At 53.7% G+C, this 115343-nt stretch carries 112 protein-coding genes and 3 tRNA genes (2 of these 115 only partly in view); 48 read left to right on the plus strand and 67 right to left on the minus strand.

What is annotated here, in order from left to right; genetic code table 11:
- A protein-coding gene (locus RHP47_RS02845) for a radical SAM protein (RefSeq protein WP_310840999.1) crosses the window boundary here: on the minus strand, positions 1-1265 show its 5' portion. It extends 334 nt beyond the left edge of the window; only the first 1265 of its 1599 coding nucleotides appear in the window; its start codon is at positions 1263-1265; the stop codon falls past the left edge of the window.
- Complete coding sequence (gene topA / locus RHP47_RS02850) at positions 1266-3929, minus strand: type I DNA topoisomerase (protein WP_310841001.1); 2664 nt, start codon at positions 3927-3929, stop codon at positions 1266-1268.
- 183 nt (positions 3930-4112) lie between these two features.
- On the opposite strand from topA, the gene RHP47_RS02855 reads away from it, so the two are divergent.
- Entirely contained in the window at positions 4113-4880 is a 768-nt protein-coding gene (locus RHP47_RS02855) for an amino acid ABC transporter ATP-binding protein (RefSeq protein ID WP_149817982.1), read from the plus strand.
- Here the strand turns inward: RHP47_RS02855 and RHP47_RS02860 are convergent.
- A complete protein-coding gene (locus tag RHP47_RS02860; protein WP_310841002.1) occupies positions 4877-5395 on the minus strand; it encodes an inorganic diphosphatase in 519 nt (172 codons plus the stop codon). The two genes, RHP47_RS02855 and RHP47_RS02860, sit on opposite strands and share 4 nt — an antisense overlap.
- A 123-nt stretch (positions 5396-5518) precedes the next feature.
- On the opposite strand from RHP47_RS02860, the gene RHP47_RS02865 reads away from it, so the two are divergent.
- Positions 5519-6925 (plus strand): type II CAAX prenyl endopeptidase Rce1 family protein, encoded by a 1407-nt coding sequence (locus tag RHP47_RS02865; RefSeq protein WP_286649842.1) that lies wholly within the window; start codon positions 5519-5521, stop codon positions 6923-6925.
- Here the strand turns inward: RHP47_RS02865 and RHP47_RS02870 are convergent.
- On the minus strand, positions 6893-7669 hold the full coding sequence (locus tag RHP47_RS02870) for an SDR family oxidoreductase (protein ID WP_310841004.1): 777 nt from the start codon (positions 7667-7669) through the stop codon (positions 6893-6895). The genes RHP47_RS02865 and RHP47_RS02870 overlap by 33 nt on opposite strands.
- Before the next feature lie 62 nt (positions 7670-7731).
- On the opposite strand from RHP47_RS02870, the gene RHP47_RS02875 reads away from it, so the two are divergent.
- Positions 7732-8622 (plus strand): alpha/beta fold hydrolase, encoded by an 891-nt coding sequence (locus tag RHP47_RS02875; RefSeq protein ID WP_286626514.1) that lies wholly within the window; start codon positions 7732-7734, stop codon positions 8620-8622.
- Here RHP47_RS02875 and RHP47_RS02880 read toward each other — a convergent pair.
- The 8 genes from RHP47_RS02880 to recN all read right to left on the minus strand — a co-directional run bounded on the left by RHP47_RS02880 (position 8619) and on the right by recN (position 16458).
- Positions 8619-9572, minus strand: coding sequence for a heme o synthase (locus tag RHP47_RS02880; RefSeq protein WP_149817994.1), 954 nt, complete (start codon positions 9570-9572; stop codon positions 8619-8621). The genes RHP47_RS02875 and RHP47_RS02880 overlap by 4 nt on opposite strands.
- 17 nt (positions 9573-9589) lie before the next feature.
- Positions 9590-10513 (minus strand): COX15/CtaA family protein, encoded by a 924-nt coding sequence (locus RHP47_RS02885; protein WP_310841007.1) that lies wholly within the window; start codon positions 10511-10513, stop codon positions 9590-9592.
- A gap of 142 nt (positions 10514-10655) precedes the next feature.
- The gene (locus RHP47_RS02890; protein WP_149817998.1) at positions 10656-11225 is read right to left on the minus strand and encodes a hypothetical protein; all 570 of its coding nucleotides are present in this window, start codon (positions 11223-11225) and stop codon (positions 10656-10658) included.
- A gap of 63 nt (positions 11226-11288) precedes the next feature.
- Positions 11289-12308, minus strand: a complete 1020-nt coding sequence (gene csaB / locus RHP47_RS02895; protein WP_149818000.1) for a polysaccharide pyruvyl transferase CsaB — start codon at positions 12306-12308, stop codon at positions 11289-11291.
- A complete protein-coding gene (locus tag RHP47_RS02900) occupies positions 12305-13000 on the minus strand; it encodes a sirohydrochlorin chelatase (protein WP_149818002.1) in 696 nt (231 codons plus the stop codon). Before RHP47_RS02900 ends, csaB begins: the two co-directional genes overlap by 4 nt.
- Positions 12997-14265, minus strand: a complete 1269-nt coding sequence (gene hisS, locus RHP47_RS02905) for a histidine--tRNA ligase (RefSeq protein ID WP_286626517.1) — start codon at positions 14263-14265, stop codon at positions 12997-12999. Before hisS ends, RHP47_RS02900 begins: the two co-directional genes overlap by 4 nt.
- A gap of 41 nt (positions 14266-14306) precedes the next feature.
- Complete coding sequence (locus RHP47_RS02910) at positions 14307-14672, minus strand: resolvase (RefSeq protein ID WP_149818006.1); 366 nt, start codon at positions 14670-14672, stop codon at positions 14307-14309.
- A 67-nt stretch (positions 14673-14739) separates the two neighbouring features.
- Entirely contained in the window at positions 14740-16458 is a 1719-nt protein-coding gene (recN, locus tag RHP47_RS02915) for a DNA repair protein RecN (protein ID WP_286626518.1), read from the minus strand.
- A 154-nt stretch (positions 16459-16612) separates the two neighbouring features.
- Between recN and crtR the strand changes: the two genes are divergently transcribed.
- Genes crtR through RHP47_RS02930 form a run of 3 tightly spaced genes read left to right on the plus strand, consistent with a single transcriptional unit; the run spans position 16613 to position 19754 of the window.
- Positions 16613-17497, plus strand: a complete 885-nt coding sequence (gene crtR / locus RHP47_RS02920; protein WP_399374355.1) for a beta-carotene hydroxylase — start codon at positions 16613-16615, stop codon at positions 17495-17497.
- A gap of 14 nt (positions 17498-17511) precedes the next feature.
- The gene (locus tag RHP47_RS02925; protein ID WP_149818013.1) at positions 17512-18471 is read left to right on the plus strand and encodes an ABC transporter ATP-binding protein; all 960 of its coding nucleotides are present in this window, start codon (positions 17512-17514) and stop codon (positions 18469-18471) included.
- Between the two features lie 44 nt (positions 18472-18515).
- Complete coding sequence (locus RHP47_RS02930; RefSeq protein WP_226971993.1) at positions 18516-19754, plus strand: endo-1,4-beta-xylanase; 1239 nt, start codon at positions 18516-18518, stop codon at positions 19752-19754.
- 2 nt (positions 19755-19756) lie between these two features.
- Here the strand turns inward: RHP47_RS02930 and RHP47_RS02935 are convergent, their stop codons facing one another.
- A complete protein-coding gene (locus RHP47_RS02935) occupies positions 19757-21409 on the minus strand; it encodes an aldehyde dehydrogenase family protein (protein WP_302679808.1) in 1653 nt (550 codons plus the stop codon).
- Between the two features lie 151 nt (positions 21410-21560).
- On the opposite strand from RHP47_RS02935, the gene sufC reads away from it, so the two are divergent.
- Both sufC and sufD read left to right on the plus strand, forming a co-directional pair.
- Positions 21561-22343, plus strand: a complete 783-nt coding sequence (sufC, locus tag RHP47_RS02940) for a Fe-S cluster assembly ATPase SufC (protein ID WP_149818017.1) — start codon at positions 21561-21563, stop codon at positions 22341-22343.
- Positions 22340-23626, plus strand: a complete 1287-nt coding sequence (sufD, locus tag RHP47_RS02945; protein WP_310841008.1) for a Fe-S cluster assembly protein SufD — start codon at positions 22340-22342, stop codon at positions 23624-23626. The genes sufC and sufD overlap by 4 nt, the downstream gene beginning before the upstream one ends.
- Here the strand turns inward: sufD and RHP47_RS02950 are convergent.
- The 12 genes from RHP47_RS02950 to RHP47_RS03005 form a co-directional block, all read right to left on the minus strand.
- Positions 23623-24246: a Crp/Fnr family transcriptional regulator gene (locus tag RHP47_RS02950; RefSeq protein WP_310841009.1), complete on the minus strand. Its 624-nt coding sequence runs from the start codon at positions 24244-24246 to the stop codon at positions 23623-23625. The genes sufD and RHP47_RS02950 overlap by 4 nt on opposite strands.
- Before the next feature lie 85 nt (positions 24247-24331).
- A complete protein-coding gene (gene fldA, locus RHP47_RS02955; RefSeq protein ID WP_149818024.1) occupies positions 24332-24844 on the minus strand; it encodes a flavodoxin FldA in 513 nt (170 codons plus the stop codon).
- 333 nt (positions 24845-25177) lie between these two features.
- Positions 25178-25726, minus strand: coding sequence for a PepSY domain-containing protein (locus tag RHP47_RS02960; RefSeq protein ID WP_310841011.1), 549 nt, complete (start codon positions 25724-25726; stop codon positions 25178-25180).
- Positions 25727-25777: 51 nt separating this feature from the next.
- Entirely contained in the window at positions 25778-26452 is a 675-nt protein-coding gene (locus RHP47_RS02965) for a Fe2+-dependent dioxygenase (RefSeq protein WP_286626530.1), read from the minus strand.
- A 113-nt stretch (positions 26453-26565) separates the two neighbouring features.
- Positions 26566-26856: a hypothetical protein gene (locus RHP47_RS02970; RefSeq protein ID WP_286626531.1), complete on the minus strand. Its 291-nt coding sequence runs from the start codon at positions 26854-26856 to the stop codon at positions 26566-26568.
- A gap of 78 nt (positions 26857-26934) precedes the next feature.
- Entirely contained in the window at positions 26935-28338 is a 1404-nt protein-coding gene (locus RHP47_RS02975) for a cell wall metabolism sensor histidine kinase WalK (RefSeq protein ID WP_286626532.1), read from the minus strand.
- The gene (locus tag RHP47_RS02980; RefSeq protein WP_149818035.1) at positions 28292-28981 is read right to left on the minus strand and encodes a response regulator transcription factor; all 690 of its coding nucleotides are present in this window, start codon (positions 28979-28981) and stop codon (positions 28292-28294) included. The genes RHP47_RS02975 and RHP47_RS02980 overlap by 47 nt, the downstream gene beginning before the upstream one ends.
- A 50-nt stretch (positions 28982-29031) precedes the next feature.
- Entirely contained in the window at positions 29032-30291 is a 1260-nt protein-coding gene (gene argJ / locus RHP47_RS02985; protein WP_286626534.1) for a bifunctional glutamate N-acetyltransferase/amino-acid acetyltransferase ArgJ, read from the minus strand.
- A gap of 80 nt (positions 30292-30371) precedes the next feature.
- Positions 30372-30959: a Uma2 family endonuclease gene (locus RHP47_RS02990; RefSeq protein ID WP_149818039.1), complete on the minus strand. Its 588-nt coding sequence runs from the start codon at positions 30957-30959 to the stop codon at positions 30372-30374.
- Positions 30960-30965: 6 nt separating this feature from the next.
- On the minus strand, positions 30966-34001 hold the full coding sequence (gene ppc, locus RHP47_RS02995) for a phosphoenolpyruvate carboxylase (RefSeq protein WP_302679815.1): 3036 nt from the start codon (positions 33999-34001) through the stop codon (positions 30966-30968).
- Between the two features lie 102 nt (positions 34002-34103).
- Complete coding sequence (locus tag RHP47_RS03000) at positions 34104-35603, minus strand: DUF3352 domain-containing protein (protein WP_310841014.1); 1500 nt, start codon at positions 35601-35603, stop codon at positions 34104-34106.
- Positions 35604-35629: 26 nt separating this feature from the next.
- Complete coding sequence (locus RHP47_RS03005) at positions 35630-36634, minus strand: phosphoribulokinase (protein ID WP_149818046.1); 1005 nt, start codon at positions 36632-36634, stop codon at positions 35630-35632.
- Between the two features lie 210 nt (positions 36635-36844).
- Here RHP47_RS03005 and RHP47_RS03010 point away from each other — a divergent pair, with 210 nt between their 5' ends.
- The 5 genes from RHP47_RS03010 (at position 36845) to RHP47_RS03030 (ending at position 39497) form a co-directional block, all read left to right on the plus strand.
- A complete protein-coding gene (locus RHP47_RS03010) occupies positions 36845-37027 on the plus strand; it encodes a 50S ribosomal protein L32 (protein WP_024124949.1) in 183 nt (60 codons plus the stop codon).
- A 3-nt stretch (positions 37028-37030) separates the two neighbouring features.
- Positions 37031-37204, plus strand: coding sequence for a hypothetical protein (locus RHP47_RS03015; protein WP_149818048.1), 174 nt, complete (start codon positions 37031-37033; stop codon positions 37202-37204).
- 24 nt (positions 37205-37228) lie between these two features.
- Positions 37229-38011: a 2,2'-beta-hydroxylase CrtG gene (gene crtG / locus RHP47_RS03020; protein ID WP_149818050.1), complete on the plus strand. Its 783-nt coding sequence runs from the start codon at positions 37229-37231 to the stop codon at positions 38009-38011.
- A gap of 71 nt (positions 38012-38082) precedes the next feature.
- Positions 38083-38868, plus strand: a complete 786-nt coding sequence (locus RHP47_RS03025; RefSeq protein WP_286626541.1) for a hypothetical protein — start codon at positions 38083-38085, stop codon at positions 38866-38868.
- A 110-nt stretch (positions 38869-38978) separates the two neighbouring features.
- Positions 38979-39497 carry a hypothetical protein gene (locus tag RHP47_RS03030; protein WP_149818054.1) on the plus strand — a complete coding sequence of 173 codons (519 nt, stop codon included), beginning with the start codon at positions 38979-38981 and terminating at the stop codon, positions 39495-39497.
- Here the strand turns inward: RHP47_RS03030 and RHP47_RS03035 are convergent.
- On the minus strand, positions 39474-41711 hold the full coding sequence (locus RHP47_RS03035; protein ID WP_286626542.1) for a cation-translocating P-type ATPase: 2238 nt from the start codon (positions 41709-41711) through the stop codon (positions 39474-39476). The genes RHP47_RS03030 and RHP47_RS03035 overlap by 24 nt on opposite strands.
- Before the next feature lie 138 nt (positions 41712-41849).
- Here RHP47_RS03035 and RHP47_RS03040 point away from each other — a divergent pair, with 138 nt between their 5' ends.
- The 3 genes from RHP47_RS03040 (at position 41850) to RHP47_RS03050 (ending at position 43464) form a co-directional block, all read left to right on the plus strand.
- Positions 41850-42449, plus strand: a complete 600-nt coding sequence (locus tag RHP47_RS03040; protein WP_149818057.1) for a Uma2 family endonuclease — start codon at positions 41850-41852, stop codon at positions 42447-42449.
- 94 nt (positions 42450-42543) lie between these two features.
- A complete protein-coding gene (locus RHP47_RS03045; protein ID WP_149818059.1) occupies positions 42544-43326 on the plus strand; it encodes an ABC transporter permease in 783 nt (260 codons plus the stop codon).
- 66 nt (positions 43327-43392) lie between these two features.
- Positions 43393-43464 (plus strand) — tRNA-Thr (locus RHP47_RS03050).
- Positions 43465-43509: 45 nt separating this feature from the next.
- On the opposite strand, the gene RHP47_RS03055 is transcribed toward RHP47_RS03050, so the two are convergent.
- Both RHP47_RS03055 and trxB read right to left on the minus strand, forming a co-directional pair.
- Positions 43510-44265, minus strand: coding sequence for a sulfite exporter TauE/SafE family protein (locus RHP47_RS03055; RefSeq protein ID WP_149818061.1), 756 nt, complete (start codon positions 44263-44265; stop codon positions 43510-43512).
- 19 nt (positions 44266-44284) lie between these two features.
- Positions 44285-45646: a thioredoxin-disulfide reductase gene (trxB, locus tag RHP47_RS03060; RefSeq protein WP_149818063.1), complete on the minus strand. Its 1362-nt coding sequence runs from the start codon at positions 45644-45646 to the stop codon at positions 44285-44287.
- Positions 45647-45759: 113 nt separating this feature from the next.
- Between trxB and smc the strand changes: the two genes are divergently transcribed.
- Positions 45760-49266, plus strand: coding sequence for a chromosome segregation protein SMC (gene smc / locus RHP47_RS03065; protein WP_310841388.1), 3507 nt, complete (start codon positions 45760-45762; stop codon positions 49264-49266).
- A 121-nt stretch (positions 49267-49387) separates the two neighbouring features.
- Entirely contained in the window at positions 49388-50002 is a 615-nt protein-coding gene (locus RHP47_RS03070) for a DUF3747 domain-containing protein (protein WP_310841017.1), read from the plus strand.
- A 2-nt stretch (positions 50003-50004) separates the two neighbouring features.
- On the opposite strand, the gene smpB is transcribed toward RHP47_RS03070, so the two are convergent.
- Complete coding sequence (gene smpB / locus RHP47_RS03075) at positions 50005-50463, minus strand: SsrA-binding protein SmpB (RefSeq protein WP_310841389.1); 459 nt, start codon at positions 50461-50463, stop codon at positions 50005-50007.
- Positions 50464-50567: 104 nt separating this feature from the next.
- On the opposite strand from smpB, the gene RHP47_RS03080 reads away from it, so the two are divergent.
- Positions 50568-51194, plus strand: coding sequence for a keto-deoxy-phosphogluconate aldolase (locus tag RHP47_RS03080; RefSeq protein ID WP_149818067.1), 627 nt, complete (start codon positions 50568-50570; stop codon positions 51192-51194).
- Here the strand turns inward: RHP47_RS03080 and RHP47_RS03085 are convergent.
- Positions 51139-51837 carry a DUF1997 domain-containing protein gene (locus RHP47_RS03085; RefSeq protein ID WP_190278183.1) on the minus strand — a complete coding sequence of 233 codons (699 nt, stop codon included), beginning with the start codon at positions 51835-51837 and terminating at the stop codon, positions 51139-51141. The two genes, RHP47_RS03080 and RHP47_RS03085, sit on opposite strands and share 56 nt — an antisense overlap.
- Positions 51838-51982: 145 nt before the next feature.
- Between RHP47_RS03085 and RHP47_RS03090 the strand changes: the two genes are divergently transcribed.
- The 4 genes from RHP47_RS03090 (at position 51983) to RHP47_RS03105 (ending at position 57069) form a co-directional block, all read left to right on the plus strand.
- Positions 51983-54055, plus strand: a complete 2073-nt coding sequence (locus tag RHP47_RS03090) for a glycosyltransferase (RefSeq protein ID WP_286626548.1) — start codon at positions 51983-51985, stop codon at positions 54053-54055.
- A 251-nt stretch (positions 54056-54306) separates the two neighbouring features.
- Positions 54307-55527 carry a CHAT domain-containing protein gene (locus RHP47_RS03095; RefSeq protein ID WP_286626549.1) on the plus strand — a complete coding sequence of 407 codons (1221 nt, stop codon included), beginning with the start codon at positions 54307-54309 and terminating at the stop codon, positions 55525-55527.
- Between the two features lie 101 nt (positions 55528-55628).
- The gene (psb32, locus tag RHP47_RS03100) at positions 55629-56315 is read left to right on the plus strand and encodes a photosystem II repair protein Psb32 (protein WP_149818071.1); all 687 of its coding nucleotides are present in this window, start codon (positions 55629-55631) and stop codon (positions 56313-56315) included.
- A gap of 19 nt (positions 56316-56334) precedes the next feature.
- The gene (locus tag RHP47_RS03105) at positions 56335-57069 is read left to right on the plus strand and encodes a 2-phosphosulfolactate phosphatase family protein (RefSeq protein WP_149818073.1); all 735 of its coding nucleotides are present in this window, start codon (positions 56335-56337) and stop codon (positions 57067-57069) included.
- Here RHP47_RS03105 and RHP47_RS03110 read toward each other — a convergent pair.
- Positions 57059-57937 carry a 4-hydroxybenzoate solanesyltransferase gene (locus RHP47_RS03110; RefSeq protein ID WP_286668923.1) on the minus strand — a complete coding sequence of 293 codons (879 nt, stop codon included), beginning with the start codon at positions 57935-57937 and terminating at the stop codon, positions 57059-57061. The two genes, RHP47_RS03105 and RHP47_RS03110, sit on opposite strands and share 11 nt — an antisense overlap.
- A gap of 156 nt (positions 57938-58093) precedes the next feature.
- Between RHP47_RS03110 and corA the strand changes: the two genes are divergently transcribed.
- The 3 genes from corA (at position 58094) to RHP47_RS03125 (ending at position 61484) form a co-directional block, all read left to right on the plus strand.
- Positions 58094-59284: a magnesium/cobalt transporter CorA gene (gene corA / locus RHP47_RS03115; RefSeq protein WP_149818077.1), complete on the plus strand. Its 1191-nt coding sequence runs from the start codon at positions 58094-58096 to the stop codon at positions 59282-59284.
- A 220-nt stretch (positions 59285-59504) separates the two neighbouring features.
- Positions 59505-60407 (plus strand): Tic22 family protein, encoded by a 903-nt coding sequence (locus RHP47_RS03120; RefSeq protein WP_149818079.1) that lies wholly within the window; start codon positions 59505-59507, stop codon positions 60405-60407.
- A gap of 9 nt (positions 60408-60416) precedes the next feature.
- Positions 60417-61484, plus strand: coding sequence for an esterase-like activity of phytase family protein (locus RHP47_RS03125; protein WP_310841020.1), 1068 nt, complete (start codon positions 60417-60419; stop codon positions 61482-61484).
- Here the strand turns inward: RHP47_RS03125 and RHP47_RS03130 are convergent.
- Positions 61481-62548 carry a phosphotransacetylase family protein gene (locus RHP47_RS03130; RefSeq protein WP_149818082.1) on the minus strand — a complete coding sequence of 356 codons (1068 nt, stop codon included), beginning with the start codon at positions 62546-62548 and terminating at the stop codon, positions 61481-61483. The two genes, RHP47_RS03125 and RHP47_RS03130, sit on opposite strands and share 4 nt — an antisense overlap.
- 45 nt (positions 62549-62593) lie before the next feature.
- A complete protein-coding gene (gene ebsA / locus RHP47_RS03135) occupies positions 62594-62968 on the minus strand; it encodes a type IV pilus biogenesis protein EbsA (RefSeq protein ID WP_149818084.1) in 375 nt (124 codons plus the stop codon).
- A 138-nt stretch (positions 62969-63106) separates the two neighbouring features.
- On the opposite strand from ebsA, the gene RHP47_RS03140 reads away from it, so the two are divergent.
- Together RHP47_RS03140 and RHP47_RS03145 are read left to right on the plus strand one after the other, a co-directional pair.
- Entirely contained in the window at positions 63107-63439 is a 333-nt protein-coding gene (locus tag RHP47_RS03140; RefSeq protein WP_011057859.1) for a DUF760 domain-containing protein, read from the plus strand.
- 33 nt (positions 63440-63472) lie between these two features.
- A complete protein-coding gene (locus tag RHP47_RS03145; protein ID WP_149818086.1) occupies positions 63473-63901 on the plus strand; it encodes a hypothetical protein in 429 nt (142 codons plus the stop codon).
- Here the strand turns inward: RHP47_RS03145 and RHP47_RS03150 are convergent.
- Positions 63898-64194, minus strand: a complete 297-nt coding sequence (locus RHP47_RS03150; protein ID WP_225901511.1) for a TM2 domain-containing protein — start codon at positions 64192-64194, stop codon at positions 63898-63900. The genes RHP47_RS03145 and RHP47_RS03150 overlap by 4 nt on opposite strands.
- Before the next feature lie 75 nt (positions 64195-64269).
- Here RHP47_RS03150 and RHP47_RS03155 point away from each other — a divergent pair, with 75 nt between their 5' ends.
- The gene (locus RHP47_RS03155; protein WP_310841022.1) at positions 64270-65553 is read left to right on the plus strand and encodes a glycosyltransferase; all 1284 of its coding nucleotides are present in this window, start codon (positions 64270-64272) and stop codon (positions 65551-65553) included.
- On the opposite strand, the gene RHP47_RS03160 is transcribed toward RHP47_RS03155, so the two are convergent.
- From RHP47_RS03160 to RHP47_RS03200, 9 genes are all read right to left on the minus strand, one after another.
- Positions 65541-66764, minus strand: coding sequence for a methionine gamma-lyase family protein (locus tag RHP47_RS03160; protein WP_310841024.1), 1224 nt, complete (start codon positions 66762-66764; stop codon positions 65541-65543). The two genes, RHP47_RS03155 and RHP47_RS03160, sit on opposite strands and share 13 nt — an antisense overlap.
- Before the next feature lie 47 nt (positions 66765-66811).
- Positions 66812-68020: a 2'-O-glycosyltransferase CruG gene (cruG, locus tag RHP47_RS03165; protein ID WP_286626558.1), complete on the minus strand. Its 1209-nt coding sequence runs from the start codon at positions 68018-68020 to the stop codon at positions 66812-66814.
- The gene (minE, locus tag RHP47_RS03170; RefSeq protein WP_149818098.1) at positions 68017-68337 is read right to left on the minus strand and encodes a cell division topological specificity factor MinE; all 321 of its coding nucleotides are present in this window, start codon (positions 68335-68337) and stop codon (positions 68017-68019) included. The genes cruG and minE overlap by 4 nt, the downstream gene beginning before the upstream one ends.
- Entirely contained in the window at positions 68334-69137 is an 804-nt protein-coding gene (gene minD / locus RHP47_RS03175) for a septum site-determining protein MinD (protein ID WP_310841026.1), read from the minus strand. The genes minE and minD overlap by 4 nt, the downstream gene beginning before the upstream one ends.
- 38 nt (positions 69138-69175) lie before the next feature.
- Positions 69176-69964: a septum site-determining protein MinC gene (gene minC, locus RHP47_RS03180; RefSeq protein WP_310841028.1), complete on the minus strand. Its 789-nt coding sequence runs from the start codon at positions 69962-69964 to the stop codon at positions 69176-69178.
- Entirely contained in the window at positions 69961-70749 is a 789-nt protein-coding gene (locus RHP47_RS03185) for a nuclear transport factor 2 family protein (RefSeq protein ID WP_226971996.1), read from the minus strand. Before RHP47_RS03185 ends, minC begins: the two co-directional genes overlap by 4 nt.
- Positions 70750-70782: 33 nt before the next feature.
- Complete coding sequence (locus tag RHP47_RS03190; RefSeq protein WP_149818104.1) at positions 70783-71619, minus strand: Ycf66 family protein; 837 nt, start codon at positions 71617-71619, stop codon at positions 70783-70785.
- Between the two features lie 104 nt (positions 71620-71723).
- Positions 71724-71876 carry a photosystem II reaction center X protein gene (locus RHP47_RS03195; protein WP_149818106.1) on the minus strand — a complete coding sequence of 51 codons (153 nt, stop codon included), beginning with the start codon at positions 71874-71876 and terminating at the stop codon, positions 71724-71726.
- A 62-nt stretch (positions 71877-71938) separates the two neighbouring features.
- On the minus strand, positions 71939-72937 hold the full coding sequence (locus RHP47_RS03200) for a phosphodiester glycosidase family protein (protein ID WP_149818108.1): 999 nt from the start codon (positions 72935-72937) through the stop codon (positions 71939-71941).
- 191 nt (positions 72938-73128) lie between these two features.
- On the opposite strand from RHP47_RS03200, the gene RHP47_RS03205 reads away from it, so the two are divergent.
- From RHP47_RS03205 to RHP47_RS03215, 3 genes are read left to right on the plus strand one after another with little or no spacing between them, the layout of a single operon-like run.
- A complete protein-coding gene (locus RHP47_RS03205) occupies positions 73129-74115 on the plus strand; it encodes a cytochrome c oxidase subunit II (RefSeq protein ID WP_190278301.1) in 987 nt (328 codons plus the stop codon).
- 33 nt (positions 74116-74148) lie between these two features.
- A complete protein-coding gene (gene ctaD / locus RHP47_RS03210; RefSeq protein WP_310841030.1) occupies positions 74149-75807 on the plus strand; it encodes a cytochrome c oxidase subunit I in 1659 nt (552 codons plus the stop codon).
- A gap of 19 nt (positions 75808-75826) precedes the next feature.
- Positions 75827-76432, plus strand: a complete 606-nt coding sequence (locus tag RHP47_RS03215) for a heme-copper oxidase subunit III (protein WP_149818114.1) — start codon at positions 75827-75829, stop codon at positions 76430-76432.
- Here the strand turns inward: RHP47_RS03215 and RHP47_RS03220 are convergent.
- The 6 genes from RHP47_RS03220 to RHP47_RS03245 all read right to left on the minus strand — a co-directional run bounded on the left by RHP47_RS03220 (position 76429) and on the right by RHP47_RS03245 (position 81109).
- Positions 76429-77142 (minus strand): DUF4079 domain-containing protein, encoded by a 714-nt coding sequence (locus RHP47_RS03220; protein WP_310841032.1) that lies wholly within the window; start codon positions 77140-77142, stop codon positions 76429-76431. The two genes, RHP47_RS03215 and RHP47_RS03220, sit on opposite strands and share 4 nt — an antisense overlap.
- A gap of 40 nt (positions 77143-77182) precedes the next feature.
- Positions 77183-77758 (minus strand): hypothetical protein, encoded by a 576-nt coding sequence (locus RHP47_RS03225; protein WP_302679830.1) that lies wholly within the window; start codon positions 77756-77758, stop codon positions 77183-77185.
- A gap of 19 nt (positions 77759-77777) precedes the next feature.
- Positions 77778-77850, minus strand: a tRNA-Arg gene (locus tag RHP47_RS03230).
- 18 nt (positions 77851-77868) lie between these two features.
- Positions 77869-78585 (minus strand): ABC transporter ATP-binding protein, encoded by a 717-nt coding sequence (locus tag RHP47_RS03235; protein ID WP_149818118.1) that lies wholly within the window; start codon positions 78583-78585, stop codon positions 77869-77871.
- 3 nt (positions 78586-78588) lie between these two features.
- Positions 78589-78828, minus strand: a complete 240-nt coding sequence (locus tag RHP47_RS03240) for a hypothetical protein (protein WP_286626566.1) — start codon at positions 78826-78828, stop codon at positions 78589-78591.
- Between the two features lie 157 nt (positions 78829-78985).
- A complete protein-coding gene (locus RHP47_RS03245; RefSeq protein WP_310841034.1) occupies positions 78986-81109 on the minus strand; it encodes an EAL domain-containing protein in 2124 nt (707 codons plus the stop codon).
- Between the two features lie 539 nt (positions 81110-81648).
- On the opposite strand from RHP47_RS03245, the gene RHP47_RS03250 reads away from it, so the two are divergent.
- The gene (locus RHP47_RS03250) at positions 81649-82266 is read left to right on the plus strand and encodes a hypothetical protein (RefSeq protein WP_310841035.1); all 618 of its coding nucleotides are present in this window, start codon (positions 81649-81651) and stop codon (positions 82264-82266) included.
- Here RHP47_RS03250 and RHP47_RS03255 read toward each other — a convergent pair.
- The 9 genes from RHP47_RS03255 to RHP47_RS03295 all read right to left on the minus strand — a co-directional run bounded on the left by RHP47_RS03255 (position 82263) and on the right by RHP47_RS03295 (position 90440).
- The gene (locus tag RHP47_RS03255) at positions 82263-83504 is read right to left on the minus strand and encodes a zinc ribbon domain-containing protein (RefSeq protein ID WP_286668927.1); all 1242 of its coding nucleotides are present in this window, start codon (positions 83502-83504) and stop codon (positions 82263-82265) included. The genes RHP47_RS03250 and RHP47_RS03255 overlap by 4 nt on opposite strands.
- Positions 83501-84508, minus strand: coding sequence for a tryptophan--tRNA ligase (gene trpS, locus RHP47_RS03260; RefSeq protein WP_310841036.1), 1008 nt, complete (start codon positions 84506-84508; stop codon positions 83501-83503). The genes RHP47_RS03255 and trpS overlap by 4 nt, the downstream gene beginning before the upstream one ends.
- Before the next feature lie 142 nt (positions 84509-84650).
- A complete protein-coding gene (locus RHP47_RS03265) occupies positions 84651-87242 on the minus strand; it encodes a M1 family metallopeptidase (protein WP_315863452.1) in 2592 nt (863 codons plus the stop codon).
- A 39-nt stretch (positions 87243-87281) separates the two neighbouring features.
- The gene (locus tag RHP47_RS03270) at positions 87282-87506 is read right to left on the minus strand and encodes a DUF167 domain-containing protein (RefSeq protein WP_149818134.1); all 225 of its coding nucleotides are present in this window, start codon (positions 87504-87506) and stop codon (positions 87282-87284) included.
- A gap of 6 nt (positions 87507-87512) precedes the next feature.
- Entirely contained in the window at positions 87513-87926 is a 414-nt protein-coding gene (locus tag RHP47_RS03275) for a hemerythrin family protein (RefSeq protein WP_149818136.1), read from the minus strand.
- 14 nt (positions 87927-87940) lie between these two features.
- Entirely contained in the window at positions 87941-88795 is an 855-nt protein-coding gene (locus RHP47_RS03280) for a DUF4388 domain-containing protein (RefSeq protein ID WP_286668929.1), read from the minus strand.
- Between the two features lie 27 nt (positions 88796-88822).
- Entirely contained in the window at positions 88823-89389 is a 567-nt protein-coding gene (locus tag RHP47_RS03285; protein ID WP_149818140.1) for an ATP/GTP-binding protein, read from the minus strand.
- A gap of 46 nt (positions 89390-89435) precedes the next feature.
- The gene (locus tag RHP47_RS03290) at positions 89436-89831 is read right to left on the minus strand and encodes a roadblock/LC7 domain-containing protein (RefSeq protein WP_149818142.1); all 396 of its coding nucleotides are present in this window, start codon (positions 89829-89831) and stop codon (positions 89436-89438) included.
- Between the two features lie 54 nt (positions 89832-89885).
- The gene (locus tag RHP47_RS03295) at positions 89886-90440 is read right to left on the minus strand and encodes a protoglobin domain-containing protein (RefSeq protein WP_149818144.1); all 555 of its coding nucleotides are present in this window, start codon (positions 90438-90440) and stop codon (positions 89886-89888) included.
- 644 nt (positions 90441-91084) lie between these two features.
- Here RHP47_RS03295 and RHP47_RS03300 point away from each other — a divergent pair.
- Positions 91085-91378 (plus strand): hypothetical protein, encoded by a 294-nt coding sequence (locus tag RHP47_RS03300; protein WP_149818146.1) that lies wholly within the window; start codon positions 91085-91087, stop codon positions 91376-91378.
- An 8-nt stretch (positions 91379-91386) separates the two neighbouring features.
- Here RHP47_RS03300 and RHP47_RS03305 read toward each other — a convergent pair whose 3' ends face one another.
- Complete coding sequence (locus RHP47_RS03305; RefSeq protein ID WP_286626579.1) at positions 91387-91806, minus strand: cupin domain-containing protein; 420 nt, start codon at positions 91804-91806, stop codon at positions 91387-91389.
- Between the two features lie 90 nt (positions 91807-91896).
- Here RHP47_RS03305 and dapB point away from each other — a divergent pair, with 90 nt between their 5' ends.
- Positions 91897-92712 (plus strand): 4-hydroxy-tetrahydrodipicolinate reductase, encoded by an 816-nt coding sequence (gene dapB / locus RHP47_RS03310; protein WP_190278192.1) that lies wholly within the window; start codon positions 91897-91899, stop codon positions 92710-92712.
- Between the two features lies 1 nt (position 92713).
- Here the strand turns inward: dapB and RHP47_RS03315 are convergent, their stop codons facing one another.
- Positions 92714-93577: a Tab2/Atab2 family RNA-binding protein gene (locus tag RHP47_RS03315; protein ID WP_302679836.1), complete on the minus strand. Its 864-nt coding sequence runs from the start codon at positions 93575-93577 to the stop codon at positions 92714-92716.
- 261 nt (positions 93578-93838) lie between these two features.
- Between RHP47_RS03315 and RHP47_RS03320 the strand changes: the two genes are divergently transcribed.
- Positions 93839-95284, plus strand: a complete 1446-nt coding sequence (locus RHP47_RS03320) for an ammonium transporter (protein WP_149818152.1) — start codon at positions 93839-93841, stop codon at positions 95282-95284.
- 153 nt (positions 95285-95437) lie between these two features.
- On the plus strand, positions 95438-96079 hold the full coding sequence (trmB, locus tag RHP47_RS03325) for a tRNA (guanosine(46)-N7)-methyltransferase TrmB (protein ID WP_310841039.1): 642 nt from the start codon (positions 95438-95440) through the stop codon (positions 96077-96079).
- Here trmB and RHP47_RS03330 read toward each other — a convergent pair.
- Together RHP47_RS03330 and RHP47_RS03335 are read right to left on the minus strand one after the other, a co-directional pair.
- Positions 96076-96780, minus strand: a complete 705-nt coding sequence (locus tag RHP47_RS03330; RefSeq protein ID WP_286626583.1) for a triacylglycerol lipase — start codon at positions 96778-96780, stop codon at positions 96076-96078. The genes trmB and RHP47_RS03330 overlap by 4 nt on opposite strands.
- A 4-nt stretch (positions 96781-96784) precedes the next feature.
- Complete coding sequence (locus tag RHP47_RS03335) at positions 96785-97672, minus strand: MBL fold metallo-hydrolase (protein ID WP_286626584.1); 888 nt, start codon at positions 97670-97672, stop codon at positions 96785-96787.
- 289 nt (positions 97673-97961) lie between these two features.
- Between RHP47_RS03335 and RHP47_RS03340 the strand changes: the two genes are divergently transcribed.
- Genes RHP47_RS03340 through RHP47_RS03350 form a run of 3 tightly spaced genes read left to right on the plus strand, consistent with a single transcriptional unit; the run spans position 97962 to position 103007 of the window.
- Positions 97962-99119: a sigma-70 family RNA polymerase sigma factor gene (locus RHP47_RS03340; RefSeq protein WP_310841041.1), complete on the plus strand. Its 1158-nt coding sequence runs from the start codon at positions 97962-97964 to the stop codon at positions 99117-99119.
- Positions 99120-99173: 54 nt separating this feature from the next.
- Positions 99174-100556, plus strand: a complete 1383-nt coding sequence (locus RHP47_RS03345) for a DUF1822 family protein (RefSeq protein ID WP_286668933.1) — start codon at positions 99174-99176, stop codon at positions 100554-100556.
- Positions 100557-100586: 30 nt separating this feature from the next.
- Positions 100587-103007 carry a CHAT domain-containing protein gene (locus tag RHP47_RS03350; protein ID WP_310841042.1) on the plus strand — a complete coding sequence of 807 codons (2421 nt, stop codon included), beginning with the start codon at positions 100587-100589 and terminating at the stop codon, positions 103005-103007.
- 489 nt (positions 103008-103496) lie between these two features.
- Here the strand turns inward: RHP47_RS03350 and sbcD are convergent, their stop codons facing one another.
- Together sbcD and RHP47_RS03360 are read right to left on the minus strand one after the other, a co-directional pair.
- The gene (gene sbcD, locus RHP47_RS03355) at positions 103497-104810 is read right to left on the minus strand and encodes an exonuclease subunit SbcD (RefSeq protein ID WP_190278194.1); all 1314 of its coding nucleotides are present in this window, start codon (positions 104808-104810) and stop codon (positions 103497-103499) included.
- 5 nt (positions 104811-104815) lie between these two features.
- On the minus strand, positions 104816-106450 hold the full coding sequence (locus RHP47_RS03360) for an alpha-D-glucose phosphate-specific phosphoglucomutase (RefSeq protein ID WP_310841043.1): 1635 nt from the start codon (positions 106448-106450) through the stop codon (positions 104816-104818).
- A 169-nt stretch (positions 106451-106619) separates the two neighbouring features.
- Between RHP47_RS03360 and RHP47_RS03365 the strand changes: the two genes are divergently transcribed.
- The 3 genes from RHP47_RS03365 (at position 106620) to RHP47_RS03375 (ending at position 109451) form a co-directional block, all read left to right on the plus strand.
- A tRNA-Phe gene (locus tag RHP47_RS03365) sits at positions 106620-106692 on the plus strand.
- Between the two features lie 11 nt (positions 106693-106703).
- A complete protein-coding gene (locus tag RHP47_RS03370) occupies positions 106704-107642 on the plus strand; it encodes a cobalamin-binding protein (RefSeq protein ID WP_286626590.1) in 939 nt (312 codons plus the stop codon).
- 219 nt (positions 107643-107861) lie between these two features.
- A complete protein-coding gene (locus RHP47_RS03375; RefSeq protein ID WP_149818172.1) occupies positions 107862-109451 on the plus strand; it encodes a glycoside hydrolase family 57 protein in 1590 nt (529 codons plus the stop codon).
- A 12-nt stretch (positions 109452-109463) separates the two neighbouring features.
- Here RHP47_RS03375 and ffh read toward each other — a convergent pair whose 3' ends face one another.
- Positions 109464-110873 carry a signal recognition particle protein gene (gene ffh / locus RHP47_RS03380; protein ID WP_286626592.1) on the minus strand — a complete coding sequence of 470 codons (1410 nt, stop codon included), beginning with the start codon at positions 110871-110873 and terminating at the stop codon, positions 109464-109466.
- Between the two features lie 258 nt (positions 110874-111131).
- Between ffh and RHP47_RS03385 the strand changes: the two genes are divergently transcribed.
- The 5 genes from RHP47_RS03385 to RHP47_RS03405 all read left to right on the plus strand — a co-directional run bounded on the left by RHP47_RS03385 (position 111132) and on the right by RHP47_RS03405 (position 114898).
- Entirely contained in the window at positions 111132-111359 is a 228-nt protein-coding gene (locus RHP47_RS03385) for a hypothetical protein (protein WP_024125006.1), read from the plus strand.
- Between the two features lie 25 nt (positions 111360-111384).
- Entirely contained in the window at positions 111385-112821 is a 1437-nt protein-coding gene (locus tag RHP47_RS03390; protein ID WP_149818177.1) for a circularly permuted type 2 ATP-grasp protein, read from the plus strand.
- A gap of 129 nt (positions 112822-112950) precedes the next feature.
- The gene (locus tag RHP47_RS03395) at positions 112951-113421 is read left to right on the plus strand and encodes a CAAD domain-containing protein (protein WP_286626593.1); all 471 of its coding nucleotides are present in this window, start codon (positions 112951-112953) and stop codon (positions 113419-113421) included.
- A gap of 8 nt (positions 113422-113429) precedes the next feature.
- The gene (locus tag RHP47_RS03400) at positions 113430-114122 is read left to right on the plus strand and encodes a type 1 glutamine amidotransferase (protein ID WP_286626594.1); all 693 of its coding nucleotides are present in this window, start codon (positions 113430-113432) and stop codon (positions 114120-114122) included.
- Entirely contained in the window at positions 114122-114898 is a 777-nt protein-coding gene (locus RHP47_RS03405; protein ID WP_190278304.1) for an RNA methyltransferase, read from the plus strand. The genes RHP47_RS03400 and RHP47_RS03405 overlap by 1 nt, the downstream gene beginning before the upstream one ends.
- On the opposite strand, the gene psbZ is transcribed toward RHP47_RS03405, so the two are convergent.
- A complete protein-coding gene (gene psbZ / locus RHP47_RS03410; protein WP_149818185.1) occupies positions 114895-115083 on the minus strand; it encodes a photosystem II reaction center protein PsbZ in 189 nt (62 codons plus the stop codon). The two genes, RHP47_RS03405 and psbZ, sit on opposite strands and share 4 nt — an antisense overlap.
- A 116-nt stretch (positions 115084-115199) precedes the next feature.
- Positions 115200-115343: the 3' end of a M23 family metallopeptidase gene (locus RHP47_RS03415; RefSeq protein WP_310841045.1), read on the minus strand. 711 nt of this gene lie beyond the right edge of the window; 144 of the gene's 855 nt are visible here — the last part of the coding sequence; the start codon falls outside the window, past its right edge; its stop codon occupies positions 115200-115202.

Consider the following 115343-nt stretch of genomic DNA (forward strand, 5'->3'; position numbering starts at 1 on the left):
TGCACGCCCCACCACTGGAAAGGGGTATGGGCCTTGGGCACAAAGGTACTACAGCCAAGGGTGAGTCGCAGGCGCGGCGCTGTTTTTTTCAATTGGCGAAAGAGATCCACCGTAGCTGCAACATCGGCATCGGTTTCTGTGGGCAGTCCCACCATGCCATAAAACTTTAGCCCCTTGAGGCCGCCGGCTTGGGCATGGCTGGCAGCAGCAAGAATCTCCTCAGTCCCAAGCTTTTTGTTGATCACTTGGCGCAGACGCTCAGACCCCGTTTCGATAGCGATCGTCAGGGATTGACTGCCCCGTTGACTCAAGAGTTGGGCAAGGGATTCAGTGACCGTATTTGTGCGCACAGACGCTAAACTCACCCGCACATGGTCAAATTGTGGTTGGCCTAGATACTCAATCAAGGCGGGAAATTCGGGATGCTGGGTAATCGAGGCACCCAAAAGCCCTAGGCGATCGGTGACCGCTAGCCCCCGCTCAATGGCAGGAATCAGTGTTTCGAGACTGGGCGTGCGAAAGGGCAAGGTCAAATAACTGGCCAAACAAAAGCGACATAGCTCTGGACAACTACGCACCACCTCCACCATGTAAATCTTTTCCCAAGCGGCGAGGGGGGTGACCACCGTTGAGGCAGCAAGGGTATTGCCGCGATGGACTTGTTTGGTCACTGTGGCGGGTACCGTGGGCTTTCGGGGTTCAATTCCTTGAATCGGGCCTGTGGCACTGGCATAACCGACGGCATAAAGACTGGGGACATAGAGGCCGGGCACTTGGGCAAGGGCTTCCAACTGTTGCGATCGCGCAGCAGTGCGCACCTGTGCCATTGTCGTCAGAAAGGGATCTAAAAGCGGTTCGGCGTCCCCTAGCAAAATGACATCAAAAAAGTCGGCAAAGGGTTCGGGATTGGCCGTCAGCACTGGACCACCGCCAAAGATCAAAGGATGGCGATCGTGGCGATCGCGCTGCCAAATGGGAATGCCCAACTGCTCCAAGAGCGCCAATAGATTGCCGTAGTCCAACTCCCACGAGAAGGAAAAGCCCACTAACTCGGGATCTCGAGGCAGGAGTTCGTGCACATCGGTAAAGAGGCGACTCACGGCCACATCAGGACGGCTGGCCAGTTGTGCCCACACTAGTTGATACCCTAAGCTGGTAATGCCAACGCTGTAGGTATTGGGAAAGCCATAGATGACGCGCAGTGCCTCTGGCCGCGGGCGCGATCGCTCAAAGAGGAGAGTTTCAGCAGCAAAAGGGGAATTCACCTAGGTTTCCGTTGACTTACGGCGGCTGGTTTTTGCGGTCTTGGTGGCCGTCTTTGTACTGGTCTTTTTGGTGGTTGATTTTGGTTTCGGGGCAGTGGCTGTTGCGCTGCGGCGGGTTTTCTTCGGTGCTTTCTCCGCCAATAGGGGCAGGGCTTGCTCAAGGGTCATGGTCTCTGGACTCACCCCTTCCGGCAGTGAGGCATTCACCTTGCCGTGGTTGACATAGGGACCATAGGGACCATCCAAGATCTGCACCGGTTCGCCATCCTCTGGGTGAGTCCCCAACACCGCGAGCACCTGTTTTTTGGCACGGCCACGACTCGCTTTCGGGGTCGCCAGCAGCTCCAAGGCACGCTCTAGGGTAATCGTATAAACATCATCCTCCCCCCTGAGGGAACGATAGTCCTTTTCCCCCTCAGGGTCATGGACAATGTAGGGGCCAAAGCGACCTTGATTGGCTTGAATCAGTTTGCCCGTTTCGGGATGAACCCCCAATATGCGGGGCAGCGACAACAGCGTAATCGCCAAGTCTAGAGTGACTTCATCGGGACTGACCCCCTTGGGTAACGAGGCTCGTTTGGGTTTTGGATTGGCCGCTGTGGCTTCCCCCAACTGCACATAGGGACCAAAGCGCCCCGTTAGCAAGAAGATCGGTTCGCCAGTTTCAGGATGCACACCTAGCTTGTCGGGACCCTCTAGTTTTTGGCGAATTAATTGCTCCACTTGTTCGCGGGTGAGGCTACCGGGAGTGGCATCTTGGGGCAACGAGGCTTTAATCGGTTCGCTGCCATTGCCATTTTGATAGACGACAAAAGGACCAAAGCGACCCACCACCACTTCGGCATTCAGTTCTGGCAGGGCGATCGCCCGGGCTTCTGTGGACTCAATTGTGCGCTCCCGCTCTTTGACCTGCTGCTCAAGGCCGTTTTCACCCAAATAGAAGGATTCAAGGTAGGGTTGCCACTGCACTTCCCCCGTGGAAATCTCATCAAGGGTTTGCTCCATCCGCGCCGTGAAGTTAATGTCCACTAAGTCGGGGAAGTATTTCTCCAGCAGTGCCGTAACCGCAAAGGCAGTAAAGGTGGGTTCAAGGGCATTGCCCCGCCGAATGGCATACTCGCGGTCTTGGATCGTGCTGATGATGGTGGCGTAGGTGCTGGGACGCCCAATGCCGGCTTGCTCGAGGGCTTTAACAAGGCTGGCTTCGGTGTAGCGTGGCGGCGGCTGGGTTTCGTGACCGACACTTTCAAGGGCTTGGCAGCGGAGAATATCGCCCACCTGCATCAGGGGCAGCATCACCTCTTGGCTTTCGAGGGCGGCATCGGGATCATCCGACCCTTCCACATAGGCACGGAAAAAGCCCGGAAAATCAATGCGTTTACCGTGGGCACGGAAGAGGGCATCCCCCGCCGTAATCGAGACCGTTAGCAGGGTGACGCGGGCATCAGCCATTTGTGAGGCCACTGTGCGCTTCCAGATCAGTTCGTAGAGTTCCAGTTCCCGATCCTTAAGGCCGGTTTCTTGGGGGGTGCGAAACTGACTACCCGCAGGGCGAATCGCTTCGTGGGCTTCTTGGGCGCCCTTGGTTTTGGTGGTGTACTGCCGCGGCTGGGGCGACAAAAAGGCTTTGCCGTACATGGCTTCCACACAACTGCGAGCGGCAGCGATCGCCTGTTCCGACAGATGCACAGAGTCCGTGCGCATATAGGTGATATAGCCCTCTTCATAGAGCTTTTGGGCAATGCGCATCGTCTCCTGGGCCGAGAGGTGCAGTTTGCGGTTGGCTTCCTGTTGCAGCGTCGAGGTGGTAAAGGGAGGAGCGGGTTTGCGGGTTTGTTGGCGCTCCTCTTGTTCAGTGACCGTCCATGTTTCCGTCAGCAGGCGATCGCACAGGGCATTGGCCGCCGCCTCATCCAAGAGCAAGACAGCATCAGGGTTGCGCACCTGTCCTGTAGCAGGATCAAAATCATTGCCCGTGGCCAAGCGTTGACCGCCGACACTCACCAAACGGGCTGGAAAGAGGGTTCCCCGTTGATCCAGCGTGGCCTTGAGATCCCAAAATTGCCCCTTGCGGAAGGCCAGCCGTTCCCGCTCCCGTTGCACCAATAGACGCACTGCCACCGACTGCACCCGCCCCGCCGACAGATGGGGAGCAATTTTCCGCCACAGCAGGGGCGACAGGGTATAGCCCACCAAGCGATCGAGGATACGCCGCGTTTCTTGGGCACGCACGAGTTGTTGATTGACATCGCGGCAATTGCGCAGGGCTTCTCGGATGGCCTCTTCCGTAATTTCATGGAAGACCATGCGCCGCACGGGCACCTTTGGCTCCAACAGTTGCAGCAAGTGCCAACTAATACTTTCGCCTTCGCGGTCTTCATCGGTCGCAAGCAGGAGTTCATCAGCAGTTTTCAGGGCCGTTTTCAGGTCTTTGACAACTTTTTGCTTGTCTTTGGGGACAATGTAGAGGGGTTCAAAGCCAGCAGCGACATTCACCCCTAGGGTTGCCCACTCCTCCCCCTTGAGTTCGGGGGGCACATCAGCAGCGCTGCGGGGCAGATCACGGACATGACCCATCGAGGCTTCAACGCGATAGTCCGGGGGCAGAAATTTGCGAATGGTATGGGCTTTTGTCGGGGATTCAACGATAACAAGGGTGGACATAGCAGATGCTGCGGGATGGGTTTTTCGGCACTCTCAAGTTTAGCGATCGATCATAGAATTGTGTTCTCCCACCGTATCATGGGGAGCAAGGAGAAGCACTTCCTTATATTGATAACCCTAGCCTAACCAATGGGCGATGCGGAGAATCTGTTTAGTCAGCATAACGGTTTTTAGGTAGCAGCGATGACTCAGCGTGGGGCAGCCCCAGAAATCGTGATCCAAACCCGCCACCTCAATAAATATTTTGGCGATCGCCACGTCCTGAAGGACATCAACTTCACCGTTGCTAAGCAAGAGGTGGTTGCCCTCATTGGCCCCAGTGGTTCTGGCAAAAGCACCTTGCTCCGCTGCTTGAATGGGTTGGAGACGTACCAATCGGGGGAGATTCTCATTCTCGGTCATTACCTGCCCCCAGTGCCAACGCCGCAACAACTGCGGGTGATTCGCCGGGATGTGGGTATGGTCTTTCAGAACTTTAACCTCTTTCCCCACATGACAGTCTTGCAAAACATCATCGAAGCGCCGATCCTTGTGCGCAAGCTCCCCCGCCGCGTGGCTATTGAAATGGCTGAAAGTTTATTGACCAAAGTAGGATTGCTGGACAAACGGGATGCCTATCCTCGGCAACTCTCCGGGGGGCAACAACAACGGGTGGCGATCGCCCGTGCCTTGGCCATGCAGCCGGAAATTCTCCTCTTTGACGAACCCACCTCTGCCCTTGACCCGGAGCTAGTGGGGGATGTCCTCGCCGTGATGCGACAACTGGCCGAAGAAGCAATGACCATGGTGGTGGTCACCCACGAAATGCAATTTGCCCGTGAAGTCTCTTGCCGCGTCGTCTTTCTTGCCGATGGCCAAATTATTGAGGAAGGATCGCCCCAAGAACTGTTTCGTCGTCCGCAACAGGAGCGAACCCGCCTCTTTTTAGAGCGTGTGCTGGTTAGGCACTAGCCTTTATAGGCCTTGATGCATTTTTCAACAAGGGGCTGCACCGCATCCACATCCTGCCAGCCAAGAATTTCAGTCACTTTCTTTTGCAGATTCTTGTAGGTACGGAAGAACTCAGCGATTTCTTCGAGGCGGTGGGGCGCAATGTCCTTGAGGGACGTCACCTCGGCATAGCGAGGATCATCAACGGGCACACAGAGAATTTTCTCGTCGCGATCGCCACTGTCAATCATCTCCAGCATGCCAATAGGACGGGCAGGAATCACACATCCCGGAAACGTCGGCTCATCCATGATCACTAGACCATCGAGGGGATCGCCATCATCCGCCAGTGTGTTGGGAATGAACCCATAATCATAGGGATAGGTCACCGCCGAATAGAGCACGCGATCGAGGGCAAAGACGTTCATTTCCTTGTCAAACTCATATTTATTACGACTGCCCCCCGCAATTTCCACCAGCACATTGACAACACCCGGCTTGGGTTGGGCAGGAATACGGCTCAGATCAACACCCATAGAATCATGTCCACGCAACAAGTCTCCATTTAATCGAGATCGGGACATTGAAGCAAGCACTGGATTGATCCCTTGGGTCGCTTTCCGCTAAGGTTTTGGGGAGTCCCTTGTCAGCTTTGCCCTATGTCTCTAAAGCGGTTGGTGCTTGCAGCCCTCAGTGTCATGGTCGCTGCTCTCATGACGGTGTCGTTGCTGGGCAGTTATTTAGAACCCCAAACCCAAGGGCAAATTAACCTATTTCAGACCAATTTGTCACTACAAGCCCGAGAATGGCAGGGTCTGGGAGATGCCACAACCCGCGATCGCCTTGTGGGGAATGTGGAAAGCGCAATCAAAGCCTATGAAGAGGTACTGGCCACACCCACACCACAAAACCAACCGCTGCGTCTTCAATTGGGACTGCTCTATGCCGATGCCGGCCAGCACGATCGCGCCCTCAACACATGGCAACTCCTCATTAATGAGGCTCAAGGGGCAACCCGCAGTACCGCAGAAGTGCTGATGGGATTGTGGACCGATCCCCCGCAATTGCTGCCAGATGCCGAACCATTGATTAAAAATACACTCCAAGGCTGGTTTCGCGATCGCGCCCTCGAACGCCTCTATGAACTGCAACAGCGATCCGACGCCCTGATGACCTTGACCCGTGCAGAACAAAATCGCGCCCAAGCGGCCTTCTATCGCCTTGCCCTCCTTGGTGTCACTCCTGTTTTGGGGAGTTTAATTGGGATTGTGCTTTGGATTGTCTGGATCTATCAACACCTGCGCCGCCGCCAGCACGGGAACACTCTGCCACCCCTGACCCCCGTGACATGGGGCTGGGAAACCCTGTGGGAAGGCATGGTGATCTGGTTTGCTCTCTTCTTTGCCATTAGTTTGGTATTGATGCCCTTGGTGCGCTCCCTGATCGGCCTAGGACTGCCACTGGGCTCTGCCATGGCTCAAACGCTGTATGCCTTAATGAGCTACGGGATGATGATGGTTGCTGGCTTGGGCTGGCTGTGGTACTTTCTGCGTCCCTTTGGTAAGCGCCCTGCGGATTGGTTATGTTGGCAAGGGGGGTTAGGGGGTGCCTTGCGTTGGGGGGTCGGCGGTTATTTGGCGGCACTGCCGTTAGTCGTGGTCAGTTCCCTGATTAGTCAAGCCCTGCTGAAAAATCAAGGGGGCGGCAATCCCCTACTGGAAATTATTTTACAAAGCCGCGATTATACCACCTTTGCCCTACTCTATGTCATGGTGGCAGTGATGGCACCCTTCTTTGAGGAGATTCTCTTTCGAGGATTTTTCTTTCGTTCGGTGCAATCCTATTTGCCCTTCGGCACTGCCATGGGGGTGACGGGACTCCTCTTTGCCATTGCCCACCTGAATTTAGCCGATCTATTGCCCTTGACAGTTTTGGGAACGGTGTTGAGTTATATCTACTGGCGATCGCAAAATATCGGTGCAGCCATGATTCTCCACAGCATCTGGAACAGTGGCTCCTTTTTGGGGTTGCTCCTACTGAGTGGGGGGACGGAAGCGGGGTTCTAACTGCTGCACCAACCACTGGCGGGGCACCAACCGACCAGCAAGGGCAAGGAAGCGATTGGCGGGCTGACCGGGAATGACCGTGGCCACATCGGTTTGCAAAGCCGCAAGGGTTTCGGCCACCACCTGTTCGGGAGTGTCCTGCCGGGCAAGGAGCGCGGGGTTGCGCAGCATATCTGCCCGCTCAAAGAAATCGGTGGCCGTTGGCCCTGGACACACTCCTAGGACACGAATGCCCAAGGGTTTGACTTCTGCCCACAGGGCTTCGCTGAAGTGGCGAACAAAGGCTTTGCTGGCGGCATAGACGGCGAGGTAGGGCAGGGGCTGACAGGCAGCAATGGAGCTAACGTTGATGATCGTACCTTGGCGGCGGGAGCGCATTTCTTGGAGCACGAGATGGGTGAGTTCTACTAGCGCTGTAATGTTCACTTGGAGCATGGCCGTCAATTGCTGGCGATCGCGATCGCCAAAGGCACCATAATCCCCAAAGCCGGCATTATTGACTAATACATCCACCGTTAGTCCTAGGGACTGAATCTGTTCATAGAGGCGGAGCGCCGCATTGGGTTCGCTGAGGTCTTGGGGAATACCTACAACCGGTACTTGTGTGCTGAGCTGGGTCTTTAGCTCTTCTAGGGTGTCGAGGCGGCGACCAGTGAGAATCAAAGCGTGCTGGCGATCGGCCAAGGCTTGGGCAAAGGCCTGCCCTAATCCCCCCGTTGCCCCCGTAATCAGTGTGGTTGCCATAAAATTGTTACGAAACTTAAAGATCGCTATTCTAAAAGTAATACATTTCGGGAATGGGCAGAATGACCTCTACGCTTTCAGCCACCGCAGCTTTTCCCACCGCAGATTGGACTTGGCGTGGCCATCGCATTCGCTACAGCGTCAATGGTAGCGGTGCCCCAGTGGTGTTGGTTCATGGTTTTGGTGCCTCTATTGGTCACTGGCGCAAAAATATCCCTGCTCTCACCGCCGCAGGTTACCGTGTTTATGCCCTTGATTTACTGGGTTTTGGTGCTTCGGCAAAGCCGGATTTAACCTACAGTTTGGATCTGTGGGCCGAGCTACTGGCGGACTTTTGGCAAGCCCACATTGGGGAACCCGTGGTTTGGGTAGGGAATTCCATTGGTGGTCTGCTGTGTCTGATGATGGCGGCTCGCTATGGCCACACCTGCCGTGCGGTGAGTGTTCTCAACTGTGCCGGGGGACTCAACCACCGTCCCAATGAACTGAACTGGACGCAGAGTCTCTTTACAGCTATTTTTCGCGCCTTAGTAGCCTCTCCTATCATTGGTCACATTATTTTTGATCAAATTCGCCAGCCAGCGCGCATCCGCAAAACCCTGACCCAAGTCTATGCCAATCCCGACGCTATTACCGATGAATTGGTGGAACTGCTGCATCGGCCCGCCATGGATGCCGGTGCCAAAGAAGTGTTTGCCCGTGTGATTTCAGCACCGCCGGGACCGAAAATTGTGGATTTGCTGCCAGAGGTTCAAGTGCCGATTCTGGTGCTCTGGGGTGAGGTGGATCCTTGGACGCCGGTGTCGGGGACTCAGCACTTTGCAGCCCATCAAGATCGCTTGCCGATTCGCATTGAGCGACTGCCCAATACTGGCCATTGTCCCCATGACGATCGCCCGGAGCTGGTGAACCCGATCCTCATTGAGTGGTTGCAACAGTTGGGGCACGCCTAACTCAAGAGGCAAGCAAGGGCATCGAGGCTTTCTGGCAATTGGGGCAGCAGAATGCGATCGCCCACCATGGCGGCACACAGCAGCATCATGTAGAGAATCGAGAACTTAAAGAGGCTGCGTGCCTGTTCTTTGTCCTCGGGGGCTTGGGTCAACTGCCACGCGCGGTAAATAAACCAACTACCAAGGGCGATCGCCACCACACCATAGCCCCAGCCCACGACACCGCAAGGGTAGATTAACAGCAGACTGGTGGGCACCAGTGCCAAGGTGTAGAGAAAAATCTGCCGTGCCGTGACGCGATCGCCATCAACAACGGGCAACATCGGCACCCGCACACGGGCATAGTCCTCTTGAATCAGCATCGCCAACGGCCAAAAATGGGGCGGCGTCCAGATAAAGATAATGGCAAACAGCACCCAAGCCGCCCAACTCAGTTCTCCCGTCACCGCTGCCCAACCCACCAAGGGGGGAATCGCCCCAGCCGCACCGCCAATGACGATATTTTGCGGCGAAGACCGCTTCAGCCAGTGGGTATAGACCCCCACATACACCGCAATTCCGGCCATAGCAAGGCTCGCACTCAGGAGGTTGGCAAACACTGCCAAGAGGCTAAAGGCCGTTGTTGCCAAGAGCACTGCTAGAAACAGCGCTTCCCAAGGAGCCACCCGACCCGCTGGCAAAGGGCGACGGCGCGTCCGCTCCATAATGGCATCAATATCGCGGTCATAGAGACAGTTGAGCGTATTCGCTGCCGCCGCTGCACAGGCACCACTGACAAGGGTTATCAGGAGCAATTGGGGAGCCACCCGACCTTGGCTTGCCACTTCCATTGCTGCCGCAGTTGTAATCAAAAAAAGCAGAATTAACCGCGGTTTGGTGAGTTGGACATAGTCCACTAATTTTGTCGAAAGATCCCCCGTTGAGGAGGAAAGTCTGGCTAAGAATGTCATGCGAGCCTCAAGATCGTTCAAAACTTATGCTTCAGGGAACCGGATGGGCAATCGCGCCACGCCAATGTGGAAATGGCAACCAACACCCCCAAGAGGGTGGCGCCAATCATTTGATGGGCAACGGTGAGAGCCGGCACCTGTAGCTTTAGTTGTAGGGTGCTCCAGCCCAAGGCCACCTGCAGAGCCACCACTGGCAGGAGTGAGAAACTGAGTTGGCGCAAGAGGGAGGCCAAGGCGGGGCTACGCCAAGCGACAATCACTACCCCTAAAACACTCAGGGTAGCTGGGACAGCACCGATCAGATGGCTATTGAGGACTACACACAGGCGATCGCCATAGAGACACTGATGCACTGCCCACTGCGAAGACACCAAGCCCCCTAACAAACTTTGGCCATAGACACATAGCGCGCCAATCACTGCGGCAATCCGCAACCAACGGGCGCTCCCCGTACCCCGAAAGGGAGCGAAACCAACGGTGATGGCTGCCAAAAGGCAAAAGAAGAGCAGTCCTGTGCCCAGGTGAGCGGTAACAATTTCAAAGCGCAGCAACTCAGTCACCGTCAGGCCACCGAGAATCCCCTGCACAATCACAAGGCACAGTGCCGCCGCAGCAGCAGAGGGCACCCAAGGGGGCAGAGCTTGCCGCCAAGCCACACTCAATCCTACAAAGGCGATCGCCATCAGCCCTAAACTGGTGGCCAGCAGGCGGTGAAACCACTCTAGGAAGATCTGCAAATCCATTTGCGGTACCAGCGTGCCAAAGCACAACGGCCAATCGGGACAGGCTAAACCGGCATCCATCACCCGTGTGGCACTGCCCACCGCCATCAAAAAGAGGGTAAAGACCGTCATCAGCAGCACGAGGCGAAAAATCCACTGGCGACGGACACTCGGATCACTGCCTAGGGTCAAGGGTGAGACATGAAAAGGCCCCAGCACGGATTTTTCCTCGACAGCAACAACTTCTTCATGGTAAAGAAGCTAAGGGGGAGATCAGGGCTGGCGTGAAAATCTATAGCTTTTCTTTAAGTTTTCGCTAGAGTATAAATTTTTCTTGCATTTGATTGCCGAGTTTGAAGGTCTAAAACGATGGCTCTCCGGCACTGGGTTGACGCTGCAAAAAGTGGAGAAAATCCAACAGTTCTTCATCGCTCAGTTGCTGGCGCGATCGCTTGCCGTAGCGTTCGAGTAAACAGGCACGGCCTTGGGCTTCTGTCCATCCCAAGCGTTTCATTTCCACAGTGGTTTGGGCAATTTCATCCGCCAGATCCACGGGTTCGCGCTTAGGGGGGGGCTTCTCGCTAACAGGTTTGACCGCTGGCTTACTGCGACGGGGATTGGGAGGGGGGGTGGGTTCTAGGAGCAGATCAGTATTGCTGGCCTCTGACCAAGGAGCTGCCTCGAGGGCTGCGGGGGTGCGGGGAATCAGTTCCGCTTCCGTTTGCACAGGGAGGTGAATACCGAGAAGTTGCAGGGCACGCTGGCGGGCACTATCTTCCGCCTGTTCTAGGGTGGGGGCAGCAGCCATCCCCGTGGCTAAAATCGTGTCGCCCACAAGGAGGGTGGTTTTGACAATAAAGAGGCCGTCATGAATTTGCAATAAATCACTGACAATGCTGCCGGTCGGATAGCGGCGGTGGAATTCGCTCATGGGGTTGCCGCAATAAAACGACGCATCGAGTTGATCTTATCCTATCCTTGCTGAAGGGCTGGCCTAGAGGAGATTCAGTACTGCCTTGTGAACCGCAGCCGATTGCAGGTAGGGTTGATAGTCGGGCACGGGGGCTGCGAAGGTGTGTTGCCATTGGTGGATCAAGGCAGTGGGGTCAGGGGGCAATGCTGCTAGTTCAACCCCCGCCATACCCGTATCGGCCATGAGGTAACTCACCTTGGGATCATAGCTGAGGGCAAAACAGCGACAACCCACACTGGCCGCCATGATCAGGGCATGGAGGCGCATGGCGATCGCCCCCGCCGTTGTTGCCAACAGTCCCTTCATCTCGCGGGGATCCTCACAGGACACAAGTTGCGTCTGCTCAGGCTGCAATGCCCCATAGAGATCCTCAGCCAAGGGCAAATCCTGTTGGGGCTGAAAGGGCAACAGCAAAAGCGGTACCCCCGTCTCTGCCTGCCACTGCCGCAAGGCCATTTTTAGAAGCTGCCAGCGATCGCCCGTGAGGTGTCGATGGGGACGTAAACACACAGCAATGGGCGCCTTGTCCTTGGGAGGTAGAACAGGACGGGCTGACATCAGCCACACGGGATCGGCACCCTGTTGATGGGGAATGCCCCACTGCCGCAAGAGAGCCGCTGACCCGGAATCGCGCACCGTGACTGCAAGACAACGCCGCAGAAGTGCCCGTGTCCACCAACGATAGAGGGGCGATCGCACTGGTCCAATCCCCTGTGCCCAGGCAAGGGTGCGACAGCCAAACTGTTGAGCCAGCGTCATCAGACCAAGGTAATAGAGGGGGCTGCGCCAACTGGTGACATCCTGAATGAGGCTCCCACCACCCCAAATGAAGGCTTGGCTCTGTTGTAGGGTGCGCAGCACCTTTGGCCACTGGCGGCGATCGCAGGTAGCAACGCCATAGCGGGCTGCTGTAGCTGTAGGATTGCCGCTGAGGACGACCGGTGAAACGTGGGGCGGCAACTGTTCGAGGAGCGTTGCCAAGAGGGCTTCGTCCCCGGCATTGCCATAGCCGTAGTAGCCACAGAGAAAGACTTGACTCATGGGACAGGCTCCACTAGCGGCACTGCCTGAAGAATGTCTTGAAGAACGTTGATCAAGGCGGGGGTGGGTTGAATGGCTGGCACCAAGGAAACAGCGTGGTGGGGATACCTGACTTGCAATGTCGCTAGTTGGCTGTGGACCTGATCAACGGTTTTACCGCCAAAGAGAAAGTAGCCATAAATTTTGCTACTGGTATATCCCTGAGCCATCCGCGTCTCAATGGCATGGTCTAAACTTCCCACTTCAGTCAGGAGCGCTGGATGCACACCACAGGTCTGACACAGTTCCTCAAACCAAGGGCGAACTTCAGGCCGACGACTGCCGTGGCCAAGGAGAATATCGGCGGCTGCATCAGCGATCGCCCGTTGTAACCATGCTTGAAAAAGCGGCTGTCCCCCCAAGAAGGGGAGTAATTGCATGGGAAGCACCGACTCGGCTGCCGCGATCGCCTGCGGCAGATCCACCACCACATGGTTGCCCGGCAGTAAAAACAGGGGTAGAATGACTACCCGCTGAGCGCCTTGGCGTTGCGCTTGGCCACTGAATTCCTGAATCTTGTTAGGCAGTGGTTCTTCCTCAAGGGTGCCCCAGCCCACCATTCCTAGGCGGGTGAGTTGCTGACACAAAAAGGCCATGGCCGCCTGTGGCTCAGGGGCAGGACTGCCGTGGCTAATGAGAAAGTAGGCCATCATGATGGGGCAGAAAAGCGCGATCGCCAGTTCTCACTCAAGAGTTCCTGTTGCGGTACCAAGACCTGCTCCCCAGAGGTCAACCACTTCACTTGCACGGTGCGATCTGTAGCCTCACTCTCGCCAATCACCAGACACACCGTAGCACCAACGCGATCGGCGCGTTTGACCTGTTTACCAAAGGCACTGCCGCTGAGATCCACCTCAACGGTGTAACCTTGATGCCGCAATTGCTGTGCCAAAATCAGGCCTTGGCGTTCGGCAGCTTTGCCACGGGTCACCATATAAAGGTAGGGTTGATCGCGCGGCGGCAACGGGCGATCGCGCAGGAGTAAAATCAATCGTTCCAGTCCCATCGCCCAACCAATGGCGGGGGTGGCAGGTCCCCCTAATTCCTCGACAAGGTGATCGTAGCGCCCCCCCCCACAGACGGTTCCCTCATTGCCCAAACTCAAATCCTGAAATTCAAAGGCGGTGTGGGTATAGTAGTCGAGGCCCCGCACAAGGGCAGGATTTATCTGGTAGCGGATGCCCAGATCCTGCAAGAGGGATTGCACCTGCTCAAAATGGTTGCGCGATCGCGGACTGAGATAATCCAACAGCCGCGGCGCTTCCTTAACAATCGCTTGGGTGTGAGGGTCTTTACTATCGAGGATGCGCAGGGGATTGCGGTGGAGGCGTTCTTGGGAATCGGGGTCTAACTCTGCCTTGTAGGGGGTGAGGTAATCCACCAAGGCCTGACGATACTCACTGCGATCCTCGCGATCGCCCACGGAGTTGAGCATCAGGGTTAACTCCTTCAATCCCAGGGCCTGCAAAATATCTAAAGCCACAGCAATGACTTCGGCATCGGCACGGGGATCGGCACTGCCTAAAACTTCCACCCCCAACTGGTGAAACTGGCGATAGCGACCGGACTGTGGCCGCTCGTAGCGAAACATGGGCCCTAGGTACCACAGGCGTTGGACGCCCCCTTGGCTGTGCAAACCATGTTCAATATAGGCGCGCACCACCCCCGCCGTGCCCTCTGGCCGCAGCGTCAGCGACCGTTGACCGCGATCGCTAAAGGTGTACATTTCCTTACTGACAATATCGGTGGCTTCACCAATGCCCCGCTCAAACAAAGGGGTTTGCTCAAAAATGGGAGTGCAAATTTCGCGGTAGGCAGCGCGATCTAAAATCTGGCGAGCAATGGTTTCTAAATACTGCCAATAGACCCGCTCAGCGGGCAAAATATCGCGAGTTCCCCGTGGTGCTTGCAAACCCATGTGTGGTCAATGCGCAAATGAAACAGACGTATTATACCTGCCTAGCTTCCTAGTAACTTCTCCACCCGCTCTAGAACCTCGCGAATGTGCTTTAATTCCCCGAGAATTTCCTTGAGGAGATCATCTGTCGGATTGGGGGGCGTGGTTTTTAATTCCACTTGGAGGGTAGTAATGCCCATCACGTCACGGGCAAAACGAGCCACTTCATTGGGGTGAAACAGCAGCGGTTCACGACGGCTTTTGCGATGCTCTGGATTGAGGCGTTGGGGATCAAAGGGGGGATTAATGGTTTCATTATTGGTGTTGACATAACGATAAATAGACGCACGGGAGCGGCGGAGAGTTTGCTGCACTTGATCAATGGTCATTAACTCATCCCCCCCCGCAGGATAGGAAGAACGCTGCATTGAGAACGGCCAAACGGTAATGTTGCTATCAAACTTATTTTACTGTAAGGATATGGACATCAAATCGTCAGGTTTTCATGCTAATTCCTTGGGCGTTAGGCGGAAAGGGGCGTTGTTGGTGTGCCAACAGGCCACTGGCAAATGAGAATGCCATTGCCGAGCGATCGCCCCCCGCTAAATCCGCAAGGGCTTGAACACGTGCCTCACCGCTTAAGTATTGCACACGAATTACCGTTGTGGCGGCACTGGGATCAATGTCCTTTTGCACCAAATAGTGATGATCAGCCGCTGCCGCAATCAAGGATTGATGGGTAACGCACAACACCTGATGGGTTTCCCCCAATCGTCTTAAACTCTCGGCGATCGCCCCCGCCACGCGTCCGGAAACCCCAACATCAATTTCATCAAAAATTAGCGTTTTCGGTGTTTGCTGTGTCGTCAAGCAGGTCTCCAACGCCAGTGAAAATCGGCTCATTTCACCGCCAGAGGCAATCTCCCCAAGGGGTTGCAGGGGTTGGCCAGGATTGGCACTCCAGAGAAACCTAATCTCGTCACTACCGTGACTACTGGCTTCTGTGGTTGTGACCTGCACGATAAAACGGGCTTGGGGGAGTCCAAGGGGTTGAAGATGGGTCAGCAGGTCTTGTTCGAGGCGTTCTGCTGCCTTTAGTCGTAATTCGTGAAGTGCCGCACTGGCTTGTTCAAGGGTCTGCCGCAGTTGGGCAACTTCTGCTTCTAGGGACTCTTGGCTAGTAGAGGCATCCCTGAGGGCAGCTAATTCTGCTTGGATGCGATCGCGATAGGCAATGACACTGGCTAAATCAGGGCCATACTTGCGACACAGGCGTTGTAATTGGTGAATGCGCTGACCTAGGGCATCGAGTGTGGCTGGATCCGCATCGAGGCGATCGGCATAACTGCGCAGTTGGCGGGCGGCTTCTTCGGTGTGGGCGATCGCCCCTGCCAACAATTCGCTCATCGGCTGAAGCGCTGGATCCCAGTTGGCAATGGCTTGCACTGCCCCTTGGGCTTGGGCCAGCAACGTCACCACACTCGGTTCCCCTTCGTAGAGGAGGTGATAGGCCTGTTGGCTTTGGCTTTGCAGTTCCTGCACATGGCTGAGGCGTTGGTAGTCCTGTTGCAATTGGGTCAGTTCTTCAGGGTCGTCTAGGGCAGCCGGCAACAGTTCTTGGAGTTGAAAGTGCAGTAAGTCGAGTCGCTGGAGCCGTTGCTGTTCCTGAGCGGCAAAATCCTGCAATTCCCGTTGCCGTTGTTGCCATACTCGGTAGGCGTCTGCCACCCGCTGCCGCTGGCTCATTAAGGCCTCGCCCCCATAGCGATCAAGCCAATCCCGCTGTTGAGAGGCACTGGCCAGTTGTCCTGCCTGTCCTTGAGCTGTCAGGCGCACAAGGTGCCGCCGCAATTCCTGAAGTTGCTGGCGATTCACTAACACACCATTGACGCGGCTGCGACTGCGAAAGGTCTCTCCCTTGAGACTAAACTCGCGGCTACAGATCACCTCATCCCCTTCAGCATCAATTTCTAGGGTGGCCAGCCAGTCTCTCACTGGGGGGGTCAGGGTGAAAGTGGCTTCGATACAGCCCTGCTCTGTCCCCGATCGCAATTGCCGCGCCGAGAGCTTCCCCCCAAGGAGAGCATCAATGGCATCGAGGAGAATCGACTTGCCTGCCCCCGTTTCCCCCGTGAGGACATTCAACCCCCGCTGAAAGGTCACCTCTAGCTCCGCAACGAGGGCAAAGTTCTGAATCCGCAGCGTTTGTAGCATTGTGGCTCCACTAGAGCAACGGTTCTAGGGCCATCCTTGAGCAAAGGGCGGTGACCCACTTTTGGAATCGTGCGACTTGATTTTGTACCGCTGATTAGCCTACATAGTATGAAGGTAACATTTTGCAACAATGTGAGGAGCGACCGCGCGGATGATCACGGAGGCAGCGATCCCGGCCACGGTTCCCAAGGAATTTTTAGGTCCCCCGATGGGCTTTAATCCCACCTTAGTGATGTTTTTTGCCGCATTTGCGATCGCCATTTTATCCACTTGGGGCTACTTTCAAGGTCACTGGCCGGGCTGGGTCTCATTTGTGGCCAATATGCTGGCCTTGCACCTCATGGGCACAGTAATCCACGATGCCTCCCACAATGTTGCCCACAGTAACCGCATTATGAATGCAATTATGGGTCATGGCAGTGCCCTGATGTTGGGGTTTGTTTTCCCTGTCTTTACACGGGTGCACATGCAGCACCATGCCCATGTCAATGATCCCGAAAACGATCCCGACCACTATGTCTCCAAAGGGGGACCCCTGTGGCTGATTGCACCCCGCTTTTTCTACCATGAGGTGTTCTTTTTTAAGCGGCGGCTTTGGCGCAACTATGAACTTTGGGAGTGGTTTCTCAGTCGCTTGACGCTGGTGGGCATTGTGATCTTTGCGGCGTTTAATGGCTATTTAGACTACGTGCTTAATTATTGGTTTTTGCCTGCCGGGGTGGTGGGTCTGATGTTGGGGCTGTTTTTTGACTATTTTCCCCACCGTCCCCATACCGAGCGCGATCGCTGGCACAATGCTCGCGTTTATCCCAGCCGCCTCCTAAACATCCTCATTTTTGGTCAAAACTATCACCTCATCCACCATCTCTGGCCGAATATCCCTTGGTACAAAGTGCAGCCGGCCTACTACGCCGTTAAACCCCTCCTCGATGCCCACGGCTGCAAACAGACCCTTGGTATATTGGAACCAGGGAATTTCTTGCCCTTTCTCTATGATGCTTTGGTGGGTTTGCATTTCCATCGCCCTCGTTCTTCCTGAGGTGAATCTCCGGTATGCTGGCTGACGCTGCGGGCGATCGCCCCCCTGTGGTGGCGGTTGAGAACTTACAAAAGTCCTACCGTAGCGGATTTTGGCTGCGGACGGTGCTCACGCCCCTCAAGTCTGTCTCGCTGCGAGTGTACAAGGGGGAAACCTTTGGCCTACTTGGCCCCAATGGCGCCGGTAAAACCACCCTGCTGAAGATTCTCTTGGGGCTAGTGCAACCCAGTGCAGGGCAGGGTACGCTGCTGGGACATCCCTTGGGGGATCGCGCCGTGCGGCAGCGGATTGGCTACCTGCCGGAAAACCCCTACTTTTATGACTATTTGACGGCTTGGGAGTTCCTAGAGTTTACGGCGGGACTCTTTGGCCTCAGTGCCGCCACCTGCAAAGAACGCATTCCTCTGCTGTTGGAAATGGTGGGCCTCAACCTCAAGGATGCCCGCAAAAAGCAAATGCGCCGCTACTCGAAGGGGATGGTGCAGCGGGTGGGATTGGCGCAAGCCCTGATTAACGATCCCGAAGTGGTCTTTTTGGACGAACCCATGTCGGGTCTCGACCCCCTTGGCCGCTACCAAATTCGCGAGATCATTCTTTCCTTAAAACAGCAGGGCAAGACGATCTTCTTTAATAGTCATGTCCTAGCGGATGTGGAGGCCATCTGCGATCGCATTGGTATTTTGGCGCAAGGGCAATTGATTTGCGCAGGCGGTGTGGATGAACTCCTTGGCAGTAGCGAAGCCTATCACGTGGTGGGCAAAGGCGGTCATGTGGATGGCCTTCAGGAATGGCTCTATTCCTTAGATATTCAGGGCGATCGCTGGCAAGGCGTGATCAAAATTCCCCTACAACGCTTCCTCACCCTCGTTGAAGAAATGGGCGGTAAAATCCTCCAACTGCGCCTTGCTCGCCCCACCCTCGAAGAGTTTTTTGTGGAACAACTGCGTCAACAGGGGATTCAAGTGAGCCATTAGGGATGCAATCCATCTGAAGCCCTCGTCGCAAAAGGTCATCATCTATGCTGAACTGGCGCCGTTTTCTCTGGTTGAGTTGCTTGGCCGCTCTCTTAGTGGTTGCCTGCGGTACCTCTGCCTCTTCTGTGGCCACTGATACCCTCAGCCAGCAAATTGAGCAATTGCGACAGGCGCCCCTCACCGTCGTCGTTGAGAATGCCCAAGGCCGTCCGATTCCCCATGCCCACGTCCAACTGCTGCAGCAAAGCCATGCCTTTCCCTTTGGCGTTGCCCTCGATACGGAGATGTTTCGCCCCAGCCCACCTCCGGCTGCTGACTGGTACAAACAAACGGCTCAGGCAAACTTCAATGCCGCCGTCCATGAAAATGCCCTCAAGTGGTATCAATTGGAGCCAGAGCAGGGCAAGCTGGACTTTACTATGGCTGACGCCCTCTTCAGCTGGGTGCAGGCCCAAGGCTGGCCAATGCGGGGGCATACCCTCTTTTGGGAAGTGGAGCAGTTTAATCCCCCATGGCTGAAAACACTGCCACCAGAGCAATTGCGCGCAGCGGTGAAAAACCATGCCATTACTGTCTGTCGCCACTATCGCGGTCGGATCAACGAATTTGATGTCAACAATGAGATGCTCCATGGCAATTTTTTCCGCAGTCGCCTTGGGGAGGGCATTGTCAAGGAGATGTTTGCATGGTGCCGCGAGGGCAATCCCGATGCGATTCTCTATGTCAACGACTACGGCATCATTGAGGGCGATCGCCTGAACGACTATGTTGAGCAAATTCGCAGTCTCTTGGCCCAAGGGGTGCCCCTTGGCGGGATTGGGATTCAAGCCCATCTGGAATATCCCTTGGATGAGGCCAAAATGCAGCGGGCTCTTGATACCCTCGCCCAGTTCAATCTCCCCTTGAAAATTACCGAAGTGAGTGTGAGTTTGGCCGATGAGCAACAGCAGGCCCAGACCCTGCGCCAAATTTATCGCATTGGTTTTGCCCACTCCGCAGTCAAGGAAATTTTGCTTTGGGGCTTTTGGGCGGGGAACCATTGGCGCCCCCAAGCCGGACTCTATCGCCAAGACTTTTCCGCCAAGCCAGCGGCGATCGCCTACCGCAAACTGCTGTTTGAGGAGTGGTGGACAAAGGTGACGGGTCAAACCAATGCCCAAGGCCAATGGCAAGGACGCGGCTATCTTGGTCGCTATCGCTTAACAGTGACAGCCCAAGGCCAAACCCGCACACAGGAGTTGACACTGCCTCAAGGGGGGACAACCGTCACCGTTCGGCTATGAGCCTAGCCCCGCATCGCCCCCATCAAGAGGGACAGCCAACCCAAGGGATTGCCGCCAGCGTAAATGTCCATGACCGCCTGCGCCAGTTGGGGTAGGCTGCGATGGCCATAGAACCAAGGGGGCGTCACCGGTAACTGGAAGGGAACACGCACCACGGCTTTTTCGGGATAGTCAAACAGGAAGCTATTGTGAACCACGCCCACCCCAGAACCAATGGCCGCTGGTGTATGTCCGGGAAAGGCTCCCCAAGGCGTACAGCCCAATCCATAGGCCAAGGAGACCCACGCATTAATGGCAATAGAACCGTAGCGCAGTTGGGCGATCGCCTGTTCCAGCACTTCTGCACAGCTGGCCTCAGTGCGCGGATCAACGATTAGACTACAGCCGAGGGTACCCCAGAGCCGCTCATTGACAAAGGGCACGGCAGTGGTGAGGTAGGCGGCGGCATCGCTAACGGGCAGTTGCACCTCTGCCAACAGACCACAAAAGACCTCTTCTTGGAAAATGCGGGGATTGGCCGTGGGGGTGAGGCCTTCAATCAGGGTCCAAGGAATTGTGCCTTCGACAGCGGGACTCAGCACCGTGGCTTGGGGATAATCCGCCAGAAACGACTCATAGCGGGCGATCGCCCCCGGATAATAGGCAGGGCGAGGGGGAATCGCTTGCAGTTGTGCCTTCAGGGCGTTGAGGAATGCCTCTCGCTGCGGCCATCCCGCAGCCGTGACGAGGATTTGCGCCCCAATGCAGTTAAAGCTGGCGTTATGGACAAGGGCACTGGCCACTTGGCGGGCTTGGTAGGTCAGTTCTGCTGCTGTCCATTCGCCGGGAACGATCAACAGGGGAGTGACATTTCCCAGTTCTGCTGTCACGGGTTTGGTTAGCTTCCGTTGTTGGCGAGCTTTGCGAATGGCCTGCTCGGCCGCCGTTTCTCCCCAAACAAGGCGATTGTAGGTGTGGTGGGAACCGGTAATGTGAATGTGCTGCGTCAATGGATGATGGCAGAGGGCTTCCCCTAGGGCGGCATCTCCTTCAACAATCTCAAGGAAACCCGCCTCAATTAAGGGCGCACAAATCTTGCGAAAACACTCCGTCAAGGGCGCCAAGAGGGGATTCATCTTCAGTAGTGCCACTCGATTGGCCGCCACCAGTTGATAGAGGGCATCCGCCAAGCACAATGATGTGATATTGCCCGCCCCCAGCACCACAACGACCCCCGGCGGCGGTGGGTTACGGTGGGCACTGCCCTGACTTGGGGGTTGATCGGGTTGGAGCCAAACTTCGGCTTTCACCCCAAACCAAAGTAAACGCTCTTGCCAATTGCGCGGCAGAATGTCAGCGATCGCCTGACCGGTGGGGGCGGTTCGCCAGCGGGGCACTGGGGGGGCGGCTTCGTGACGCAGGGCATAGAGATAGTGATCCAGCTTGAGGATGAGTCCCAAAGGACCTGTTGTCCACTCTTCCCCTGCCCAAACCCCTTGGGGATCAATGCCTTTGATTTGACAGGCCAAGGTCACCCATTCTGAAGCATGGCGACGGGCAAGGGTTTTCATTGCTTGGAGATAGCCCATGCGCTCTCGCGGTGCGAGGGATTGCCAGCGGCTGGCCTGCTGATGGAGGCGTTCCAGTTCGGGAATGGTGGTTGTTGAGAGTGTCATAAAAGGTGGTTGATTTTCTCCTGTGGGCATGGTTTGACAGCGGTGCCGGTGTGCTGTTGTCGTCAATACTCCTCTGCCAAGAAACTCAATCGCGATCGCCAGCCCGCTGCGCTACATTAAAAAATTATGAACGATGCAAGGGAGGTAAGGCGTGATTCGTCCCGACAGCGAAGTCATTTTAGAGGTGCGTGATCTCACGGCCAGTGTGGAGGACACCCCCATTCTCAAAGGCCTGAATCTGACGATTCGCGCTGGGGAAATTCACGCCATCATGGGTCCCAATGGCTCCGGCAAAAGCACCTTCTCCAAAATTCTCGCGGGTCATCCCGACTACACCGTAACTGGTGGCAAAGTGCTCTACAAAGGCAAAAATCTCTTGGACTTGCCCCCAGAGGAACGTGCTCGCGAAGGCGTCTTTTTGGCGTTTCAATACCCCCTTGAAATTCCGGGGGTGAGCAATCTCGACTTTTTGCGGGTGGCCTACAACGCCAAGCGCAAGCATCAAGGTCTCGAGGAACTGGATGCCTTTGACTTTGATGATCTCGTGCGACAGAAAATTGAACTGGTGAAGTTGGATGAAGGCTTCCTCAATCGCGGGGTGAATGAGGGTTTCTCCGGCGGCGAGAAAAAGCGCAATGAAATTTTGCAAATGGCTCTGCTGGAGCCGACTCTAGCCATTCTCGATGAAACCGACTCTGGGCTTGATATTGATGCCCTGCGCATTGTTGCCAATGGGGTCAACCAACTGACTCGTCCTGATAACTGCATTCTGCTGATTACTCACTATCAACGGCTGCTGGACTACATCGTGCCCGACTATGTCCATGTGATGGAGGGGGGGCGGATTGTTCTGACCGGGCCGAAGGAACTGGCGCTAGAACTGGAAGCACGGGGCTATGACTGGGTTCGCGAAGAGGAGGGGGCTGTATCATGACCATTACAGTCAACGCCAATTCCGATCAAGCGGATCTGCCCAAGGCCAGTCGCACGAATGAACTCAATGATCTATTGAACTGCGCACCGCCCCCGCGCCATGCTGAGTTAGAATCCCTGCGGCAAGCGGCCCGCGATCGCCTCCATGAGCAAACCTTGCCCACCCCCCGCGATGAGGATTGGCGCTTTACGGATTTATCGGCTTTACGGACGCGATCCTTCCAAGCCCCCATTGCCCCCCTCAATCCAGAAATTGTTGCCGAAGTGCGGCATCTGCTGTGTGAGCGCAGCTTTCCAACCGTTGCCCAAATTGTTCTGATTGATGGCTATTTTTGCGGAGAACTCTCCCGTGTGAATGCCGCTGGGGTTGAGCTATTGCCCCCTTCCCTACCAGCGATCGCGCCCCCAGAGGTCTTTAGTGATCTCAATGCCGCCATGCTTGCGGATCGGGTTTGTCTGCGTCTATCGGGGACTCTCCCTGAACCGGTGGAGGTGTTCTGTGTCAGTAGTCGGCAGCAGCAGAGTGTGGTGTCACCGCGTCTGACAGTTCAAGTTGCTGCCCACGGTCAAGCTACCCTGATTGAACGCTTTTTGTCCCTCACGGGCGATCAACAGTTTACCAACAGTGTCACGGAACTCTCCCTAGGAGCCAGTGCCCGCCTGCGCCATGTGCGGATTCAACACCAATCACCAACGGCGATTCACATTGGCTGTACAGCGGTGTGCCAAGCCCAAGACAGTGACTACGAGGGGCACGCCGTTGATTTGGGGGGATGCTTGAGCCGCCACAATTGGCAGGTGCAGATCCAAGGTAGTGGCAGCCAGACAATCCTGAAGGGACTGGCGATCGCCATGGATAGCCAAATTATGGACACCCACTCGGCAGTGTTCTTTAATGCTCCCCATAGCGGCAGTGAACAGATTCACAAGTGCATTCTTGGCGATCGCGCCCACGGTATTTTTAATGGTCGCGTTGTTGTGCCCCAAGTGGCGCAGCTCACGGATGCTAGCCAACTCAATCGCACGCTGCTGCTCTCCGACAAAGCCCGCGTGGATACCAAGCCCCAACTAGAAATTGTGGCTGATAACGTCAAGTGCTCCCACGGTGCCACTGTCAGTCAACTGGCGGCAGAGGATATCTTCTATCTGCGCAGTCGTGGCCTTGATGAGCGCCAAGCGCGGGATTTACTGGTGAAGGCCTTTGCCCTTGAGCAACTGGTGGAGATTGAGCCAGACCCCCTGCGGCAGGAAATTGAAGAAGCGCTCTTGGCTAAGCTACACTAACCCCTGTTCTTTGGGCAGCATGAATCTTGGCCAAGAAGAATCAGGTGGCGATCGCGCCCCCACCAGAGCCGCTGTTGCTGACGAAGGTGGTGGAGTAAGCGGGTTACGGTCACCCGAGTAATGCCTGTGTAGCGGGACAGTTGGGCATGGGTGAACCGCACAGGGAGGCGAACACCCGCGGGGGTGCTGACGCCAATCATTTGCCCCAAAACCACTAAAACTTCATACAATCGCTGCACAGCAGTGGGATAATGACCGGCCTTCAGTAACAGATCACTGTAGTACTGCCGATACTGTTGCCCCTCGCAAATGAGGCGTGGTAAGTGGGCAGATGCGTGTACCTCAGCGGCCGTAAATGAGAGGAGGCGACTTGGGCTCAGCGCCTGTATTTCATAGCAAAGATCAGGGGAGCCACAAACGGCCATTCCCGCCGTCCCTAACCCAATAAAACAGAGGTTGCCGTCGCTGTCGACGAGGTTGATCTCAATAATCCCTGTTTGAATCAGCCAAACACGCTCCCGCAGCACGAGGGATGCATTGCGGCCTAGCTCAAAAGCTGGGTAGGCTTTCGCCACAGTTGTGGCTGGATCAATAGGTGTGTAGAGGGGGACGGACATCATTCCCATACCCAAAAACGGAATGATTACTATTATCAAAATTCAAAAGAGAGGCAACCCCGCATTCACTGAGTTGCCCCAAAACCATCTAGAGACCAAACTCTTGCTTGAGTTGTGCGACCCACTGCTGAACGCGTTGATCCGTAAGATCGGACTGGTTGTCTTCATCAATGAGTAGACCCACAAACCGATCTCCCCGCAGCGCTTGGGAGGCATTGAATTCATACCCCGCCATCGACCAGTATCCTACCGTCTCACCACCCCGTTCACTGATTTTTGCCTCAAGAATACCAATGGCATCGCCAAAGTTGTCAGCATAGCCCACTTGATCTCCTGCGCCAAAGTAGGCCACTTTTTTGCCAGTGAAATCAATGCTGTCTAGCTCCTCGTAAAAGCCCTCCCAGTCGGCTTGAAGTTCGCCCACATTCCACGTTGGACAGCCGATAATCAGACGATCGTAGGCTTCAAAGTCAGAGGGACTTGCTGATGCAATATCATGCAGTTCTACCACCGCAGCATTGGCAAAGGCGGACTGGATTTTCTCTGCAATCATCTGGGTGTTGCCAGTTTGGGTTCCATAAAATAAGCCAATTGTTGCCATCGATAACATCCTCGTAAATTTTTGCTGGCGTTCTCCTAGGATGTTCTGGGGCGATCGGCAGGATTGGGGAGCCTGTGAACACTGTCGTGCTCCCCTATTTATTATTGCAAATTTATTTCAATTGGAAACCTGTTTTAGAAGACTCGCTGTTGATCGTCCAAAAATTTCGAGCCTCTGTTCAGCACCGATTGTGCCCTCAATGGAGTCGTCGTAGTTGGCAATCAAAGCTCCCTTGTACTGAAGCAGCTATGGTCAAGAGGCCAACCAAGGGCAGAAGGTTCTTAGGAATCTGAGTAAGCGATCCCCACCATCTAGGCGGTGCTGCTGGCGAGATCACCCGAAGCGCTTACCGCGCATTTTCCAGCCCGTTAAAAACATCAGGAGCAAGACGCCACTGAGCGCCAAGATGTAGAGAGGCTTGAAGGCAACACCCAAATAGGCTCCTTCATGGATCTGGAGTAAGACAGCCAGCTGCTGTTTTGGCAAATGCAGCCACTGTTGACTCAAGTGGTAAGCAACTCCTGTGATGGCACTCACCAAAAGCGGCAGCAAGACAACAATAGCTCCATACTGATGGATGAGTCTCAGGCTGCTGCTTGGCTGAGCCAGCCGGTGGTACTGCTTGAGTCGTCTGGGATTGATTAACCTAAAACCACTGACGGTCAGTACGGCCACACCTAACCCCAAGCAGAGCACATAGAGCAAACTGAAGGACTCCCCCAAAAAGGCGCCCGTATGGATTGTCATCATCAATTTGCCAAAGTCTTTGGATAGTCCTAACCAACTGCGACCCAACCGATAGGCCAATCCGCTACACATCGTTAACCCCAAGGGCAGCCACAGCGCGATCGCGACTTGACGATGCAGTTGACGTACTTTCATTCTCGCCCGTCCCCATTCAACTCAGTAGATTCCTGAAAGGAATACCTTGGCTTAAATATCCGCCCATTTGCGCAGTAAATTGGCGTGCACCTTGCAGAGCAGGTCAAACTCAATGGTTTTCCCCTGTTTTTCAAAAATGCTGCGGCGAACAGTATCTAGTTCAAACAGGAGTTCTCGCTCCAAGGGATCGCGAATTAAACTTTGCACCCATGTGACTGCCGCAAGGCGAACACCCTGACTCACTGGTTCCACTCGATGCAAAAAGATGGCTGGATACGCAATCATTGAGCCCGCAGGCAACCTAAAGGACTGTTCGCCCAAACTGGTATCGAGAACCAAGGTTCCCCCTTCATAGGTACAAGGATCACTCAGAAAGAGGGTGAGGGACACATCAGAGCGACTCAACTGCTCACCGCTACCCATTAGGGCATTATCCATGTGGCTGCCATAGACCATGCCGGGTTCGTAGCGGCTAAAAAGGATGGGACGGATGACCTTAGGTTGTACATAGGCTTGGAAGAGATGATTTCTTGTTAAGGCTGCAAGCACGATTTCTGAAGCCAGCGCATACGCCTCACTGTCTTGCGCCAATTGTTGATTGTCTTTAACAGTTTTTGCATAGATGCCAGCAGTCAATTTGCCATCTACAAAGACCCCTGCCTCAAGGATGGCATTTAGGCGATGCAGTTCTTCAGAGGTTAAGACTTGATGGATTTGCAGTAGCATTGGCTCGCTTTCCTAGGGGCTGACCCATAAAGACAGCAACTTGGGGGGAGGAAAAACAAGGTTGACCTCCTCCCCGGCCTGAAGGCTGTAGATTCCTTCTTCCTGCTTTAACTTTACGAATGGGAATAGGGCCACCAGCGTCGGCGTCGATAACGACCCCCTTCACCTTCCTCGCCTTCGCCCCATTCGCCCCGTTCGCCCCGTTCCGCCATCAGGTAAATGCTCGATCCAACAGTCCGGTTTTTGGTAGCAGCGACAGCAGAAGCACTGGCAGCCGGCGCTGGGAACTCATAGGACACCCCTCCCTCTTCACCACCGGCACTGAGATTGCTGCAACTCACCATTGTGCTTGCCAAGCCTAGGGAGACAAATAGGCAGAGGGCTTTTGAACCGTAACTATTCATAGGTTGCTCCTTGTTCAATGGGCTTTTACCCCATGATTGTGCTCAAGAAAAGTAACAATCTAGGGAAGGTTGCTGTACTTAGGAGCGGGCGGGGAGCTTGACTGTAAAGGTGGTTCCCTGATGCCGCTGACTCTGGACATCTACCGTGCCCCCATAGTGCTCAACAAGCGCCTTCACCACTGCTAAACCTAGCCCTGAGCCTTGGGCATGGTACAACTGTGCCTCCTGAGAACGCCAAAAGCGATTAAACACTCGGCAGATGTCTTCGGGAGGAATACCGATGCCAGTATCCTGAACCTCAACAATCGCAAACGCCCCCCTTTTTTTGAGGTTAATGGTTACAGCCCCATGGCTAGGGGTATAGTGAAGCGCATTATCCAAAAGATTGCTAAAAATCTCGTAAATTTGTTCAGGATTGCCATAGACATAGACATTGGTATCACAGTGATAAGTCAGATGAATCTGTTTTTTCTTAGCGCGATCGTACTGTAGCTCAACGAGTGACTCCAATAGCTCATCCAAGTCAACATTGACCCATTGACTCTGATCAAGTTTATGATGATCCATACGCGCTAGGAGCAATAGCTGATTGATCAAGGTATTCATCTGGTAACAGGCGGATAAAATTACTTTGAATTTATTTGATTGGGATGGTTCAAGATTCTTGGAGTATTGCTCTAGCAAGGAAATCGAAGATTGAATTGCCGTTAGGGGATGTCGCAATTGATGGGAGGCATCTGCAGTGAATTGTTTTAATTGATTGAGTGAAATGAGAATCGGTTGAAGACTTTGATTAGTTAACCAAAATGCTGCCAAAAGCGTAATCATACTAATGCCGAGGATATTCAATAGAAAGATAGATTTTAAGTATTCTAGCTCCCGATCTAACTCAGTGGTTGATTCTATGACACAGACATAGCCAATGGCTTGGCGATGAGGCTCCATTTTGTTTGCTCTGGCATATACCGGCAGAAAGAAATAGCGATATTGATCTTCTTTGACAATTGTTCCAGCGTCAGAAAGATGATTGGGTATACTCACTTGATCCATCCTTCTGCCTTCATAAACAATTAATTTCCTATCCTTGTCATACCATTGAACACTCTGAGAAAAATGACTGGGGAAGTTTGTCATGACTTCATAGACAGACTCAAAATAATACTTGCCCATTAATTGAGAAACTGTAATTGGTTGCAAGTCTCCTGAAACATTTTTAGGAACATACCCTTTGTATTTTGGTTCTTTCTTTAACTCTTCATACTCGTGCTGCAGGATTTCTAAGATACTTGCAGACTGGGTGCCTACTTCTTTTAGATGATCGTCGAGTTGATTGTAGCGGTGATAAACAATCAGAGAGTAAATTGAGAATGAAGAGATAGATAAAATTCCAGTAATCACCAAAAAGTATATAAAAAATAGGCGATGCCGCAGATTACTAACTCGGCGATTCAAAGTTGGGATTAAGCCGATAGCCAAAACCATAGACAGTTTCAATAAAATTAGGAGGAGCCCCGCCTGCGTTCAGTTTGTGCCGCAGTCTCTTTAAGTGTACTTTAACGGCTTCTTCCCCTGGCACTTCCTCCAATGACCACGCATGATCGATAATTGCTGAGCGGCTAAGGATGCGACTGCCGTTACGCAACAACACCTCCAAAATGGCATACTCTTTGGGGGTCAGCTGGAGCTCTTGGTTGTTATAGGTGACTTTGGCTTTGTCTAGATATAGGGTGAGGGCGCCCCACCTAAGGACAGAGGAAAATGGTAGCGACTGACGCCTCAGTAGGGCACGCACCCTAGCCAACAGTTCGGCCAGATCAAAGGGCTTGACTAGGTAGTCATCGGCGCCGGCATCAAGACCCATGACTTTGTCAGTACTGGTGTCTCGAGCCGTTAGGATCAAAATAGGCAGCTGGTAGGCTCTCTGGCGAAGGATTTGGCACAGTCTTAGGCCGTCCATGCGCGGTAAGCCTAGATCTAAAATCAGTAGGTCAAAGGCAGTGGCCTCTAAATACTCAAGAGCTGATTCGGCATCATGTACCACTTCAGGGGTGTAGCGCTGATGGGCCAAGGATTCGGCAATTAAGTTGGCGATGGTTTGATCGTCTTCAACAATTAAAATTTTCATTAAGGCCGGCGGCGTGGGGACACCCCTGTGTTCGTTGCCGAGCTGTAGGACTAGGTGGTGTACTCGGCATTAATTTTAACGTAATCATAGCTGAGATCACAGCCCCAAGCGACACCTCGACCACTGCCATGACCAATACTGACTTCAATCACCACCGGATGGTCGAGGGACTGCTGGCCACTGGGATCGCTACTAGCGGCGGCTTGATTGACTAAGTAGGCATTGGCAGCGGCGCGATCGAAGGGTAAGGGTTGACCGTGGCGCATCATGGCAATCCCCCCAAGGGAAATGGCCAGATTACTGGCATCAAAGGGCACCCCAGCGCGGCCAGCAGCGGCGGCAATGCGTCCCCAGTTGGGATCCCGTCCATAGATGGCTGATTTGACGAGCATTGAACCCGCAATGGTTCTGGCCACTTGACGGGCAGCGGCATCATCACTAGCACCACTCACCTGAACTTCAATGAGACAGGTCGCCCCCTCGCCATCACGGGCGATCGCCTTCGCTAAATGGACACAGACCGCCGTTAACATTTCCTCAAGGCGGCTGGCCGCTGCGCCCGGCTCCGTAATCGCAGGGGTACGCGATTGTCCATTGGCCAAAGCAATCACACTGTCATTGGTGCTGGTATCACCATCAACGGTAATTTGATTGAAGGAGCGATCGCAGGCGCGTTGGAGCATCTCCTGCCACAGATGGGGCGACACAGCAGCATCGCAGGTAATAAAGGCCAGCATCGTTGCCATATTCGGGTGAATCATCCCTGACCCCTTGGCCATGCCACCAATGCGAATGGGCTGCCCCTCCCACTCGGCTTCGAGGGCAATTTGCTTGGGCACCAAGTCTGTGGTTAGAATGGCTCGGGCAGCCGCCTCTCCACCGCCATCACTCAAGTTTGCCGTTAGCGTTGGCAGCGCTTGGCGCATCTTTTCAAGGGGAATGGGTTGACCAATGACCCCCGTCGAAGCCACGAGCACCATCTCTGGACTCACCCCCAAGGCCGTTGCCACCATATCCGCTTGGGCTAAAACCGCCTGCCAGCCCTGTTCTCCCGTAGCCGCATTGGCCTGACCCGAATTACACAAAATCGCCTGCGCCGCTCCCTTCGTTTGTAACCGCTGACGACAGTAGGTGACAGGTGCCGCACACATGTGGTTCGTCGTAAATACCCCAGCGGCGATCGCCGGCACATCGGAAACAATCAAGGCCAAATCCAGTGCCCCTGAAGCTTTGAGTCCTGCCGCAATGCCCGCAGCTCGATAGCCTTTGGCGGCAGTCACACCACCCGTAATCCGTTGCCAGTGGCTCATAGCGTCGTCAATAAGAGAATCGTTGCGATTATATCAAGGGTCTTTCCCAAAACAGCGACTGTTAAGGTTTTTGCAGAAGTCTAGGGGAAAATACGACTCAAGGGGAGCTGTTGTTCAGTGATCGGCAGAGCGATCGCTCCCGTCGCGGGCACAATTCGCCGATTCAAATACCCAAAGGTTGTCGGTGTAATTTGCGCTGGTTCACTATAGGCTTCGAGAGTGCGATCCACCAAGTTAAAAAGCCAGTAGTGGGGAATCCCTGCCTCAGCATAGAGCATCAATTTCACAGTGCGATCGTACTCTAGGGAAGAGTCCGCCACCTCAATTAGCAATTGCACTGCCGCTGCTGTCGGATGCGCCGTGGCGTAATCATCCTCCCGATTGTCGACAAGGGTAATGTCTGGCTCAGGTTCACTGTGATCTGCAATTACAATCGGCGATTGACAGCGTAGGGTTGCCCGCTCACCCACCATTGGCATTAAGACCCGCAGGAGTCGGGTGATACAGGTTTCGTGGGCTGTCCCCTTAGCCGCCATCTTAATCAGTTCCCCCCGCACTAATTCGATGGGATCATCCTCGCCCAAAAAGCCGAGTTCAGCTAAACGGTGATAGTCCTCAATGCGGAAGTGCAGCGGGGATGGTGTTAATGTGCGGGTCGTCGGGTTCATGATTGTTTAGCCCGTATTGCGCATACCTGCCGCCACACCATTGATCGTCAAGAGAGCGCCCCGCAGCAACTCACCCCGGCCATAGCGGGAGCGGAGAATCGCCCCAGAGGTGGTTTGGCTGTTGTGCTGGCGTAGCCGTTTCAGGAGAGATACTTGCAGGAACCCCAAGGGAACAATGGTGCGATTGCGCAGTTGCACCGATCGCTGGAGCGCCGGATCCCCATCGAGTAGCCGCTCATGGCCAGTAATCGTGAGCACCAGTTCCGTGGTCAGGCGATGTTCCTGAGCAATCTGATCGTAGAGGCGGAAAAAGGCTTCACGGTTTTGGGGTTGGCTGAGTTCTTGGACATAGTAGCGGGCAATCTCTAGATCCACTTTGGCAAGGGTCATCTCAACTTTGGAGATCACCATGCGGAAGAAGGGCCATTTGTAGTAAAAGTAGCGCAACAGGGAGAGATGCTCAGCGGGTTTTTCCTCAAGGAATTCCTTCAGGGCAGTGCCCACACCATACCAAGCCGGCAGCAGGAAACGGGTTTGCGTCCAACTAAAGACCCAAGGAATTGCCCGCAAACTCTCAAGGGTTTTCTTACCTCCCCGCCGCGTGGGTCGGGAGCTAATTTGCAGTTGGCTAATTTCTTGAATCGGAGTAACTTCGTTAAAGAATTCAATGAATTCTGGCTGCTCATAGATGAGATGGCGATAGCATTGGCGCGATCGCGTGGCCAGCTCCTCCATAATCTCGTGCCAAGGCTCAATTTCATCAATACTACTGCGCAGCAAACTCGCCTGAATCACGGCTGTGGCCACTGTTTCGAGGTTAAAGAGCGCCAATTCCGGCAATGAGTATTTAGAGGCCAACACCTCGCCCTGCTCAGTAATCTTGATTCGTCCTTTGATCGTTTGCTCTGGCTGTGCCAAAATGGCTGCGTAGGCAGGCCCACCCCCCCGTCCCACAGAGCCACCCCGGCCGTGGAAAATCCGCAGTTGAAAGCCAAAGTTTTCCGCAATTTTTTGGAGCCGTTGTTGTGCCTTATAAATTTCCCAGTTGCTACTGAGGAAGCCCGAATCTTTGTTGCTGTCGGAATAGCCCAGCATCACCTCTTGCAGAAAGGGGGTACTGTGGCTGCCCAAATAGCTATGGCAAAAGGGCAAAGAAAAGAGTTCCGTCAGCACTGCGGGGGCGTGTTTGAGGTCTTCAACCGTCTCAAAGAGGGGAATCGCCTGTAGGGTACTGGTGCCTGTGGCGGGATCAAACAGTCCAGCCTCCTTGGCAAAGAGCAGCACCTCCAAGAGATCACTGACCTCGTGGCTCATGCTGATGATGTAGGTATTGCACAAATCCGTGCCAAACTCTTGTTGGAGTTGTCGCACCATACGGAACGTTTCAATGATTTCATTGGTGCGATCGCTAAAGGGGAGTTCCCCCGGAATCAAGGGGCGACGGGTGGAAAGTTCACTGAGGAGCCAGCGAGTGCGCTCCGTTTCCGACAATTCCGTATAGGGACAGGGGAGAATGCCCAAATAGGCGGTAATTTCATTAAGCGCCTCAGCGTGACAGGTGCTTTCTTGGCGAATATCCAAGGCTGCCAAATTAAAGCCAAAAACCTCCACTTGGCAAATCAAATCATCCAGTTCGCGGCAGGCCAGTCCCGTTTCCTTCAGGTTACGCTGAATCAGCAGCAGCTCTGCCAAGAATTCTTGACCGTGGCGGTAAAACTGTCCATTATTTAGCTCTTCCGCATCATTGCGGCGAATGCAGTAGGTTTGCAGCGCTCGGTTGCGATCGCGGGTATTTTGCAGCCGTTTGAGCACATAGGTGAGTTTCAGACGGTAGGGTTCCTGCCGATAGCGCACCGCATACTGGTCATAGACGCTAGGGAGTTGCCGTTGATCCTGCTCAAGGGAATCCAGTAAATCCGGCAGCACATCACACCAGTGCAGGGACAAGCTCAGCAGATTAATCAACCGCTCAACGGATTTAATGTACTCCTCAAGAACTAAGTTGCGCTGATAGCAGGCGGTTTGCCACGTCACTTCCGGTGTCACGTAGGGATTGCCATCGCGATCGCCCCCCACCCAAGAGCCAAAGCGACAGAAATTGTGCCGCGGGGGCTGCAAATAGGGAAATGTTTCATGGAGCGATTGCTCAAGGCGGCGATAGAGCTTGGGAATGACGGCAAAAATGACCTCTTTGAAGTAGTGGAGCGTGTATTCCACCTCATCGAGCACTTCGGGCTTAAATTGGTGCAATTCATCGGTGCGCCACCAGAGGCGAATTTCTTCCATCAGTTGTGCCCGCAGGGTTTGGACATTCCAGTCTGTCAGGTGCGGAGAAGCCCCCTCTAGCACATCCAGTTGCTCGAGTAAGCGGGCAACCCGCCGCTGCTTATCGCGAATCGTTTGCCGCACAATTTCCGTCGGGTGAGCGGTAAAAACCAGCTTAATGTCGAGTTGATCCAGCAGCTTTTGAATATGGCGCGGCGGTACATTCAGTGTATGCAGCCACGGAAAAAGCCAAGCAAAAGAACCATACTGCTGAGTGGCCGGAATGGCTTCGTAGAGACTATGCTCTAGGCGTTCACTCGGCCCACTGCGCACGTCCGTTGCATTGGCAGCATTATGGGGCAAGGGAAAGCCTTCACCACTGACACCGGAAATCGGTTCACTCATGACACTGCGGCGTTGCAATCCCTCTTGGGCAGCTCGTTCACGATTATATTGTTGCTCGTAGTGCTGCTCGACAATGTTGATAATTTGAAAGTACAGGTTAAAGGCACGGGCAGCGCGAATCGCTTGATTCAGTTCTAGGGACTCAATGACCTTCAGGAGTTCTCCCTCTGGGGCATGGAGGGCATGACCTTCCGGCGAAGAGAGGGCACCCAAGCGCCGCAGTAGATCAACTAATTCCTGACCCGATTCTGCCGCCAAGACATCTACCAAGACCTCTTCCACCAGTCGCAAACGTGCCTGTAGGGTGCGAGCTGCTAAACTTTCACTTTCAATCAAGCGATCGCGATTGGTCGCATCGAGGACTGATGTCATATTTACCCCAGTCTGCAAACATAATACTCCCTACTTTACCCAATCCTGAGCTAGGGCAGTACAACAATTGATAACAGGCGTATTAAGGATTTGTTAACAGTTCTAATCTTTTTTGCTGCTGAGAATCAGTTCTAGGTGTTGCAAGCGATCGCGCACGCCATAATTCACCAAAGTCATGCTTTGCAGACGTTCCAGCCAACCAGCACTAATGCCATTGAGATACTGAAGTAGCGGCCAACGCTGGCTCAAGGGAGCAAATAGCTGTGGCCAACGGGCATAGACCAGCCCACGAATCCCTTGCCGCTGTCGCAGGAGGTTCTCCGGCAGCCAAGACACGTTTTTATGCTGGCTAGGGGACAGTACCGATAGGGAGGATGCCAAGATCAGGCGATCGCCCCGTTGCTCATAGGCCGCGGCCACATCAGAGACCAAGCCTTCACTGGTCTGCGGGTCAAGAATTAATTTCACCCAAGCAGTGACGGGTTCTTTATTCAAGACCAAGCGATTCACCGCATAGCCATTGGCCCGGGCAAGATCATCCAATTGTTGCAGCACAGTTGCCGCCTCTGGGGTATTGCGCGTCTGCCACCACCATTGCCACTGTTCATCGCCTTGGCGCCAAAGGGCAAGGCTAAAGCGATCGCTGGCCAAGGGAAAAATTTGCCTCGTCACGTCCAGCGGTATCTCTGCCGTCAAATCCCGCAGCAGTTGGCTGGCAATCTCATCCCCTTGGGGCGTTCTGCCAAAGCGGTAGTCTGCCAAAGCCTTGGTGAGTTGGCTATAGCCCTCTGGCAAGTGGGAACCCGCAACCACCACCGTCGGCATCGGTTCTTGGGCACGGAGGAACTCAAGGTCAAGGGGATCAGCCGCCAATGTCGGATCACTGGTGCGGTGCAGCAGCGTTTCCAGATGCAGCTCGTTGTTTTGCGCCTTCACAGCCAACAGCAGGCGATCGTAGGTGGGTGCCAGTTCACGATCCTCACGACTTAGGGATTGCAGGTTGGCATAGTAGAGGGCCGTAGGTTGAGCGTCTAATTGAGGTCGCGCCGCTTGATAAAAGCTCAAACCCGCCAGATTGCCATCCCCAATCACCGCTGACCCCAAGCTAGCGATCATGGTCTCCACATCGGCAGCGAGGAGCAGGCGATCGCCCAGCCGTGCCGTCACCAAGTCCTTACCCACTTGGAGGGGGATATTTTGATAGACTTGCGCCTCAAAAGGATGGCTCTGCCAGTAGGTCTCTAAGAAAGCCGTTGCTGCGTCTGGGCGCTTCAGGGGCAGAATCCACAACTGCCGCGGGGATGGACACACTTCAGAACAGGGGAACTGGGCAACCGTCACCCCCTCTCCTACCCAAGTACTGACCTCAGACCACGACCAGCCCCAATCAGCCAGTTGGGATGTCCAAAAACGCTCCCAAAAAAAGCGCAGCGGATCGCTACTGGGACGTTGATTGAGCTTGAGGACACTCTGGGCTTGGCGGGGGACAAAGATCAGGTCATCGCTATCGGCAGCGAAGGCTGGCTGGCCACAGGTTAGAACCCACCAGCAGAGGATAAAGACCAAAAACGATGACCATAGCGATCGATGGTGCGGTTGCATCAGTGCCCTCAATGTGGCAGGCCAAATTAGCGGTTGGTGACAGTGGCCACATCCCGCGAGGTCAAGCGCTCATAGGTCGCCCGCATTTTCAGCCCCGTCAGCACTTGGAACAGACCCGAACCATTATCGGAACCCGGATAGTCACGGTGCTTCAGCAGCAGTTCCGTCATTTCACCATAGTGCTTGGTGGAGGTATTGCTCAGGTGACTTTCGATGTAGATCAGTTCATCGAGTTTTTCAAAGCGACCGTCCACTTCTAACACCGAAACGGGGTGACCATAGTATTCATCGGGGCCATAGCTGAGGCGGATGCCCGGATAAGAGCAGGTGAGCTTACGACCGCAGGGAATCCAAGTAATCGTGGAGCCTTCATCAAAAAGATAGACTGGCTCAAAGCCAGGGATGCCTTCCCGTTGCAGCATCCGTACCCGCAGGATATTGCCGACTTTTTCCTCTTTGACCAACTGGGTCGGCAGAATTTGCAAGACCACGTCAGCGTACTGCTTTTGGGGATCGATATAGGCCATGAAGTCGGGGCGACGGGCATTGATCGAGGCAATCACGTCTTCGTAGCTGTGACCCCGCTCGGCCATGTCGCGCTTGATCTTCCAAGCAATTTTTACATCGTCGCTGATGTCGAGATAGACACTAAAGTCAATCAGCGATCGCACCCGTTCATCGTAAAGGGGATGCAGCCCTTCAATCACAATCACGTGGTTGGGATCAACCCTCTCTGGCGGATCAATCGTCCCCGTTTCGTGGTTGTAGATGGGTTTCATGATTGATTCGCCATTTTTGAGAGCCTTGATCTGCTCATACATCAGATCAAAGTTGTTGGCGCGGGGATCAAGAGCTGTAATCCCCGTTTCTTTCCGCTGCTTGCGATCCAGACTGTGATAGTCATCCAAGCAAATCACAGTCATAAACTCTTCGCCAAACAGATCGGCCAGTCGGCGCAAAAACGTTGATTTACCACAGCCGGAGTCTCCAGCAACGCCGATGAGAACCACACGGTCTGGCTTACTGCTCATAGCTGACGATTCCCTTTGCTCGTAGAAGTGGACATCCCCTGATGGGGTGGTTCAGTATTCCCTTACTGATATTACAAGGGTGGTGTCCCTCTGTGATAGTTTTTTGGGCAAAAAGAGGAACATTGCCCTCCATAGGGGGGATTGGTGGTTGCCCTAGGGAAGCGTTTGGGATATACTAGTAGATTGCGAAAGTTAGTCCTAGGGATCATCATGGCCTGCCCCAAGAAAAAAACCTCGAAGTCCAAGCGCAGTATGCGCCGTGCGGTCTGGAAGCGCCAAGCTGCCCTTCAAGCGCAACGTGCCCTTTCCATTGGCAAGTCTATTTTGACCGAGCGCGCCCAAGGCTTCTACTTCCCTGAAGCTGAAGAAGAAAACGAAGACGAGCAGGAGTAATCCATGGCCACTCCCACGGAGCCAAGCCGCACCCCAAAACTGGAAACCCCCAAGTACGGCTTTAATACTTTTGCTGAGCGGATCAATGGTCGTGCTGCTATGGTTGGTCTTGTGGCGCTTTTGTTATGGGAATATTGGACAGGAGAGGGCTTGCTCCACTGGTTGGGCTGGGTCTAGGGGACGCATTTAGCACTTGTTTGCATGATTCCCTACAACCTCAGTGACCCCCGCCTCTTTGGCATTATGGTTGGGGTCATGTTTTTGATGGTGGTCAGCCGCCTCGTGCTGGTGGCCGGCTTTTTTTCGCTTGTATATGTGGTGGCTCGCTGGACGCCCCTGAGGAAACGGCGGGTCAATTTGCGCCCCTACCAGCGGGGGCAGTTTTGGCAGGAGTTTGGCTGGTCGTTGGTGACAGCGGCTATTTTTGCGTTGGCGGGGGCGATCGCCGCAGTGATGTGGCAGCGGGGCTGGACAGCCGTTTATCTAGAGTTAAATTCCCTTTGGGACTACATTTACTTTCCCTTGAGTATTGGCCTTGTGCTGCTGCTTCACGAAACCTATTACTATTGGCTCCATCGCTGGATGCACCAACCGAAAATTTATCGCCGTGTCCATCGGGTGCATCACCATAGCATTGTGGCCTCGCCTTGGACGGCCTTTTCATTTCACCCGTGGGAAGCGTTCCTACAGGCCATTTTCCTGCCGCTGATTATTGTGCTTGTGCCGCTGCACCCCTACGCGATCGTGATTCAGCTCAGCCTGATGACGGTCTCCAGTGTGATTAACCATTTGAATTTAGAGATTTATCCCCGTGGCTTTGCCGAGCATTGGTTGGGGCAGTGGTTGATTGGCGCCACCCACCACAGTTTGCACCACAGTCAATTTCGCTGTAACTATGGCCTCTATTTCACCTTTTGGGATCGGTGGCTGGGAACAGAGAGCCGCGATTACCTGCCCCTGTTTCGCGATCGCACCCAAGGCTAAGGCAACGATGAATTCTGCATAGGCCAATCGGCGAAGGCGTAGGACGGTTTGTCTGGTTCAGTGGCAGTGAGATGGTCAAGGCACTTTCCTTTCCGATGATGGCGGAGCGGCAACATCCGCTGATCCAACCGCTACTCACCCTTTCCGATGAGGAGTTGATCAAGGCCTTTCAAGATGAGCGCGATCGCGGCTGCTACTTTGTTGCCCTTTATTGTCGCTATGCCGCTCTTGTCTATAGTGTGCTGCAACACCACGGGCGATCGCCAGTACAGGTGGACTATCTTTTTGCCAAGGTGTGGCACGGGTTATTTTTCAGCTTTGACCTTGTGGAGTTTACCCCTGAGGGCGTGAAAGTGGGTGACGAGGAAGCTCGCTCCCTGCGCAATTGGATTGTCAACCGCACCGCTACCCTGATTCAAGAGGAACTCCCCGGCATTGAGCACATTACCTATGTCCTGCAGGATGCGCCACCTCCGCTCTGGTGTTACTTGGAAGCCAGCCTTGCCTACCTCAATCCCCTTAGCCGCTTGGTGGTGGTGACCACCCAGACCTTTCACTGGAGCCTTGAGCGCCTGCGTGCCTACCTAGAAGTTCAAGGAGAAACCTACAGCCTTGAGGAACTCAACCAGCATTTAGAAGAGGGGCTAGTACGCATCGCGGAGTATCTGCCGCCGGATATTCGCCAAATTTACTTAATGCCCGATCTCGCTTCAGAGGAATCCCCCACCGTTCAACCCACTCTCGAAGAACTCTTTCCCAATAGCGTTGAGGAAGTGGGCACCCACCTTGAGAGTAACCCGACGGACGCTAGTATTGATAACCTACTGGCAGAGTGGGAGCGGATTCTCTCCAGCTAAGATTATTTTTCCACAGATGAATCTCACAACGATCTGGGATGCCCCCAAGACCGTCCCTTGTATGCTAGACTCAATTTGTTGAGAAAAATTTCTAACAAGGTCTGACATTCATGGGTCTGGGTGTTATTGATTTGCCGACATTTTGCCTTGAGGGCACTGTCGAAGAAGTCTTTTATAAGAAGGGGCGACCCAAAGTCGTGATTCTAAAAACCGCCACAGGAACGGTCTGGATTAAGCTAGAAAAGTCCCTGCGCCGTGAGTTACAGCAAGTTCCCACGGTGGGCGATCGCCTGCGGCTAGAAGGAACGATCAGCGATAAGTACGATGGCTGGGTCAAGCAATACAAGGCCAGTCATTTAGAATTTTTAGCAACGGCTCAACCCTCAGCGGCAAAGCGTTCTCAGCCCTGTAAGGTGCTCATTTGTCAAAAATCCTCCTGCTGTCGGCGGGGTGCCAAGGAACTGTGGCAAGAGCTAGAGGCACAACAGCTCCCCATTGCCCTGAAGGCGACGGGCTGTATGGGGGAATGCAAACGGGGGCCAGCGGTGGTTGTCCTGCCCCACAAGAAACGGCTGACCCGCGCCAATGCCCAACAGATTCGCGAGCTAGTTTGCTCGACTGAGGCTTAGGGAATTCAGGACAACGGCAATCGAACTCACGGCCATACAAGCGGCAGCAATTCCGGGGGTGAGACTGAGGCCCCATAGGGGTAATCCAACACCGGCTGCAAGGGGTAAACCGACGATATTGTAGGCCACTGCCCAAAGAAGATTCTGCTGAATTTTGCGGAAGGTGGCGCGGCTAAGGCTCAGCACAGCGAGCACATCCTCTAGATGATTGCGGGTGAGGATAATATCCGCTGCTTCAATGGCCACCTCTGTACCCGTACCAAGGCTAATCCCCACCTGAGCTGCCGTTAGAGCTGGCGCATCATTCATGCCATCCCCGACCATGGCCACGGTTTTGCCTTGGGCTTGCCAACCTTCAATGAGGGCGAGCTTTTGTTGCGGCTGAAGATCGGTGTGCAGATGCGTTGGCGGTAGGCCAAGAGGTTCTAGGAGTTGCTGTGCGGCTTTGGCCGTGTCTCCCGTCAGGACATGGATCGCATAGCCTTGGGCTTGCAGGGCTTGAACGGTGCTCACTGCCTCTGGGCGCAGGCGATCGCGAAAGGTCACAACGGCAATCAACTGGCGATCGCAGGCCAAGGCCACATGGGTTTCCACTTCTAGGGAAGGACAGTCAACCCCCTGATCACGCAGCCAACTGAGGCGACCTGCCTGATAGTAATGCCCCTCAATCCAACCGCTGATCCCCAGTCCGAGGGCAGTTTCCACCTCTGTCACCGTTGCTAGCTCTGTTGTCTGGCCGGTCGCAGCCCACGCCTTCTGAATCGCCACTGCAAGGGGATGGCGACTCTCGCGCTCTAAACTGGCTAGCAGATACAGCACTTCCTCTGAAAAGTAATGACCATAGAGGTTGATCTCGGCCACTGCCAGTTCACCGGTCGTCAGTGTGCCCGTCTTATCAAACACAATCGTGTCCAACTGCTGACTGTGCTCAAGAACATCACCGCCTCGAATAATTAAGCCTTTGGCAGCGGCGTGACTGGTGCCCACAAGCAGCGCGATCGGGGTGGCAAGGCCAAGGGCACAGGGACAGGCAATCACCAGAACACTCAAGGCTAGCTTTAAGGGCAATAGGGGTGTGCTATTGGTCATTTCTGGGAAGAAATGGGGGGCGATCGCGCTCCAAAACAGAGCCGTTGCTGCTGCCAAGGCTAGCACCCCATAGCCAAAATAGCCGGCCACCACATCCGCCATTTGCTGCACCGGTGCTTTGCGATTTTGTGCCTGCACCACGAGGTCTAGAATCTGCCCCAAAAATGAGGCACGACCACAGCGTTCCACCCGTAGGGTGACCGCAGCACCAACATTGCGACTGCCCGCCAGAACGGATGCCCCCACCCCCTTGGCCACCGGTAAAGATTCCCCTGTGAGCATGGATTCATCCACCAGGGTTTCCCCGGTCACAATCGTGCCATCGGCAGGAAAGGGTTCTCCAGCATCTACCCACAGCCAGTCCCCGACTTGGATACGACTGACGGGAATGGGCCAGCGATCGCTAGCAGTCAAACTGGGTTGCCATAGCGCCTGTTGTGGCTGAAGCGCAAGGAGCGATCGCAAGTCCCGTTGTGCCTGTTGACGTACCCGTTGCTCCAGCGATCGCCCCAGCAAAATAAAGCCAAGGATCATCACCGGTTCATCAAAGAAACACGCCCAGCCCAAGGCCGGCCACAGCCACGCCACCGTACTAATGAGGTAAGCCCCCAAGGCGCCAAGAGCCACCAGCGTATTCATATTCGGGCGACGTTGGAACAGGCCTATCATTCCTTCCCGCAGAATCTCCCACCCCGGTAGGACAAGGGCAATGGTTGCTAGCCCCCAATGCCAGATCATCGCCTCTAACATGGGCCAGTGCCCCGGCAGCAGATCAATCCCGTGGCCGACACTAGAGAGAACAAGGAGCACAAGGGCGATCGCTAACCTTGGCAAAGAGGTTTCCTCAGAGGCCGTGGGCAGTTCCAAAAGGGCATTGGCTTCTGCGAGGGTGGCTTGAAAGCGGCCTTGGTTTAAGCTCTCGACAATGGCACTGGGGGTTGTCTCAGCGGGGGAATAGGTGACAACGGCGGTTCCCGTGACCAGATTGACTGCCGCAGCATCTACGCCCGGCTGCTCTTTTAACTGATTTTCCAGCGATCGCACGCAGCCAGCACAACGCAAGCCGCTCACCCGCAGGATGGCTACCTCAGGGGCGTGAGAATCAACACTTGAACTTAGGGACACGTCGCACCCTCTCCAAAAAGAACTACGTTCAATCTCCTAACTGCGTCCCCACCGCCTATTGTGGCACGTTGGCTTTGGGATGTCAGGGAAAGGGCGAGCTATGCTAAAGGAGTGAGGTTTTCACGAGAAATACAGAGAATGGTGACTGCCAAGGAGACGGGCGATCGCTATTTCACACCAGAAGAATACTTCGCGTGGGAAGAGCAGCAGTTAGAAAAGCATGAGTTGATTGATGGTCGCGTCTATGCAATGGCAGGTGGTAGTAAGAACCACAGCATCATTAAACTGAACTTCGGCAATCTGATTAAACCCCATCTACGGGGTCGTGGGTGTCAGGTATTTAACTCTGACTTGAGGGTGAATATCCTTCATACGACCAACTTTACTTATCCTGATCTGAGTGTCACCTGTGACGATCGCGATCGCCAGAGTCCCTTTTTCATCACTTATCCCTGTCTCATTGTTGAAGTGCTCTCACCCGCCACCGAGGCCTACGATCGCGGCAAAAAGTTTGATCTCTACCGTCGTAACCCCAACCTCGTGGATTATGTGCTCGCTAGCTCAGAGGAAATGGCGATCGACATTTACCAGAAAAATGAGGTGGGGGATTGGCTGCTGCGCTGCTACCGCGCGGGCGATCGCGTTGAGTTGAGGAGCATTGACCTCAAAGTGCCTATTGAACAGTTTTATGAAGACGTTGACCTCTCTGCCCCCGCCGTAGATACCACTGCTCCGTGAAACAGCAAGCGGCTCTCCCTATGAACGCCGAGGCTATCGAAAAAGCAAAATTGGGTATTCTTTGAGAGGAGAGTAAATTCAAGGGGTACCAGACATGTTGCCGTTAACGGTGAGTCGCCTCTGGACAATTAGCCGTAATGTTTTCAATGAAATACTGCGGGAGCGGGTTCTTTACGTCACTGCTGTTTTTGCCATTGGCCTAGCCTTAGCGGTTGTGATTTTGGGACAGGTGTCAGCAGGCACCCAAGACAAAATTAGCCTTGATGTGGGAATGGCAGGAATTTCTCTCTTTGGCTTGCTGATTGCTGCCTTTGTCGGGGGTGGTTTGCTCAATAAAGAGATAGAAAAGCGCACGATCTTAGTGATGTTGGCGAAACCCATCAGCCGTGCGGAATTTATTATTGGCAAACATTTGGGCCTATCGGCGGTTCTGCTGGTACTGGTGGCACTGATGACGCTGATTCTGTTTATTCTGATGAGCTTGAATCAGTTTGCCTATCCCGCTGGCCCTTTGATGGTGACCTCTTTCTATATTGCGCTGCAACTCGCTCTCTTGACGGCAGCCGCTTTGCTTTTTGGCAGTTTCACTAGTTCATTGATTGCCACGCTGCTAACGGTGGCACTGTACTTTATGGGGCACTTTAGCCAAAATCTGGTGATCCTCAGCCAAAAGATGGAGAGTGATGCCGTACGGCAACTGATGCAGTTTCTCTATCTGATCTTTCCCGATTTATCCCGCTTGGATTTTAAGAATACAGCGGTCTATGGCATGCTGCCCTCTGTACCGGAACTCGTGGCCAATGCCTTCTATGGCGTGATTTATACGGTAGCACTGCTGGCGATCGCCACTTGGATTTTCTCTCGTCGCAATTTTTAGCAAAAACTCGCAGCCAACTGTGCAATTGTTCCCCCAATGGGCTATGATAAAGCTCTGGGAATTTTTGCCCGTGTAGCTCAGTGGTAGAGCACACCCTTGGTAAGGGTGAGGCCACGAGTTCAATCCTCGTCACGGGCTTTGTTTGGCAAATCTCACGGCATTTTCCATCTCTGGTGGGGTAGTTTATCGCTGTCGCAACCAGTAAGTGATCGCCAGCACAACGGCCAAAAGAACCACTGTACGGCGTAACAGCAGCGGGTTAACCGCACGGGCAAATTTACCCCCCAAAAGTCCGCCAACAATGGTAGCGATCGCCATCCCCAAAGCAGCAGGCCACACCACCTCCCCAGACACAACAAAAAACGCCGCTGCGGCGACATTGATCCCAAAAGCCAACATTTGCTTCAAGCCATTGAGGCGCGTCAAGCTTTCCCCGAGAACAATGCCCAGCACGGCGAGTAGAATCACGCTCACCCCCGCGCCAAAATAGCCGCCATAGACCGCCGCTAGAAACACAAGAGGAATGGCTCCCACTTCAGATACGGCTGGCGCACTGATCCGCTGCAGCAACCAAGCCCGCACCTGCTCCTGAACCCCCAAGAGGACAGCGGCCAAGAGGAGCAAATAGGGAATCAAGGCATTAAACAGTGCCTCGTTAGTGTGCAAGAGTAACATCGCCCCTGTGATGCCCCCGGCCACCGCACTGGGAAAGAGCCAACCAAGGCGCCGTTGCTGACCCTTCAGATCCTGCCGTTGCGCCACTGTCGCTCCCAAGTAACCGGGTACCAAAGCCACCGTGCTGGTGAGATTGGCAACCACTGGCGGCAAGCCGATCGCCACCAAGGCAGGAAAACTAATCAGTGTTCCCCCACCGGCAATGGCATTGACAAAGCCTGCCGCCAGACCTGCAACGGTCAGCAGTCCGATCTCGCTGATCATGCCCTTGACTAGCTAGAGCCTAAGCAAGGTAGCGTTGGATGGTCTCGCGGTACTGACTCTTGGGTTTCATCCCCACGATCACCTCTAGGAGTTCTTTGTTTTTGAAGAGTTGAATCGTGGGTGTACTGGTAACCCCTGCTTGCTCGGCGATCGCGCTATCTTCAGTAATGTCAATTTCAATGAGCTGTACTTTGCCATCGAATTCATCCACCAGCCGATCCAAAATGGGCTTGAGGGTATGACAAGGGCCACAGGTGGGGGAAACATATTTCACTAGCAGCAGGCGATCGCTCTCGTGAAAGAGTTTGCGCAAGGCATAGCTGCCGCGGTGTTTGATGGCATTGGGATCAAACGCCTGTTCTGGGGATGTTGTAGGTGGCGTTGTTTCTGCGGGTTTGGTTTCGGTTTCCGTTTGGTGAAACTCCTGAATTAGCCCCCGCGCCGACAGCCAACGTTCGGCATCAAGGGCGGCCATACAACCACTGCCTGCCGCCGTTACTGCTTGGCGGTATTCATGGTCTTGAACATCCCCTGCGGCAAAGACCCCTTCCACATTCGTTTGTGTCCCGTGGTGGGTGACGATATAGCCCACACTATCCAATTCCAGAAAATCTTTGAAGAGTTGGGTGTTGGGGGTATGACCAATGGCGTAGAATAGGCCGCGCACCGGCAGGACGGATTCTTCCCCTGTGGCTTTATTGATAATCTGCAGACCCGTCATTAAATTGCCATCGCCAAGGATTTCCCGTGCTTCAGTTTGCCAGTGAACCGTAATTTTAGGATTGGCAAACACGCGATCCTGCATCGCCTTACTAGCGCGCATTTTGTCACTGCGCACAAGGAGATGGACATGGGAGCCATATTTAGTGAGATAGACTGCTTCCTCCGCTGCACTATCACCGCCGCCAATCACCGCCAACTCGACATCCTTGAAAATCGGCGTTGCCCCATCACAAATGGCACAGGCGGAGACCCCCTTGGTCCAATACTGTTCTTCCCCCGGCAGATGGAGTCGTTTGGCCGTGGCACCCGTACAGATAATCACACTGTGGGCATAGACCTGCCGCTCGGCTGAGCTAATGAGAAAGGGGCGTTGACTAAAATCCACCTGAATCACATCTTCAGTGACCATTTCTGTGCCCCAGCGCTCCGCTTGCGCCTTCATCCGTGCCATCAGTTGCGGCCCTTGAATGCCTTCCGGAAAGCCGGGAAAGTTTTCCACTTCGGTGGTGGTCATGAGTTGTCCCCCCGGCAGCCCCCCAATTTGATAGCCTTCAAACATAAAGGGCTTGAGGTTGGCGCGAGCAGCATAGATGGCTGCTGTGTAGCCCGCAGGGCCAGAACCAATAATGACAACGTTTTCAATCCGTGGCGGTGTCATGGCTAAAACAAACTCGAAACGACTATGAGTTATTTGATTTTAGCTTGATTTTCCGTGGCAAACAAGGGGAGCATCTTTAGGCATAATGAAACGGTTAGGCACGCTCCTTGGCTGTGTATATCAAGCAGTTGGAACTCACGAATTTTAAGTCCTTTGGCGGCACAACCGTGATTCCGCTGCTGCCGGGGTTTACGGTCATTTCTGGTCCGAATGGCTCTGGAAAATCCAACCTGTTGGATGCGTTGCTTTTTGCCCTCGGCCTTGCGGGGTCTAAGGGGATGCGGGCAGAACGGCTCCCAGATTTGGTGAACCATAGCCAAACGCGGCGCGGCCATAGTGTTATTGAAACGCGAGTCACGGTGACCTTTGCGCTGGATGCTGAAACGGAATGGCGGGTGACGCGGCGACTGCGGGTAACCAAGCAGGGCACCTATACCTCGACCTATGCGGTAAATGATCAACCCTGCACGCTGAATGAACTGCACGACCAGTTGCAGGCGTTTTGTATCTATCCCCAAGGCTATAACGTGGTCTTGCAGGGGGATGTCACCAGCATTATCTCGATGAATGCCAAAGCACGGCGGGAAATTATTGACGAATTGGCGGGGGTGGCGGATTTTGACCGCAAGATTGCCCAAGCTCGCGAAAAATTAGATACAGTCAAGGAGCGCGAAGAACGCTTTCGCATTGTTGAGCAGGAACTCATCCAACAGCGCGATCGCCTGCAACGGGATCGCCTGCACGCGGAAAAATATCAAGCCCTACGACTGGAACTGCAAGAGCGAGAGCAATGGCTGCTGGTGCGCCAATGGCAAGCCCACGAAGCGCAAAAGGTGCAACTACAAGCACAGATTCAGACGCTACAAAAAGAACAAGCTGAACGCCAAGCCCAACTGCAACAAAAGGCACGGGAGATTGAAGCGGCAACGGTTACGCTAGAACAACTCAATCAAGAGGTGAAAGCCCTCGGCGAAGAAGCGTACCTCCGCCTGCAAGCAGCGTTGGCGGATCTCCACGCCCAAGAGCGGCAGTGTCAACGTCAGCAAACGAGCTACCAACAGCAGCAGGCACAGTTGGCAGAACAACTCCAGCAACGGCAAGCCCAGTACCACAGTCAACGGTTGCAGCAACAGCAACTTGCTCAAGAGCTAGAACAGCAACAGGGCGATCGCCCCCCCTTAGTGACAGCCGTTGCCACCAGCCAAGCCACCCTCGACGCCCTACGGCAGCAAGCTCAGGAGTTGAATACGGCAGCCCAAGCTTGGTTTCAGGAGCACAGTCAGCGACGGCAGCGGATTGATGCCCTGATCCACGAACTGGAACCGAGTCGCAGTGAACTCTCTCGCCTGCAGGAGCGATCGCAACAATTGCGGCAACGGCAGGGGGAATTGCACCAAGCAGCCACCAGCTTAGAAGCTCAACAATTGGAATTGCAAGACGCGCTCACAAAAGCTGCAGCAGCAGTCCAACAAGAGGAGCAGCAACTACAAACCCTCGCCCAACAACTGGCCACAGCGCAGCAACAATTGAGCTTAACAGAAGAAACCTATCAACGCCTTGAGCGAGAACAGCGCCAAAAGCAGCGGGAGCTGGATCAACTGGAAGCACGGCAACAGGCGGTTCAGGAAAGTCAAGGGAGTTTTGCGGCGCGGCTCATTTTAAGTGCTGATCTCCCCGGCGTGTTTGGGCTGGTGGCACAGCTCGGTCAAGTGGAACCCCGCTATCAACTGGCCTTGGAAATTGCGGCCGGGGCACGCCTAGGCAATATCGTTGTGGCGGATGACAGTGTGGCGGCAGCAGCGATCGCCATCCTGAAGCGGGAACGGGCCGGTAGAGCCACATTTTTGCCCCTGAACAAGATGGCACGTCCCAAGACCCTACCCCTTATCTCTTTGGCAGGCTGTATTGACTATGCCTTGAATCTTGTGACCTTTGAGCCGCAATATGCCCCCATTTTTGCCTACGTGTTTGGCAGTACGCTGGTCTTTGAGAGCCTTGAGGCGGCGCGACTCTACCTAGGGCAATATCGGATGGTCACCCTAGAGGGAGACTTGCTAGAACCCTCAGGGGCAATGGCCGGGGGTAGCTATAGTCGCACCAATACCCTCCGTTTTGGTCAGGGGGTCACCCCCCAAGAATCGGCAGAAGTCCAACAGGTGCGCGATCGCCTTGGGGAACTGGAACGCCTGTTAGATTGCCTCATTCAAGAGCGCACGCAAAAACAGGGGAGAGTGAATGAGCTGAGCCAAGCCCTGAGTGAAGCCCGCCAAAGCCATCGCGATCGCCAGCGGCAATGGGAGCAACTTCAGCAGCAACAGCAGCACCTCAACCGCCAGCAAGCAGACTTAGCGCGCCAACAGCAGCACCTTAGCCAAGAGTTAACCGCCGCAGAGACTGAACTCGCGCACCTAGAGGCTCGTCTTCCTGAACTCGAAGCAGAACTCGCCGCCGAACGCCTTACCCTCAATGCCCTTGAAGCCAATCCCAGCCATCAGCAGTGGCAGCAGCTTCAGGAACAGCTTCAGGCACAGGAAAAAATTCACGCCGACCATGTGGCCGCCCTGCAAGCGGTGGATCAAGCCTTGGGCGATCGCCACCGTCAACTCGAGCAACTGGGACGAGACCTAAAACAAACAGAACAGGAGATTCAGCGACTGCGCCAAGCCCAACAGGAGACGCTTTGTCAGCAGCAAGCCCTCGATCAGACGCTTGGGGACTTAGCGACGCAAATTCAAAGCACGCAAACTGCCCTGAGGGAATTGGACGCCCGCCTTGGCCACCTCAAGGGCGATCGCGATCGCCAAGACTACCAACTACGACAGCAGCAAAAGGACTACCAACAACTGGAATGGCAATACCAAAAAGCCAGCGACACCCTCACCACGCTGCAAGCCCAACTTCAGGAATTCAGCACCATCGAGGCACCCCCTTTACCCCAGCCATGGCCGGAAGTGCCCGCCAATCTCTCCCTCAGCGACATTCAACAGCAGTGCCAAGCCCTCGAAAAACGGCTGCGTGCCATGGAACCCGTCAATATGTTGGCGATTCAGGAATTTGAGGAGACACAAGGGCGGCTTAATGAGCTACAGGAGAAGCTCGCCGTTCTAGAAGCGGAGCGCACGGAGATCCTACTGCGGATTGAGAACTTCACCACCCTGCGTCACCAGTCCTTCCGTGAAGCTTTTGATGCCGTCAATGCGAACTTCCAAACCATTTTTGCCACCCTTTCCGAGGGTGATGGCTATTTACAACTGGAAACCCCTGAGGACCCTTTTGCCGGAGGCCTGAATCTGGTGGCGCATCCTAAGGGTAAACCCGTACAGCGCTTAGCCTCAATGTCGGGGGGAGAAAAATCCCTCACGGCCCTCAGTTTTATCTTTGCCCTACAACGCTATCACCCTTCCCCCTTCTATGCCTTTGATGAGGTGGATATGTTTCTCGATGGTGCCAATGTTGAGCGCCTTGCCAAAATGATTCAGCAGCAGAGCCAAGAGGCACAGTTTATTGTTGTCAGTTTGCGGCGACCAATGATTGAAGCGGCTCAGCGCACGATTGGCGTCACCCAAGCGCGGGGTCAACATACCCAAGTGATTGGCCTCGATTTGACCGCTCACCATTGATGCCTGACGGTGTCTGAAAAATAATTCCTAGAATTTTGATAGTTGCTCGGCGTGGATCGTAGAGGAACAGCAGAAGCCATTTAACTGTCAAAACCTCCGAGTTCTGCTGAGGAGTGTCCCTATGAAATACTGGCAAAAATTTGGCCTGAGCTTACTGACGGTGGCCTGTTTGGGAACAATTGCCCCTCGGCCTGCCCAAGCCAGCATGTTTACACAAACAGAAGTGGATCAAAGCCGCTATGTGGTGATGGCTGTGCCCCTTGCCCGCGGTGGCTATCGCCTCCTAGTGGTGGAGCAAATTAAGGATACTCGTCCCTGCTGGAGTGAGTCGGGCACCAACCCCGTGGTGATTGATCCGTTGCTGACGACCTTTGACTTTACAGGCATTTGTGGGCGGGCTACGGATAGCAATGGCTACTCGATTCGGGTGGCGCAACAGGATTTAGGGTTGCAGTATGGTCTGCGCATTGAACAGGGGGAGGGTGAGTTGCTCCTTGTTGGCAGCAGCAATCGCGGTGGTCCGCGTATGGTTATTGGCCGCACCCACGGCATGCAGGAAGGGCAATTTCTCAAGTTTCAACTGGAACCCACTTGGCGGTTAACACGACGCACCTATGAGGGGCAAGTGCTGGGTCATGTGTATTTCACCAATGACTCTTGGGAAGCAGCCACAGGCAGCGCGCCGCCGCCAGCAACCCCCGTCGGCACAGAAACTACCCCTGCACCGCAAAGCTAGAGTTAGCGCTGCTTCATTGCTCGCTCCATTTCCCGCTTATCTTGGCGCTGCTTGAGGTCTTGGCGTTTATCGTGGAGCTTCTTACCACGCGCCAGCCCTAGGGAGACCTTAGCGCGACCATTTTTCAGGTAAAGCTTTAGGGGCACAAGGGTTAGCCCCTTTTGTTCCACCTTGCCCACTAGCTTGCGAATTTCCTGTTTGTGGAGAAGGAGCTTGCGATCGCGCAGGGGGTCATGGTTGTAGGATTGGTTAGTGCTCTCATGGGGCGCAATGTGGACATTCATCAACCATGCTTCACCATTGCGGATGCGGGCAAAGCCATCCCGTAAATTCACCTTGCCAGCGCGAATGGACTTGACCTCAGTGCCGAGCAACACGAGACCACATTCATAGGTTTCCAGAATTTCGTATTGGAAGCGCGCTTGGCGATTTTCACTCAGGACTTTGATGCTATCGCCCATCAAAAACTCCGCAAGGGTATTGCCAATATACCGTAGTTTAGGGGTAGGGGAAATTTTCATCTTATCACTGCCCTCGCACCCCCCTGCTCAATGGTTATGACGCTATGCCCAAGCCGCAGCAGTTAGCGTTTCTGCAAGGCCTGCCCTTGATTGCAGTGGTGCGTGCTGCTCATCCTACTGCAGCGATCGCCCGCGCTCAAGTGTATATTCAAGCGGGCTTCACCTGCCTAGAGGTGACTTGGACAACCCCCGATGCTGCTGGCGTCTTGCAACAACTCCGTCAAGACGCTCCCCACTGCACCATTGGCGCTGCGAGCCTGCAAAACCCAGAAATGGTTAAAGGAGCGATCGCCGCTGGCGCACAATTTTTAGTGACCCCCCATGCAGCCCTAGAGGTGGTGCCCCTTGCAAAGGAGGCCAATTGTCCTCTGATTTTGGGGGCATTGACACCAACGGAAATTCTCCACGCTTGGCAAGCGGGAGCAACGGCAGTGAAGGTTTTTCCAGTGATGGCGGTGGGGGGGGCGAGCTATCTACGCGCCTTGCGACCCTTGTTGGCTGAGATTCCCCTGATTCCCTGTGGCGGTATTGGTTGGGAGGATGTGGTACCCCTCTGGAAAGCGGGGGCGATCGCCATTGGTATGGGCAGTCAACTGGGTACGGATGTCACAATGCTCAAGCAGCAGGTGGCTCAGGCTCGTCAGGCGTATCAGGCACTGGCGCAGGGGTAAGGGTGCGCACCCGCTCAGCATGGAACCGTTTGCGGCGCCAGCGTTTGCCCAAATCGAGGCCAATGGTTTTGTGGAAATCATCCTGCACCTTTGCCGTGAGGCGGTAGGACACTTGGCGGACAATTTGAGCCAAGACGCGGTTGCCTGTCCCCTGAATCAGGCCATGGGGCAAACGGTAGATAAACCGCGGAAAGTACATTTCCACCCGCAAATCCAATTCCCAATTGACCCGCGTGTAATCAATGACATTCAGCGCCAACAGGTCCCTATCCGTCTCAGGGGTGGCTCGCATCGGTACCAAGGCCATGGCCGCTTGAAAATTCACCTCATAGTTCAAAAACGGCTGTTCGGGCACAGGAATTGTTTCAATGCGATAGACCCCCTGCTCTTGGGGCAGTAGGTGCAGTCCAATTTTGGGTTCCACTTCATAGCCATGGGAACCATAGCGGCCAATGGTGAGAATGTAGCCATGCTTGCCCACAGGTTCTGTTTTCATGGGATGGGCGCAGCGGTGAAACCATTCTTGGTGATTGTTCAAATAGGTCTCGTAGCGTTGAACGGGCGCATAGACTTCCATCCAGCCTTGGAATTGGTTGTGAAAAATAAAGGGGGGTAGCTTTGTCCCCTCTTGGGCATCGGTCATAGTATTAGATCAGCATTTGGTGATTTTGATCCTGACATACGGCTGGGGGCGATCGCTACTGCGGGGAACTTTGGAAATATTGTCCCTGTCCAATGGTTGGTTTACATTTCGTTACATTACTATTCAGTTGCTTGAGGCTCCAGCAATGCCCCCTGTCCCTCCTTGGCTCGCCATTGAACACTTGGACAAGCCGTGGATTTTTTGGCCATTGTGCTTGATGGTGCTTCTTAGCAGTATTGTTTTGCGCTGGGGAAAAGTGCAGCAGCAGTGGGCGCGGGTCATTGTCGTTGGCAGTTTAATGGCCGTGATGCTGCATTATCTGCTGTGGCGATCGCTCGCTACCCTCAATTTGCGCACTCCCCTAGAGGCCACCTTTAGCCTACTCCTACTGGCGATTGAAGGTTTTATGATGGCGGGCTACGGCCTGCAACTCTACCTGCTCTTGCACATCAAAAATCGTCGTCCTGAAGCGGATGCTGCTGCCCTTGCGGTCAAAAGTGGCCACTATCAGCCTTGGGTGGATATTTTTATTCCGACCTACAATGAACCCCTGACAATTTTGCGACGCACGATTGTTGGCTGCCAAACCCTCGACTATCCCCACAAACGTATCTATGTTCTTGACGATACCCGTCGCCCTGCCCTACGGGAATTGGCCTGTGAACTGGGCTGTGAGTACCTCAGCCGTCCCGACAATCGCCATGCCAAAGCGGGCAACCTGAACCATGCCCTTACGCAAACCAAGGGTGAACTGATTGCGGTCTTTGATGCTGACTTTGTTCCCACTCGTAATTTTCTCACCCGCACTGTGGGCTTTTTCCAGACCGCTGATATTGGCCTTGTCCAAACCTACCAGAGCTTTTACAATCCCGATCCCATTGCCCGTAACCTTGGCCTCGAGGATCACCTGCCTCAAGAGGTGGAAATCTTCTCCCGTCATTATCAAGTCCTGCGGGATGGCATTGAAACAGCGCTGTGCTACGGCAGTTCCTTTGTGGTGCGGCGATCGGCCCTCGGAGCCATTGGCGGCTTTGTTACTGAATCCCTCAGCGAGGACTACTACACAGGAATTCAATTGGCGGCAGCAGGTCATCGGTTGATTTACCTGAATGAAAGTCTCAGTGCGGGCTTGTGTGCAGAGGAAATGACGGCGCATATTCGTCAACGTCAACGCTGGGCACGGGGCACCCTCCAAGGATTATTCATTGCGGCAAGTCCACTGCGGGTACCCAATCTCACTGGGCTTCAGCGCCTTGCCCACCTAGAGGGGATCACGCAATGGTTCCATAGTCCCATGCGGTTGCTATTGCTGCTGTTGCCCTTGATTGCCGCCTTTTGGGGTGTCGTCCCCCTTGAAACCACCCTGCGGCAGTGGCTCTACTATTTTGTGCCCTACTACTGGCTGCTGTTGAGTACGTTCCGCTGGCTCAATGGCCAAAGTCGCTCTGCCTTGGTATCTGATATTTATGCTGTGCTTCAGTGTGTGCCGTTGACATTGACAGTGATTGACACGTTGTTGCGTCCCTTTGGTCGCGGCTTTTGGGTCACCCCCAAGGGGAGTTATCGCGATCGCTACCATTTTCAGTGGCACCTAGCGGCACCGCTCCTCGTGCTTTTTCTTCTCTCTGTGGCGGCCGCTGTATTAAATTGGCAGGCATTACACACCAAGGGGCTACTATTGGCTTGGGTCTGGAACCTCTACAATCTGGTAATTCTCGCCCTTGCCCTCTACAGCCTCATCGAACGCCCCCGCCCCGATCCCTATGATTGGCTCAATGTCCAGCAAACCGTTGAACTCCATCTCGCTTGGGATCAAACCACTGCCCTGTGGGGCACGACAATTCGCCTTTCTGAAGGGGGGGCGATCGTGCATCTGCATCAACCCCTCCCCCCCTCCGCAATGGGTGTACCCCTCACCTGTCGGCTTTTGGAGGCAGGCATTGACCTCAGCGGCCAAGTTGTTGATATGCCCAATCCAACGACCCTAGAGATTTACTTTGACCCCCTGACCTTGGCTCAATACCGCCAATTGGTCACCTTACTTTTTTGTGAACCCAACCGTTGGCAATGGCAAAAAGCCCCCAGTGAATTACAAACCCTGTGGCTGCTTCTGCACACTCTCGTCTCGCCTCCCCTGAGTCGTCACTGGATGCGGATCACCCGCCCTAGTCAGGCAAAAGCGTGGCATCGAGCCTACAGCTATGCCAATGAAAAATGATTTTTGCCAGCTCTTTGTAACATTAAGCTTATAGGTCTTAAACGAGGGGACTATCCATCCAAAAGCCGTCCACAAATTGCCTAGTTGCTCCATCGCAACGAGTCCACCATTACTCGCTGGCTCAATGTCTATCGTCCAGTGTTGAATTCGGCATTGGCAGTCACTGTCTCTCCTCTGAAAAAACACTTGAATGGTGCATTGGCTAAGATAAAGCTTGGCTAGAGCGACAACACTTTCTTGGAACACTAAAGATGCACCGACACCTCCTCCGAATCTGTATTGCTCTAGTGTTGGTGCTGTCTCTTCAGTCCATTGCTCAAAGTGCCTTACCCGCTGGTGCAGGGGAATTTCTCACAGGTCGCGAGGCCACTTGGCAACGGGAATATGAAGTTTATTTTCAAAATCAATTTACTAGTCGGCGACTCAATCCCTCTGCCATTCAGCGCATTCTCAGGCAAATGTCCAAGCGTACGGGTCGGCGCACAGCTCTTTTGCACTTGGTACCAACGGCAAACGAGATTAAGCTCTTCGTTACCTCTCTACAGGGAGAGCCACTGTTGCTGACTGTGCCAGCGGTGTCGCAAGCTGATCTGATGGCTACGGTTCAAGACTTTCGCCGCTCAGTGGCGGATCCACGCCAACAGTTTTTATCTGCCTCCTTTGGCAGGAGTGAGCAGCTTTATGACTGGTTAATTGCGCCCTTAGAAGCCAAACTCAGGGCTGATCGGATTGACACCTTGCTCATTTGTGTTGGAGCAGGCCTGCGATCGCTCCCTTGGGCGGCTCTCCGAGACCGCAGTACCGGTCAATTTCTGATAGAAAAGTACGGTGTTGCCTTAATTCCAGCGTTTAACCTGATCAAAACTGACTATGCTCCCCTCAAAAATGCCACGGTCTTGGCAATGGGGGCTTCAGAATTCGATCGCCTCAGTCCACTGCCGGCAGTCCCCCAAGAATTAAGTGCCATCCAACAACTCTGGGGCGGATCCACCTTCCTCAATCGTGACTTTACTGTTGCCAACCTAACGCAACAACGGCAGCAGGGTAACCATTCCATCGTTCATCTGGCTACCCATGCCTTGTTTCGCCCCGGTCAAGCCCAAGAGTCCTTTATTCAACTGTGGGGCAGTGAAACAGTCACGCTGCAAAACCTCCCCCAACTTAATCTAGAGCAACCCCCTCTCGAACTGCTGGTTTTGAGTGCCTGTCAAACCGCTCTGGGAGACGATCGCGCGGAGTTAGGCTTTGCGGGTCTTGCCCTTCAATCGGGTGCCAAAAGTGCCGTCGCTAGCCTCTGGCAAGTGAGTGATGCGGGTACCCTAGAACTCATGGAATACTTCTATAGCCATCTGCACCACACTGCTAGTAAAGTTGCTGCTCTGCAAAAGGCTCAATTACACCTTCTGAGACATTCAAGATTCCAAGCACCTTACTTTTGGGCAGGCTTTACACTCGTGGGCGCTCCTTGGTAAAGCAATTGTCTGGCCATCGTTTTAAGATTTGTTAGAAGAAAATTTATTTTTGCAAGCAACATCTGAGAAAATTGCATTGAGAGATACAGGATTAAACACAGATGCATTGGCAAGTGGCTTGGAAAAACGGCATTCGCTATCTTTTGCTGGCACTACTCGCTACTACGTTGTGGGTCACCCCCGTCTGGGCAACCAGCGCGATCGATATCCCTTTGCCGGAAACAGCGGCTGGGGTCGTTGATGAAGGTAATGTGCTTAGTGCCGTCACCCAAGGCAGTGTCGGGCGATCGCTCCAAGACCTCTCCGAGGCAACGGGCATCAATGTTCATGTAGTTACACTGCACCGCCTCGACTATGGTGAAACCCCCCAGAGCTTTGTGGATGACCTCTTTAACCAGTGGTTTCCCGATCCTGAGTCCCAAGCCAATCAGGTGATCATTGCCCTCGATACCGTTACCAATGGCACAGCGATTCACTATGGCGAGGCCGTGGCCGAACGCCTGAATCCTGAAACTGCCGAAAGTATTGTCCAAGAAACGATGCGGGTGCCCCTACGGGATGGCAACTACAATCAATCAGTCCTTGACACCGTCGATCGCCTTGCGAAAGTCCTCAAAGGCGAACCGGATCCAGGCCCGCCCGTAGTACGCGAAGTGGTTGTCGAGAAAACCTACAAGAGCAAAGAGGAAACCGACGATCGCTCCGCCACAATTATCGTCGTTGCCCTGCTAATCGCCGCTACAGTGATCCCAATGGTGACATACTTTATGTATCAAGGATCATCGTAGCCAAGCTCCCCTTCCATTTATGAAAATCTATACCTACCACACACCAGAGCGTGTACCAGCCGACTGGCAACCCGACTGTGCCATTGCTGTTGATGTCCTGCGGGCAACCACTACGATCGCCACTGCCCTTGCCGCTGGCGCAGAAGCCGTTCAAGTCTTTAGTGATCTAGCAGAGCTAGAACAAGTGAGTCAGCAGTGGCCGGCAGCCAAGCGGATTCGCGTTGGTGAACGGGGTGGGAAAAAAGTTGCTGGCTTTGACATGGGCAACTCTCCTGCTGAATGCTTGCCAGAGCGGGTAAAAGGATGTCGCCTCTTTATGAGCACCACCAATGGCACCCGTTCCCTTGAGCGAATTCAAGCCAGTCCCCTCGTTCTTGCCGCCGCCCTTGTCAACCGTGCTGCCGTTGCCGAGTTTGTCCAAAAACATCAACCGGAAACCATCTGGATTGTTGGTTCGGGCTGGGAAGGTAGCTATTCCCTCGAAGATACCGTCTGTGCTGGGGCGCTGATTCATCACCTCTGGGGTCAGCAGGATGCCCCCCTCGAAGCCCTTGCGGGTAATGACGAAACTATTGCTGCCACTGCTTTGTACCGCTACTACCAAGATGATCTATTGACCCTCTTTCACCATTCCAGCCACGGGCAGCGCCTGCTCAACCTTGGCAATGAAGCCGATCTCAAATATTGTGCCCAAGTGGATATTCTGGCAATTGTGCCGTGGCAGGTTTCCCCCAAGCTTTTGACTAAGGCCTAGGGCACCACATTCCCACCCAGAGCAAAAAGCCCAACCAGACATTTTCATTGAAGTAACGACCATAGGTCTGAATGGGGAGCGTTGTGGTTTGGGTGTCACGGCGTTCGTGGGTATAAATTTGTAGAGATTGCCGCAGCCAAAAGTAGGTGGTCACGGCCAAGGCCAGCCAAAATCGCCAAGTGAGTCCCGCACTCCAGCCAACAATGATCAGGAACACCACCGTCAGCCCATAAAATAGCGCGATCGCCAAGGGCGCATAGGCACCGAAAAATAAGGCACTGGAATTTACCCCCAGTCGGCGATCGTCGGGGCGATCGGGCATGGCATACACCGTATCAAAGGCCAATGTCCACATCACCACTGCTGCCCACAACCACGCGGTGGTCAAGGTTAAGCGTCCCTGTACCGCTGCCCAAGGAATGAGGACAGCAAACCCCCAAGCCACTGCCAAAACGAGTTGCGGAATGGGAAAGACTCGCTTCGCCAAGGGATAGAGCAGAATCACCGGCACTGCGGCCACCGCCAGCCAATACCCCAAGGGAGTGAGGTAAAACGTCAATCCCCAAGCACAGAGGAAAGCAATCACCATCAAGCCCAAGGCCACACTGAGGGAAAGGCGGCGACTGGCTAGGGGGCGGTTTTGAGTCCGCTGCACATGGGGGTCAATATTGCGGTCCCAGCAGTCATTGACAATGCAGCCCGCCGCACTGGTGGCGATCGCCCCCACCGTGATAATCAGCAGCAACTGCAACGACGGCAAGCCTTCACTGGCCAAGGTTAACGACCACAGCGCCGGAATGAGGAGAATCAAACGACCCGCAGGCTTATGCCAGCGCAACAGTTGGGCAATGGCCACCCAAGTTGGCACTGAGGTTCTCGAAACTTGAGAATTCACCACACCGCTCCCACCGTGAATGCCACTACACTTAAAAATCTTAACTTTTCAGGCGATTTTGGGACGTTACCGCCCCATTTGCCCTAGGTTTCTAGTTAGCCCGTTTGCACTCTGTCGATTTCCCCCTTTATGGCCAGAAAACCCTTTCACTTTTTCCGTAGTGCCCCCCCGCCAGACCCCACACCCCCCGCCGAGGAAGAAGATAACTATCTCGAAGATTACTTCTTTGATGAACCCGGCGCCATGCCCGGTACCCTCAGTATTGAGGCCGATGCGCCACCGCCGACAATTATTCTCATTGACTATCAGCCGGATCAGGCCAGCCGTCGCGTTTTAGAAACGCCGGAAGAATGTGGCCCCTACCTCAGCAGTCCCTCCGTCAGTTGGATAGATGTTCAAGGGATTGGCGATGAAGACGTGATGCGGCGACTTGGCCAAGTTTTTCACCTGCACCCCATTGTCCTTGAAGATATTGTCAATGTTCCCCAGCGCCCCAAAGTTGAGGATCATGACGATTACCTTGTGCTGATTACCCGCATGGTCACCCCCAAGGAAAATGAACACGGCTTTTACACTGAACAAGTGAGCTTTGTCTTGGGGCCGCATTTCTTGCTCACAGTACAAGAAGAACCCGAACGGGATTGTTTTGACATGGTTCGGCAGCGGATTCGCACCAGTCGCGGCATCATTCGTCGCTATGGCCCCGATTATTTAGCCTATGCCCTTTTGGATGCCATTATTGATGGCTTCTACCCGGTTCTAGAAGACTACGGCGAGCGCATTGAGGAATTAGAAGATGCCGTAGTTACCCGTCCTAGTCGCGCCATTCTCGAAGAAGTCCACCAAGTGCGCCGCGAATTACTGGCGCTGCGCCGTGCCATTTGGCCACAACGGGATGCCATCAATGCCATGATTCGCGATCCCAGCCCCCTTCTCTCCGAGGAAGTGCGCATCTACCTACGAGATTGCTATGACCATGCCATTCAAGTGCTAGATATGGTGGAAACCTACCGTGAACTAGCGGCCAGTTTGATGGATGTGTATCTTTCTTCCGTTGGCAATAAAATGAACGAAATTATGAAAATTCTGACGATCATTTCGACCATTTTCATACCGCTGACCTTTATTGTCGGTATCTATGGCATGAACTTTGATCCCGATACCTCCCCTTGGAATATGCCTGAACTGGAGTGGTATTGGGGCTATCCAGCCTGCTGGGCGGTCATGCTTACCGTGGCGGGCAGTTTATTTTTCTTTTTCTGGCGCAAGGGCTGGTTCCAAAGCAGCACCAGTATAGGCTCCCTAGATACTGAACGCTAGTTCCCCATCGACTTTAGAAACTTGCCCCTTGTCCCTTGCGTCAAATTGGCTTAGGGTGGGAAAGCAAAGGGAGTACTTCATATGTAAAAATACTCACTTGTTACGTGCATAAGTTTTGGTGTGAGTTAGGTACTACAGGGCGATCGCCCCTCTCTCCACACGTGAAGAATGGGATTGGGAGAGTTAACCGACTGCAATAAAGCATGAATTAGGAGACTGTATGAAAAGATTGGCACACTTGGGTGTTTTGGCAGGGTTAGTGAGTAGCCTGTGGCTAGCACCCGCCATCAGCCGCTATGACATTGCCACTGCCTTGCCCGAAGAACAAGTGCTGCGCATCCTCAACAATGTGCCCGTTTTTATGATCACCAATGATAAGGGGGAACCGCTGACCTTTGAGATGCCCAATCCCCAAGATCAAAGCAAGAAAATTCAAGTTTTTACCTTCTTTGTCAATCAGCAGGATGCCCAAACTGCCCTGAACACCATTAAAACCCAGCAGCCGGAGGTGGGTCGCGTGGCTCGGGTCTCGGCAGCCGCCCTCAGTGGGGCGGTGAAGATTGCCCTCGAAAGCCAAAAAAATCCTGCCATTGGTGTGGACATTATCCCCTCAAGGCCGCAACTGGAAGCAGCGGTGAATCTGCTCAAACAAAGTGGCGATCTAGTGGAACGCGATGGCAAAATTCTCACCAAGGATGGTAGGCCGTTCATGGGCGGCACCCCCCTCTTTTTCCTAGCAGATAGCAAAACAGGCAACCCCATCGCCGTAGAAGCACAACTGCGCGAAAACGGCCAGACCCGCACCCAGCGGTTTATTCCCTTTTACTTCGATAAAACCCAACTCCAACGGGAAGTGGATCAAGCCCGCCAGCAGCGTCCTGAACTGGCCAAGGATACCGGGATTCGCGTCGTCATGCTGGATAATTTGGTGGCAACCATGTTGAGCACCAACGATCCTGTGGCGGGTCAAATTCAACTGGTACAAACCCCTGAGGCGATTCAGTTTGCCGTGCAACAGAGCGGTGGCAATAATGCCCAGCGACCGAATCAAGCGAATCAACCCGCGTCTCCCCAGCGCCCAAATCAACAGGGGGGCGGTCAAGGCACAAACCGCAACCGCTAAGACACACCCATGCCTTGGCGACACCTGCTGACGGCAATTCTACTCCTTGGCTTCCTGTGGGGATGTGCCCTGCCTCAAGTGCGAGCAGAGGAGCGCCTGTTTCTGAATGTCGGGGTGGAATTTCGCGCTGAAGTGCAATTAGCCGTCGGCAGCCAGTGGCAGAATACCGAGGTGGGGGGGCTGTCGGGTTTGACCTACGATCCGCGTCAACAGCAGTTCTATGCCATTAGTGACGATCGCCAGCAACCTCGGTTTTACACCCTCGAAATCACTCCCGAAACCATTACCCCCAAGGACGTAACCTTTGTCCAGCAGCCTAATGGTGAGGTGTATCCGCCCAACACTGCCGACACTGAGGGGATTGCGCTGACGCCTGAGGGGCACCTTGTAATTAGCAGTGAAGGGGTAACGGCCACGGCTAGTCCCCCTTGGATCAAAGAGTTTGAGCGCGCGAATGGACGAACCATTGCAGCTCTCCCTATTCCCAAGTACTATCTCCCCAATGGTCAGCAGGGCATTCGCAATAATCTCGGTTTTGAGGCACTGACGCTTTCGCCGGCGGGCGATCGCCTGTTTGTCGGCGTTGAATCGGCCCTTGCCCAAGATGTCCGCCCCAATATCCCCATTTACTGCCGCCTGCTCCATTACCTGCGGGGGGATGTTGCCCCTGTGTTGCTGGCGGAGCATCTCTATCCCTTGGAACCCTCAGAGGCAGTGTTTAATGGCCTCGTGGAGCTACTTGCCCTTGACAATGGTGGCCATTTTCTGAGCTTGGAGCGCACCTATAGTCCGGGAGCAGGGCATGGCATTCAGCTCTTTGAAGTATCCCTAGCGGGGGCGACAGATACCCTTGGCATGGCCACGTTACCGGTTGATCTGCGCACTCTCCGCCCTGTGCAGAAACGGCTGATTTTGGATTTCAAGAGGCTGGGGATTCCCTTGACTAATTTGGAGGGGATGAGCTTGGGTCCCCCCTTGGCCGATGGGGCGCGATCGCTCTACATCATTGGCGACAATAACTTTGATGGCAAGACGCCGACCCAAGTCCTGATTTTTGCCTTAACCTTCCAGCGCTAGGCCTCAACGGTCAAGAGTCCCAGTTGTGCTAACAGGCGATCGCCCTCCACATGCTCCTGCATCATTTGTTCGACGCATTTGACTTTAGCGATTTCATGGAGGCGCACCTGACCAAAGGCACGATCCACAATTTCCACGGCTGTTAGGGTGTCTAAGTCCACTGAGAGGATAGGAATTTCCAACTCTTCAGCACGGGCAAGAATCGCCGGGGAAGGCGGCAAATGCCCCGTGAGGATCAGACAGTGGGTGGAGGTCTCCAAGGCCGCCCATTGAATATCGGTGCGATCGCCCCCGGTAATCACCGCCATATTGTTCGCTTTACGGAAATACTTCAAGGCAGCACTGACGTTCATTGCCCCAATGGTGAGTTCCTCCACTAGGAGATCCAAGCGATCCGGACGGCACAAAACTTCGGCATTTAACTGGCGTACCAATTCCTTGACACTGACACTGCGCAGCAACTGACTGCGGGGCAACATCCCAAAAACTGGAATTTGGTGTGCCTCGAGATATTGGCGAATAGCAGGCAAGGGTTGGGCTTCGGGTTGGGGAATATCGTTGATGATCACCCCCAATAGGCGATCGCCCAATTCCGACTTGGCGAGGAGGAGCGATTCCACCACCAAGGGGGACTCGTAGCGCACCACCAGTAAAATGGGTGCATCCAACACCGCTGCCATCTGAGCTAACCCCAAATCAAACAGCCGCCCCTCGGCTAATGTGGCTGGCCCTTCGAGGAGCACCAAGTCTTCACTGTTGATAGTGTGATAGGCTGCTAGGGCTTGGCGATAATCCTGCTGATCTGTGCCCATCAGCCGTGCCTTGATGGCTTCTGGCGTCAGCGTGAGCAATGTCGGTCGCACATTCTCTAGGTTGAGGGTTTGCTGTAAAAAACTGACATCGGCTTCGGTTTCTTCGCTGTCGGTAGCGGGTTGGTAGGTGCCCAAGGGCTTACCATAGGCAATGCGCAGATGGCGATCGCGACAGAGCTTGGCCAAGCCTAAAACCGTTGCAGACTTACCGCTATAGGGCACAATTGAACCAATCAATAAATGCTTTGCCACCGTTTAGTTACTCCTCCCGCAACCCCAACCCTAAACACGCTATCCTTAGTCAAGCCGTAACAGCTTACGATAAAATGCTTTGGAAAAATCGGCAATACGATGTTTTTTATAGTTAATAATTACATCAATGAGATGATCCACCAGTTCAAACGTGGTGATAGACATTTCGTACTGTAGATCAGGCGAGTTATCAAAGGTTACCGTACAGCGGGATAAATCCGCCGGCAAATTGGCGATCGTCCATGTGGCAACAAAATCAACATTGTTACCGCCTTCAATCCCCCGTTGTCCCTCCAACTTCCCCAGACGGTAGAGGGCGATACCCAAGGGCAGCAGCGGACGTTTCTCAGCACGCATATAGGGGGCAAAGATATTGACGTCCCGGGGGTTGGCAGGCTGAAGCTGATCGAGGGCGGTCATGCAAGAATCCTTGTGTATTCAGTCTCACCGAGTGCTGAGGTCTATTCTACAGGCAGAGCAGGTAGCACGGGAGTCTTCGCTCTAGTAGCGCATTTCGGTTTGGTAACATATAGTTAACATAACTAACGAGCACTGCCTATGGTTTTTGATCCCGGAAACGCTAATTTCTACCAGTCTTCTACGGATGATGGGCAGCCCAATCTGCTCCTGAAGTACCTGCAAAGCCAATCGCCAGAAGTTTTGACCCGTATTGCCCGTTCCGTCAGTCCAGAAATTCGCCAAATTATCAGCCAGAATGTCCAAGGTCTCGTGGGCGGCCTTCCCTCCGAGGATTTTAATGTCCAAATTGCCACTGATCGCGACAACCTTGCGGGGTTATTGGCCTCAGCCATGATGACGGGGTATTTTCTGCGCCAGATGGAACAGCGCATGGAACTGGAAATGAGCCTCGGCGATCTACCTATGCCCTAGGTTCTACCCACATACTTATTGTGAGTCTTGCTTGTGTCCGATCCTTGGCAACAGTTTAAGGCACTGCCTTGGCGATCGCTGGTGCCCACAGGTCTTCTTGTTGCCCTGCTTGCAGCGCTGTTTGATACGGGGCTTTACTATATTGCCGGTGCCGTTGCCTCTGTCCGCGAGGCGTTGATCATCCTACTTCAGCCTCCTTTGGGTCTCCTAGTCCGCCTTGGTCTGAGCATTGGCCTTGGAATGGTGGCAGTGATCTCTTTGGAGGTGTGGTTTAACCCAGCGCCGATCTATAGCGGCACCCTCTGGGCGTTATTTCTGTGTGTCCTAATGGCCAGTGTGTTCTTGAGCTTTTTTGGCGGCACCTTGGGACTGCGACCCCTATTTTTTCCACTCACAGAGGTGTTCCTGATTGGCACAGCCGTGGGGATTTTTTGGCAAGGTCGTCGCTACTGGCGGTATTAATTCGCTTCCTCAAGACGAGACGCGGGGAGCTTCGGAACGACGGCACTAATCTCAGGATTGAAGGTGGCATCAAAGGCATCGGCTCCCTGAAACAAATACCACACAGCCTCAATCACACAGGCAATGCGAGCAATGCTACCCAGAGAACCGTAGGGCACTGTCGAAAAGAGTAGCCCCAGCATGAGGTAAACGCCACCCCACAGGGGTTGGCGCAAATAAAACTTATGGAGCCCAGGGAGAAAGATGCCGGCCAAGGCTAAGAGGATGGCGATCGCGCGATTACGGTAGCCCATTATTGCTCACTGTGAATGACTCTAAATGCGATATTCAGTTAATCTTTAGCAAAACGCAACCTTGAGGAGTCTGGATTGCCACAACCACTATCTGTTGCTGTCTTTATTTGCCTAGAATGGCAACCCAACGCCGGGGGACATGTCAAATGTTGGGAACGTTTTGCGGAAGCTGCCAGCCACTACCCAGACCGCGTTGACTTGACCATTTACTTCCTTGGCGCCAAACAGCAAACCCTAGAGGTAGCAGCCAATGTTCGCTACCAATTGCTACCGCCCCAGTTCAGCACGCACTCACTGGAAATTATGCGCCAAGGGGCAGGCATGACCGATGTGGCTCCCTTTCACTGGGCATTGCGCCGTTATTTACCCCAACATCAGGTGTTTCACATTACGGATACTTTTAGCTTTGCCCAAACGGTGCGCCGCTTTTGTCGCCAGCAGCATCGTCCGCTGCTCAGTTCAATTCACACGGATTTGCCCTTATTGACCCGCACCTATTCGCGGGAAATTATTTGGCGCATGAGTGGCCGCAGTTGGGGGCGGGAGTTTTGGCGGTGGCTATGGCTGGAGAAATTACAAGTGGATCAGTGGTTTGGTTACCGAGCCGAACGTAAATTAGCGGGCTTTATGCGTGCTAGCGATCGCGTCTTGGTCTCGCGACAGCAGGATGCCGATTGGCTGCTCACGTTTTTGCCCCCTGAGCGGGTGGCGTGGTTTCAGCGGGGCATCGATCGCGATCGCTTTCATCTGCGATTTCGCAATCCCCAATGGCTACGGGAGGAGTATCACCTGCCAGAGGTGCCGATCGCGCTTTTTGTCGGTCGGGTAGATGCCAGTAAAAATGTGCTCCTGTTGGCGCAGGCAGCTCAAGTGTTAGCCAATCAAGGAAAGGCATTCCATGTGTTGATTGTTGGCGAAGGGGCACAGGCTACCCTTGTCAAAGACCTTTTGGGCGATCGCGTCACCCTCACAGGCAAGGTACCCCAAGAAAAATTAGGGGCAATTTATGCCAGCAGTGATCTATTCGTCTTTCCCTCAGAGTCGGAAACAGGGCCCAATGTAGTGGTGGAAGCACGGGCGGCAGGATTACCCGTCGTCATTTCTGGTTTTGATGGCGGGCGCAAATATGTCCAAACCTCAGGGGAGGATGGGGTGGTGGTTTACAGTCGCGACCCCCAAGATTGGGCAGCCGCCATTACCCTGCTGTTAGACGATGCCCCCTATCGCCAGCGGATGGGAACACGGGCACACCAGATCACCCAAGCAACGTGCCCCACGTGGCAGGACGCCTTTGAGCAGAGCATTTTGTGCCAATGGGAAGCGGTTGCCCAAGCCTACGGCTGGCCTCAAAAAGCCTGATCCTCTAGGAGAGCCTCTAAAATCAAGGCCATATGGGTCCAGTGGGTTCCCCCCTGACAAAAGACAATATAGGGTGGACGCAAAGGGCCATCGGCAGACAGTTCCGACGTGCTGCCGTCAATAAACGTGCCCCCAGCCATCACTAGATCATCGGCATAGCCGGGCATGGGCGCAGGTACAGGATCAAGATAGGAACCCACCGGGGAGTAGCGTTGCAACGTGCGGCAAAAGGCAATCAGCTTTTCAGGACTGCCCAATTGGATCGCTTGAATGACATCGCGGCGGGGGGCAAGGGGGGCGGGGTTGACGGGATAACCCAATTGGTCAAAGACATAGGCCAAGAGATGGGCGCACTTGAGGGCTTCGCCGACCATTTGCGGTGCTAAGAACAGCCCTTGAAAGAGCAGACGATGTTGATCAAATGTGGCACCCCCTTCGTGGCCAATCCCCGGTGCCGTAAGGCGATAACTGGCTTGCTCAATGAGATCAGCGCGTCCTGCTAAGTAGCCCCCCGCGGTGGCGATCGTGCCGCCGGGATTTTTAATCAGAGAACCCGCAATCAAATCAGCGCCCACATGGGGCGGTTCTTGGGTCTCGACAAATTCGCCGTAGCAATTATCCACAAAACAAACCACATTGGGATTTTGCCCCTTGATCAGTTGGATCATTTTGCCAATGTCCTCAAGGCTGAGGCTTGGGCGCCATGTATAGCCACAGGAGCGTTGAATGAGCACCATGCGGGTTTGAGGTTGGACACAGGTGGCGATCGCCCCCCAATCGGGTTCACCCGTACTCAGGAGGGGAATCTCGCGATAGTGGATGCCAAAATCCTTGAGGGAACCTTGGCCGCGACCCCGCAGGCCAATCACCTCTTCTAGGGTGTCGTAGGGGGCACCCGCAAGGGAAATCAGTTCATCCCCAGGGCGGAGCACCCCAAATAGGGCGGTGGCGATCGCGTGGGTACCAGAAACAAATTGCACCCGCACCAAGGCCGCCTCAGCCCCCATCACCTGCGCAAAAACGCGATCAAGCACCTCACGCCCTAGGTCCCCATGACCATAGCCCGTCATGCTACTGAAGTGATGCACCCCCAGCCGCTGCTGACGAAAAGCTCCTAAAACCCGCCGCAAGTTTTCCTTGACGCGGCCATCAATTTCGTTAAACGTTGGGGCAAGTGCCCCTTGGGCAGCAGTTACAAGTGGAGTTTTCACGTCGAGACTAATCATTGAGCAACGGCAAGTGTCATAAAGATAAAGACTTAAACCAAAGTCTGAGTGTTGGCAGGATAAATCCGTCCTCGCCACTGCTTGGGGCGTTGCCAAGAGGAGAGGGTAAGCCGCAGAGCCGCGAGGGGATCCGCAAGGGGGGACAGCCAAAAGAGCCAACGTCCTTGACCCACTTGCCAATCGTAGGCGGGGGCAATGGCCAGTGTCATGCCGCAGCGGATCAGCACCAGTAGGCCATTGAGCAGTGTCGCCATTTCTAAAGGAAGGGTGGGAGTAGTCACTGCCAGTGCCATCAAGCCCAAAACCAACAGGGGCAACGGTAATCCCTGTACTGCCCAGAGGAAATAGGCATCGCCCCAGAGCTGGGCGGCTGGGGTGGCATCCTTGAGATCCAGCGATCGCCCCCATTCTCGCCATGTTTCCGCCATACCCTCATACATCCGCACCTTAAGCACCTTGGAGCCATCGCGAAAGGCCACCCGTGCCCCCGTAGTCGCTATGGCTCGCACCAGTGTTACATCATCACAAAAGGAGGAAGCGGCAACTTGGTAGCCGCCCATTGCCTCGAGGCGCGATCGCCGAATGAGTAGGCACTGACCATTGGCCAGAATCCGCTCCGGCTGAGTTTCCACAGCGCGCGCTGCGCCAAAGCGGTAGATCAGCGTCAAGAGCAACGCCGGTTGCAGCCACCATTCACCGCCGGTCTTGAGGATAAAGCGAGGTGAGAGAGAAATCAGATCCAGTTGCTCCTGCTCTGCTGTCGCCAAAAGACTAGCCACAAGGCCGGGTTGCGGTTGGGTATCCGCATCAATGCCCAAAATCCACTCACTCTCAGGATGGGCACGACAAAAGCCTGTATGTAAGGCCCAAGGCCGCCCCACCCACCCCGGCGGTAAGGGGGGATCAAACTCCAGTCGCAGACGCGGATCGCGGTGTTGCGCTGCCTGCACAATCTCAGCCGTGCCATCTTGGGAATGACTATCAACAATCAGAATTTCCCGCACCTCGTAGCCTTGACGCATTAAGCCCTCTAAACAGGGTTGCAACCGCTGTGCCTCATTGAGGGTGGGGACAACAATTGAGACTTTGGCTAAGTTCTCTGGGCGGGAGGGCTGAGGGGTTAAGGGAGTCGGTCGTCGCCAACCCGATCCTAAACGGGCGATTAAAACAGCTATCCAAGGTGTCTGGGCCAGGATCGCGGCGCTGGCGATCGCTGCTATGCCAACTGCAACGGTACTCAACTTTCTTCTGCCTCGTCCTCTGCTGGCGAATTTTCGGGGGGCGGAACGTCCTCTGGAGACAGTTTCAGCCGTTTAATCGGTAAATTGGCAATCAGGGCCGTTGTCCGCTGATCCGACTCTAGGGAAACCGCTAGCCCCTCCGTTTCTAGCTCCACATAGCGGGAGACCACTTCTAAAATATCGCGCCGCAGATTGTCCAAAATTTGCGGTGTCAGGGCCGTGCGATCGTGGGCAAGAACTAACTTCAAGCGCTCCTTGGCAGTGGTGCGACTGGGGGAAGTCCGCGTAAACAGCCGCTCTAACAGTTCACTGATCATCCCTTTGCCCCAAACAAGCGTCGAATGCGACTAAATAGTCCCCCGCTTGCCGCCTCTAGATCTAGAAACTCAACGGTTTCACCCTCCAAGCGACGGGCAATGTTCATGAAGGCCTGCCCCGCTAGGGACGGCGACTCTGCCAAGACCAAGGGTTCCCCTTTGTTGGTGGAAACAATCACCTTCTCATCCTCGGGGACAATGCCAATCAGGGGAATCGAAAGAATTTCTTGAACATCTTCCACAGACATCATGTCGTTGGTGGCCACCATTGCTGGGCGCAAGCGATTCAAAATCAAATGGCTGTTGCGAATACGGTAGGCTTCGAGCAAGCCAATCACGCGATCGGCATCCCGTACAGCGGCAATTTCTGGCGTTGTCACCACCAAGGCTTCCTGAGCGGGAGCAATGGCATTGCGAAATCCCGCCTCGATCCCCGCTGGACAATCAATGAGCACATAGTCATAGTGCTTGCTCAGGGCTGAGGCCAACTGTCGCATTTGCTCTGGGGTAATGGCATCCTTATTACGGCTTTGGGCGGCGGGCAGCAACACCAGTTTATTGAGGCGCTTATCACGCACAAGGGCTTGATCCAAGCGACATTGCCCGGTCAGCACATCAATGGCGGTGTAAACCACGCGATTTTCCAAGCCGAGTAGTAGGTCGAGGTTGCGCAAGCCGAAGTCTGCATCAATGAGCACCACCGATCGCCCCAATTTGGCCAAAGCCACACCAATATTGGCACTGGCGGTTGTTTTCCCCACGCCCCCTTTGCCCGAGGTAATGACAATCGTGCGCCCCATTGAACTCCCTAGGAATTGGCTTACTAGAATAGATTATCTCAAGGCGCCTCGGATACAGCGAAAGCTCGTCCCCAAGTATTGGCGGAGGCAATCTGAATCCCTTGGTCAGTGGCGTAGGCCACCTCTGGATAGGGGGGATTTGGCGGATCTGGGGTACGTGCCAACAGATCAGCAATCCGTAACTGTGTGGCTGCCATTTCAAGGGTCATAATCCGTGCCCCCCGATTGCCCTTGGCACCGGCGTGGGCGATACCGCGTAATCGCCCCCAGACGATAATATCGCCGGCAGCAATGATACTGGCTCCTGCATTGACATCGCCAACAATCACCACAGTGGCGTCATGGTGAATTTCCATGCCTGATCGCAGGGTTGTTTTCAAGTAAAGGGGGTTGGCCACGGGGTCTGAGTCCCCCTCAGTCTCTTTTGCAATTAAGGGTGGCAGTTCCCCCTGCTGGACACTGTAGCCAAGGGTAGCGGCAGCGATCGCCGTCTGGCGGCGTTCGGTAATAATCTTGTCCAGTCGCAACTGATGCTCGCTGAGAGCCTCGGCCAACTGTTGAAGCTGTGACTGATCTAAAAGCCGCTGTCCGCAGGCACAATCTACGGGTAAGGTCTCTGACCAGAGGTGTTCTTGACCGACAAGGTAAAGTTGCAACTGCGGCCACAGGTCAATCCAGTCTAAATCGGCCGGCAACGTGAGTCGGTAGCGCCCTCCACAGTGTTCTAAAGCAAGGCCGCTGACAATGGGTGTGCTTTGCTCCACCTCAAGAGTTACCGCAGGGCTCTCAGCAGGTTCCTCTACGGGGGTTGACTCAGACTCACTCATGGTTTTTCCACTCGCAGTCGCTGTGTAATCAGAACCATGCCCGTATCGCGAATTAAGGCCACAGAGACCCAGCGATTACCGGCTTCTTGAGGCGCACGTCCCACCTTAAAAATCCCGCCCGCAGAGAGGAGTTCCAATTTGACGGGGCTAGGATTGGCGTAGGTTTGGGCGTTGATGGGCTGATCGCTGGCGGCGCCGAGGAGAATGGCATTGCCAATAGGTTCTTGCACAATCGCATCAAGGCTAAATTCTTCACCCGCACGCACGGCTTGGGGGAGGGAGAATTGCACCGTAGGCGGTGTCGCACCAATCGTGATCGTAGTTTTTTCGCTGGTAATGTCTTGGCGGATGATTTTGCCGTTGCGGATGACTTGGGTGGCTTGCAGGTTGCCACGAATGTTTTGCGGGCGATCGCTCGTGCCGCCGGTTCCCTCAATGGTTGTACTAATCTCTAGAATCCACTCATTTCCCTGCTGTTGCCAACGGTTCACCGTCGTGCGGTAGCGGATGTCACGGTAGGGTTGCCAAAACGTCGGCAGTTGTTTGCGCAAGATTTCAAGGGTGAGGCCGTCCCCTGTTTTGAACTCAGGGTCATAAAAGGCTAGCACTGCCTCTAGATTCTTTTGACTGGCTGCTGTATCCAACCCGTTAACGAGGGATTGCAACGATTCTGGCAGAGCAGCCGGAGTGGCTTGCGCGAGGGGAGCCGCCCAAGTCTGCTCCTGTATCCCCCCACAGATCACTGCCAAGCCAAGAACTGAAACCAAAAAAGAGCGACGCATCATTCACTGCCTTTGCGACTCGTTTGCCATTAAGGTCTATTCATCAAAATTGGCGGAGTTATCTTGCTCGTCAGTGGGGGGACGATCCAAGGGTTGATAGGGCACATATTCACTGCCATCCGTTGTGCCTTCCGGACGGGGGCGGGGGGGTCGCCGTCGCACAGGGCGATCGCTCACTTCCGCAGTTTCCGTAATTGGCGGCGGTCGGCGGGTTGGCCGGCGGGTTGTCGGTGTTGGTGGGCGATAGGGTTCATCGACAATCTCATCTGCCGCTGGTGTTGTCGGTCGCGGACGCCTTGAAGGGGGACGCCGAACACTGGGGCGGCTAGGGGGTGGGCTACTGCGGCGCGAGGGTAAACGTCCTACAGGGGGGGTATCTTCCACATCTTCGTCTTCATAGCGCGATCGCGACACATCACGGCTACCACGAATTCGCCGCAGGGGTGGGTACTCCTCCTCTTCTTCCTCGTCGTCGTAGGGTTCGAGTTCCTCTATTTCCGCACGGTAGGTGTAGCTGCGGCTCACAGGTCGCTCTTCATCCACAATCGGGGTATTTCGCCGCGCCTGCTCTGTGGCTACCCGCCGCAAACGAATACTTTCGTAGGCAAAAAAGGCAGCGGTGCCCGTCAGCAGAAACTGGCCAAAGAGCAGAATTGGATCGAGGCGCCATCCTTGGAAAAAGAGAATCCCACCGCACAGGAGAGCCACTGCGGCAAAGAAAATATCATGATCCCGCGCTAACTCTGGTTGAATCGAGCGCAGAAAATAGAGGAGGGCTCCAGCAACCGCTAGGCCAATTCCCAAAATGCCAGCAGGCCCAAGCCCGACATTAACAATTTGACCAAGGAGGGGGGAAAAGGAAAGATACGTCATTTAACCCATTGTATTGAAGGGGCAAAATAAAACACAGAGTCACAGCGCAATGGCCATGACTCTATTTTAGCGATGATTGCAAAGCCCACCAGCCGCTTGGCTGCCTATGAAGAACGCTGCACTTTATCAATTTGACTAATGGTGATCAAAGCAGCGAAGGTTAAACCCAGCACCACCGCGCCGGACAATAGCCCAATAAAGAAACCTTTCAGAGAAGGGGTAATGGTCAACAGTAGAGGGTACGCAGAATGAATCATGGCTGTTGCTTGCAGGTCAAAGTGAACACTAGGATTTTAACAAAATCTGGCCTTGCTGCTCATTAGCCCCAGTCTCGCCAAGCCCGCAATCGCGTCAGTAGCCGCTGCTGAATCCGCTCCCAAAACCCAAAGGAAAGGACGCCTCGGGGTTGCTCTCGTGGGACTAAGCCGATATTTGCCCCGACCGGTCTGAGCGATCGCCCCATGGCCATCGCCGCTTCGCGAGCCTCTTCTCCAGGAGGAATAAACGTGAGGGTGGGAGCGGGTAGCCAACGCGCCAGTTCGCAATAGCGATCGCGGGGATGATTTTTTACTTGTCCCTGCACCACCAACGTCGCCGATTCGCCACCATCCACCGCCGTTGCATCAGTGACGCCCTGCTCCAGTAAAAACGCCTGAAGCTGTGGAAAGGAGACCCCCGGCGAACCACCATTGCCCCGCCCATCGCTGACGACGAAAATATATTCATTGCCCCGTCTGCCGAGAATCGCCTTAGGAGAAGTGCGATCGCTCCCATCAACGGGTAGCTTCCTGCCCCCTTCTAAAATTTGCTGCGAGCCACTGACCACATTAAAGGGTTGCTCTGGCAACCTACCGCGATAAAACTCGATCCCTCCTTGGGCAGGAAAATTCACCACCCCTGAATAGCCCCCCTCATAGGGACGCACCACCTGACCATTCACGATGTAGGCTCCGAGAACCCCCGCTGGAATCGTGCCTCGACCGCTCAAGCAGGTTTGCCGCAGTGCTCGGTAACTAATACCCTCAGGATGGGACTCGCCCATGATCCATTTTTGATAATCCTGAAAAGAGAGCAGGGATTGAGCATGCAGCCAGCGGAAAAAATTAGTATTCATCGCTGCCACAGCTCCCGTCCGCCGCGCAAAAGCCGCTGTCGTTTCTAAATAGGTATCTTGGCCATTGGGGGCAGGTTCTGTCATGACCACCCGATAGTCTGCCATCGGCGCAGCCACCATATATACCTGCGTTTGATCCACTCTATGGGTCGAGTACTGGAGAGTGGCTAACGAGAGGCCAACCCAAGGCAACACACTCAGCATCTATTTTCCTCCGGCACAGCCTTCAGTTTCGGTGGGCTATCTCTAACCTAGGACGCAAAAACAGATGATTCTGTCCCCAAGCTGCTTTAAGGATAGTGAATAAATCAACATAAATCTTTAGGTTCTTTTAACCCACATCCTTGGGGAATCTGCCTAGGATCAGGGTGGGATTTTCTGGACGCTTTGGCACCATGGAACAAATACCCGCTTCAATTTGGACACTCACCGCTGGCGTTGTTGTCACCCTGATTAGCTTTTGGGTTGGTCATCACCATGGCCTCCTGCCGGAACAGGCCTCTGAGCAGGCTCCCTTGGTGGATAACTTCTTTGACATTATGCTCACAATTGGTACCGCTCTCTTTTTGGTGGTACAGGGTGCGATCATCCTCTTTGTGATTCGCTATCGCCGCCGTGCCGGTGAGGAAGGGGATGGCCTACCCGTAGAGGGCAACTTACCCCTAGAGGCCTTCTGGACGGCCATTCCTGCCCTGATTGTGATTTTCCTTGGTATCTACAGCGTGGATATTTTCCAGCGCATGGGGGGACTGAATCCGGGGGATCATACTATGCACGCGATGCATACGCCCAAGCCAGCAGTGGCGGTTGTTGCCGAAGCCCCCTCAAAAACCACCAGCGATGCAACTGCCCTTTTAGCAGCAGCGCCAACCCCTGAAATTGGCATTGGTGCCAGCCCCGATGTTCAAGGCAAAGCCCCAGATGTAGTGGTGGATGTGGCGGGTATGCAGTATGCATGGATTTTCACCTACCCCGACAGTGGCATTGTCTCCGGCGAATTGCATATCCCAGTGGGCAAGGATGTCCAATTGAACCTCTCCGCGCGGGATGTGATCCATTCCTTTTGGGTGCCCCAGTTTCGCTTGAAGCAGGATGCGATTCCGGGTGTGCCCACTGAACTGCGCTTTAAGGCTACCAAGGTCGGGACATACCCCGTCGTCTGTGCTGAACTCTGTGGTGGCTACCACGGTGCCATGCGCACGCAGGTGATCGTGCATACCCCAGAGGATTTTGAAGCGTGGCGCAGTCAAAACCAAGCGATCGCAACGACTCCCGTGATCCCCTCCCTGAGCGATCGCCATGTCGAGGAGATGGGCGTCACCCCCCAATTGGTGGCGCAAGTAGAAGCAATGACCCACCACCATTCTCCGGCAAAGCTTTAGTTTTCTTCCTACTGTTGCATTCTTGAGAGAGTTATGGCGCAAGCACAACTGCCGCTAGATACCCCCTTGTCGCTCCCTGAGCATCCCAAGGCGTGGAAGTGGTACGACTATTTCACCTTTAATGTTGATCACAAGGTAATTGGCATTCAATATTTGGTCACCGCCTTTATCTTTTACTTGATTGGCGGACTGATGGCGGTGGCCATGCGCACGGAGCTGGCAACGGCAGATTCAGATTTTCTCAATCCCAATCTCTACAATGCTTTCATGACCAACCACGGCACCATTATGATTTTCTTTTGGGTGGTGCCAGCGGCCATTGGTGGCTTTGGCAATTACTTGGTGCCCCTGATGATTGGGGCGCGGGACATGGCTTTTCCCCGCTTGAATGCCTTAGCCTTTTGGCTGAACCCGCCGGCGGGGGCATTACTCTTGGCCAGTTTCCTGTTTGGCGGTGCCCAAGCGGGTTGGACCTCCTATCCGCCCTTGAGTACGATCACGGCCACTACTGCCCAGAGTATGTGGATTCTGGCGATCGTCCTTGTGGGTACCTCCTCGATCATGGGATCGGTGAATTTCATCGTTACCATCTGGAAGATGAAAGTGCCTAGTATGCGCTGGGATCAATTGCCCCTCTTTTGCTGGGCCATGCTAGCCACCTCTCTGCTGGCTCTAGTGTCAACTCCCGTGCTGGCGGCGGGGCTGATTTTGCTGCTGTTTGATATTAACTTTGGCACCTCGTTTTACAAACCTGATGCCGGTGGGAACGTTGTCATTTACCAGCACCTTTTCTGGTTTTACTCTCACCCGGCGGTGTACCTGATGATTTTGCCGATCTTTGGCATTATGTCTGAGGTGATTCCGGTTCATGCCCGTAAGCCCATCTTTGGCTATCAGGCGATCGCCTACTCCAGTTTGGCCATCTGCTGCGTGGGTCTCTTTGTCTGGGTACACCATATGTTCACCAGTGGTACGCCCCCTTGGATGCGGATGTTCTTCACGATTTCGACACTGATTGTGGCGGTGCCGACAGGAGTAAAAATCTTTAGTTGGGTCGCCACCCTCTGGGGGGGCAAGATTCGCCTCAACAGTGCCATGCTCTTTGCCATTGGCCTACTGTCGATGTTTGTCCTTGGTGGCCTCAGTGGTGTGACCTTGGGGACTGCCCCCGTGGATATTCACGTCCACGACACCTACTATGTAGTGGCACACTTCCACTACGTGCTTTTTGGTGGTTCCGTGTTTGGTCTCTATGCGGGGATTTACCACTGGTTCCCCAAAATGACGGGACGGCTCCTCGATGAACGCTTAGGGATTCTCCACTTTGTGCTGACCTTTATTGGCACGAACCTGACCTTTTTGCCGATGCATGAGTTGGGTCTTAAAGGCATGCCACGGCGAGTGGCCATGTACGATCCCCAGTTTGAGTCGATTAATCTCATTTGTACGATTGGCGCCTTTGTCCTAGCTTTCTCAATTATTCCCTTCCTGATTAACATCATTTGGAGCTGGAATAAGGGCAAAATTGCCGGCGATAACCCTTGGGGCGGTCTCAGCTTAGAGTGGACGACCAGTTCACCGCCGCTGATTGAAAACTGGGAAGTGCTGCCTGTGGTCACCAAAGGTCCCTACGACTACGGCATTGAGCAGCGCAAGGGAAGCACCGATGAGGATGAGGACGAGGAAGAGTAGGACACTGTAGGAGCAAGCCATGCAAGGTACTGTTGACTCTCAAGCGACGGCCATAGCCGTTGATCATGCCCATGAGCACCCTGATTTTCGGGTTTTAGGGTTGCTGGTCTTTTTGATTTCTGAATCCCTAATGTTTGGTGGCCTCTTTGCGGCCTATTTACTTCTGCGGGGCATGAATGAGCAATGGCCGCCCGAAGGCACTGAGGTGGAACTTCTTGTGCCCACCATCAACACCATCATCCTTATTTCCAGTAGCTTTGTCATCCACTACGGCGATGTTGCCATCAAAAAGGATGACGTTCGCGGCATGCGCCAATGGTACTGGATCACGGCGGCCATGGGGGCAGTGTTCTTGGGCGGTCAAGTTTATGAGTACCTCACCCTCGGCTACGGCCTGCGCACCAATGTCTTTGCCAACTGCTTTTATGTGATGACGGGCTTCCATGGCCTCCATGTCTTTGTGGGGATTTTGCTGATTTTGGGGGTGATCTGGCGATCGCGCCGCCCCGGACATTACAATGCCCACAAGCATACGGGGGTGGCCATGGCAGAGATCTACTGGCACTTTGTGGATGTGATCTGGATTATCCTCTTCACCCTGCTGTATATCCTGACTCGCTTTTAGGGACAGGTCTTGAATTGGGGCGATCGCGGATCAAAGTTGCACTGATAGACCACAGGTGCTTGCCAACTCAAGGGAATTTCCAAGAGGTCACGGGTACCCGTAATTCCCTGCAAGAGAAAAAGAACAAGGGCAAGGGAATTCAAGCCAATGTGAATCCGCCGCCACCTGAGCGATCGATCTTGGTAAATCTCCCCCACAATGGCCACAGAAAAAATCATCAGCATCACCGCCGCCAAGCCAAAGTAAAAGTGGGAAACCCACCACTCGTCATCACGGCGAAAGACCCCCGGTTGAAAAGCTAGAATGGTCACCCCCATCCCTGAGAGGGTGGCAAAAACAGCACGCCATAGCTTCGATTGAGCGCGATACAGCAGCGCCGTTGCTGCAATGGTGAGAACAAACATCAGTGCCACGAGGACAACAGAGAGCGGTTGCAGTGTCTGATTCTCCGCCTGCATCAAGAAGCCCTGAAATCCAAACACCACTGAATAGGCCAAGGCCACCAATGTGATGCCAACCACGCCGGCTGCTAAAAGATTGCCCAATTTGACATGCAGGGTGCCCACTGTGGGTGGGATGGTGGTGTCTTTGAGACGACGCTGCCGCGTTTGCAGAGCAAAGAATGTGGTGATGCCAATGACCGGAAAGACAAATGTGCAGGCCAAGATGGGATGCAACAGCAAAATGATGTCTTTGAGGTTGAGAAACATACTGGCTAAGAACGATAAGGCCAGTTTTAAGGTAACGAATCTAGGGGCGGGGCAAATCAAAGAACAGCACTTTTGTCAGTAAGCCAACTGTGGCCACCAACAGGGTCACTAGGAATCCCCATAGCCGCGCATCTGTGCCCGCTTGTCGCTTAGAAATATCCTGCAAGGTGGACTCTACCGTATCAATCCGCTGCCCTAACTGTACTTCTATGGAATTGATACGCTGCTCCAGTTTGGCCTCCACAGCCTTCATCTGTTGCTCCAGCTTAGCTTCGACAGCATTGATACGCTGCTCCAGTTTGGCCTCCACAGCCTTCATCTGTTGTTCCAGCTTAGCTTCGACAGCATTGATGCGCTGCTCTAGTTTGGCTTCGACGGCGTTGATGCGCTGCTCTAGCTTAGCCTCCACAGCATTGATACGCTGTTCAAGTTTGGCCTCGACAGTATCAATTTTGTCCTCAAGCCTTTGGAATTTCTCGTTACTCGTGGCGATGTGAATATCCAGCTTTTTATCCATGGCTTGGATGGCAGCCTGCATTGACTGCATATCGGCCTGCATCCCTTGGATAGCATCTAAAACTTGGCTCAATTCGGAACGGCTAACGGGTTCAGTCATGATGCTGACACTTGATTAACGGACGTGGAGGGATTCGAACCCCCGACCCTCAGAACCGGAATCTGATGCTCTATCCACTGAGCCACACGTCCAGCCTTCTCATCATAGCATTAACCAAGGTAGGCTTGCTGAACCCGTGGATCATTCAGGAGATCCGCTGCACGACCGCTGAGGGTCACTTGACCCGCTTCAAGCACATAACCGCGATCGCCCAATTGTAAGGCTAGGTGCGCATTTTGCTCGACCAGTAGCATTGTCATCCCCTGTTGCCGCAGTTGTGCCAAGATGGCAAAAATTTCCCGTACTAAATTGGGCGCTAAGCCTAAACTGGGTTCATCAAGGAGCAGTAAGCGAGGACGACTCATCAGGGCACGGGCGATCGCCAGCATTTGTTGCTCACCGCCACTGAGGGTTCCCGCCAGTTGGTATTGCCGCTCTCGTAGTCTAGGAAAGCGCTTGAGTTGTTCTTCGAGGTCTTGTGCAATCTGCGCCTCATCTCGACGACAGTAGGCACCGAGAAGAAGATTGTCGCGTACGGTTTGGCGGGCGAGAACCTGACGCCCCTCTGGACAATGGGCAATGCCCAGCCTCACTAATTCATGGGGCGATCGCCCTGCAATCGATTGACCGGCAAAGCAAATGGTACCTTCACTGGGAACGAGTTTAGAGATGGCACGCAGCAGGGTGGTTTTGCCAGCACCATTGGCACCCACAAGGGTAATGCACTCGCCGGCTGCAATGGCCAGACTCACCTCGCGCAGAGCGCAAATGCCACCGTAGTGGACACTCAGGGACTCAATTTCCAAGATGCGCGCTTGAGAAGTCATCCCCTAGGCCGTGGTCTGTGATTCCTCCGGGTTGGGGGAGCCACCCCGCACCTCTTCCCATTCAGCAATAGCGGCATTTTCGGTTTGGGCAGCAGCACTGGTGACGAGGGCGGAAATTTCCCGAGGAGAGAACCCTTCTTCCAGTAGCTCCATATAGATAGGATGGAGGTTGCGTTGCAGTTCTTTGAAGATGGCGCGGGCGCGATCGGTATAGCGAAAGTTTTGGTCAAATAAGCTGGCCATCTGAGAAATCCAAGAGCACTGCCACTATCCTAAATCCTATCGGCACACCCATTGCCAGTGGTGGCGCGGACTTTTGTTTTCTTTCCCTTGGGCAATGATGACAAGTCAATTTGTTATTCATTTTTCGATTGAACTTGACTTGAAGGTGCTGGTGTTGTTAAAGGATGTGTTCCTGTAGATACACCTCAGCCTTGTCCGTAGTCAGCGGTGGGGCAAAAAGATAGCCTTGGCCAGAGGGACAGCGCAGCGATCGCAACAGTTGCAGTTGAGTTGTGTTTTCAATGCCCTCGGCAATGCAATCGAGGTGGAGGTTGCGCGCCAGCACCAAAATCGTGTGAACCACCTCTAGATCTTCTTGGCTGCGATCTATTTGGGAAATGAAGGAGCGGTCAATTTTAATGCCATCGAGAGGCAGATGGCGTAGATAGCTCAGGGAGGAATACCCAGTGCCAAAGTCGTCAATGTTAATGCGTACCCCCATCGCCTTCAACTCGGCAAGAATTTCGCGGGCAGAGTCCAAGTGTTGCATCAAGGTACTTTCAGTAATTTCTATCTTTAGAAAGTGCCCTGCTAAATGGTAATGCTCAAGGGTTTGTTGAATCTCAGCTACAAGGGTGGGCAAAGAAAATTGATTGGCGGACAGATTGATGCTCATCGTAAAGCCCACGGACTGAAGCTTGGGATAACGCTGTTGCCACTGCTGCAACTGTTCACAGGCATTGTGCAAGACCCAGCGGGAGAGTTCAAAAATCAGCCCCGTTTCTTCAGCGACGGGAATAAAAACTTTGGGGGAAATCAGCGTATCCCCCTTTTGCCAGCGCAGGAGTGCCTCAAAACCTTTGAGAGATTGGCTCCGGAGCTTGACGATGGGCTGATAGTGGAGGACAAAGTCCCCCCGTTCAATCGCTTGCCGCAGTTCCACTTCTAAGTACAGGCGATCGCGCACCTGTTGCAGCATCACAGGATCAAAGACATCAATGCGATTGTGTCCCTTGGTTTTAGCGTGGTACATGGCCATGTCAGCATCCCGCAGCAGTTCCTCACTACTGGTGTAATGGGGGTTACCCATCACAAAACCGATACTCACCGTGCTGTACAGGGTGTAGTGATCGATTTCAAAGGGATGGTTGAGGCGATCCTGCAGTTGGTGGGCAATGGCTTGGGCATGTTCTATCCCCTCAATATCATTGAGCAAGACCGCAAATTCATCTCCCCCTAGGCGTGCCACTACGTCCTGAGGACTCACACAACGCGTCAGCCGCTGAGCAAAGGCTTGGAGGAATAAATCCCCTGTGCCATGTCCCAGACTGTCATTGAGGGTCTTGAAGCGATCGATATCCAAGCAGAGAACAGCATAGTGGTAGTGGGGGTGCTCGGCTGCATAGCTGAGGGTAAGGCGCAACTGTTCCTCAAAGAACCAGCGATTGGGTAAATGGGTGAGGCGGTCATGGCGGGCTTGGTAGAGGAGTTGGGCTTCGATTGCTTTGCGCTCTTGAATTTCCGCTTGCGCCTTTTGATAGAGTTCTGCCTGCAGGATGGCGATCGCCAACTGGGTCGAAATTTGCTTAATCAGTTCAATTTCACTGTCTTGCCAGTCGCGGGGATGGGCGCATTGATGACAGATGAGCAACCCCCACAGCCGCCCTTCGACAATAATCGGTACCACCAGATTGGCCTTGACCTGATAATGAGCCAGCAGATCCCGATAGCAGGGAACTAGAGGGGCGGTGTCTAAATCATTTACCACATGGATGCGACCGCGCTTGTAGGCTTCAATGTATCGCTCTGTAAAGCAGGAATCCCCCACCACGTCCCCAAGAGCCGACAACCAAGGGGGAACGACGGCTTCAACATCCATAATGCCGCGCCAATCCTCGAGGAAACGATAAACGAGCACGCGATCGCAGCCCAAGAGTTCTCGCACATCCTTGACGGCAGCTTCGAGAATCGTGGCCAGATCAAGGGATTGGTGAATGTGCTGGGTAATTTGTACCAGCAGGCGATCGTACTGGGCTTGGCGCAGCAGTTGTTGTTCCACCTGATGGCGATCGATGGCATGGCGAAAACTGCGCGCCAGCAAGTTGGGACTGAGTTCCTGAAAGCTCAAGTAGTCCTGAGCACCACTGTGGAGGATCTGAGTGGCCAGATCCGGGCGATCGCTGGGATCAATCACAACTAAGGGTAAGTGTGGATAGCGTTGCTGGAGTGTTTGCACTGCTTTAAGAACGTGATCCCCTTGAGCAATGAGGACAAGGAGATTGGGCTTGGCCTGAGCAACCACCCCAGGGGTTAAATGAGAATACGGACAGGTGTGAACTTGATAGCAAATGTAATCAATCTCGGCGAGATGGGGATATAAAATTTCACCCGATTGGGGGATGTTTTCGATCAGTAATATGTTGATGGATGGCAATAAGCATTTTTTTTGAGGATATTTTTGCGCAGAGTCTTCTGCGACGACTTCAACGGTCGCTAGTGGTTCTAAAGGGCAGTCATCAACAGCGGACAAAACAAGGAGTTTCTCAATCATTGCTAAGTCATCATTCAATACATTAAAATCACAAACTATACAAAAATTTATCAAGGAATATTATTTGTTGCTTCTTCCTAAGTCCATCATACAGCCCTTTTCTAAACTATTGGAGCAGCGATGGCGCTTCATCCCCTCAAAGAGCGGTTTTGAGGCTTTTCTGACCGTGATCCCGTCACTGTGAAAAGGGGTGGGGATCGCTGTGAGATCGTGATAGAGAACACGTTTAGACTGCTATCAAAATTGCTAGGTTAGAAGCAGCATTCCCCAAAGGCAGGGGGTTGATCATTGTGCTGCAAAAACAACTTCAAAGCTGGCTGCGGGTTTCTTTACCGACATTGACGCTGGCGATCGCCCTTGTAGTTTCCCCATCCTCGGGTCTCGCCCAGCGGGATTTGATCCCCATTGACGGTTCCGATGAGGATATGCAGCTTCTCTTTGATCTGGTTTATTATCCGCGCCGCGATCCTGCCCGTTTTCGGCTGCAAAACAGTGCTGAGGTGGAAGCTTATCAGTTGATTCGCACCATTTTGCGTACGGGCACGAGCCTCTACATCCGGCAGCGCCAAGATGATAATTACGGCTCCTATAGTTTTAGTCGCGATCGCTTGATCTTGCGTCCTCGCGCCCTTGCTCATTGGCCGATTTTTATCGAAACGCTGCGCCATGAGGGCTGGCATGTCGTTCAAGCCTGCTTTGCGGCGAAACGAGATTTGGATTCCTTGGTACCCGTGGGCATTCGCGTCAGCCCCGGTATCGTCGCGGATCTCTACCGCAAGAGTGGCTATAACCCCGCAGACATTCCAATTGAGGCCGAGGCCTTTGCTGCTGAGCGGGTACCCAATATGACATTGCAGGGGCTACAGCGTGAGTGTGCCGACTGGCTCAACCGCCCCAGCAAGGACTAGCCAGAAGAACGGGTCGATGCACCGCAATGACGACAATAGGGTAAGTGGCGATAGGTGGGCTGCTGACAATTGGGACAGGGCATCCACTGCAAATAACCACAGTGGGGACAGTGCTGATCGAGATCCCGTAGCCGCTTGCCACAACGGACACAGCGGTGTTTTTGGACTCGCCCTGCCGCCTGTCGCTGTGGATTGAGGAAAAGAGCTTGCGCCACTTTAATCATGCCAAACCCGACCGCTGGGATCAGCAGGATATAGAGGTAGCTGACCAAAAAAAGCAGACCGCCAAAGAGAGCAAGAATGACATTAGCCAGCCACTCAAAGAGTGCTCCCACCTGCAATAGTTCAAAAATCTTCAACACCAAAGGAATCAAGAAGATCACCAGCAGGTGCCAACTCATGAGGGCAAGCAGGCCATAACGGCGGCGATCAGCAAAACGATGCACCACTAGGGCGATCGCAATCAGCGGTAATAGAAAGAGGGCTTGTAAAACAAATTGGAGACTGGGATACCAAAACTGAGAGCGCTGATATTGGTTCTCAAGCTGGGCAAAGGTGGCGTCCTCGGCTAAAAATTTCAAGAAGGCTTGGCTATCGGCTTCTTGGAGAATCGCCTGTTCAAGGGCGGCAATCTCATTTTTGAGAGCGGCAATTTGGCGGTTGTTGGCCTCAAGGGTGGCTTTGGCCTTGGCGGCTTCCACCAAGTTGATCGATTGATCCGCGGGTTGCCCCGCAAGCTGCTCTAATAGTGTCGAGTCATACTCTTGACGAATGCGGGCATTGGTGGCCTCGAGGGTTTGAATTTGTGCCTGTTTCTGCTGTCGTTGCTTAAGTCGGGCTTGATTGGTGGGGTGGTTGACGGCATCTTGATACTTTGCATAGGTGAAGCAAATGGCGGAGATGGTTCCCAGTTTGCCCTTGCTGCTTTCCTGTAGGCGCTCCACAGCCGTCTGGGGCGGGGGGTCAAGGCTAATCTGCTGCTCTAGAAAACGAATGTCGCGCTCCCTAGCGGTGTCTTGGCGATAGGCTTGCCAAGGAGCATAACAGGGCTGGGCTTGACTGGGACTCAAAGGCCAATTGCTAATTTCGCTGAGGCCACTAAAGACATTAATGAGGATAAAAATATCCACCAAGATAATGACAATCAGACTCACCCGATTGAGGGGTTCGTCATTGACAAGGCGCGATCGCCGCCAAAATCCCCGCCAGAGTCGCCTCAACCCGCCTGTGATATTCATGGCAGCGTAAACCCAAAGGCAAGTTTTACCCGCTCTAGGGTTGCATTGGCCACGCGGGCGGCCTGTTCTTGGCCTTTTTTGAGCAAATCCTTGAGATAGCGGGGGTCTGCCATAATCTCTTGGTATCGCTGCTGAATCGGTTCTAGGGTAGCAATCACCGCATCGGTGAGGAGGGGCTTAAACTGTCCCCAGCCCATATCGGCACATTCTGCTGCCACTGCCTCTTTGGTTTTTCCCGTGAGTACTTGATAGAGACTCAGCAGGTTATTGGCTTCGGGGCGATCGGGATCGTCAAAGGTTAAGCCACGAATCGGGTCAGTCTTGCAGCGCTTGATCTTCTTGCGAATCTCATCCGGCGAGTCCAAAAGGTTAATGCGACTCAGTTCCGAGGGATCCGACTTCGACATTTTCTTGGTGCCGTCGGTGAGACTCATCACCCGTGCTCCCGCCTTGGCAATCAAGGGTTCCGGTAGCTTGAGAATTGGCGGCTGATTGTGGGCAAAGAGGTAGTTGACACGGGCAGCAATATCGCGGGTCAGTTCCAAGTGTTGCTTTTGATCTTCCCCCACAGGGACCAGATCGGCATCGTAGAGCAAAATATCTGCTGCCATCAACACAGGATAGTCCAAGAGTCCTGCCGCGACATTTTCTCCCTGCTTGACGGCTTTTTCCTTGAATTGAATCATGTCCTCCAGCCAGTTGAGGGGGGTGATGCAGTTCAGTAACCAAGTGAGTTCGGCATGGGCGCTGACGTGGGATTGGACAAAGATGGTGGCGTGGGCTGGGTCAATGCCACAGGCCAAGTACAGAGCAGCAACAGTATAGGTATTAGCCGCCAGTTCTGCGGGATTGTGGGGGACGGTAATGGCATGTAAATCCACCACACAAAAGTAGTTTTCATACTCGGCTTGCCCCGCCACCCAGTTGCGAATGGCTCCGAGATAATTCCCCAAGTGCAAGCTACCTGTGGGCTGGACTCCCGAAAGCACCCGTTTTTTGGTCACCCCAACCTCCTCTAATTGCATTCCTACTATGCTACAGCCCTTTTCCTATGGATGGAACACGGCTTAAGGATGAAAGCCCCTCTCCCATGGCAGGGTCATCTAGGCTTGCCCAATGCCCGCAGGGGTCTGGGTGTCGCTATCCCTAACTTAGCGCTGAGTCCTGCTGGGTCGCTTTAGTGCGTGCTTCTAACTCTTCAAGGCGGCTTTTTAGGGTTTGATTTTCCTTTTGTAACTCGTTGAGGGTGGTCTCAAGGGTCTTGAGGCGGTCATCGCTGCCAAGGGCTTTCTGAACTTTGGCGATTCCTTCATCAACTGATCGTTTGATACGGCCGTCGGTGGTGCGATCGCCCAACTGCTGCAGCAGGCCTAGAACTTGGGGATGGTCAATTTGACTCAGGGCTTGGACAACGGCCATCTGGGTAAAGAAAAAGGTCTCGTGGCTCAGTTGTTCTAGCCGCTCCAGAATTTGTTGCAGTTGGGGATGGTGGCGATCGCCAATGGTGCCAAGGGTACGAATGGCGGCCAAGCGTAGGGGTTGCGGGACATCAATAGCGGTGTAGTCAAGAACCAAATTCACCGCCTCTGGAGACTCCTTGAGTTCCCCCACGCCAGCGATCGCCCCACAGCGTACCACCTCATTCCAGCCTTGTCGTTTTTCCAAAGCCTTCCGCAGTCGTTTCAGCACTTTTTCGAGCTTGGGTTTCGGTTGCGGTTTGGCAGCGGCAATCACACCAATTCCCTTCAGGGCGGCAGCTTCAACGCTATAGCTGGGGTCGCCGTGCTTGGCAATGGGCTTGAGAAGTTCGTAGGCTTTGGCGGACTTAAACCCAGCAATGGCCTCCACGGCTGCTGCACGGACATGGGGATGGCTATCGGTAAGGGCGAGCCTTAGAGCCTCTAAGCTTTGATCCAGTTGAATCGTGCCCAGCACTTTGGCAATTTCACGCCGCACTCCCCAAAAGGGTTCCCGTTGCAGCGCCGCCGCCAAGGTTTGCACAACTTCTAGGTTTCCTTTTTTGCCTAGGGCAATGGCAGCTTGAACCCGCCCCAAAACATCGGGGTCGTACTGCAGTTGGGCTTTGAGTTCAGGGAGGGGGTACTCTAGGGTAACGGTTTTGAGGGTATGGTTGCCAGCATCAAAACTCACAAAGGTGGGCTGCTGTGGCAGCGGCAAATAGAAGGTGTGCTCTGGTTCATGAATGCGCAGGGGAATGGTTTTGACCGTCACCTGCCCCTGATCATCCACCGTACCGATGCCAACAGGGATGCGCAGATCAAAGAGGTTGCGCTCTAGGGGCGTGACCCCATCGGTCACCTGCTGCTGCTTGACGGTAAGAACGGCTAATTGATCGGCTACCTCCCAGCGATAGCTCACATGGAAGTCGGGATGTCCCCCACGAAAAACGTATTGGTCAAAGAGGGGAAGTAGGTTGCGGCCGGTGGCCATTTCAATCGCCCGCAGCAGATCCACCGTTTCGACAGTTTGATGGGCGTAGGTTTGGACAAAGGTTTGAATGGCTTTCCAGAATTGTTCTTCGCCGAGTTCCTGGCGGATCATGTGATAGACGCAGGCGCCTTTTTCGTAGAGGTGGCGATCGTAGAGTTCAATGGCTTCGCGATAGACATGGGTGACAATGGGGCGGCGGTAGCGATCGCTATCCTCACTGAGGTAGTTGCGCAATTCCCCAAGGCGATAATAGGCGGCAAAATCAGCGCCATATTCCTCCTCAAACCAGAGCACCTCGGCATAGGAGGCCATGCCCTCCTTGATCCAAGCGTGAGACCAGTGCTTGATCACCACCAGATCGCCAAACCACTGGTGTGCCAACTCATGGGCCACTAAACTTTCACTGCGAAAATCTTCAGCGGCGGCTCGCTCATCCAACAGACAGCGGTCTGTCAATAGGGTTGTCGAGGTATTTTCCATACCGCCAAAGATAAAATCGGCCACACAGACTTGGGCATATTTGGGGTAGGGATAGGGATAGCCGTAGATGCGGCTGAAAAAGTCCATCATCTTTGGCGTTTTGCCCAAGGTGCGGCGGGCATCAGCAGCGCGATCTTTAGCAACGTAGTAGGTGACGGGCTTGCCCTGCCACTGGTCATCAAAAACCGCAAAATCCCCCACCGCTAGGGTCATCAGATAAGTGGGATGGACCTGGGGTTGATACCAGTGAAAGATTTGCCACTCTCCCTCGCTGTAGCAGGCACGCAATTCCCCATTGGAAATAGCCTGTAAGGGTTGCCGCACCCGCGCTCGTACCTCTGACGTCGCCAGCTGCCCAGGAGAATCAAAGCAGGGAAACCAATAGCGGGAGTCCTCATCTTCCCCTTGGGTCCAAGCTTGGGGGGGATCAGTGGCAACAAAGTACAATCCCCGCTGGGGTTTCTGCAGACGGTAGTCAATGGTGATCACCAGCACCTGATCTGGGTGAATCCCCAAGCTCGCATCAAGGGAAATATCCAGAAACTCACCATCATAGTGGAAGGCTTGGGGTTGGTGCTGCACAGTCACACTCTGGATCTGTTGCCCCACGGCATTGAGCCGCAGCTGACGCACTTGGGAGTGCAATGGTCGTAGGTGGATATGACACTGTCCCCAGCATGCCTGGGTCTCTAAATCTAGGGTCAAGTCCAAGCAGATATGTTCCACCTGCCCCACTCGATCGGGACTGTAGTGGGGACGTGCACCGCTGAGGACAAAGGATTTGGCTGGAGTGACATCAAGAGTCATAGTCATGTTGAGCCGCACTTGCTCTTAGTCTAGGGGGTATCAATCGAGGAGTTCAACCACCTTATAGCGACTGGTATGACCCTTGATTAACCGAACACGGGACTTAGGCACCTGAAAATAGGCTGCCAAGACCGCAATCAGTTCTTGATTGGCCTTGCCATCAGTGGCAGGGGCACGCACCGCCACCACTAGCTGACCGGCAGAATCAACAGCAACAGAGGACGCTCTTGCATTCGGTTTGACCACCAGATGGTATTTCTTCATGCCCTCCTAGCCTGAAGCATGGGCACAGATGTGCTGCCCAATTTGCTTGTCAATTTTCATAATGTGATTCACTAACCAGTCTGCTAACTTACCATGGATCTGGGTGGCGATCGCCGCATCCGCTTGGCTGTCGCGGTACTGCTGCTGCAGCTCTTCAATCATCTCGATGAACTGTTTATGGGCGCAGCGGTTAACTTCTGCTAGGGGGCACTGGTATTTTTCAGCACAGCTTTCTTCATTCCCGAAGTGCCACTCTGCATAATACTTCATGAAAGCAATTAGCTGTTTAATCGCAGCACTTCCCCGACCCTGTTCAATGGCATCCGCCAGATCATTGACAGCACAGACGAGTTCCTTGTGCTGTATATCAATCATGGGCACGCCGGTCTGCAGCTGCTCTGTCCACGCGAAGCGTTGCATTGTTTTTTATCCCCCTAGACCGATTGCGGGTGGGTTTTTGTTTTCAGAAACGCAAAGATTCCCTCTAGAAAGGAGGAGCTAATTTCTGTTGTTTCAATGAGTTCTGGTTCCCTAGGGCTGGCGGCGGCAGCAGCAATGCCAGCAATTTCCTCGGCAATCCCCACCACTATTAGGCGAAAACAAATTTTTTGCACCTCTAGAATGGGTAAGTTCAACGCTTCACTGATTTCTTGGAGGGTTTTGGTACCGTTAGCGTACTCCCACACTTGCCACTCATGATGATTGAGGTGGTAGGGGGGCTGTCCTTCAATCGTGCTGGCAATGGTTGAACTCGGCAGGGGCAGCTTGTCCATTAGGGCTGTCCAATCCCGCAGCAGTCGTAGACCCGCCAAGGAAATTTCCATGGGTGAGGCACTCAGTCCCGTCATTTCCTCAAAGGGCAGTGGATGGTTGGCATCGAACTTAAACCAGCCCTCATTGAGGCTAAAGAGGTGAGGAATCGGTGTCAGTACCTGTTGCTTGAACAATAGCCGCAGCTGTTCTGGCTCAAGGGCACCTTGGGTTTTCAAACACAGCCCAAGGGATCCGGTTCGGGAACAAAAGGGTAAAAGGCGTTGAATGGTAGTTGGGCGCAGCCAGCCCCGCTGCTCAATGAGCCGTTGCAATCCTTGGTGATCCAAGGTCGTTGTTGCGGCTACAATCTGACCCAAGTGAAAGAAGATATAGTACTCCTGCATTTGGGGAATCAGCGGCATCATCCCCGCCATTTCCACGGGCTTAATGGAGAGGCAGCCCGTTTTTTGCCCCTGCTCCAGAAAATGAAAAATTTCCCCCAAGGAAAATTCCGATAGATAACCTGTAATTTTCATACATTCCCCCTAGTGAGTGATGTTGTTCTAAGTGGTGAGTGCACTGCGGTTTAATTGCGAGGATTGGGCACTGGCATAGGCTTGAATGAGTGCCATCATGGCAGCGGCAACGGAAGACTGATCCAAAGCATTCACAGGCACCATGGGTGGGCGGCGGTGGGGACTCAAGTAGCCGAGGGCGATCGCGATCTCTTCAGCAGGCCACGCATTGGGATTATCGGCATGGCTCAGACCCACTAGCATTGGAATCTTTGTGCGATGGCGCATGAAGGCCAAAATCCGCCGTGCGGCTCGAAAATCTTGGGGACGGTGAGAACTGACCAGTAGGATAAACGCATGGGCTTTGCGAATAAGAATATCCCACATAAAGTCAAAGCGTTCTTGACCAGGCGTGCCATACAGATGCAGGGCAACATTAGGACCAAACTGCAGCCGCCCAAAATCCATCGCTACCGTTGTCTTTTCCTTGAAAGCAGCAATTTCATCCGTTGCCTTGCGATCGGTATCCACCACCTCAATTTCGCTGATGGTACGGATGAAGGTGGATTTGCCTGCGCCCACTGGTCCTGTGATGACAATGCGCATAATTTCCATGGGTTGGCACCTCAATTACGGCAAAACACAGAGGAATCAGGCTGGTCTAAACATTCACGGCTTGCCCCATACCCATGAGTTGGGTTTGCAATTCAGCCAGAACATTTTTAATTTCAAGGTTGATAATGCCCAATTTGGCAGAGGCATCCGCCAGCACAAGGAAAACCGCATCTTCGGTGCAGCTGGTGAGAATGCCATACCCACTGGCACCCTCTACAAGGATGCGCTCGATTTTGCCCCGGCTTAGCTCTCGTCCAATACGTTCCCCCAACGACAACATGGCCGCTGACATCGCTGCCACCCGTTCATCATCCATTCCCCCCGGCAAGGTTGCCGCCAGCGTCAGACCATCGGGAGACACAAGCGCTGCCCCTTGGACATTACTGGCATTGGCAACAAAGTGTTGCAATGTAGCTTCAAGTTTTGCGGCATTAATTGGCATAGTCTAATCCTCGTAAAGATATGGGAACTTTTTCAACAATGACTGCTAGGTGACCTACATGGCAGCAGCCCCTGTGGCAATTAGCCGTTGAAATAGTGCTTGGGTCCAACCGGTTTCCTTAAGAACCGCTTGGGAAGACACCTCGAAGTAGGCCTGTTCAATAAAGGCAAGATCAATCATGCAAATTTTGCCTAGGGCATCACTGAGGGCCTCGGATTTGTTGGCTTCCCTTAACTTTTGCCGCACGGCGTTGACAACAATTGCCATCGCGGGTACCACATGCTGGGGCCCAATGCCAATGCGCACGTGAACCAGACCAATTTTCCAGCGGCGCTCAGCGTAGGCCTTGCCCCAACCATCCATCCCTGTGAACATTTCATGGAACCAGTCGATGAAGGTTTGATGGAGGCGATGAATGCGTCCTTCTGTGGCGTTGAGGATGGCATTCATCTCTTCATCCCGCCCCAAGTAGTCATAAAAAATATCAGCCATCTGTGGAGCAATTTCTTTTCCCCAAGGGGCAGCCTCAGCTAACAGGGATTTGTCTTCATCAGTCAACTGGACTCGTCGCACCATTATTGCCATAAAATTGATTGGCTCAATTGTCATCTCTTTCGCCTCGAAACACTGAATAACTTTAATTACTAGATCAGGTGAATTGACTGGGCGTCCGTGATTCAGTGATTAGAATCAAGTCAGGCACTTGCTCCTGCAAGCTAACAAACAATATTCGGAAAAGCTGAAAATTTCAGAAACAATTAAAGATTCCCCCTTAAAAATCCAAGCACTGCTGGTACAGACCCCTGCATTAGATGCTTGAAAAGCGCTTTCTCTCTCCACGACATGCAACCTCAACTCAGATTTAGCCGATTTCACAGGGACTCAACACAGAAATAAAAGTTGCTCCTCATTCTAAAAAGTATGAAGTTAGCTTACTTATCACTCTGCGTTGCAGAAACAGGCTGCGGTTAATGCAGAGAGTATCCCCCTGACTTTCTAATGAAAAGTATAGATTTCTCTGTAGTTCTCTGATTGTATTTCTCGACACACTACACAAAATAAAATGATTAGACACATTTTTTAATTATTCTTTAGTTTTTTAATTCGCTTTGTGTGGAAATGAAAGTAACTTTTACAAAATATCCCCAATGCCTTGATCCCATGGCACGGAGTATGCCACCCTTGCATTGTTATCCATCTAGGATGCTTTGAGTCATCGTAGGTATTTATCTTGAGCAAGGGAGGATAGTTATATGTCCGATCGCTTGACCTACCAAGGCGAAATGGAAACGAAGCTGCAACAACTCGGTGCCCAGCTTGACCAACTCAAGGCAAAGGCGGATCAAGCGGGTGAAGATGTCAAGGCAGATATTGAAGCTAAAATTGAAGCCCTCAAGACCAAACGTGATGAGATTACTCAGCAATTGGCTGCCCTCAAAGAAGCGGGCGATGATGCTTGGGAGTCCCTCAAAGCAGGGTTCCAGAGTGCGTGGGATGAGTTGAGCAAGGCCTTTGAGGAAGCAGCCAGTAAGTTTAAGGGTGAATAACTGTTTTCTTAGCTCCAGCCCTCAATGGTGACATCGACGCGATCACTCTCGTGGGAAAGGGGCGCAATGTTCAAGTAGTACAGGGGCTGATCCGGCGATAAATTCCGCAGCCAATGGAGACATTGGGCATCCACATGGACATAGGAGCCGGTTTCCACGGGGGTACGGATCAAGGCGGTTGCCGCCACAGAACTCGCAGGGGGCGTCATCGGGTAGGTAATCAGTTCACCAACTCCCGATACAATCAGGAAAATATCGTCACCGCGATGGTGGTAATGGGGATAGTTAGCTTGTCCTGGCTCAATGCGATAGAGACTAGAGGCTAGCTCAGGGTTGTGGTGATCCAAGGGACAGACGGCATAGCCCGGCCGCTTTGGTGTCCAAGTTTGACAGCGCTCAACCAACTCAGGAAAAGAAAAAACTAACATCGTGCCTTTAGGACAAAATACTCAGCATTGGCTTATTGTATCGCCAAGCGATCGCGCTATCCTAGCCTGTGGTCTGTGTCGGAGTTTGGCATGAGTACATCCATCCCAGTGATTGTTGTTGGCGCCCTCGGTAAAATGGGACGCGAAGTTGTGAAAACAGTGCAGCAGGCTCCTGACACGACCCTTTATGCGGCTGTTGATCGCAAGCAGGTGGGAGAAGATATTGGTGAAGCCTTGGGGCTAGGAGCCTTAGAGATTCCCATTAGCGGCAGCTTGCAAGAGGTGTGTGTGGCGGCTGCCCAAGAAAAACAACCCGTGGTCATGGTGGATTTTACCCATCCCCAAGCAGTGTATGAGAATGTGCGCATGGCGATCGCCTACGGGGTGTATCCGGTGGTGGGGACGACAGGCTTGAGTCCAGAACAAATTGAAGATCTGGCCGAGTTTGCCGACAAGGCCGATATGGGGGTGGTCATTGCGCCGAATTTCTCAATTGGCATGGTGCTGCTCCAAGAGGCTGCCATCCGCGCAAGCCAGTACTTTGATCACGTGGAGATCATTGAACTGCACCACAACCAAAAGGCTGATGCTCCTAGTGGTACCGCCATTCAAACCGCGCAGCGTTTAGCAGAATTGGGCAAAACCTTTAACCCCCCCCAAGTGCAGGAGTCCGAACATCTCACGGGGGCGCGAGGGGCGTGCGCTGACGCTGAAATTCGCATTCACAGTGTTCGCCTCCCCGGACTGATTGCCCATCAGGAGGTGATTTTTGGGGCACCGGGACAAATTTATACGCTGCGCCATGACACCAGCGATCGCCAGTGCTATATGCCGGGGGTACTGCTTGCCATTCGCAAAGTCACGCACCTCAAACGCTTGATCTATGGCCTTGAAAAGCTGCTTTAGTCTAAACTTCAGGGGTTTGCTGCAACAACCAAAAGCCTTGCAATGCATCTTGTTCCGGTCGTTCCTTCACTGCGATAAAGTGTAGCCCCTGGCTTTGAGTACAGGCGTCCCTAAAGGCAGCCAGTTCCTTCTGAATTTGGGGATTGCGGCCACTAATGAGAACCCAGCGATCGCTCGCTCCTGTTTCTAATACCAATAACGGTTGGGGGTTCTCCTCAAAACTCAAATAGGCCGGCTCTAATCCCGATAGCCAACCCGCTAAGGGCAGTGCGCGCTGCGAATAGATAATTAACCCCGGCAGTAGCGTATCGTCCCTGAGGGTCAAAAAGGGCAGTGGGGGTACCTCACCAAAGGGCAGTTCCCATTCACCAGCCGTTTTAATTTCCCCCAGAGGAAGACCACTGAATTGCCAGCGATCGCCCCGCAGGGCTGGTGGTAAAGGTTGAGGTGCAGGGGGGATCAACTGGGGTGGCGTTGCCAGATCGGCTTGGTAGTTGGGTAGGGTTGGATAGAGGTTTGTGGCGCGATCGCGCAGCCAATCATAGAGGGCAAACGTGCGCCGACTGGGCACCATCACTAATCCTGCCGCTTCTCCCCCCCGCGTAATAATGCTGGTCATGGCTCGGCGGAAAAAACGTACCCGATCGGGTTGAGCACTGTTTGCCAGTCCCAGTTGCTGCCGCCATTGATCCATGGCTTCTTTGAGGGCAGCTTCTAACCAGCGGGCATTGGCTTCAGCGCCGGCACAAGTTTTGCTGAACTGAAATTGTTGCTGGCGATCGCAAATCAGCAATTCCCAGATTTTTTTGTTGTTTTCATCCACAAGGGGACGGGAATAAAAATCCAACTCCCAGATCGTATCCATTCACACCTAGAGGAACGTTACCCGCAAACTTGAAGCTATTTGCCTTTCCTAGGATAGGCGGTTTTGGCCGTCAAGGTAAATGTATAACCCGATACAGATTTTCCACTGTGAGAACTGGTGCAATCAAAGGTTAATTGCGGGTCAATGCTTTGCTCAGCTCAAGCCAAACAACAGCCAGATAACTTTCTGGCGCGATGGTGCCGCAACTGCGATTTCTCCTCCGCTGAACTCATGTGCAACTCTACTCCATAATCGTTGAGAATGAAAGCGATGTCCAAGTTAAAACTGAAACGTGCGAGACGGCAAAAGCGCCCGTTACGCAACCTCGACCGGCAGCCCAATTTCCGCTGGCGATCGCCAGCCCTTGTCGCCTGCATTCCCCTAGCTTTAATCATTGTGGCTGTTTGGGGAGTGGCTGCTCAGGCACAGGATAAACCCCTCACCCCTGAAACAGTTCAAGGAGTACTCAACACCATTTGGGTACTCATTGCAGCCATTCTGGTGATTTTCATGAATGCTGGCTTCGGCATGTTGGAAACTGGCTTCTGCCGCCAGAAAAATGCTGTCAACATTCTTTCTAAGAACCTAATTGTTTTTGCCTTGGCCACCCTTGCCTACTGGGCGATCGGATTCTCTTTCATGTTTGGTACCGAGGGCAATGCTTTTATTGGCCTAGGGGGCTTTTTCCTCAGTAGTGAAAACCCCGAAACCTACGGTCTTGATCCCTTTCCGGAGGGCTTACCCATCGCTGTGGCCTTTCTGTTCCAAGCTGCCTTTGCAGGAACCGCAGCCACCATTGTTTCTGGAGCAGTGGCCGAGCGGATCAAGTTTGTTGACTTTTTGATTTTCAGCCTCCTGCTCACTGGTATCTCTTACCCCATTACGGGTCACTGGGTTTGGGGGGGTGGCCTTCTCAGCAACATTGGTTTCCTTGGCCCAGATATTGCCTTTAAGGATTTTGCCGGTTCAACGGTGGTTCATGCCGTAGGCGGTTGGTCGGCACTGATGGGCGCTGCGTTTCTAGGACCACGGCTTGGCAAGTATGCCGCAGATGGTACGCCTCGGGCGTTGCCCGGCCACAACATGGGCTTTGCCATGCTGGGGTGTTTGATCCTCTGGATCGGCTGGTTTGGTTTTAACCCTGGTTCTGAACTGGCCGCGAATGAAGCTGTACCCTACATCGCAGTCACAACAAACTTGGCGGCGGCAGCCGGCGGGGTTGCGGCAACAATTACCGCTTGGCTAGCCATTGGTAAACCTGACCTCTCCATGATTATCAACGGTATTCTGGCGGGATTAGTGTCCATTACAGCACCCTGTGCAGGTGTGTCTTACTGGAGTGCCGTGATCATTGGTGCCATTGGCGGTGTGATTGTGGTCTATTCTGTCCTTTTCTTTGACCGCATCAAAATTGATGACCCCGTCGGCGCCACCTCTGTCCACTTGGTCTGCGGCACTTGGGGTACCTTAGCTGTTGGCTTGTTTGACAAAGAGTTAGGCTTGCTCACCGGCCACGGAGTGACTCAGTTGATTGCTCAGATTATCGGTATTTTGACAGTCGGTGGCTTTACTGTACTGCTGACCAGTATCTTTTGGCTGGCTCTGAAACAAACGCTTGGCATTCGTGTTTCCGAAGAAGAGGAACTCAAAGGCTTGGACATCGGCGAGCATGGCATGGAAGCCTACAGCGGTTTCTTGAAGGAGTAACTCGCCTGCCAATAAGTTTGGGGTCGTACCACGCCGCTGGACGATCCCATTGCCCTAGGTGGTTTTTGCTGTCCTCAGCGTTTGAGGGCAGTTTTTTCTAACTTTGCAGTGATATACGCTACGCTATAGCGGCAGTACATTAGGGAGTTTTGGATGAGCGATCGCGCCATGGCGGTACGGGTGCGACAACACGTTAACCCTCTCAGTCAAAAGTTCCAGCAGGACATTGCTGTTCCCGATTGGGCAACGATTTACGAGCAACCCTCGCAGCCTTTACATCTCGATATTGGCTGTGCCAAGGGGACGTTCTTGCTAGAAATGGCAGCACTGTATCCAGAGCAAAATTTTCTGGGTCTGGAAATTCGCTACCCGCTGGTGGTGACGGCCAATGAACGGCGCGATCGCCAGCAACTTCGGAACCTCCACTACCTTTGGGGCAATGCCAATGTCCACTTGGGCAAAATCCTCGGCGGACTCCCCCTGCACACCGTCACGATTCAGTTTCCAGATCCGTGGTTCAAGCGCCGTCACCATAAACGCCGCGTCGTCACCCCTGAACTGGTGGCCACCCTTGCCGAACTCCTGCCCGCTGGTGGGCGTGTTGTCCTTCAGTCAGATGTCTTTGAGGTGGCTGAATCAATGGTGCAACAGTTTCGTGCCCATGCCGCCTTTAGCTCAACCTGTACCGATTGGTTACCCCAGAGTCCTTGGCCCGTCGCGACAGAACGGGAAAAATGTGTCCTCAGTAAAGGATTAGCCGTTTACCGCTGGCAATTTGAGCGGTGTGCCCTCTAACTGGCTTTCAAATACTGCTGCCAAGTAGCAACAATTGCTGGGGAACCGTACCAAGGGGCATCGGGGCGATCGCGCAAGCGGCTGCGAGGCGCATGGAGCACATCTTCATAGACCAGATTCTCTGCCCCCTCAAGGTGGGCTGCTGCCACCGGTGTCACCCCATCTCCCCAACAGGCACCCTCGCCACAGGTGAGTTTATAGCTTTGATACGTAAACCAATTGGCAAACGAACCGCGTGGTGTGCCATAGATGGCCTTGCCCGCTAGACACACATAGCGAACTTGCGGGTAATAGGCACCGGGGTACGTGGTGTTCACAAAGTCAAGATTGCGGCGCGTCCAACGCTCCTGACTCCGATGGGGAGTACCCAACGTGATTAGCGTGTGCACCCATTTGTGACCCGCCCAAACTTGGTCATCATAGGGTTGATCCCCTAGGTAAATGCGGCTAATCCAGCCCCCCGCTGAGTGGCCAATGAGATGCACGGCGGACGCCCCTGTTGTATTCAGAACATGCTGAATGGTGGTATCCAAGGCCTGTAAAATTGGCGCCACCGATCGCCCCCCCAACGTGGGAAACCACGAGCGTACCCTGAGGGGCACCACCTCCGCCACAAACCCCAATTGCCGCAGATAATCCCGCAGTGGGTAATAGTCAGGGGCAGCCGCTAAATATCCCGGTAAAAGAACGACAGGCAACACAGGACTAACTTGCTTGAGGCGTCGCCGGGAAGTGTATCACATTTGGATAGACGGAAATCATTAGCCCCTCGCGAGCCAGCAGCGTCTGCGGAAATCGTGCCCGTGCCAACTCACCAATGCGATCTAGACAGTCATCATCGTGGCTAGGGTCATGGTGAAACAAAATCAGTTGCTTCACTTGGGCGGCTTGGGCAAGCTTAACCGCCTCCTGCCATGTGGAATGCCCCCACCCCACCTTGCTCTGCTGCGGGTGATAGTATTCTTCATCGGTATAGGTGGCATCGTAGATCATCACATCAGCGCGATCGGCCAAGGCAAACGCCCCCGGATGCAACTGATCGGGCAAATGCTCCGTGTCTGTGATATAGGCCACATGGATACCCTGCCAACTCACACGGTAGCCCACCCCCCCACCCGGATGATTCAGGGCTTCATTACTCACCACCACACCACCGCCTAGGTGTACCTGTTCGCCCGCCTCCAAGTCATAAAAACGCAAATCTCCCCCCATAATCTGCAACGGGACAGGAAAGTTGGGGTGCAGCATTTGATCATTCAGTCGTCGTTCAATGCCCTGACCATTTTTCCCCGGCACGGCGTAGATATGGAACTGATTCCCCGGTACAAAGGCGGGCTGAAAGAAGGGAAAACCCTGAATATGATCCCAGTGGGTATGGGTAAAGAATAAATGTGCCGCCACCGGCTGTTGACTCATTAGGTGCTCCCCCAGAACCCGTAAACCCGTACCGCCGTCAAAAATGATGCGTTGACCATTAGCTTGAATTTCCACGCAGGGAGTGTTACCGCCATAGCGGACAGTGTGGGAACCGGGACAGGGAATACTGCCGCGCACGCCCCAAAACCGAATGGTGAGTGGGTTAAACATGGGCATATCGCAAATCTTGATCGTAGTGTGCCACAGAAAACACTCTTGACTTGTGATATGGATCATCTTCCCCCTGTGACGCTAGGAGTTGATAGAGTGGGGGCTAGCCGCCACGAAGGTTGGTAAAAAATTTTTTCTAAAATCTGCAAGGCGAGTGCATATTTGTAAAAACGCCATTGGATAAATGAATGGAGGGTTGTAACAGGAGGATGGATGAAAATGCCCAGTGAATAAAGCAGGCGGTCACGTTTCTCCGTACGGTTGTCCTTTGATTGATATCTAGTGAGAGCGATTGATGACACGCCAACCCTGCGATAAACTCATTGCTTTGCTCCGATTTGACGGTTCCGATCGCCCGCGCTGGTATTGCGATCGCCAACTACAGGCCTACTTCACAGCAGCGGGGTACAACCTCGAGGAGCCGGAGCCGACGGCTGTCTTCCTCCTCCAAAAATTCCAGAGTCAGCCGAACCATGATGATGCCCAGTACTGGCGGCGGGGTCTATTTTGCTATCTCCAAGAAACTAGTTGGTCTGTAGCCATGACCCTGCGGGAGAAACTGGGCGGGATGCATCAGGTCAGTGACTGTTTTCAGCAGGCTTGCTGTCTCACTAATGATCCCCTCAAGTTATTGAGCAAATTTAAGCCCGAGCGGGGTACGCGGCTATCCACCTATGCCTATCGCCGTATCTATGACGGTGTGTATGCTGCGCTGGTGGGGGTTCGGAAATCAGATTGGGGCCTACTCAAACACAGCGGTTCCCGTTCTCTTTCCGCAGCCCTGAAGAACCAAGGATACACAGAAGATCGCGTTCGTCAAATCTGTGCCCTTGTCAAATTGTGGCAGGAGTTGGCGGATCAGACCACTGCTCCCGATCAGGCACTGTTGGCTCAGGTGGCTAAAACCTATCGTCAATGTTGTCCTGATCTCCCCGCTGTAACCCCTAGCGAAGTTAAAACCCTGCTCCACGAAGCGATCGACGCCTTGCGTGCCTATCAACAACCACAGGTGGTGAATCCTGCTGAGCAAAGGTTTTGGGACACCCTAGAAGGAGGAAATACGCCTTGGGAAGCAACCCTGAAACAGGAAGAACAGGAAACCCTTAAACGGGTCTTTGAAATGATGAAAAATGCGATTGCAGCACTGGATGACACCAGTCGTCAGGTGTTTTGTCTGTACTATTGCGAGCAGGTCAGCCAACAAGAAATTGCCCAGCGCTTAGGTTTTCCAAAACAATATCAAGTGTCTCGCGTCCTAGAGCGGATTCGTGGTCATTTGGCGAAAGTGCTACTCGCAGGCCTTAACCAACCCACGCATCCTCAACGCCTTAAGGAGGTAACAGTGGCTATCAATCTGTGGTTAAAGGGGGGCTATAAAGTGTTAAGAGCGTCTTGTCAACGGTGTGGTCGGGTGGGTATGGCAGAACACTGTCGTTATGAGGGTGCATCTTGACTGTTTTGTAAACGGTATGAACTTTTGGGAGTTGTTGTACTTAGGTAAGAAACCATGACATCGCTATCACTTTCGTTTCTCACTGCCATAGATGCGCCACCGATGGCGCACACGGAACATGTTCACATTGATTTAGCAGATGGTGGCGATCGCCAGTGGATTGAGCAGATCACAGCGGCTGCCCGCGCTTACCGTCGTGGCAGTGTCCGAATAAATGCGATGGCCTATGTAGCTGTGCGTGACTGGTTCGCAGCAATGGGCATCAGTGCCGACCCCTTCCTCTCCACCGTCGAACTGCCCATCTTCTGGGAGTTTGTCAACGGCACCCTGCTGAAGACCGCCATTGGTCAAGTGTTGATTGTGCCTGATACTTCCATAGAGCTTGACGAGTGCCGCATTCCTCAGGAATGGTTGCACATTGCCGCTTGGAAACCCGATTACATCTTGGGTGTCCAAGTCTTTGCCGAAGAAGCGCAGGTCAGACTCTGGGGCTATGCACCGACTAGCAGCGTGAATCGTTCTGCCATTGATGCCTTGAGCCGTACCTACACCCTCGATCGCGAGGACATGATCGAAGATGTGCCCCTCCTCGCTGCCTTGCCGGCCTGCCATCACATCCCTGTTCCATCACCTGCCGCAACTGCGATTCCCACAGCCACGCTTCAGCAAATTGCCAGTGGTGAGATTCTCTTGCCCCGCTTGGTGTTACCCCTAGAGGAATGGCTGCACATCATTGGGCAACCTCGCCATCGCCTTGATCTCTTTTTGGCCTGTCATCCGCAGCGGCTGAGTCTATGGCTTTATGCCAAGACCAAGGGCGTGAGCAACCTGTTGGGTCAAGTGTGGCAAGACGTGCAGGAACTGCTTGAGGAGGGCGCTATGATCAATCCCTATCTCAGTTGGAAGCTGGGCTGGACATCGCCAGAGTGGGCATTGCGCTCCAATGACACCTTAGAAGCCATGCAAGCTCAAGCTCAATTACGCCAAGCCTTGGCAACGGAGGATTGTCGCCAAGCGGTTGCCCTCCTCAAAGACCTGATTGCCACCACTGCCGATGAAGGATTGCGCTGGCTGGCGGCAGAATATCTCCACGCTAAAGATGCCACTGCCCCAGAAGCAGGGGTGTGGAAAACTCGTACCGTGGACTTGGGTCTTGCCCTCGGCGGACAGTCCTTCGGCTTGGTCATGGCCGTACTGCCGCGAGATACGATGTCTGCCAATATTCTTGTGCGCGTCACTGCCCTCAAGGTAGGTGAAACGTTGCCCCCAGACTTGGTTTTGATGATTACTGAGGCCAATGGCAATACCTTTGCCCAAGTCACTAGTCGGCAGCAGGATCAAGCGGTGCAGTACAAGTTTTGGGGACAAATTGGCGAAACTTTTGGCATCACATTGGCCTATGGAGATGCTAAGATCACGGAAACTTTTGTTGTCTAGCTGCATTGGCTCTTTTTGATTGCCGCTGCGATGAAACACGTCTGTCTCGAAATCTACGGGGGTTGCCTTGAGCAGCATTCCCTCAAGGGTCGCCTATTACTGGGGACAGAAAGCCAAGTGGATGCCTATGGGGTGTATCCTGTAGAGTTTCCAGCAATGCCTCACCTTCCGCACCGCTATCGGCAGTGGCGTGACGCCTATCACGGCTATGCGAAGAATACTCGTCTGGGGGCTAGCGGTAACCAGATTACGAACATTGGTACTCAGCAACCCACCCTCCTTAAAGAGGTACGGCAAAACTACACTGACCTTGTGACCACCCTTGGCACGTGGTTGCACAATACGCGCATCTGTTATCTCTGCGAGGAACAGATCAATGAGCAAACTTCACTTTCTAAGGAGCAGACTTCATTTTTTGGCCTAGGCAACTTTATCTTGCCGCCGCCGATGAACGAGATTCACCGCATTTCTGTGCAGACAGATTTTGTTGAACTGTGGCGCTATCCATGGCACGACTGGACACCGATTCGCCAACACAGCAATCTGGATGTGGTGTTTTCACCAATGGTGTATCAGTCCCTGAAGTCTTCGACAGCGCACCATGAGGGAGTACGGATTCTGGCAATTTTTGGCGCGAGTGGCGACCTTGATCTCAAGGGGGATCTTGAGGCTCTCAGGGCGTTGCCCAATGTCGAACTCCACTGCCTGCGATCGCCCCAATTAAGTGAACTCTATTCCCTGTGGTGTCAGCCTTGGGACATTCTCTTTTTTGCTGGGCATAGTCAGGGTAATGGCATTACTATCAACAATGAAGAGGAACCATTACAGATTTACAGGCTTTATGAGACGCTTAAAACCGCAGTGAAGCAGGGGCTGCAACTGGCGATCTTTAATTCCTGCGACAGTATTCCCCTAGGACAGTTTTTGATTCAGTTGGGCTTGCCCCACGCGATCGTGATGCGCGAAGCGGTTCCGAATATTGCCGCTGAGTTGTTTTTGAAGTACTTTTTACAGAACTTTCACGGCGGTGCAGATCTCTATGCCGCTGTAGCTCAAGCGCGATCGCAATTACGCGAACTGAGTCGCTGCGATGATCATCTGCCGGGCACATCAGCGCTTCCCTTAATTTGCCGCCATCCCCAAGCCCGCTGCCTACACTGGCACCACCTACGGCGATCTGACGCCAGTCCTGCGACTGTCCCGCTTGGCGATCGCCCCTCGTCAAAAGCTTCTGAATTCCCCAACTTCCTCTACTGGTGTCGCTGGCAATTGGAACTGGCACAACTGAGACCCCAAGCGCTGCAAGATGATCCGGGTCGCTGGGTAACGGTCATGCCCAAGGGGGTGAATCACCAAACGCCGCAGCAAAACTACCAACACGCCCTTGCCAATATGAGCCACTGGGCCTGTGGTGTCCAACAAACCACTGGCGGCTTTCCCCAGCAACCGGAGCTGGCCTTTTTCTTTCCTGCCCTTGGGGCGGAGGCTCGCCAATGTCTGCCACGGGTTTCTAGTCGAGAGCTACTGCCTTATCTTGAATCCCTAGTTGTTAAACAGCAGGAACTCCCCCGCATCCGTGCCGCTTTTTTGATTGCCCAGCAATATCCCAATGTCAGCCACCTCAGTACAGCGTTTCAAGTTTTAGAGGATACCTTACGCCAAGACACCAAGCCCCAAGTGCGCGAAGAACTATTAGCGGAGTGTCAGCAATTTCTCAAGGAGCTAGATGCCAAGCTTGTCAGGAGCGTTTGGGACAGCACCACGGGAGAGCGCCTACAGCAGTTTTTACAGCGGCTGCTCCATTATCCCCAACAGTCTAACCGCCTGAAACTGGCGATCGCCTCTGTTCTGATTACGGCAAAAGGCCGTTGGGCGGTTGAAGCTAGCAATGTTGCCCTAGAAATTTTTCGTAACTCCTCATACCTAGAGGATGTGATCCTTGCCAGTCGCTGTTTACACCAAGCGGGGGTGCAGCAGTGGGAGGTTGTTGGCCGACTAGAGCGCTATTTGGGCTTGGCCACGGTGCAGTCCCACCAGATTGCCCTTGCCGGCGCCCTTGGCCTTGTTAGTCCGAATCATCCCCAAGCCATTGACACCCTTGAGTTAATCATTGAGCAGCAGGCCTACGATCTGGAAACATTGATGGCGGCGGTGCGTGCCCTTCACCGCATTTCCCCTGAGCATCCCCTTGTGTTGGCGACCCTGCGATCGCTCTTGGTCAAGGCACAGGAAACCCAAGATATTCTCGGCTTTTACTATGGGCTAGCAGCTCTCGATGACTTGCAGCAGCCCCTAACCCCCTACATCTCAACTACAGTCATCCCATGGGTTTGCCAGAAAATTGCGGTTTTTAAGGCGCAAGAAGAACCTTACCTGATGGCTCCCTATACCGTGCTGTGGTACTGTAGCCGCCATATTCCCTACCAAGAATTTGCAAATTTTTGGCAATAGTTAACTTCCCCGCAGGGGCGTGAGATCGAGCGCTTTCTGAGGATCAACCGTAGCGACTAAAGAAAAAATGGGGTCGTCGCAATGACTGACCCCGCCTGCCGATTCCTCAGAGAGGAGAACACTAAAACTTAGCCTAAGTCAGATGAGAAAAAATGTCAACAAGCTCGAAGAAAAAATTTGCCCAAGATGCCGCACACTCCCTTGCCCCCTCTCCCTCAGATTCCAAGCCATGGGCTTTCGCCCTAACCTCTGAGAAAAGTTACCACTGCTTAGGGGGGTGCTCAAGGTTGAAGAGTTGCTCAGCCCTCAACACCAATTGCGGGAGTAGCGTTGATCGAATTAGGGATTGTCCTGATGCATCAGTCTGGTTCCCGTGATGTTCGCAGGCCAGTGCGCACGCCAATGCCACCGGGGAAAATTTCGAAGGGTAAATGATTCGCCTTAATTTCGTTTTCAAGTGTGGTGAATAAAAATCAAATAATTGCGATATTAGGAGAGCAATTTCAGTTGCTGAATCACAGGTTCGGGCGATCGCGCAGCGCGCCCTTCAGGCGATCGCGGCATCTCTGGAGTGTCTTGACCCTCTTCTTCAGAGTGGTCATCAAGGGTTTGGAGTGCCGCTAGCAGATCTTGGTGCAGCGGTTCAAGGTCAGGGTGATGATCCAGATAGAGTTGCAGAGCATGGCTGGGGTCAAGGCACTGTTCGAGGGCAACTTCTGGCAGGCGGGCAATGGGCTGGCTATTCACCAGTTGAGGCAGAAGGCTGACGCTGTGGGCACTTTCAAGCGCTTTTTGCAGTTCATGGAGGTTGATCAGGGGAATTTGATCGGGGCGCAGTTGATACATGACCCGCACCACAGCCCCGCTGATCTCCCCGCGGGCGATTGCTCCCAAGAGGGCGGCTTGGGGATCCAGTTCCACCTCGGTTAAGTCCACACGAATGGTGCGGAAGGGGCGGGTGGGTAGGGGACAAAACTGAAATTCTGTTTTGCCCTTAGCAAGGTTCACTAAGACATAGCCCTTTTCTTCCCCCTCTTCACCAAAATCCACCCGCTCAATGCTGCCGGGATAGACCACGGGTGGATCGTGACACAGGACTTGATGGCGATGCACATGGCCAAGGGCAACGTAGTCAAAACAGGGGCGCGCCAAAAAACTCAGGGGAATCGTAAAACCTTTGCCGGCACTCAAATAGCGTTCAGAGCCGTACTGGGCGGTGTCCACCATGGCATGGGCAAGTAAGACAGTGGGCAAGGCCGGATCAAGTTGGCGAATTTCCCCCTCAAGGGCAAGGCGCAGCCGCTCTAGGAGCAGTTGATGCACATCCGCAAGGGAAAGGCCACTGGTTTCTGGCCGAGTGAGGAGCGTAGATCGCGTTAACCAAGGGAGGGTAATGACTTGAACACTGCCGCGGCGAGTCTCAATGCGATGGGTAGCCAAGCGATCGCCCACGATAAAACCGGGCACCCCAAGGGTGCGATAAAGACTGAGGCTCGCGCCCCCCTGTCCTTGGGCGTGCTGATCGTGGTTGCCCACCAGCAAAACCGTAGGAATGCGGGCATCGGCCAAGCGGCGAAATTGGCTGGCAAAGGCTTCATGGACGAGAGGGGGTGGCGTGGCATCGGGAAAGGCATCACCGCCAAAGAGCACCAGATCAACGGGTTCACTGAGGGCACGGTCAATACAGGTGGCCAGAGCAGCAATAAAATCCTCAAGGCGCGTATTCAAGCCGGTGGCCGGGTTAATGTGGCCATGACTGAGGCCACTGCCTAGGTGAATATCGGACACATGGAGAATTTTCATAGCGATCAGGTGATGACCGTGGGGCGATCGCGCCCCGTTAAGCCTTTGATATTCGCCACTTCATTGGCCAGTTGAATTAAATCGGCGAGTGCCACTTGGGCATCGAGGTGCTGCTGGCCAGGATTGGGTTCAAAGCGCTCCAAATAGACCCGTAGTGTTGCCCCTTGGGTTCCCGTTCCCGATAGGCGATAGACAATGCGACTGCCATCCTCAAAAATCAGCCGCATCCCTTGATTTTGGCTGACGCTGTGATCCACTGGATCGGTGTAGCTAAAGTTATCGGCAGTGGCCACGGTGTAGGCACCCAAGGTCTGACCCACGAAGCTGGGCAGTTTTTGCTCCAGTTGGCTCATCAGGGTGTGGGCGCGATCGCTCTCAATGCCTTCGTAGTCATGACGCGAGTAGTAGTTGCGGCCATAGGTCTGCCAGTGGGCTTTGACAATCTCGGCCACGGAGGTTTGGCGGACGGCCAAGATATTCAACCAAAAAAGCACAGCCCAGAGGCCATCTTTCTCGCGCACGTGGTTGGAGCCAGTACCAAAACTTTCCTCACCGCAGAGAGTGGCTTTACCGGCATCGAGGAGGTTGCCAAAGAACTTCCAGCCCGTGGGGGTTTCATAACAGTCAATACCCAGCTTGGCCGCAACGCGATCGGCCGCCTGACTCGTGGGCATCGAACGGGCAATCCCCGCTAATCCGTCTTTGTAGCCGGGCACCAGTTGGGCATTGGCGGCCAGAATGGCTAGGCTATCACTGGGGGTAACAAAACAGTGTGCCCCTAAAATCATGTTGCGATCGCCATCGCCATCGGAGGCCGCACCAAAATCAGGAGCCTGCTCGCCAAAGAGTTGCTGCACCAAGTCATGGGCATAGACCAAATTGGGGTCGGGATGACCACCACCAAAGTCCGGTAGCGGCACACCATTTTGCACCGTGCCTTGGGGTGCCCCTAGGCGTTTTTCAATGATCCGATGGGCATAAGGTCCCGTAACCGCGTGCATGGCATCAAAGACAAGGCGCAGCTTCCCATTGCGAATGACCTCAGCAATACGATCAAAGTCAAAAAGAGTCTCCAGCAATGTTTGATAATCGGCGACGGGGTCAATGACTTCAACAATCATTTCACCCAAGGGAAACTCCCCAAGGGTGTGCAGATTCACATCGGGGGCTGTGTAGATTTTGTAGCTGGTGAGGGCAAGGCTCCGCTCATAGATCGCGTTGGTAACTTTCTCTGGCGCAGGCCCGCCATTGGCAATATTGAACTTAACGCCAAAATCTCCCTGTGGCCCTGCGGGGTTGTGACTGGCTGAGAGAATAATGCCACCGATCGCCCCATACTTGCGGATCACACAGGAGGCTGCCGGCGTTGAGAGAATGCCATTTTGCCCCACCTTGACCCGTGCAAAGCCATTGGCTGCAGCCATTTTGAGGATGACTTGGATCGCCTCAGCATTGAAGTAACGGCCATCACCCCCTAGGACAAGGGTTTGCCCCTGCGGTGTCTCAATGGTGTCAAAAATCGCTTGGATAAAGTTTTCCAGATAATGGGGCTGCTGGAAAACAGGTACCGCCTTACGCAACCCAGAGGTGCCGGGTTTTTGATCCTTGAAGGGAGTGGTGGCAACAACTTGAATACCCATTAGGAGGCTCCACAAGGGGACTGTCACTATAAGGGCAGCTTAGTCGGCTCCAGAATCGTGGTCAAGACCTTTCCATATAGTATGCGATAGTATGCCTTTGCCCTAATTGATTTTCTGAGAGACTTGTCATCGCACCTAGACGCTTGCTAGAATCATGAAGCACTTTCAAGCCGGGATAGCTCAGTTGGTAGAGCAGAGGACTGAAAATCCTCGTGTCGCCAGTTCAATTCTGGCTCCTGGCATCGCCGACAAGATGCGCCTCGTTTCGCTCCTACCGAGTGCCACAGAAATTGTTGCTGCCCTAGAATTGACACCGTTTCTTGTGGGGCGTAGCCATGAATGTGACTATCCGCCAGAGGTGAAGACATTGCCTGTTTGTACACGGGCAAGGTTAGATGCACAGCAGTCAAGTTTAGCAATTGATCGGGCGGTTCAAGACCTCCTGCGATCGGCTCTGGGCATTTATGACTTGGAACTGGCGACCCTGCAAGCGCTAAAACCGACCCACATCATTACCCAAGATCAATGCGATGTTTGTGCTGTAACCTTTGCAGAGGTGCAGGGGGCAATCGCCAGACTCTTTGAGCCACCACCGCAGTTAATTTCCCTCCAACCCCATTGCCTTGAGGATGTCTGGCAGGATATTCGGCGGGTGGGTCTTGCCCTCGGTGTCTCTCCCGACCCCCTACTGAATTCGCTACACACCAGAATTCATGCCTGTCAAGCATGGGTGAGCGATCGCCCGCGGCGGCAAGTCGCGACCATTGAATGGATTGACCCCCTCATGGCCAGTGGCAATTGGGTACCGGAATTGATTGCCCTCGCGGGGGGTGAAAATGTCCTCGGTACAGCAGGAAAACATTCCCCCTACATTGAGTGGTCAACACTTCTGGCGATCGACCCGGAGGTGATCATTGTCATGCCCTGTGGCTTTGACCTCGAACGCAGCCGTCAAGAACTTGACCAAGCCTTGCACACTTATCCCCAGTGGCAGCAATTGCGTGCCCTGCAAACAGGTCAACTGTACATTGTTGATGGCAACGCCTATTTCAACCGCCCCGGCCCCCGCTTAGTGGATTCCCTTGAAATTCTTGTCGAGATTCTCCACCCACCCCAAGAACCAAAATTTCAAGGCATGGGTTGGCAACCCTACAGCCCTTTTCCCAAGGATGGCACACGCTCACAGCTGTGAAAGCCAGTGCCGGCAAGGATTTGATTTCCTATCCCCTATTTCAGCAAAGGGCAGCTGTACGCGCCATCAATCGCAGGAGGATGGCACCAACGGTAAATCTGAAGAAAAGATAAAAATTACCCGTTGCAGATTTGGCTATTTCGCCTAAGATGAGGGAAACTCAACTGATCTCATTGATCCCCTGCCGTTGTCCCAAATACATAAATAGGCAAGCTTCCTATGGCAATTGGTTATTTAGCGCTGGTTTTGCATGCTCACCTCCCCTTTGTCCGCCACCCCGAGAGTGACTACGTTTTAGAAGAAGAGTGGCTCTTTGAGGCAATTACCGAAACTTATGTGCCCCTGATCTGGATGTTTGAGGGGCTAAAGCGTGACGGCGTGGACTTCAAAATCACCATGAGTATGACGCCGCCATTAATTTCAATGCTGCGGGATCCGCTACTTCAGGAACGCTACGATCAGCACTTGGCAAAACTAGAGGAACTGGCAGAACTAGAGGTAGAGCGCAATACCTACAATGGCCACATCCGCTACCTTGCCGAGCACTATGCCCAAGAATTCAACCGCGTACGGCAGACATGGGAAAACTACGATCGCGACCTCGTCAAGGCCTTTAAGCAGTTTCAAGACACCAATAACCTTGAAATCATTACCTGTGGTGCCACCCACGGCTACCTGCCCCTCATGAAAATGTATCCCCAAGCGGTGTGGGCACAACTGCAAGTGGCCTGTGAGCACTATGAACAAACCTTTGGCCGCCCGCCCAAGGGCATTTGGCTGCCAGAATGCGCCTATTACGAAGGCCTAGAGCGAATGCTGGCCGATGCGGGTTTGCGCTATTTCATTACTGATGGCCATGGTATTCTCTATGCCCGTCCGCGGCCTCGCTTTGGCACCTATGCGCCTATTTTCACCGAAACTGGGGTGGCTGCCTTTGGCCGTGATCATGAATCCTCCCAGCAGGTGTGGTCGTCAGAGGTGGGCTATCCGGGGGCGCCTGAATACCGTGAGTTCTACAAGGACTTGGGGTGGGAAGCGGAGTACGAATACATCAAGCCCTACATCATGCCCAATGGCCAACGCAAAAATACGGGGATTAAGTACCACAAAATTACCGGGCGCGGTCTTGGTTTAGGGGACAAGCAACTCTACGACCCCTATTGGGCACGGGAAAAGGCGGCTGAGCACGCTGCCAATTTCATGTTTAACCGCGAAAATCAAATTCGCTACTTGCACCACCTAATGCAGCGTCCGCCAATTGTGGTCTCTCCCTACGATGCTGAACTCTATGGCCACTGGTGGTATGAAGGGCCTTGGTTCCTTGACTTTCTCTTCCGCAAGGTCTGGTTTGACCAAGACACCTTTGCCATGACCCACTTGGCAGACTATCTGCGCGCCCATCCCACCCAGCAGGTGTGCCGTCCGTCCCAGTCCAGTTGGGGCTACAAGGGCTTCCATGAATACTGGCTGAATGACACCAATGCTTGGATTTACCCCCACCTCCATAAGGCTGCTGAACGGATGATTGAACTGGCCAAGGGGGAGCCGTGGGATGAATTGAGTTGGCGTGCCCTCAACCAAGCGGCACGGGAATTACTCCTTGCCCAATCCTCAGACTGGGCTTTTATTATGCGGACGGGAACGATGGTACCCTATGCGGTTCGCCGCACCCGTAGCCACTTGATGCGCTTCCACAAGCTTTATGATGACATCAAGGCACAAAAAATTGATGCGGGTTGGCTGGAAAAAGTGGAAGCTATTGACAATATCTTTCCCCACATTAACTATCGGGTCTATCGCCCCTTGTAATTGGGGCAGTGTTTAAAGAACGCCAAAGCCTTTGCGTTTCTTTTGCTTCTTGGGCTTTTTGGGAGCCTGAGCACGACCCCCTCGACCCATTGGGTTCATACCCGGCATCCCCATTCCCGGAAAGCCCCCTTGACCCATCTGCTGCATCAGCGATCGCATCCGCTGGAAATCGCTGACCAACTTTGTCACATCGGCCACTTGATAACCAGAACCTTTGGCAACCCGTTCACGGCGACTGGGGGAGCTAGCGAGAAGTTCAGGATTGCGGCGCTCTTCGCGGGTCATGGAGTTAATCATTGCTTCCGCCCGTTTGAGTTGTACTTCGCCCTGCTGGAGTTGCTCCGTTGAAATTTTATTCATGCCGGGGATGAGCTTCATAATTCCCGCAAGGGAACCCATATTTTTTAGGAGGCGCAGTTGCTTGAGGAAGTCATCAAAGTCAAACTGGGCTTCGAGGATTTTGCGGGACATTTTTTCGGCATCGGCCAAGTCCACTTCCTCTTGGGCTTTTTCGACAAGGGTGAGGACATCCCCCATCCCCAAGATGCGAGAGGCCAAGCGATCGGGATAGAAAGGTTGGAGAGCCTCGACTTTTTCACCAACACCAATAAACTTAATTGGCTGTCCTGACACCTGTCGCACTGAAAGAGCTGCACCGCCGCGTGTATCCCCATCCAGTTTGGTGAGAATGGCACCCGTAATCCCCACCTGCTCATGGAAGGCACGGGTGAGGTTGGCTGCCTCTTGTCCCGTCATTGCATCCACCACGAGGAGAGTTTCGTGGGGTTGGACCGCTTCCTTGATGGCCGCTAGTTCTGCCATCATCTCGGCATCAATTTGTAAGCGCCCGGCTGTGTCAATAATCACGGTATCTACACTGAGTTCCTTGGCTTTGGCCACCCCTTGGCGAGCAATTTCCACGGGGCTAACTTCTGTACCCATCTCAAACACGGGCACGTCAATTTGCTTGCCAAGAGTAATCAACTGATCAATCGCAGCGGGACGATAGACATCGGTGGCCACCAAGAGGGTGCTGCGGCGTTCTTTGCGCAGGTGCAGGGCGAGCTTTGCTGTGGCGGTGGTTTTCCCCGTTCCCTGTAAACCGGCCATGAGAATAATCGTGGGGGGTGGCTCCACGTGAGCAAGGGGACTGTGGGATTCCCCCATGACCTCAACAAGGGCATCGTAAACAATTTTGATAAATTGCTGATCGGGACGAACCCCGGCAATGACCTCAGCACCGATCGCCCGCTGACGCACATTTTCAATAAAGTCTTTAGCGACTTGGAGGTTGACATCGGCCTCTAACAGGGCACGGCGCACTTCCCTAAGAGCTTCTTGGATGTTGTTTTCGGTAATTTTGTCTTGACCCCGTAGGGTTTTCCAAGCAGATTCAAGGCGTTCGGCAAGGGCGTCAAACATGGATTACAGCTCAAGGGGCAACAAGAATTTCATTGATCTTAGAGTATCTATCGTAGCAAACCGTCTTCCCCATACCGTCTTGGCTGCCGATTTAAGCAAGGGGCTGCGAGTTGCAATTTGTAGCAAAGTTAGCAGTGGTCGTCAACCGTATCCCCTAGGCTTTCACGGTAAGATAAAAACATTAGGGTTAGAGTCTTTACTTTTATCAGGTTCTATAAAGACGGCCTATTAAAGGCTCTGATCGGCGGGAGGTGTCCAATGCTTGTGATCCTCACCCAAAATCAGATTTTACCGTCACAGTCTGTGTGTCAATCCTGCTTGTTTGCTGATCGCCAAGGCCAACCCCGCTGGCAGGAGGGTCAGCTCCGTTGTGGGGCGCCTCTAGGGAGTACTGCCGAAGCGGGATGTCAACACTTTCGCTGTCAAATGGGGTTTCATTTAGTGGCGGTGTCAGATTTGCCGACTCCTCTCGAGCAAGACCATTGAGGGAAATCGCCACCAAGGAATATCAATGCTGGAATTTGAGAACTACGATCCGGAAGACTTTTACGACGAGTGGTTTCTAGCCAAAGGCCAACCACGATCTTTTATTGAACCGCTGTTACAAGGGGTGCGATCGCTGCCAGCGGGAGAACTGCAACAGCGCCAAAAAACCGCCCAACAGGTGATGTTTAACATTGGCGCCACATTCACGGTCTATGGTGCTGCCGAGGGCACCGAGCGGATCATGCCCTTTGATATTCTGCCGCGGGTCATTCCCGCCCAAGAGTGGCAAGCCCTTGAACGGGGTCTCAAGCAACGGATTGCGGCGCTCAATACATTTATTGCGGATGTCTATGGTGAGCAAAAAATTATTAAGGATGGTGTCATCCCACGGCAACTCATTGAGTCGGCCAAGGGCTATCTGCGTCCCTGCCATGACCTGAAGCCGCCGGGGGGCATTTGGTGCCATATTACGGGTACCGACTTAGTGCGCGATCGCGATGGCACCTTCTATGTCCTAGAAGATAACCTGCGCTGCCCTTCGGGGGTCTCCTATGTGCTGGAAAACCGCCGCGTGATGAAAAGCACGTTTCCCCTTGTCTTCAAAGAACTGCACATTCAACCTGTGGACGAGTACCCCAGCCATCTCCTAGAAACGCTGCTGAACCTTGCGCCCCCCGGCCTACCGGATGCGACCGTGGTGGTACTGACGCCGGGGATGTACAATTCCGCCTATTTTGAGCATTCCTTCCTTGCTCAGCAAATGGGGGTAACGCTTGTGGAAGGGCGGGATCTGGTGGTGGCCGATGGTTACCTACAAATGCGCACAACCAAGGGTCTGAAGCGCGTGGATGTGGTCTATCGCCGCATTGATGATGACTTCATTGATCCAGCGGTATTTCGTCCTGATTCGATGCTGGGGGTCAGGGGTCTGATGGAGGTTTATCGCCAAGGGCGGGTGGCGATCGCCAATGCCCTCGGAACTGGCGTGGCCGATGACAAGGTAATTTATGCCTATGTGCCGCAAATGATTCGCTATTATCTCGGTGAGGAACCCCTACTGCCCAATGTGCCCACCTACCTGTGTTGGGAGCCAGAACAGTTAGATCATGTGCTCAAGAACCTCGATTCCCTCGTGGTGAAATCTGCCAACGAGTCCGGCGGCTATGGCATGCTCATTGGTTGTCAAGCCACGGCTGAGCAGCGGGCAGAATTTGCAGAGCGCATCAAAGCCAATCCCCGCAACTACATTGCCCAGCCCACCCTTTCGCTGTCGCGCGTGCCCACCCTGCTGGGGGATGAAATTGTCGGCTGCCATGTGGACTTACGCCCCTATATCCTGTACGGTAAGGAAATTTATGTCCATCCCGGTGGTCTGACGCGGGTGGCGATGAAGCGTGGCTCATTGGTGGTGAATTCTTCCCAAGGGGGCGGGAGCAAGGATACGTGGGTGCTTAATGATTAGAGCCGTCTTTTGGGGACAGGGGATGCTAGCGGTAAGGCACCACCTATGTTAAACAATTATTAGCTATTAGCCAACGCTGATCGGTGAACTTAGCCTAAACTTGCTGAGGTACTGAAGGAACTTAAGCGCATGAATGAATTTGAGACATCCCCAACCACAGAAACCGCCCATACGGAAAAGCCTATTTTTGAACCAACGCCGGCACCAGCACCCTTAGCGGAAGTAGAGTCTCAGCCAGCACCGCCGAAGGTGGGCGGTCTCACGGATGAACAGTGGCAACAGGCTCGTGAAAAACTCTATTGGCTCCTCACGGTCTTCCCCGATCAGGTTAGTGCATTTCTGGGCGAATACAAGCAGCCCCTGCGCACCCTCCTCATCATTCTCGCCACTGTTCCCTTTGTGGCACTCGCGGTTGCCATTTTGGAAGTAGTGAATGCCATTCCCCTCCTAGGCCCGACCTGTGAACTCGTAGGCTTTGGCTACACTTGTTGGTTTCTCTATCGGTATGTCCTCTTTGAGTCCGGTCGCCGTGAGTTTGGCCAAAAGGTGAACGAGTACAAATCCCGTATCCTTGGCAACGAAGGCGGCAGTTCTTCCTAAGGGGATTCATGCGGCTGCACTACCTCCAGCACGTGCCCTTTGAGACCCCCGCCCACATTGCGCAGTGGGCGATCGCCCGTGGTTTTGATTGGCAAGGCAGTCATCTCTATGCGGGCGAGCCGCTACCCGCATTGACGGAGGTGGATGCGCTGATTGTGATGGGCGGCCCTATGGGGGTACACGATGAGGCTGTTTATCCGTGGCTAGGGGCTGAAAAGGCCTTTTTGCGCCAAGCGATCGCCAACGGGTTACCCATTTTCGGGATTTGTCTTGGTGCTCAGCTCTTGGCACAAGTCCTAGGGGCAGAGGTCACCCCAGCACCCACGAAGGAAATCGGCTGGTTTCCCATTGAACTGACAGCAGCCGCCCAAGCGCATCCTTGGTTTCAGGATTGGCCACCCCAACTGACGGTGCTGCATTGGCATGGGGAGATGTTTAGCCTCCCTCCGGATGCGATGCCCCTCGCCAAAAGTGCCGCCTGTCCGCAGCAAGGATTCTTGTGGGGCGATCGCATTGTTGGTCTTCAGTTTCACTTAGAAGTGACCCCCGCTAGCCTTGGGGAGTTGATTCAGCACTGTCAGCACGAGCTAGTCCCCGGCCCTTACATTCAATCCGCCACAGAGATTCAAGCTCAAGCCGCGCAAACCGCACTCTTGACTCCCTATCTGGAACGTTTACTTGAGCGCTGGATTCAGTCGTGATCATTACCAGTCGGCAGAATCCCTTGGTGCGCTCGATCCGTAGGCTGCACCACCGTAAATATCGCCAAGGGCACTTGCTTTTAGAGGGGACTCATTTGCTCCAAGAGGCACTGGCAGCCGGCTATCGCTTATCGGTGGTTTGCTATACCAGCGCTTGGCAAGCAAAGCAATCGCCAACATTTTGGCAGCAGGTTGTCCATAGGAGCGATCGCGCCGTTGAAGTCAGTGAAGAGGTACTGACTGCCCTCTGTACGACAACCACTCCCGATGGCGTCGTTGCTGTTGCCGACTATACACCCCTTCCTACCTTGCCACTCCAGCGTTTAGGTCTGTGCTTAGTCACGCTTCAGGATCCGGGCAACTTGGGAACGATTATTCGTACCGCTGCCGCCGTAGGTGTTGAGGGGCTATTGTTGACCCCCGATTGTGTGGACATGACCCATCCAAAAGTGTTGCGTGCCAGTGCCGGCCAGTGGTTTCGCCTACCGATGCAAACTGTTAGCGATGGTTTGGCAACTCTCAAAGCCTACCAAGCCCAAGGATGGCAAATAGTCGTCACATTACCAACCGCGCCACTGATCTATTGGCAAGCGGATTTTCGTCAACCGACCTTACTGGTCATGGGAAATGAAGGCCAAGGGTTACCCCCGGCCTACCAAGATCTCACGTTTACGGCACTGCGGATTCCTCAGGAGCCAAATGTTGAATCCCTCAATGTGGCGATCGCCACAGCAGTGCTCTTGTACGAAGTCTATCGCCAACGCTGGCTGAACTAAACCACAAAAAAGTTGAGAACGCCTACCACCAGCACTAGGGCAATCCATAGCCCAGAGCCAAGGAAAATTAACTGCTTTGAGCGATCCCAGTCTTGGGGCGAGGCGTAGGCCACTGGCACAGCCACCACCATCACAAAGGAGAGGACGACAAGGGCAGCAAGAGCCAGTTGAAAGAGAATCGTCATTGTTGCTAACTCCCAAATCTTATCAGCGGCAATGGTAGCGAAGCGGCTACCTCTGAACTAGCATTATCCCCCATTTCTTGACCCTAAACTAGGCTCAGCAGCGAGTTATATCGCAACTATTGCCAGCCCTGAGCCAGCCACGATCGCGGATCAACGCACTCGCCATTAACGTAGAGTCCCCAATGTAAATGGGGTCCTGTGGAGGCACCCGTATTGCCAACCGTACCAATGACTTGTCCTGCCTCAACCATTTGTCCCTC

Source organism: Thermosynechococcus sp. QKsg1 (genome assembly GCF_031586415.1).
GTDB lineage: Bacteria > Cyanobacteriota > Cyanobacteriia > Thermosynechococcales > Thermosynechococcaceae > Thermosynechococcus.

Coding starts and splice junctions, on each gene's coding strand:
- topA (WP_310841001.1), bottom strand. CDS start 3,929: ATGTCCACCCTTGTTATCGTTGAATCCCCGACAAAAGCCCATACCATT.
- RHP47_RS02855 (WP_149817982.1), top strand. CDS start 4,113: ATGACTCAGCGTGGGGCAGCCCCAGAAATCGTGATCCAAACCCGCCAC.
- RHP47_RS02860 (WP_310841002.1), bottom strand. CDS start 5,395: ATGGGTGTTGATCTGAGCCGTATTCCTGCCCAACCCAAGCCGGGTGTT.
- RHP47_RS02865 (WP_286649842.1), top strand. CDS start 5,519: ATGTCTCTAAAGCGGTTGGTGCTTGCAGCCCTCAGTGTCATGGTCGCT.
- RHP47_RS02870 (WP_310841004.1), bottom strand. CDS start 7,669: ATGGCAACCACACTGATTACGGGGGCAACGGGGGGATTAGGGCAGGCC.
- RHP47_RS02875 (WP_286626514.1), top strand. CDS start 7,732: ATGACCTCTACGCTTTCAGCCACCGCAGCTTTTCCCACCGCAGATTGG.
- RHP47_RS02880 (WP_149817994.1), bottom strand. CDS start 9,572: ATGACATTCTTAGCCAGACTTTCCTCCTCAACGGGGGATCTTTCGACA.
- RHP47_RS02890 (WP_149817998.1), bottom strand. CDS start 11,225: ATGAGCGAATTCCACCGCCGCTATCCGACCGGCAGCATTGTCAGTGAT.
- csaB (WP_149818000.1), bottom strand. CDS start 12,308: ATGAGTCAAGTCTTTCTCTGTGGCTACTACGGCTATGGCAATGCCGGG.
- RHP47_RS02900 (WP_149818002.1), bottom strand. CDS start 13,000: ATGATGGCCTACTTTCTCATTAGCCACGGCAGTCCTGCCCCTGAGCCA.
- hisS (WP_286626517.1), bottom strand. CDS start 14,265: ATGGGTTTGCAAGCACCACGGGGAACTCGCGATATTTTGCCCGCTGAG.
- RHP47_RS02910 (WP_149818006.1), bottom strand. CDS start 14,672: ATGCAGCGTTCTTCCTATCCTGCGGGGGGGGATGAGTTAATGACCATT.
- recN (WP_286626518.1), bottom strand. CDS start 16,458: ATGCTACAAACGCTGCGGATTCAGAACTTTGCCCTCGTTGCGGAGCTA.
- RHP47_RS02925 (WP_149818013.1), top strand. CDS start 17,512: ATGCTGGCTGACGCTGCGGGCGATCGCCCCCCTGTGGTGGCGGTTGAG.
- RHP47_RS02930 (WP_226971993.1), top strand. CDS start 18,516: ATGCTGAACTGGCGCCGTTTTCTCTGGTTGAGTTGCTTGGCCGCTCTC.
- RHP47_RS02935 (WP_302679808.1), bottom strand. CDS start 21,409: ATGACACTCTCAACAACCACCATTCCCGAACTGGAACGCCTCCATCAG.
- sufD (WP_310841008.1), top strand. CDS start 22,340: ATGACCATTACAGTCAACGCCAATTCCGATCAAGCGGATCTGCCCAAG.
- RHP47_RS02950 (WP_310841009.1), bottom strand. CDS start 24,246: ATGATGTCCGTCCCCCTCTACACACCTATTGATCCAGCCACAACTGTG.
- fldA (WP_149818024.1), bottom strand. CDS start 24,844: ATGGCAACAATTGGCTTATTTTATGGAACCCAAACTGGCAACACCCAG.
- RHP47_RS02960 (WP_310841011.1), bottom strand. CDS start 25,726: ATGAAAGTACGTCAACTGCATCGTCAAGTCGCGATCGCGCTGTGGCTG.
- RHP47_RS02965 (WP_286626530.1), bottom strand. CDS start 26,452: ATGCTACTGCAAATCCATCAAGTCTTAACCTCTGAAGAACTGCATCGC.
- RHP47_RS02970 (WP_286626531.1), bottom strand. CDS start 26,856: ATGAATAGTTACGGTTCAAAAGCCCTCTGCCTATTTGTCTCCCTAGGC.
- RHP47_RS02975 (WP_286626532.1), bottom strand. CDS start 28,338: ATGGTTTTGGCTATCGGCTTAATCCCAACTTTGAATCGCCGAGTTAGT.
- RHP47_RS02980 (WP_149818035.1), bottom strand. CDS start 28,981: ATGAAAATTTTAATTGTTGAAGACGATCAAACCATCGCCAACTTAATT.
- argJ (WP_286626534.1), bottom strand. CDS start 30,291: ATGAGCCACTGGCAACGGATTACGGGTGGTGTGACTGCCGCCAAAGGC.
- RHP47_RS02990 (WP_149818039.1), bottom strand. CDS start 30,959: ATGAACCCGACGACCCGCACATTAACACCATCCCCGCTGCACTTCCGC.
- ppc (WP_302679815.1), bottom strand. CDS start 34,001: ATGACATCAGTCCTCGATGCGACCAATCGCGATCGCTTGATTGAAAGT.
- RHP47_RS03000 (WP_310841014.1), bottom strand. CDS start 35,603: ATGCAACCGCACCATCGATCGCTATGGTCATCGTTTTTGGTCTTTATC.
- RHP47_RS03005 (WP_149818046.1), bottom strand. CDS start 36,634: ATGAGCAGTAAGCCAGACCGTGTGGTTCTCATCGGCGTTGCTGGAGAC.
- RHP47_RS03010 (WP_024124949.1), top strand. CDS start 36,845: ATGGCCTGCCCCAAGAAAAAAACCTCGAAGTCCAAGCGCAGTATGCGC.
- RHP47_RS03015 (WP_149818048.1), top strand. CDS start 37,031: ATGGCCACTCCCACGGAGCCAAGCCGCACCCCAAAACTGGAAACCCCC.
- crtG (WP_149818050.1), top strand. CDS start 37,229: ATGATTCCCTACAACCTCAGTGACCCCCGCCTCTTTGGCATTATGGTT.
- RHP47_RS03025 (WP_286626541.1), top strand. CDS start 38,083: ATGGTCAAGGCACTTTCCTTTCCGATGATGGCGGAGCGGCAACATCCG.
- RHP47_RS03030 (WP_149818054.1), top strand. CDS start 38,979: ATGGGTCTGGGTGTTATTGATTTGCCGACATTTTGCCTTGAGGGCACT.
- RHP47_RS03040 (WP_149818057.1), top strand. CDS start 41,850: ATGGTGACTGCCAAGGAGACGGGCGATCGCTATTTCACACCAGAAGAA.
- RHP47_RS03045 (WP_149818059.1), top strand. CDS start 42,544: ATGTTGCCGTTAACGGTGAGTCGCCTCTGGACAATTAGCCGTAATGTT.
- RHP47_RS03055 (WP_149818061.1), bottom strand. CDS start 44,265: ATGATCAGCGAGATCGGACTGCTGACCGTTGCAGGTCTGGCGGCAGGC.
- trxB (WP_149818063.1), bottom strand. CDS start 45,646: ATGACACCGCCACGGATTGAAAACGTTGTCATTATTGGTTCTGGCCCT.
- RHP47_RS03070 (WP_310841017.1), top strand. CDS start 49,388: ATGAAATACTGGCAAAAATTTGGCCTGAGCTTACTGACGGTGGCCTGT.
- smpB (WP_310841389.1), bottom strand. CDS start 50,463: ATGGGCGATAGCATCAAAGTCCTGAGTGAAAATCGCCAAGCGCGCTTC.
- RHP47_RS03080 (WP_149818067.1), top strand. CDS start 50,568: ATGCCCAAGCCGCAGCAGTTAGCGTTTCTGCAAGGCCTGCCCTTGATT.
- RHP47_RS03085 (WP_190278183.1), bottom strand. CDS start 51,837: ATGACCGATGCCCAAGAGGGGACAAAGCTACCCCCCTTTATTTTTCAC.
- RHP47_RS03090 (WP_286626548.1), top strand. CDS start 51,983: ATGCCCCCTGTCCCTCCTTGGCTCGCCATTGAACACTTGGACAAGCCG.
- RHP47_RS03095 (WP_286626549.1), top strand. CDS start 54,307: ATGCACCGACACCTCCTCCGAATCTGTATTGCTCTAGTGTTGGTGCTG.
- psb32 (WP_149818071.1), top strand. CDS start 55,629: ATGCATTGGCAAGTGGCTTGGAAAAACGGCATTCGCTATCTTTTGCTG.
- RHP47_RS03105 (WP_149818073.1), top strand. CDS start 56,335: ATGAAAATCTATACCTACCACACACCAGAGCGTGTACCAGCCGACTGG.
- corA (WP_149818077.1), top strand. CDS start 58,094: ATGGCCAGAAAACCCTTTCACTTTTTCCGTAGTGCCCCCCCGCCAGAC.
- RHP47_RS03120 (WP_149818079.1), top strand. CDS start 59,505: ATGAAAAGATTGGCACACTTGGGTGTTTTGGCAGGGTTAGTGAGTAGC.
- RHP47_RS03125 (WP_310841020.1), top strand. CDS start 60,417: ATGCCTTGGCGACACCTGCTGACGGCAATTCTACTCCTTGGCTTCCTG.
- ebsA (WP_149818084.1), bottom strand. CDS start 62,968: ATGACCGCCCTCGATCAGCTTCAGCCTGCCAACCCCCGGGACGTCAAT.
- RHP47_RS03140 (WP_011057859.1), top strand. CDS start 63,107: ATGGTTTTTGATCCCGGAAACGCTAATTTCTACCAGTCTTCTACGGAT.
- RHP47_RS03150 (WP_225901511.1), bottom strand. CDS start 64,194: ATGGGCTACCGTAATCGCGCGATCGCCATCCTCTTAGCCTTGGCCGGC.
- minE (WP_149818098.1), bottom strand. CDS start 68,337: ATGATCAGTGAACTGTTAGAGCGGCTGTTTACGCGGACTTCCCCCAGT.
- minD (WP_310841026.1), bottom strand. CDS start 69,137: ATGGGGCGCACGATTGTCATTACCTCGGGCAAAGGGGGCGTGGGGAAA.
- minC (WP_310841028.1), bottom strand. CDS start 69,964: ATGAGTGAGTCTGAGTCAACCCCCGTAGAGGAACCTGCTGAGAGCCCT.
- RHP47_RS03185 (WP_226971996.1), bottom strand. CDS start 70,749: ATGATGCGTCGCTCTTTTTTGGTTTCAGTTCTTGGCTTGGCAGTGATC.
- RHP47_RS03190 (WP_149818104.1), bottom strand. CDS start 71,619: ATGACGTATCTTTCCTTTTCCCCCCTCCTTGGTCAAATTGTTAATGTC.
- RHP47_RS03195 (WP_149818106.1), bottom strand. CDS start 71,876: ATGATTCATTCTGCGTACCCTCTACTGTTGACCATTACCCCTTCTCTG.
- RHP47_RS03200 (WP_149818108.1), bottom strand. CDS start 72,937: ATGCTGAGTGTGTTGCCTTGGGTTGGCCTCTCGTTAGCCACTCTCCAG.
- RHP47_RS03205 (WP_190278301.1), top strand. CDS start 73,129: ATGGAACAAATACCCGCTTCAATTTGGACACTCACCGCTGGCGTTGTT.
- ctaD (WP_310841030.1), top strand. CDS start 74,149: ATGGCGCAAGCACAACTGCCGCTAGATACCCCCTTGTCGCTCCCTGAG.
- RHP47_RS03215 (WP_149818114.1), top strand. CDS start 75,827: ATGCAAGGTACTGTTGACTCTCAAGCGACGGCCATAGCCGTTGATCAT.
- RHP47_RS03220 (WP_310841032.1), bottom strand. CDS start 77,142: ATGTTTCTCAACCTCAAAGACATCATTTTGCTGTTGCATCCCATCTTG.
- RHP47_RS03225 (WP_302679830.1), bottom strand. CDS start 77,758: ATGACTGAACCCGTTAGCCGTTCCGAATTGAGCCAAGTTTTAGATGCT.
- RHP47_RS03235 (WP_149818118.1), bottom strand. CDS start 78,585: ATGACTTCTCAAGCGCGCATCTTGGAAATTGAGTCCCTGAGTGTCCAC.
- RHP47_RS03240 (WP_286626566.1), bottom strand. CDS start 78,828: ATGGCCAGCTTATTTGACCAAAACTTTCGCTATACCGATCGCGCCCGC.
- RHP47_RS03255 (WP_286668927.1), bottom strand. CDS start 83,504: ATGAATATCACAGGCGGGTTGAGGCGACTCTGGCGGGGATTTTGGCGG.
- RHP47_RS03265 (WP_315863452.1), bottom strand. CDS start 87,242: ATGACTCTTGATGTCACTCCAGCCAAATCCTTTGTCCTCAGCGGTGCA.
- RHP47_RS03270 (WP_149818134.1), bottom strand. CDS start 87,506: ATGAAGAAATACCATCTGGTGGTCAAACCGAATGCAAGAGCGTCCTCT.
- RHP47_RS03275 (WP_149818136.1), bottom strand. CDS start 87,926: ATGCAACGCTTCGCGTGGACAGAGCAGCTGCAGACCGGCGTGCCCATG.
- RHP47_RS03280 (WP_286668929.1), bottom strand. CDS start 88,795: ATGAAAATTACAGGTTATCTATCGGAATTTTCCTTGGGGGAAATTTTT.
- RHP47_RS03285 (WP_149818140.1), bottom strand. CDS start 89,389: ATGGAAATTATGCGCATTGTCATCACAGGACCAGTGGGCGCAGGCAAA.
- RHP47_RS03290 (WP_149818142.1), bottom strand. CDS start 89,831: ATGCCAATTAATGCCGCAAAACTTGAAGCTACATTGCAACACTTTGTT.
- RHP47_RS03295 (WP_149818144.1), bottom strand. CDS start 90,440: ATGACAATTGAGCCAATCAATTTTATGGCAATAATGGTGCGACGAGTC.
- RHP47_RS03300 (WP_149818146.1), top strand. CDS start 91,085: ATGTCCGATCGCTTGACCTACCAAGGCGAAATGGAAACGAAGCTGCAA.
- RHP47_RS03305 (WP_286626579.1), bottom strand. CDS start 91,806: ATGTTAGTTTTTTCTTTTCCTGAGTTGGTTGAGCGCTGTCAAACTTGG.
- dapB (WP_190278192.1), top strand. CDS start 91,897: ATGAGTACATCCATCCCAGTGATTGTTGTTGGCGCCCTCGGTAAAATG.
- RHP47_RS03315 (WP_302679836.1), bottom strand. CDS start 93,577: ATGGATACGATCTGGGAGTTGGATTTTTATTCCCGTCCCCTTGTGGAT.
- RHP47_RS03320 (WP_149818152.1), top strand. CDS start 93,839: ATGAAAGCGATGTCCAAGTTAAAACTGAAACGTGCGAGACGGCAAAAG.
- trmB (WP_310841039.1), top strand. CDS start 95,438: ATGAGCGATCGCGCCATGGCGGTACGGGTGCGACAACACGTTAACCCT.
- RHP47_RS03335 (WP_286626584.1), bottom strand. CDS start 97,672: ATGCCCATGTTTAACCCACTCACCATTCGGTTTTGGGGCGTGCGCGGC.
- RHP47_RS03340 (WP_310841041.1), top strand. CDS start 97,962: ATGACACGCCAACCCTGCGATAAACTCATTGCTTTGCTCCGATTTGAC.
- RHP47_RS03345 (WP_286668933.1), top strand. CDS start 99,174: ATGACATCGCTATCACTTTCGTTTCTCACTGCCATAGATGCGCCACCG.
- RHP47_RS03350 (WP_310841042.1), top strand. CDS start 100,587: ATGAAACACGTCTGTCTCGAAATCTACGGGGGTTGCCTTGAGCAGCAT.
- sbcD (WP_190278194.1), bottom strand. CDS start 104,810: ATGAAAATTCTCCATGTGTCCGATATTCACCTAGGCAGTGGCCTCAGT.
- RHP47_RS03360 (WP_310841043.1), bottom strand. CDS start 106,450: ATGGGTATTCAAGTTGTTGCCACCACTCCCTTCAAGGATCAAAAACCC.
- RHP47_RS03370 (WP_286626590.1), top strand. CDS start 106,704: ATGCGCCTCGTTTCGCTCCTACCGAGTGCCACAGAAATTGTTGCTGCC.
- RHP47_RS03375 (WP_149818172.1), top strand. CDS start 107,862: ATGGCAATTGGTTATTTAGCGCTGGTTTTGCATGCTCACCTCCCCTTT.
- ffh (WP_286626592.1), bottom strand. CDS start 110,873: ATGTTTGACGCCCTTGCCGAACGCCTTGAATCTGCTTGGAAAACCCTA.
- RHP47_RS03385 (WP_024125006.1), top strand. CDS start 111,132: ATGCTTGTGATCCTCACCCAAAATCAGATTTTACCGTCACAGTCTGTG.
- RHP47_RS03390 (WP_149818177.1), top strand. CDS start 111,385: ATGCTGGAATTTGAGAACTACGATCCGGAAGACTTTTACGACGAGTGG.
- RHP47_RS03395 (WP_286626593.1), top strand. CDS start 112,951: ATGAATGAATTTGAGACATCCCCAACCACAGAAACCGCCCATACGGAA.
- RHP47_RS03400 (WP_286626594.1), top strand. CDS start 113,430: ATGCGGCTGCACTACCTCCAGCACGTGCCCTTTGAGACCCCCGCCCAC.
- psbZ (WP_149818185.1), bottom strand. CDS start 115,083: ATGACGATTCTCTTTCAACTGGCTCTTGCTGCCCTTGTCGTCCTCTCC.